The organism is Streptomyces sp. NPDC047841 (assembly GCF_040704085.1).
GTDB classification, from domain to species: domain Bacteria; phylum Actinomycetota; class Actinomycetes; order Streptomycetales; family Streptomycetaceae; genus Streptomyces; species Streptomyces argyrophylli.
In genome coordinates this window covers 170922-286264 of record NZ_JBEYRP010000010.1, presented here as the reverse complement: position 1 = coordinate 286264, position 115343 = coordinate 170922, and the positions used below count along the sequence as shown (strand labels likewise).

General features: G+C 72.3%; 96 protein-coding genes, 1 tRNA gene and 1 pseudogene (2 of these 98 cut by a window edge). 60 read left to right on the top strand and 38 right to left on the bottom strand.

Features of this window, described 5'->3' with window-relative positions; all coding sequences use genetic code 11:
• The 11 genes from mraY to AB0947_RS18765 form a co-directional block, all read left to right on the top strand.
• Positions 1 to 237: the final stretch of a phospho-N-acetylmuramoyl-pentapeptide-transferase gene (gene mraY, locus AB0947_RS18815; RefSeq protein ID WP_366751504.1), read on the top strand. It extends 834 nt beyond the left edge of the window; the window shows 237 of its 1071 coding nt (coding positions 835-1071); its start codon lies beyond the left edge, outside the window; it ends in the stop codon at positions 235 to 237.
• Positions 219 to 1661 carry a UDP-N-acetylmuramoyl-L-alanine--D-glutamate ligase gene (gene murD, locus AB0947_RS18810; RefSeq protein ID WP_366751432.1) on the top strand — a complete coding sequence of 481 codons (1443 nt, stop codon included), beginning with the start codon at positions 219 to 221 and terminating at the stop codon, positions 1659 to 1661. Before mraY ends, murD begins: the two co-directional genes overlap by 19 nt.
• Before the next feature lie 68 nt (positions 1662 to 1729).
• Entirely contained in the window at positions 1730 to 3109 is a 1380-nt protein-coding gene (gene ftsW, locus AB0947_RS18805; RefSeq protein WP_366751431.1) for a putative lipid II flippase FtsW, read from the top strand.
• Between the two features lie 6 nt (positions 3110 to 3115).
• On the top strand, positions 3116 to 4204 hold the full coding sequence (gene murG, locus AB0947_RS18800) for an undecaprenyldiphospho-muramoylpentapeptide beta-N-acetylglucosaminyltransferase (RefSeq protein WP_171157169.1): 1089 nt from the start codon (positions 3116 to 3118) through the stop codon (positions 4202 to 4204).
• A gap of 29 nt (positions 4205 to 4233) precedes the next feature.
• Positions 4234 to 5028, top strand: a complete 795-nt coding sequence (locus tag AB0947_RS18795; RefSeq protein ID WP_366751503.1) for an FtsQ-type POTRA domain-containing protein — start codon at positions 4234 to 4236, stop codon at positions 5026 to 5028.
• Positions 5029 to 5307: 279 nt separating this feature from the next.
• Positions 5308 to 6516: a cell division protein FtsZ gene (gene ftsZ / locus AB0947_RS18790; protein WP_225809222.1), complete on the top strand. Its 1209-nt coding sequence runs from the start codon at positions 5308 to 5310 to the stop codon at positions 6514 to 6516.
• Positions 6513 to 7241, top strand: coding sequence for a peptidoglycan editing factor PgeF (pgeF, locus tag AB0947_RS18785; protein ID WP_366751430.1), 729 nt, complete (start codon positions 6513 to 6515; stop codon positions 7239 to 7241). Before ftsZ ends, pgeF begins: the two co-directional genes overlap by 4 nt.
• Before the next feature lie 6 nt (positions 7242 to 7247).
• On the top strand, positions 7248 to 7967 hold the full coding sequence (locus AB0947_RS18780) for a YggS family pyridoxal phosphate-dependent enzyme (RefSeq protein WP_366751429.1): 720 nt from the start codon (positions 7248 to 7250) through the stop codon (positions 7965 to 7967).
• Between the two features lie 128 nt (positions 7968 to 8095).
• On the top strand, positions 8096 to 8737 hold the full coding sequence (gene sepF, locus AB0947_RS18775; RefSeq protein WP_030642042.1) for a cell division protein SepF: 642 nt from the start codon (positions 8096 to 8098) through the stop codon (positions 8735 to 8737).
• Positions 8738 to 8797: 60 nt separating this feature from the next.
• Positions 8798 to 9088, top strand: a complete 291-nt coding sequence (locus AB0947_RS18770) for a YggT family protein (protein WP_030347861.1) — start codon at positions 8798 to 8800, stop codon at positions 9086 to 9088.
• 54 nt (positions 9089 to 9142) lie between these two features.
• Complete coding sequence (locus AB0947_RS18765) at positions 9143 to 10303, top strand: DivIVA domain-containing protein (RefSeq protein WP_366751428.1); 1161 nt, start codon at positions 9143 to 9145, stop codon at positions 10301 to 10303.
• Positions 10304 to 10475: 172 nt separating this feature from the next.
• Here AB0947_RS18765 and ileS read toward each other — a convergent pair whose 3' ends face one another.
• Positions 10476 to 13619, bottom strand: coding sequence for an isoleucine--tRNA ligase (gene ileS, locus AB0947_RS18760; RefSeq protein WP_366751427.1), 3144 nt, complete (start codon positions 13617 to 13619; stop codon positions 10476 to 10478).
• 605 nt (positions 13620 to 14224) lie between these two features.
• On the opposite strand from ileS, the gene AB0947_RS18755 reads away from it, so the two are divergent.
• From AB0947_RS18755 to AB0947_RS18730, 6 genes are all read left to right on the top strand, one after another.
• Positions 14225 to 15397 carry a TraR/DksA family transcriptional regulator gene (locus tag AB0947_RS18755; protein WP_366751426.1) on the top strand — a complete coding sequence of 391 codons (1173 nt, stop codon included), beginning with the start codon at positions 14225 to 14227 and terminating at the stop codon, positions 15395 to 15397.
• A 68-nt stretch (positions 15398 to 15465) separates the two neighbouring features.
• Positions 15466 to 16080, top strand: a complete 615-nt coding sequence (lspA, locus tag AB0947_RS18750) for a signal peptidase II (protein WP_366751425.1) — start codon at positions 15466 to 15468, stop codon at positions 16078 to 16080.
• A gap of 66 nt (positions 16081 to 16146) precedes the next feature.
• Complete coding sequence (locus AB0947_RS18745; protein WP_356344375.1) at positions 16147 to 17091, top strand: RluA family pseudouridine synthase; 945 nt, start codon at positions 16147 to 16149, stop codon at positions 17089 to 17091.
• On the top strand, positions 17082 to 17555 hold the full coding sequence (locus tag AB0947_RS18740) for a GNAT family N-acetyltransferase (RefSeq protein ID WP_366751424.1): 474 nt from the start codon (positions 17082 to 17084) through the stop codon (positions 17553 to 17555). The genes AB0947_RS18745 and AB0947_RS18740 overlap by 10 nt, the downstream gene beginning before the upstream one ends.
• Positions 17556 to 17722: 167 nt before the next feature.
• Complete coding sequence (locus AB0947_RS18735) at positions 17723 to 19309, top strand: Na+/H+ antiporter (protein WP_366751423.1); 1587 nt, start codon at positions 17723 to 17725, stop codon at positions 19307 to 19309.
• Between the two features lie 117 nt (positions 19310 to 19426).
• A complete protein-coding gene (locus tag AB0947_RS18730; RefSeq protein WP_366751422.1) occupies positions 19427 to 20167 on the top strand; it encodes an SDR family oxidoreductase in 741 nt (246 codons plus the stop codon).
• 13 nt (positions 20168 to 20180) lie between these two features.
• Here the strand turns inward: AB0947_RS18730 and AB0947_RS18725 are convergent, their stop codons facing one another.
• The gene (locus AB0947_RS18725) at positions 20181 to 21287 is read right to left on the bottom strand and encodes a mechanosensitive ion channel domain-containing protein (RefSeq protein WP_366751421.1); all 1107 of its coding nucleotides are present in this window, start codon (positions 21285 to 21287) and stop codon (positions 20181 to 20183) included.
• A gap of 105 nt (positions 21288 to 21392) precedes the next feature.
• Here AB0947_RS18725 and AB0947_RS18720 point away from each other — a divergent pair, with 105 nt between their 5' ends.
• The gene (locus AB0947_RS18720) at positions 21393 to 21965 is read left to right on the top strand and encodes a dienelactone hydrolase family protein (protein WP_366751420.1); all 573 of its coding nucleotides are present in this window, start codon (positions 21393 to 21395) and stop codon (positions 21963 to 21965) included.
• Between the two features lie 18 nt (positions 21966 to 21983).
• Here AB0947_RS18720 and AB0947_RS18715 read toward each other — a convergent pair whose 3' ends face one another.
• From AB0947_RS18715 to AB0947_RS18700, 4 genes are all read right to left on the bottom strand, one after another.
• Positions 21984 to 23654 (bottom strand): alkaline phosphatase D family protein, encoded by a 1671-nt coding sequence (locus tag AB0947_RS18715; RefSeq protein WP_366751419.1) that lies wholly within the window; start codon positions 23652 to 23654, stop codon positions 21984 to 21986.
• A gap of 80 nt (positions 23655 to 23734) precedes the next feature.
• Complete coding sequence (locus tag AB0947_RS18710) at positions 23735 to 24547, bottom strand: thioredoxin domain-containing protein (protein ID WP_366751418.1); 813 nt, start codon at positions 24545 to 24547, stop codon at positions 23735 to 23737.
• A 66-nt stretch (positions 24548 to 24613) separates the two neighbouring features.
• Positions 24614 to 25294: a hypothetical protein gene (locus tag AB0947_RS18705; protein ID WP_366751417.1), complete on the bottom strand. Its 681-nt coding sequence runs from the start codon at positions 25292 to 25294 to the stop codon at positions 24614 to 24616.
• Between the two features lie 68 nt (positions 25295 to 25362).
• Positions 25363 to 26688 carry a DUF2252 domain-containing protein gene (locus tag AB0947_RS18700; RefSeq protein WP_366751416.1) on the bottom strand — a complete coding sequence of 442 codons (1326 nt, stop codon included), beginning with the start codon at positions 26686 to 26688 and terminating at the stop codon, positions 25363 to 25365.
• Between the two features lie 222 nt (positions 26689 to 26910).
• On the opposite strand from AB0947_RS18700, the gene dnaE reads away from it, so the two are divergent.
• Positions 26911 to 30450, top strand: a complete 3540-nt coding sequence (dnaE, locus tag AB0947_RS18695) for a DNA polymerase III subunit alpha (protein WP_366751415.1) — start codon at positions 26911 to 26913, stop codon at positions 30448 to 30450.
• An 81-nt stretch (positions 30451 to 30531) separates the two neighbouring features.
• On the opposite strand, the gene AB0947_RS18690 is transcribed toward dnaE, so the two are convergent.
• Complete coding sequence (locus AB0947_RS18690) at positions 30532 to 30699, bottom strand: hypothetical protein (protein WP_171157207.1); 168 nt, start codon at positions 30697 to 30699, stop codon at positions 30532 to 30534.
• A 223-nt stretch (positions 30700 to 30922) separates the two neighbouring features.
• Between AB0947_RS18690 and AB0947_RS18685 the strand changes: the two genes are divergently transcribed.
• The 4 genes from AB0947_RS18685 to AB0947_RS18670 all read left to right on the top strand — a co-directional run bounded on the left by AB0947_RS18685 (position 30923) and on the right by AB0947_RS18670 (position 34808).
• The gene (locus tag AB0947_RS18685; protein WP_366751414.1) at positions 30923 to 32140 is read left to right on the top strand and encodes an NYN domain-containing protein; all 1218 of its coding nucleotides are present in this window, start codon (positions 30923 to 30925) and stop codon (positions 32138 to 32140) included.
• Positions 32141 to 32199: 59 nt separating this feature from the next.
• Positions 32200 to 33213 (top strand): ABC transporter ATP-binding protein, encoded by a 1014-nt coding sequence (locus tag AB0947_RS18680; RefSeq protein WP_366751413.1) that lies wholly within the window; start codon positions 32200 to 32202, stop codon positions 33211 to 33213.
• A 112-nt stretch (positions 33214 to 33325) separates the two neighbouring features.
• Positions 33326 to 34147, top strand: coding sequence for an ABC transporter permease (locus AB0947_RS18675; protein WP_366751412.1), 822 nt, complete (start codon positions 33326 to 33328; stop codon positions 34145 to 34147).
• Positions 34148 to 34181: 34 nt separating this feature from the next.
• Positions 34182 to 34808, top strand: coding sequence for an AAA family ATPase (locus AB0947_RS18670; protein WP_366751411.1), 627 nt, complete (start codon positions 34182 to 34184; stop codon positions 34806 to 34808).
• Between the two features lie 1162 nt (positions 34809 to 35970).
• Here the strand turns inward: AB0947_RS18670 and ybaK are convergent.
• The 4 genes from ybaK to AB0947_RS18650 form a co-directional block, all read right to left on the bottom strand.
• Positions 35971 to 36471, bottom strand: a complete 501-nt coding sequence (gene ybaK, locus AB0947_RS18665; protein ID WP_366751410.1) for a Cys-tRNA(Pro) deacylase — start codon at positions 36469 to 36471, stop codon at positions 35971 to 35973.
• A gap of 18 nt (positions 36472 to 36489) precedes the next feature.
• A complete protein-coding gene (locus tag AB0947_RS18660; protein WP_366751409.1) occupies positions 36490 to 37230 on the bottom strand; it encodes an LON peptidase substrate-binding domain-containing protein in 741 nt (246 codons plus the stop codon).
• 11 nt (positions 37231 to 37241) lie between these two features.
• On the bottom strand, positions 37242 to 38315 hold the full coding sequence (locus tag AB0947_RS18655) for a hypothetical protein (RefSeq protein ID WP_366751408.1): 1074 nt from the start codon (positions 38313 to 38315) through the stop codon (positions 37242 to 37244).
• A 184-nt stretch (positions 38316 to 38499) separates the two neighbouring features.
• Positions 38500 to 40077, bottom strand: coding sequence for an oxidoreductase (locus AB0947_RS18650; RefSeq protein WP_366751407.1), 1578 nt, complete (start codon positions 40075 to 40077; stop codon positions 38500 to 38502).
• A 221-nt stretch (positions 40078 to 40298) separates the two neighbouring features.
• Here AB0947_RS18650 and hisD point away from each other — a divergent pair, with 221 nt between their 5' ends.
• The 10 genes from hisD (at position 40299) to AB0947_RS18600 (ending at position 48011) form a co-directional block, all read left to right on the top strand.
• Positions 40299 to 41624, top strand: coding sequence for a histidinol dehydrogenase (gene hisD, locus AB0947_RS18645; protein WP_366751406.1), 1326 nt, complete (start codon positions 40299 to 40301; stop codon positions 41622 to 41624).
• The gene (locus AB0947_RS18640; protein ID WP_366751405.1) at positions 41621 to 42733 is read left to right on the top strand and encodes a histidinol-phosphate transaminase; all 1113 of its coding nucleotides are present in this window, start codon (positions 41621 to 41623) and stop codon (positions 42731 to 42733) included. Before hisD ends, AB0947_RS18640 begins: the two co-directional genes overlap by 4 nt.
• Positions 42730 to 43323 (top strand): imidazoleglycerol-phosphate dehydratase HisB, encoded by a 594-nt coding sequence (hisB, locus tag AB0947_RS18635; protein ID WP_171157228.1) that lies wholly within the window; start codon positions 42730 to 42732, stop codon positions 43321 to 43323. Before AB0947_RS18640 ends, hisB begins: the two co-directional genes overlap by 4 nt.
• A gap of 3 nt (positions 43324 to 43326) precedes the next feature.
• On the top strand, positions 43327 to 43491 hold the full coding sequence (locus tag AB0947_RS18630; RefSeq protein WP_030347835.1) for a hypothetical protein: 165 nt from the start codon (positions 43327 to 43329) through the stop codon (positions 43489 to 43491).
• Entirely contained in the window at positions 43482 to 44138 is a 657-nt protein-coding gene (hisH, locus tag AB0947_RS18625) for an imidazole glycerol phosphate synthase subunit HisH (RefSeq protein WP_366751404.1), read from the top strand. Before AB0947_RS18630 ends, hisH begins: the two co-directional genes overlap by 10 nt.
• A gap of 3 nt (positions 44139 to 44141) precedes the next feature.
• Positions 44142 to 44867, top strand: a complete 726-nt coding sequence (gene priA / locus AB0947_RS18620) for a bifunctional 1-(5-phosphoribosyl)-5-((5-phosphoribosylamino)methylideneamino)imidazole-4-carboxamide isomerase/phosphoribosylanthranilate isomerase PriA (protein WP_366751403.1) — start codon at positions 44142 to 44144, stop codon at positions 44865 to 44867.
• Entirely contained in the window at positions 44864 to 45253 is a 390-nt protein-coding gene (locus AB0947_RS18615) for a RidA family protein (RefSeq protein ID WP_366751402.1), read from the top strand. Before priA ends, AB0947_RS18615 begins: the two co-directional genes overlap by 4 nt.
• A gap of 24 nt (positions 45254 to 45277) precedes the next feature.
• Positions 45278 to 46033, top strand: a complete 756-nt coding sequence (gene hisF, locus AB0947_RS18610; RefSeq protein WP_366751401.1) for an imidazole glycerol phosphate synthase subunit HisF — start codon at positions 45278 to 45280, stop codon at positions 46031 to 46033.
• A gap of 116 nt (positions 46034 to 46149) precedes the next feature.
• A complete protein-coding gene (locus AB0947_RS18605) occupies positions 46150 to 46737 on the top strand; it encodes a helix-turn-helix domain-containing protein (RefSeq protein ID WP_366751400.1) in 588 nt (195 codons plus the stop codon).
• Positions 46738 to 46757: 20 nt separating this feature from the next.
• Positions 46758 to 48011 (top strand): MFS transporter, encoded by a 1254-nt coding sequence (locus AB0947_RS18600; protein ID WP_366751399.1) that lies wholly within the window; start codon positions 46758 to 46760, stop codon positions 48009 to 48011.
• A 7-nt stretch (positions 48012 to 48018) separates the two neighbouring features.
• Here the strand turns inward: AB0947_RS18600 and AB0947_RS18595 are convergent, their stop codons facing one another.
• Entirely contained in the window at positions 48019 to 48417 is a 399-nt protein-coding gene (locus tag AB0947_RS18595) for a VOC family protein (RefSeq protein ID WP_366751398.1), read from the bottom strand.
• Between the two features lie 12 nt (positions 48418 to 48429).
• Entirely contained in the window at positions 48430 to 49065 is a 636-nt protein-coding gene (locus AB0947_RS18590; RefSeq protein WP_366751397.1) for a TIGR03085 family metal-binding protein, read from the bottom strand.
• 118 nt (positions 49066 to 49183) lie between these two features.
• On the opposite strand from AB0947_RS18590, the gene hisI reads away from it, so the two are divergent.
• From hisI to lgt, 10 genes are all read left to right on the top strand, one after another.
• Positions 49184 to 49585 (top strand): phosphoribosyl-AMP cyclohydrolase, encoded by a 402-nt coding sequence (hisI, locus tag AB0947_RS18585; RefSeq protein ID WP_366751396.1) that lies wholly within the window; start codon positions 49184 to 49186, stop codon positions 49583 to 49585.
• 11 nt (positions 49586 to 49596) lie between these two features.
• The gene (locus AB0947_RS18580; RefSeq protein ID WP_366751395.1) at positions 49597 to 51096 is read left to right on the top strand and encodes an anthranilate synthase component I; all 1500 of its coding nucleotides are present in this window, start codon (positions 49597 to 49599) and stop codon (positions 51094 to 51096) included.
• Positions 51097 to 51148: 52 nt separating this feature from the next.
• Positions 51149 to 51787 carry a TIGR02234 family membrane protein gene (locus AB0947_RS18575; RefSeq protein ID WP_366751394.1) on the top strand — a complete coding sequence of 213 codons (639 nt, stop codon included), beginning with the start codon at positions 51149 to 51151 and terminating at the stop codon, positions 51785 to 51787.
• Positions 51788 to 51946: 159 nt separating this feature from the next.
• Complete coding sequence (locus AB0947_RS18570; RefSeq protein WP_366751393.1) at positions 51947 to 52204, top strand: HGxxPAAW family protein; 258 nt, start codon at positions 51947 to 51949, stop codon at positions 52202 to 52204.
• A gap of 143 nt (positions 52205 to 52347) precedes the next feature.
• Complete coding sequence (locus AB0947_RS18565) at positions 52348 to 52791, top strand: DUF2752 domain-containing protein (protein WP_366751502.1); 444 nt, start codon at positions 52348 to 52350, stop codon at positions 52789 to 52791.
• A gap of 133 nt (positions 52792 to 52924) precedes the next feature.
• Complete coding sequence (gene trpC / locus AB0947_RS18560; protein WP_171157252.1) at positions 52925 to 53734, top strand: indole-3-glycerol phosphate synthase TrpC; 810 nt, start codon at positions 52925 to 52927, stop codon at positions 53732 to 53734.
• Between the two features lie 323 nt (positions 53735 to 54057).
• Positions 54058 to 55341, top strand: a complete 1284-nt coding sequence (gene trpB / locus AB0947_RS18555) for a tryptophan synthase subunit beta (protein ID WP_366751392.1) — start codon at positions 54058 to 54060, stop codon at positions 55339 to 55341.
• On the top strand, positions 55338 to 56156 hold the full coding sequence (gene trpA / locus AB0947_RS18550) for a tryptophan synthase subunit alpha (RefSeq protein ID WP_366751391.1): 819 nt from the start codon (positions 55338 to 55340) through the stop codon (positions 56154 to 56156). The genes trpB and trpA overlap by 4 nt, the downstream gene beginning before the upstream one ends.
• Positions 56157 to 56267: 111 nt before the next feature.
• Positions 56268 to 57041, top strand: a complete 774-nt coding sequence (locus AB0947_RS18545; RefSeq protein ID WP_366751390.1) for a thioredoxin domain-containing protein — start codon at positions 56268 to 56270, stop codon at positions 57039 to 57041.
• 91 nt (positions 57042 to 57132) lie between these two features.
• On the top strand, positions 57133 to 58083 hold the full coding sequence (gene lgt, locus AB0947_RS18540; RefSeq protein WP_366751389.1) for a prolipoprotein diacylglyceryl transferase: 951 nt from the start codon (positions 57133 to 57135) through the stop codon (positions 58081 to 58083).
• 66 nt (positions 58084 to 58149) lie between these two features.
• Here the strand turns inward: lgt and AB0947_RS18535 are convergent, their stop codons facing one another.
• The 7 genes and pseudogenes from AB0947_RS18535 to AB0947_RS18505 form a co-directional block, all read right to left on the bottom strand.
• Entirely contained in the window at positions 58150 to 58962 is an 813-nt protein-coding gene (locus AB0947_RS18535) for a CoA ester lyase (RefSeq protein WP_366751388.1), read from the bottom strand.
• Positions 58959 to 60209 carry a CoA transferase gene (locus tag AB0947_RS18530; protein ID WP_366751387.1) on the bottom strand — a complete coding sequence of 417 codons (1251 nt, stop codon included), beginning with the start codon at positions 60207 to 60209 and terminating at the stop codon, positions 58959 to 58961. Before AB0947_RS18530 ends, AB0947_RS18535 begins: the two co-directional genes overlap by 4 nt.
• A complete protein-coding gene (rbsK, locus tag AB0947_RS18525) occupies positions 60206 to 61099 on the bottom strand; it encodes a ribokinase (RefSeq protein WP_366751386.1) in 894 nt (297 codons plus the stop codon). The genes AB0947_RS18530 and rbsK overlap by 4 nt, the downstream gene beginning before the upstream one ends.
• Positions 61096 to 62457: an ADP-ribosylglycohydrolase family protein gene (locus tag AB0947_RS18520; RefSeq protein ID WP_366751385.1), complete on the bottom strand. Its 1362-nt coding sequence runs from the start codon at positions 62455 to 62457 to the stop codon at positions 61096 to 61098. Before AB0947_RS18520 ends, rbsK begins: the two co-directional genes overlap by 4 nt.
• Entirely contained in the window at positions 62445 to 63629 is a 1185-nt protein-coding gene (locus tag AB0947_RS18515; protein WP_366751384.1) for an ADP-ribosylglycohydrolase family protein, read from the bottom strand. The genes AB0947_RS18520 and AB0947_RS18515 overlap by 13 nt, the downstream gene beginning before the upstream one ends.
• 8 nt (positions 63630 to 63637) lie before the next feature.
• A complete protein-coding gene (locus tag AB0947_RS18510) occupies positions 63638 to 65209 on the bottom strand; it encodes an ADP-ribosylglycohydrolase family protein (RefSeq protein WP_366751501.1) in 1572 nt (523 codons plus the stop codon).
• Between the two features lie 59 nt (positions 65210 to 65268).
• Positions 65269 to 66108: pseudogene (locus AB0947_RS18505) on the bottom strand (ADP-ribosylglycohydrolase family protein); the annotation flags it as partial.
• Positions 66109 to 66370: 262 nt separating this feature from the next.
• On the opposite strand from AB0947_RS18505, the gene AB0947_RS18500 reads away from it, so the two are divergent.
• The 4 genes from AB0947_RS18500 (at position 66371) to AB0947_RS18485 (ending at position 74558) form a co-directional block, all read left to right on the top strand.
• Positions 66371 to 67102 (top strand): VIT1/CCC1 transporter family protein, encoded by a 732-nt coding sequence (locus AB0947_RS18500; protein ID WP_366751383.1) that lies wholly within the window; start codon positions 66371 to 66373, stop codon positions 67100 to 67102.
• A 479-nt stretch (positions 67103 to 67581) separates the two neighbouring features.
• Positions 67582 to 72180 carry a glutamate synthase large subunit gene (gene gltB, locus AB0947_RS18495; protein ID WP_366751382.1) on the top strand — a complete coding sequence of 1533 codons (4599 nt, stop codon included), beginning with the start codon at positions 67582 to 67584 and terminating at the stop codon, positions 72178 to 72180.
• The gene (locus AB0947_RS18490; RefSeq protein WP_366751381.1) at positions 72173 to 73636 is read left to right on the top strand and encodes a glutamate synthase subunit beta; all 1464 of its coding nucleotides are present in this window, start codon (positions 72173 to 72175) and stop codon (positions 73634 to 73636) included. Before gltB ends, AB0947_RS18490 begins: the two co-directional genes overlap by 8 nt.
• A 163-nt stretch (positions 73637 to 73799) precedes the next feature.
• Complete coding sequence (locus tag AB0947_RS18485; RefSeq protein ID WP_366751380.1) at positions 73800 to 74558, top strand: VWA domain-containing protein; 759 nt, start codon at positions 73800 to 73802, stop codon at positions 74556 to 74558.
• A gap of 23 nt (positions 74559 to 74581) precedes the next feature.
• Here the strand turns inward: AB0947_RS18485 and AB0947_RS18480 are convergent, their stop codons facing one another.
• Both AB0947_RS18480 and AB0947_RS18475 read right to left on the bottom strand, forming a co-directional pair.
• Entirely contained in the window at positions 74582 to 75463 is an 882-nt protein-coding gene (locus AB0947_RS18480; RefSeq protein ID WP_366751379.1) for a hypothetical protein, read from the bottom strand.
• A gap of 123 nt (positions 75464 to 75586) precedes the next feature.
• The gene (locus AB0947_RS18475) at positions 75587 to 77344 is read right to left on the bottom strand and encodes a beta-galactosidase family protein (protein ID WP_366751378.1); all 1758 of its coding nucleotides are present in this window, start codon (positions 77342 to 77344) and stop codon (positions 75587 to 75589) included.
• Positions 77345 to 77677: 333 nt separating this feature from the next.
• Between AB0947_RS18475 and AB0947_RS18470 the strand changes: the two genes are divergently transcribed.
• The 4 genes from AB0947_RS18470 to AB0947_RS18455 all read left to right on the top strand — a co-directional run bounded on the left by AB0947_RS18470 (position 77678) and on the right by AB0947_RS18455 (position 83912).
• Positions 77678 to 78028 carry a chorismate mutase gene (locus tag AB0947_RS18470; RefSeq protein ID WP_366751377.1) on the top strand — a complete coding sequence of 117 codons (351 nt, stop codon included), beginning with the start codon at positions 77678 to 77680 and terminating at the stop codon, positions 78026 to 78028.
• A 128-nt stretch (positions 78029 to 78156) separates the two neighbouring features.
• Positions 78157 to 80649 (top strand): aminopeptidase N, encoded by a 2493-nt coding sequence (pepN, locus tag AB0947_RS18465; RefSeq protein ID WP_366751376.1) that lies wholly within the window; start codon positions 78157 to 78159, stop codon positions 80647 to 80649.
• A gap of 471 nt (positions 80650 to 81120) precedes the next feature.
• Complete coding sequence (locus AB0947_RS18460; RefSeq protein ID WP_366751375.1) at positions 81121 to 82503, top strand: aminotransferase class V-fold PLP-dependent enzyme; 1383 nt, start codon at positions 81121 to 81123, stop codon at positions 82501 to 82503.
• On the top strand, positions 82500 to 83912 hold the full coding sequence (locus tag AB0947_RS18455; RefSeq protein WP_366751374.1) for a SidA/IucD/PvdA family monooxygenase: 1413 nt from the start codon (positions 82500 to 82502) through the stop codon (positions 83910 to 83912). The genes AB0947_RS18460 and AB0947_RS18455 overlap by 4 nt, the downstream gene beginning before the upstream one ends.
• Positions 83913 to 83935: 23 nt before the next feature.
• Here AB0947_RS18455 and AB0947_RS18450 read toward each other — a convergent pair whose 3' ends face one another.
• Positions 83936 to 85741 (bottom strand): 5'-nucleotidase C-terminal domain-containing protein, encoded by a 1806-nt coding sequence (locus AB0947_RS18450; RefSeq protein WP_366751373.1) that lies wholly within the window; start codon positions 85739 to 85741, stop codon positions 83936 to 83938.
• A 217-nt stretch (positions 85742 to 85958) separates the two neighbouring features.
• Between AB0947_RS18450 and pyk the strand changes: the two genes are divergently transcribed.
• Complete coding sequence (gene pyk / locus AB0947_RS18445) at positions 85959 to 87395, top strand: pyruvate kinase (protein ID WP_366751372.1); 1437 nt, start codon at positions 85959 to 85961, stop codon at positions 87393 to 87395.
• A 27-nt stretch (positions 87396 to 87422) separates the two neighbouring features.
• On the opposite strand, the gene AB0947_RS18440 is transcribed toward pyk, so the two are convergent.
• On the bottom strand, positions 87423 to 88196 hold the full coding sequence (locus AB0947_RS18440) for a helix-turn-helix domain-containing protein (protein WP_366751371.1): 774 nt from the start codon (positions 88194 to 88196) through the stop codon (positions 87423 to 87425).
• A 105-nt stretch (positions 88197 to 88301) separates the two neighbouring features.
• Positions 88302 to 88375 (bottom strand) — tRNA-Leu (locus AB0947_RS18435).
• Positions 88376 to 88478: 103 nt separating this feature from the next.
• On the opposite strand from AB0947_RS18435, the gene AB0947_RS18430 reads away from it, so the two are divergent.
• Positions 88479 to 89138 (top strand): response regulator, encoded by a 660-nt coding sequence (locus tag AB0947_RS18430; protein WP_366751370.1) that lies wholly within the window; start codon positions 88479 to 88481, stop codon positions 89136 to 89138.
• 68 nt (positions 89139 to 89206) lie between these two features.
• On the opposite strand, the gene AB0947_RS18425 is transcribed toward AB0947_RS18430, so the two are convergent.
• The 9 genes from AB0947_RS18425 to AB0947_RS18385 all read right to left on the bottom strand — a co-directional run bounded on the left by AB0947_RS18425 (position 89207) and on the right by AB0947_RS18385 (position 99260).
• The gene (locus AB0947_RS18425) at positions 89207 to 89923 is read right to left on the bottom strand and encodes an ABC transporter ATP-binding protein (protein ID WP_366751369.1); all 717 of its coding nucleotides are present in this window, start codon (positions 89921 to 89923) and stop codon (positions 89207 to 89209) included.
• A complete protein-coding gene (locus AB0947_RS18420; protein WP_366751368.1) occupies positions 89920 to 90876 on the bottom strand; it encodes an ABC transporter ATP-binding protein in 957 nt (318 codons plus the stop codon). Before AB0947_RS18420 ends, AB0947_RS18425 begins: the two co-directional genes overlap by 4 nt.
• A gap of 5 nt (positions 90877 to 90881) precedes the next feature.
• The gene (locus tag AB0947_RS18415) at positions 90882 to 92708 is read right to left on the bottom strand and encodes a branched-chain amino acid ABC transporter permease (RefSeq protein ID WP_366751367.1); all 1827 of its coding nucleotides are present in this window, start codon (positions 92706 to 92708) and stop codon (positions 90882 to 90884) included.
• 5 nt (positions 92709 to 92713) lie between these two features.
• On the bottom strand, positions 92714 to 93643 hold the full coding sequence (locus tag AB0947_RS18410) for a branched-chain amino acid ABC transporter permease (RefSeq protein ID WP_366751366.1): 930 nt from the start codon (positions 93641 to 93643) through the stop codon (positions 92714 to 92716).
• A 110-nt stretch (positions 93644 to 93753) separates the two neighbouring features.
• Entirely contained in the window at positions 93754 to 94986 is a 1233-nt protein-coding gene (locus AB0947_RS18405) for a branched-chain amino acid ABC transporter substrate-binding protein (RefSeq protein ID WP_366751365.1), read from the bottom strand.
• A 290-nt stretch (positions 94987 to 95276) separates the two neighbouring features.
• Positions 95277 to 95912, bottom strand: coding sequence for a Tat pathway signal sequence domain protein (locus AB0947_RS18400; RefSeq protein ID WP_366751364.1), 636 nt, complete (start codon positions 95910 to 95912; stop codon positions 95277 to 95279).
• A complete protein-coding gene (locus tag AB0947_RS18395) occupies positions 95909 to 96340 on the bottom strand; it encodes a hypothetical protein (protein ID WP_366751363.1) in 432 nt (143 codons plus the stop codon). The genes AB0947_RS18400 and AB0947_RS18395 overlap by 4 nt, the downstream gene beginning before the upstream one ends.
• Positions 96341 to 96409: 69 nt before the next feature.
• Positions 96410 to 96901 (bottom strand): hotdog fold thioesterase, encoded by a 492-nt coding sequence (locus tag AB0947_RS18390; RefSeq protein ID WP_366751362.1) that lies wholly within the window; start codon positions 96899 to 96901, stop codon positions 96410 to 96412.
• A 46-nt stretch (positions 96902 to 96947) separates the two neighbouring features.
• Positions 96948 to 99260 carry an FdhF/YdeP family oxidoreductase gene (locus AB0947_RS18385; protein WP_366751361.1) on the bottom strand — a complete coding sequence of 771 codons (2313 nt, stop codon included), beginning with the start codon at positions 99258 to 99260 and terminating at the stop codon, positions 96948 to 96950.
• Between the two features lie 667 nt (positions 99261 to 99927).
• Here AB0947_RS18385 and polA point away from each other — a divergent pair.
• Positions 99928 to 102654, top strand: coding sequence for a DNA polymerase I (gene polA, locus AB0947_RS18380; RefSeq protein WP_366751360.1), 2727 nt, complete (start codon positions 99928 to 99930; stop codon positions 102652 to 102654).
• Positions 102655 to 103305: 651 nt separating this feature from the next.
• Complete coding sequence (locus AB0947_RS18375; protein ID WP_366751359.1) at positions 103306 to 103716, top strand: hypothetical protein; 411 nt, start codon at positions 103306 to 103308, stop codon at positions 103714 to 103716.
• Here the strand turns inward: AB0947_RS18375 and AB0947_RS18370 are convergent.
• A complete protein-coding gene (locus AB0947_RS18370; protein ID WP_366751358.1) occupies positions 103625 to 104494 on the bottom strand; it encodes a DUF4184 family protein in 870 nt (289 codons plus the stop codon). The genes AB0947_RS18375 and AB0947_RS18370 overlap by 92 nt on opposite strands.
• A gap of 317 nt (positions 104495 to 104811) precedes the next feature.
• Here AB0947_RS18370 and AB0947_RS18365 point away from each other — a divergent pair, with 317 nt between their 5' ends.
• The gene (locus tag AB0947_RS18365; RefSeq protein ID WP_366751357.1) at positions 104812 to 106605 is read left to right on the top strand and encodes a lytic transglycosylase domain-containing protein; all 1794 of its coding nucleotides are present in this window, start codon (positions 104812 to 104814) and stop codon (positions 106603 to 106605) included.
• A gap of 228 nt (positions 106606 to 106833) precedes the next feature.
• Here the strand turns inward: AB0947_RS18365 and hrpB are convergent, their stop codons facing one another.
• Both hrpB and AB0947_RS18355 read right to left on the bottom strand, forming a co-directional pair.
• Complete coding sequence (gene hrpB / locus AB0947_RS18360; RefSeq protein WP_366751356.1) at positions 106834 to 109356, bottom strand: ATP-dependent helicase HrpB; 2523 nt, start codon at positions 109354 to 109356, stop codon at positions 106834 to 106836.
• Positions 109357 to 109443: 87 nt separating this feature from the next.
• Positions 109444 to 110280 carry a class I SAM-dependent methyltransferase gene (locus AB0947_RS18355; protein WP_366751500.1) on the bottom strand — a complete coding sequence of 279 codons (837 nt, stop codon included), beginning with the start codon at positions 110278 to 110280 and terminating at the stop codon, positions 109444 to 109446.
• A 370-nt stretch (positions 110281 to 110650) separates the two neighbouring features.
• On the opposite strand from AB0947_RS18355, the gene rpsA reads away from it, so the two are divergent.
• A complete protein-coding gene (gene rpsA / locus AB0947_RS18350) occupies positions 110651 to 112141 on the top strand; it encodes a 30S ribosomal protein S1 (RefSeq protein ID WP_046426488.1) in 1491 nt (496 codons plus the stop codon).
• A 90-nt stretch (positions 112142 to 112231) separates the two neighbouring features.
• On the opposite strand, the gene AB0947_RS18345 is transcribed toward rpsA, so the two are convergent.
• The gene (locus tag AB0947_RS18345; protein ID WP_366751355.1) at positions 112232 to 113194 is read right to left on the bottom strand and encodes a right-handed parallel beta-helix repeat-containing protein; all 963 of its coding nucleotides are present in this window, start codon (positions 113192 to 113194) and stop codon (positions 112232 to 112234) included.
• A gap of 195 nt (positions 113195 to 113389) precedes the next feature.
• On the opposite strand from AB0947_RS18345, the gene AB0947_RS18340 reads away from it, so the two are divergent.
• The 3 genes from AB0947_RS18340 to AB0947_RS18330 form a co-directional block, all read left to right on the top strand.
• The gene (locus AB0947_RS18340) at positions 113390 to 114328 is read left to right on the top strand and encodes a PAC2 family protein (protein WP_366751354.1); all 939 of its coding nucleotides are present in this window, start codon (positions 113390 to 113392) and stop codon (positions 114326 to 114328) included.
• A 45-nt stretch (positions 114329 to 114373) separates the two neighbouring features.
• Positions 114374 to 115027, top strand: a complete 654-nt coding sequence (gene coaE / locus AB0947_RS18335) for a dephospho-CoA kinase (RefSeq protein ID WP_366751353.1) — start codon at positions 114374 to 114376, stop codon at positions 115025 to 115027.
• 90 nt (positions 115028 to 115117) lie between these two features.
• Positions 115118 to 115343: the 5' portion of a tetratricopeptide repeat protein gene (locus AB0947_RS18330; protein WP_014672069.1), read on the top strand. It continues 155 nt past the right edge of the window; the window shows 226 of its 381 coding nt (coding positions 1-226); the start codon lies at positions 115118 to 115120; its stop codon lies beyond the right edge, outside the window.

The following is a 115343-nucleotide window of genomic DNA, read 5'->3' as shown; positions in this document are numbered from 1 at the left end:
CTGCTGGTGGCCATCATGGGCGGCCTGTTCGTCCTCATCACCATGTCGGTCGTCATCCAGGTCGGCTCCTTCCGGCTCACCGGCAAGCGCGTCTTCCGGATGGCACCGCTCCAGCACCACTTCGAACTCAAGGGCTGGTCCGAGGTCCTGGTGGTGGTCCGGTTCTGGATCATCCAGGGCATCTGTGTGATCGTCGGACTGGGCCTCTTCTACGCGGGATGGGCAGCGGACAAGTGACCTCCTCGGTGCCTTCTGGGCCTTCCGACTTCCAGGGCAAGCACGTCACCGTCGCCGGGCTCGGCGTCTCCGGCGTCCCGGCGGCCAGAGCGCTGCACGCGCGCGGGGCGATCGTCACGGTCGTCAACGACGGCGACGACGCACGCGCGCGGGAGCAGGCCGCGGAGCTGGAGGCGCTCGGCGTCACCGTGCGCCTCGGCGACGGCGAGACCCTGCCGGAGGGCACCGAGCTGATCGTCACCGCGCCCGGCTGGAAGCCGGACAAGCCGCTGTTCCTCGCCGCCGGCCGGGCCGGTGTGCCCGTCTGGGGCGACGTGGAGCTGGCCTGGCGGCTGCGCGGCCCGGACGCGGCCCCGTGGCTGGCCGTGACGGGCACCAACGGCAAGACCACGACCGTCCAGATGCTCGCCTCCATCCTGACGGCGGCGGGCCTGCGCACGGCCGCCGTGGGCAACATCGGCGTCTCCCTGCTGGACGCCGTCCTCGGCGAGGAGCGGTACGACGTCCTCGCCGTGGAGCTGTCCAGCTACCAGCTCCACTGGGCGCCCTCGCTGCGGGCGCACTCCGCGGTCGTCCTCAACCTCGCGCCGGACCACCTGGACTGGCACGGCTCCATGGAGGCGTACGCGCGCGACAAGGGCCGCGTCTACGAGGGCAACAAGGTCGCCTGCGTCTACAACGTCGCCGACAAGGCCACCGAGGACCTCGTGCGCGAGGCCGACGTCGAAGAGGGCTGCCGTGCCGTCGGGTTCACGCTCGGCACGCCCGGGCCCTCCCAACTCGGCGTCGTGGACGGCATCCTGGTCGACCGGGCCTTCGTCGAGAACCGGCACGAGAACGCGCAGGAGCTGGCCGAGGTCTCCGACGTCAACCCGCCCGCGCCGCACAACATCGCCAACGCGCTCGCCGCCGCCGCCCTCGCGCGCGCCTTCGGGGTGCCCGCGAGCGCCGTACGGGACGGTCTGCGGGCCTTCCGCCCGGACGCCCACCGCATCTCGCACGTCGCCGACATCGACGGGGTCGCGTACGTGGACGACTCCAAGGCGACCAACACCCATGCTGCGGAAGCCTCTTTGGCGTCCTACGAACCGATCGTATGGATCGCGGGCGGTCTGGCGAAGGGCGCGACCTTCGACGAGCTGGTCGCCAAGTCGGCGAAGCGGCTTCGCGGTGCCGTCCTGATCGGTGCCGATCGGGCCCTGATCCGGGACGCCCTCGCGCGACACGCGCCGGAAGTACCCGTGGTCGACCTCGAACGGACCGACACTGGGGCGATGCTCCAGGCGGTGACGGAAGCGAGGCGGCTGGCTCGGCCCGGCGACACGGTGCTGCTGGCCCCGGCCTGCGCCTCCATGGACATGTTCACCAACTACAACCAGCGCGGCGACGCGTTCGCGGCGGCGGTCCGCGAACTCGGCGCCTGACCCCGGCCGCCTGCCGGGCGGATCTTGGGAGGGACGCGTGGGACGGTCGACGTTCAGCGGAGGCGCCGATGCCCAGTAGCCGTACCGGCCGGCCACCCGTGCAGCGGGCGTCCCGACGCCCGCGTTCCGCCGTCTTCCGGCCTCCGCGCGAGAACCCCGTACAACGGCTCTGCACACGCGCGCGCAAGGCCTGGGACCGGCCGCTGACCGCCTACTACCTGGTCGTCGGCGGCAGTGTGCTGATCACTGTGCTGGGCTTGGTGATGGTCTACTCGGCCTCCCAGATCACCGCGCTCCAGCTGTCGCTGCCCGGGTCGTACTTCTTCCGCAAGCAGTTCCTCGCCGCGCTGATCGGCGGCGCACTGCTGTTCGCCGCCTCCCGCATGCCGGTGAAGCTGCACCGGGCGCTGGCCTACCCGATCCTCGCCGGCGCCGTCTTCCTGATGGCCCTGGTGCAGGTGCCCGGGATAGGGATGGCGGTCAACGGCAACCAGAACTGGATCTCCCTCGGCGGCTCCTTCCAGATCCAGCCCAGCGAGTTCGGCAAGCTCGCCCTGGTGCTGTGGGGGGCGGACCTGATCGCCCGCAAGCAGGAGAGGAAGCTGCTGACCCAGTGGAAGCACATGCTGGTGCCGCTGGTCCCGGTCGCGTTCCTGCTGCTCGGGCTGATCATGCTCGGCGGCGACATGGGCACCGCGATCATCCTCACGGCGATCCTGTTCGGCCTGCTCTGGCTGGCGGGCGCGCCGACCCGGCTGTTCGCGGGCGTACTGTCCGTCGCCGCCCTGATCGGTGTGACGCTCATCAAGACGAGCCCCAACCGGATGGCCCGCCTCGCCTGCATCGGCGCCACCGAGCCCAAGGCCGGGGTCGCCGACTGCTGGCAGGCCGTGCACGGCATCTACGCCCTGGCCTCCGGCGGACTCTTCGGCTCCGGACTCGGCGCGAGTGTGGAAAAATGGGGCCAACTCCCGGAGGCCCACACCGACTTCATCTTCGCCGTCACCGGTGAGGAACTGGGTCTGGCGGGGACACTGTCGGTGCTCGCCCTGTTCGCGGCTCTAGGCTATGCGGGTATCCGCGTGGCCGGACGCACGGAGGACCCCTTCGTGAGGTATGCCGCGGGAGGCGTGACCACCTGGATCACCGCCCAGGCGGTGATCAACATCGGTGCGGTGCTCGGTCTGCTGCCGATCGCCGGTGTCCCCCTCCCGCTGTTCTCCTACGGAGGGTCCGCCCTGCTGCCGACCATGTTCGCCATCGGGCTGCTGATCGCCTTCGCGCGCGACGAGCCCGCTGCGCGGGCGGCGCTTGCGATGCGGCAACCTCGCTTTGGTAGAAAGCGGGCGGGAGACCCAGGGCCCGTCAAAAGGCCGACCGGGGCTCCTCGGAGATGGAACACGATGCGACGGCGTGCCTCGGCGGCGCGTTCGTCCGGAGAGCGGTGAATTTCGGTGCATGTCGTACTCGCCGGTGGGGGGACCGCCGGCCACATCGAGCCCGCGCTCGCCCTCGCGGACGCCCTGCGCAGGCAGGACCCGACCGTGGGGATCACGGCCCTGGGCACGGAGCGCGGCCTGGAGACCCGGCTCGTCCCGGAGCGCGGCTACGAGCTCGCGCTGATCCCGGCGGTGCCCCTGCCGCGCAAGCCCACCCCCGAGCTGATCACCGTCCCGGGGCGGCTGCGCGGCACGATCAAGGCCGCCGAGCAGATCCTGGAGCGCACCAAGGCGGACTGCGTGGTCGGCTTCGGCGGCTACGTCGCCCTGCCCGGCTATCTGGCCGCCAAGCGCCTCGGCGTGCCCATCGTGATCCACGAGGCCAACGCCCGGCCGGGCCTGGCCAACAAGATCGGCTCGCGGTACGCGGCCCGGGTCGCCGTCTCCACCCCGGACAGCAAGCTGCGTGACGCCCGCTACATCGGCATCCCGCTGCGCCGCTCCATCGCCACGCTGGACCGCGCCGCCGTCCGGCCCGAGGCCCGCCACCGCTTCGGCCTCGATCCCAACCTGCCCACGCTGCTCGTCTCCGGCGGCTCGCAGGGCGCCCGGCGGCTGAACGAGGTGACGCAGGCGGTCGCCCCGTGGCTCCAGCAGGCCGGCATCCAGATCCTGCACGCGGTCGGCCCGAAGAACGAACTGCCGCAGGTGCACCAGATGCCGGGAATGCCCCCCTATATCCCGGTAAGTTACCTGGACCGGATGGACCTCGCGTACGCCGCGGCCGACATGATGCTCTGCCGCGCGGGCGCGATGACCGTCGCCGAACTCTCCGCCGTCGGACTCCCGGCCGCCTACGTCCCGCTGCCCATCGGCAACGGCGAACAGCGGCTCAACGCCCAGCCGGTGGTCAAGGCCGGCGGCGGGCTCCTCGTCGACGACGCGGAGCTGACGCCCGAGTGGGTGCAGCAGAACGTGCTGCCCGTGCTCGCCGACCCGCACCGGCTGTACGAGATGTCCCGCGCGGCGAGCGAGTTCGGCCGCCGGGACGCCGACGACCTGCTCGTCGGCATGGTGTACGAGGCGATCGCCTCGCGCCGGTAGGACCGTATGACGAAAGGGCAGTGAGCAGCGTGGCCGGACCCTCCACCGCCGAGCGCGGAGAACGCCAGCAGGAGTCGTCCGGCCCGCCGCCCGCCCGCGGGCCGGCACGGCGGCGCCTTCGCGCGATCGTCGCCCTGGCCGCCCTCCTCGTGCTCCTCGGGGGCGGTTCCGCCTGGGTCCTGTACGGCTCCACGTGGCTGCGCGTCGAGCACGTCTCGGTGTCGGGCACGCGCGTGCTGACCCCGGCCGAGGTGCGCCAGGCGGCGGCCGTGCCCGTCGGAAAACCGATGATTTCCGCCAATACGGAGGCCATCGAAGCCCGACTTCGCCGGAAATTGCCCAGAATTGACACCGTAGAGGTGATTCGTTCCTGGCCGCATGGAATCGGCCTGAACGTGATCGAGCGCACTCCGGTCCTGCTGATCCGAAAGGGCGGGAACTTCGTCGAAGTCGACGACGACGGTGTTCGCTTCGCCACGGTCGCGCGGGCGCCGGACGGCGTTCCGATGCTGGAACTGTCCGCGTCCCGGACGGGTCCCGGCGCCGCCAGCTTCCGGCGCTTCGGCACCGACCGGCTGGTGCGCGAGGCGGTCCGGGCCGCGGGGGACCTGCCGGCCGCGGTGGCGAGGGCCACCCGGACCGTCCACGTGCGCACCTACGACGACATCACGCTGGAGCTGGCCGGCGGGCGCACCGTCGAGTGGGGCAGCGGCGAGCAGGGCCGCGCCAAGGCGCGGGCCCTCACGGCTCTCATGAAAGCATCCCCCGGCGCGCGGCACTTCGACGTGAGTGTGCCCACCGCCCCTGCGTCATCGGGGAGTTGACGCACATCCGCGCAGGCCAGCACCCTGGTTGGGCACCGCTACGGCTGATCACATAGGGTGAAAAGAAAAACGGGAGGTTCGGCGTGTTCGTTGAACGGGCGCCACTTGTCGACTTAGTGTCCTGTTCAGAAGACTCCAGGGAACAGACACACTGGTAACCCTAAACTTCAGGGTTAGGGTTCGGGTCGGCGCTACGGACCGTCCCATTCGGCATCCGTCGTCCCGGCGCGGGGCACCGCACGGCGGCGACAACGTAATTCGAGGCGAGAGGCCTTCGACGTGGCAGCACCGCAGAACTACCTCGCAGTCATCAAGGTCATCGGTGTCGGCGGCGGTGGTGTCAATGCCATCAACCGGATGATCGAGGTCGGTCTCAAGGGCGTCGAGTTCATCGCCATCAACACCGATGCACAGGCGCTGTTGATGAGCGACGCCGACGTCAAGCTCGACGTCGGCCGCGAACTCACCCGCGGACTCGGCGCCGGAGCCAACCCGGCCGTCGGCCGCAAGGCCGCCGAGGACCACCGCGAGGAGATCGAGGAGGTCCTCAAGGGGGCCGACATGGTCTTCGTGACGGCCGGTGAAGGCGGCGGCACCGGCACCGGCGGCGCGCCCGTCGTGGCCAACATCGCGCGCTCGCTGGGCGCCCTCACCATTGGTGTGGTCACCCGCCCGTTCACCTTCGAGGGACGGCGCCGCGCGAACCAGGCCGAGGACGGCATCGCCGAGCTCCGCGAAGAGGTCGACACCCTCATCGTCATCCCGAACGACCGGCTGCTGTCCATCTCGGACCGCCAGGTCTCGGTCCTGGACGCCTTCAAGTCCGCCGACCAGGTCCTGCTCTCCGGTGTTCAGGGCATCACCGACCTCATCACCACCCCCGGCCTGATCAACCTCGACTTCGCCGACGTCAAGTCGGTCATGTCCGAGGCCGGTTCGGCCCTCATGGGCATCGGCTCGGCCCGCGGCGACGACCGCGCGGTGGCCGCGGCCGAGATGGCGATCTCCTCGCCGTTGCTGGAGGCGTCCATCGACGGCGCCCGTGGCGTGCTGCTCTCCATCTCCGGCGGCTCCGACCTCGGCCTGTTCGAGATCAACGAGGCCGCCCAGCTGGTCAGCGAGGCCGCCCACCCCGAGGCCAACATCATCTTCGGCGCGGTCATCGACGACGCCCTCGGCGACGAGGTCCGGGTCACCGTCATCGCGGCCGGCTTCGACGGCGGCCAGCCGCCCGCCCGCCGGGACAACGTCCTCGGCGCGGCCTCCGGACCGGCCCCCGCCCGCCGCGAGGAGCCCGCTCCGGCCCGGCCGAGCGAGCCGAGCCGTCCGTCCTTCGGCTCGCTGGGCAGCGTCAAGCCCAAGGAGGAGCCGGAGCCGGCGCCCGAGCCGGTGACGGAGATCCCGGTCGCTCCGCCGGTGACGCCGGCGCCCCGGACCTACTCGGACAGCGCGGCCGAGGAACTGGACGTCCCGGACTTCCTCAAGTGATAGGACAGCGCGAGAGCGTGAGCGGCGCGCACTTCGCCTTCACCGACCGGTGGGGCGGGGTGAGCGCCGCTCCGTATGAGGAGCTGAACCTCGGCGGCGCGGTCGGTGACGCGCCCGAGGCGGTCCAGGGCAACCGGGAGCTGGCGGCCAAGTCGCTCGGCCTGGACCCCGGCCGGGTCGTCTGGATGAACCAGGTGCACGGCGCCGACGTCGCCGTGGTGGACGAGCCGTGGGGCGAGCAGCCGGTGCCGGAGGTCGACGCGATCGTCACCGCCCGGCGCGGACTCGCCCTCGCCGTCCTCACCGCCGACTGCGTGCCGGTGCTGCTGGCCGACCCCGTGGCCGGGATCGTCGCCGCGGCCCACGCCGGCCGGCCCGGCATGCTCAAGGGGGTCGTCCCCGCCGCCGTACGCGCCATGGTCGGACTTGGTGCCGAGGCGCGCCGGATCGTCGCCCGCACCGGCCCGTGCGTGTGCGGCCGGTGCTACGAGGTGCCGGAGGCGATGCGCGCCGAGGCGGCCGCCGTCGAGCCGGCGGCGCACGCCGAAACGAGCTGGGGCACGCCGGCGCTCGATGTGAGCGCCGGGGTGCACGCGCAGCTCGACCGGCTCGGGGTGTGCGACCGGGCGCAGGCGCCGGTGTGCACGCTGGAGTCGGACGACCACTTCTCGTACCGCCGCGACCGCACCACCGGGCGGCTCGCGGGCTATGTCTGGCTGGACTGATGGGGCATGACGGACCGTAAGACCGAACTCGCCGCGAATCTGGCGAAGGTGGAGGAGCGCATCGCCGCCGCATGCGCGGCGGCCGGGCGCGCGCGGGAGGAGGTGACCCTGATCGTGGTCACCAAGACCTACCCGGCGAGCGATGTGCGGATCCTGTCGGAACTCGGGGTGCGCCATGTCGCCGAGAACCGCGACCAGGACGCGGCCCCCAAGGCCGCCGCCTGTGCGGATCTGGCCCTGAAGTGGCACTTTGTCGGTCAGTTGCAGACCAACAAGGTCCGTTCCGTGGTCGGTTACGCCGATGTCGTGCAGTCCGTCGACCGTTCCCGGCTCGTCGCCGCGCTGTCGAAGGAGGCGGTGCGGGCGGAGCGCGAGGTCGGATGCCTCATCCAGGTCGCGTTCGACGCCGGCGCGAGCGGCAGGGGCGACCGCGGTGGCGTGGCCCCGGCAGGAATCGAAGAGTTGGCCGACCTCGTCGCCGAGGCGCCCGGACTGCGGCTCGACGGGCTGATGACCGTCGCTCCGCTCACCGGGGAATACGCGGGGCGCGAACAGGCGGCGTTCGAGCGCCTGGTGGTTTTGTCGACTGACCTGCGCCGCGCCCATCCGACTGCAACCATGGTGTCGGCAGGGATGAGCGCGGACCTCGAACAGGCCGTGGCCGCCGGGGCGACACATGTGCGCGTCGGCACCGCGGTACTCGGAGTCCGCCCCAGGCTCGGGTAACGTCGCCAGGAAGTCGGACCACAGCAGAAAATATGGTCAGTGCGCGCCAAGGCGGGCACAACGACCACGTGGATCGCGGGCACTTGGCAGTCGTCAGTCGATCCACCACAGAGCGGAGGACTCAGAGCATGGCCGGCGCGATGCGCAAGATGGCGGTCTACCTCGGCCTCGTGGAGGACGATGGGTACGACGGCCGCGGATTCGACCCCGACGACGACTTCGAGCCCGAACTGGACCCGGAGCCCGAGCGAGACCACCGACGGCACGAGCCGTCGCACCAGTCGCACGGTGCACACCAGTCCCAAAGGGACGAAGAGGTGCGAATCGTACAACCGCCCGCGCCTCGCGAACCGGTGGCCCGTTCGACCTCGCTCGCCGCGGAATCCGGACGCCCGGCGCGGATCGCGCCCGTGGCATCCATCACACAAGAACGTCAGTCCCTGGAGAAGAACGCGCCGGTGATCATGCCCAAGGTCGTGTCGGAACGAGAGCCTTACCGGATCACCACGCTCCACCCGCGGACCTACAACGAGGCCCGTACCATCGGGGAACACTTCCGTGAGGGCACCCCGGTGATCATGAATCTGACTGAGATGGATGACACAGACGCCAAGCGACTTGTCGACTTTGCGGCCGGTTTGGTGTTTGGTCTTCACGGCAGCATCGAGCGGGTGACGCAGAAGGTGTTCCTGTTGTCTCCTGCTAACGTCGATGTCACGGCGGAGGACAAGGCCCGCATCGCAGAGGGCGGGTTCTTCAACCAGAGCTGAGACGTACGGCCGGATCGAAGCACGGAAGAGCACGGAACAGGGGAGAGGGAACCACAGGCCATGAGCGTGTTCGCGCAGGTGATCTACATCGCGCTGATGGTGTTCCTCGTCGTGCTCATCTTCCGGCTGGTCATGGACTACGTTTTCCAGTTCGCCCGCTCGTGGCAACCCGGCAAGGCGATGGTGGTCGTACTGGAGGCCACCTACACTGTCACCGATCCACCGCTGAAGCTTCTGCGGCGGTTCATCCCGCCGCTGCGTCTCGGGGGCGTGGCGCTCGACCTGTCCTTCTTCGTACTGATGATCATCGTCTACATTCTCATCTCCGTCGCGGGGAGCTTCGTGAGATGAGGATGGGGACGATCCGGTCTTGCCGACTGCCGATGACTACGTTGAGGTGAAGAGATGCCGTTGACCCCCGAGGACGTGCGGAACAAGCAGTTCACGACCGTCCGCCTCCGAGAAGGCTATGACGAGGACGAGGTCGATGCCTTCCTCGACGAGGTCGAAGCCGAACTGACCCGTCTGCTCCGCGAGAACGAGGACCTGCGCGCCAAGCTGGCCGCGGCCACCCGTGCCGCCGCGCAGAACCAGCAGAACGCGCGCAAGCCCCCCGAGCAGGACCAGCAGCAGCACCAACAGCACCAGCACCAGCAGCAGCACCAGCAGCAGCAGGGCATGCGAGGTCCCGGCGCTCCCGTGCCCGCCGGGATATCGGGCCCGCCGCAGCAGCAGATGGGTGGCCCCATGGGTGGTCCGCCCCAGCTGCCGAGCGGTGCCCCGCAGCTGCCCGCCGGCCCCGGCGGTCAGGGCGGCCCGCAGGGTCCCGGCCCGATGGGCCAGGGTCCGATGGGTCAGGGCCCGATGGGCGGTCAGCCGCCCATGCAGCAGCAGATGGGCGGCCCGATGGGCGGTCCCATGGGTGGCCCCATGGGCGGTCCGATGGGCGGCCCCGGTCAGGGCCCCGGTGGCGACAGCGCCGCCCGTGTCCTCTCGCTGGCCCAGCAGACCGCCGACCAGGCGATCGCCGAGGCCCGCTCCGAGGCCAACAAGATCGTCGGCGAGGCCCGCAGCCGCGCCGAGGGTCTGGAGCGTGACGCCCGTGCCAAGGCCGACGCCCTGGAGCGGGACGCGCAGGAGAAGCACCGCGTCGCCATGGGCTCCCTGGAGTCCGCCCGCGCCACACTGGAGCGCAAGGTCGAGGACCTGCGCGGCTTCGAGCGCGAGTACCGCACGCGCCTGAAGTCGTACCTGGAGTCGCAGCTGCGTCAGCTGGAGACCCAGGCCGACGACTCGCTGGCCCCGCCGCGCACCCCGGCCACCGCGTCCCTGCCGCCGTCCCCGGCGCCCTCCATGGCCCCGGCCGGCGCCAGCGCCCCGTCCTACGGCGGCAACCAGACGATGGGGGGCAACCCCTCGCCGTCCGGCCCGTCCTACGGCGGCCAGCAGCAGATGACCCCGGCCATGACCCAGCCCATGGCTCCGGTCCGCCCGCAGGGCCCGTCCCCGATGGGTCAGGCTCCCTCGCCGATGCGTGGGTTCCTGATCGACGAGGACGACAACTGAGCACCGGCCACCAGTACGACAACGGCGTCGGCAGCGTCTGATAGGGCGGGCCCCCCGGACTTCGGTCCCGGGGGCCCGCCCTTTTTACGCGGGTTGCGTGACGAGACGGCCCATGAAGGAAGGGCCCGGCCTCCCCTGAGGGAGGCCGGGCCCTTCGCGCACCGCTGGGCGCTTACGCCTTGCGCAGCCGGAACGTGAGGGACAGCCCCTCGTCGGTGAACGGCTCACCGAAGCTGTCGTCGGCCTCGCCCTGCCCGAAGTCGGTCGACAGCACCTCGTCGGCGATCAGCCCCGCGTGCTCGGCGAGGGCCGCCATCACGGCCGGGTCCGTGGAGGTCCAGCGCAGCGCGATCCGGTCGGCGACGTCCAGGCCGCTGTTCTTGCGGGCCTCCTGGATCAGCCGGATCGCGTCACGGGCCAGGCCCGCCTGCCGCAGCTCCTCGGTGATCTCCAGGTCCAGCGCCACCGTGGCACCGGAGTCGGAGGCCACCGACCAGCCCTCGCGCGGGGTCTCGGTGATGATCACCTCGTCCGGAGCGAGGCTGACCGTCTCCCCGTCGAGCTCCACGGAGGCCGTGCCCTCGCGCAGGGCGAGGGACAGCGCGGCGGCGTCGGCGGCGGCGATCGCCTTCGCCACGTCCTGCACCCGCTTGCCGAACCGCTTGCCGAGCGCCCGGAAGTTGGCCTTCGCGGTCGTGTCGACCAGGCTGCCGCCGACCTCGCTGAGCGACGCCAGTCCCTCGACGTTCAGCTCCTCCGTGATCTGCGTGTGCAGCTCCGTGTGCAGTGCCTCGAACCCGGTCGCGGCGATCAGCGCCCGGGACAGCGGCTGACGCGTCTTGACACCGGACTCCGCGCGCGTGGCGCGGCCCAGCTCGACCAGCCGGCGGACCAGGACCATCTGCTTCGACAGCTCCGGGTCGATCGCCGACAGGTCCGCCTCCGGCCAGGTGGCCAGGTGCACGGACTCCGGCGCGCCGGGGGTGACCGGAACGACCAGGTCCTGCCACACCCGTTCGGTGATGAACGGGGTGATCGGCGCCATCAGCTTGGTGACCGTCTCCAGCACCTCGTGCAGCGTGCGCAGCGCGGCCTTGTCGCCCTGCCAGAAGCGGCGGCGGGAACGGCGGACGTACCAGTTCGACAGGTCGTCGACGAACGCGGACAGCAGCTTGCCGGCGCGCTGGGTGTCGTACGCCTCCAGCGCCTGCGTCACCTGGTCGGTGAGCGCGTGCAGCTCGGACAGCAGCCACCGGTCCAGCACCGGGCGCTCGGCCGGCGCCGGGTCCGCCGCGGACGGCGCCCAGTTCGACGTACGGGCGTACAGGGCCTGGAAGGCGACCGTGTTCCAGTAGGTCAGCAGCGTCTTGCGGACGACCTCCTGGATGGTGCCGTGGCCCACCCGGCGCGCGGCCCACGGGGAGCCGCCGGCCGCCATGAACCAGCGCACCGCGTCCGCGCCGTGCTGGTCCATGAGCGGGATCGGCTGCAGGATGTTGCCCAGGTGCTTGGACATCTTGCGGCCGTCCTCGGCCAGGATGTGGCCCAGGCAGACGACGTTCTCGTACGACGACTTGTCGAAGACGAGCGTGCCGACGGCCATCAGCGTGTAGAACCAGCCGCGGGTCTGGTCGATCGCCTCGGAGATGAACTGCGCCGGGTACCGGCTCTCGAACAGCTCCTTGTTCTTGTACGGGTAGCCCCACTGCGCGAACGGCATCGAGCCCGAGTCGTACCAGGCGTCGATGACCTCCGGCACGCGCGTGGCCGTCGCGCCGCAGCCCTCCTGGGGGCAGGCGAAGGTGACCTCGTCGATGTACGGGCGGTGCGGGTCGAGGCCCGACTGGTCGGTGCCGGTCAGCTCGCTCAGCTCGGTGAGGGAGCCGACGCAGGTGAGGTGGTCCTCCCCGCAGCGCCAGATCGGCAGCGGGGTGCCCCAGTAGCGGTTGCGGGACAGTGCCCAGTCGATGTTGTTGTCCAGCCAGTCGCCGTACCGGCCGTGCTTGACCGTCTCCGGGAACCAGTTGGTCTTCTCGTTCTCCTGGATGAGCCGGTCCTTGATGGCCGTCGTGCGGATGTACCAGGAGGGCTGCGCGTAGTAGAGCAGCGCGGTGTGGCAGCGCCAGCAGTGCGGATAGCTGTGTTCGTACGGCAGGTGCTTGAAGAGCAGACCGCGCTGGTCGAGGTCGTCGGTGAGCTTTTCGTCCGCTTTCTTGAAGAAGACGCCGCCGACCAGCGGGACGTCCTCCTCGAAGGTGCCGTCCGGGCGGACCGGGTTGACGACCGGCAGGCCGTAGGAGCGGCAGACCCTGAGGTCGTCCTCGCCGAAGGCCGGGGACTGGTGCACCAGACCCGTGCCGTCGTCGGTGGTGACGTACTCGGCGTTCACGACGAAGTGCGCCGGGGCCGGGAACTCCACCAGCTCGAAGGGGCGTTGGTACGTCCAGCGCTCCATCTCGGCGCCGGTGAAGGTCTGGCCCGTGGTCTCCCAACCCTCGCCGAGCGCCTTGGCGACGAGCGGCTCGGCGACGACGAGCTTCTCCTCGCCGTCGGTGGCGACCACGTAGGTCACCTCCGGGTGCGCGGCGACCGCCGTGTTCGACACCAGGGTCCAGGGGGTCGTCGTCCACACCAGGAGCGCGGCCTGGCCGGCGAGCGGACCGGAGGTGAGCGGGAAACGGACGTACACCGACGGGTCGACGACCGTCTCGTACCCCTGCGCCAGCTCGTGGTCGGACAGGCCGGTGCCGCAGCGCGGGCACCAGGGGGCGACCCGGTAGTCCTGGGTGAGGAGCCCCTTGTCGAAGATCTGCTTCAGCGACCACCACACCGACTGCACGTAGTCGGGGTCCATGGTCCGGTAGGCGTCGTCCAGGTCGACCCAGTAGCCCATGCGGGTCGTCAGCTCGGCGAACGCGTCGGTGTGCCGGGTCACGGACTCGCGGCACTTGGCGTTGAACTCGGCGATGCCGTACGCCTCGATGTCCGGCTTGCCGGAGAAGCCCAGCTCCTTCTCGACGGCCAGCTCGACGGGCAGTCCGTGGCAGTCCCAGCCCGCCTTGCGGGCCACGTGGTAGCCGCGCATGGTGCGGAAGCGGGGGAAGACGTCCTTGAAGACGCGGGCCTCGATGTGGTGGGCGCCGGGCATGCCGTTCGCGGTGGGCGGGCCCTCGTAGAACACCCATTCCGGGCGGCCCTCGGACTGCTCCAGGCTCTTGGCGAAGATCTTCTGCTCGCGCCAGAAGTCGAGCACGGCGTGTTCAAGAGCGGGCAGGTCGACCTGTGCGGGCACCTGGCGGTACGTCGGCGCTGTCATCTGCGAGCATCCTCCAACGGACTTGCTGCCTTCCGTCGGAGGGACGAGAGCCTTCGTTCTGTCTACGCCGTGTGCGGCGCGCTCCCGCGGTACCACCCTCCTTGGCCCCCCGCCACGCCGTACGCGCCGGTGAGCCCCCTCATTGGGGTCGCGAAGCCGGTTCTACTCGCCGCCGCCCTGCGGCTGCGGCTTTCTTCCGGCGGCTCCGGGGTGATCTTCACGTCGCGCTCGCCCCCGGGCTCACACCGTCCCCGGGTCGCTCTGGGCTGCCTACGCCGCTACTCGTCCCCATCCACGCTTCTCGCTCCGCCCAGTGTACGGCGCCGCGCGGACAGCGGCGGACCGGTTTTCCGGGCGGCGCGGGCGCGGGCCCTGCGACCGGGCCGCATGACCCGAATGGCGAGGGGCGCGGGCGCCGGGGCCGGTGCGGGCGCGGTCCGGCGGATTACCCGGCGGGGAGCTGGGCACAACGGATGCATGCCCGTGGCTCGGGGGGTGCGGGCGGGCGAATCGGGCGGTGTGCCCCGTTGCCGCGGGACTCAAGTCGATTTATCGTCCCAGCACGATTCGCGAGCAAGATCACAATATGTGAAGGGGCCGCGGCCATGGTGGCGAAGAAGACCGCCGTACAGCAGCCGGCGACCGGGAAGACCGGCGCGAGGTCTGCCACCAAGAAGACGGCTCCGGGCAGGACGGCCGCCACGGACACGGCTGCCGCGAAGACGGCCGCCGCCAAGACTGCCGCCGTTGATGCGGTGGACACCAAGGTGGTGGACACCAAGGTGGTGGACGCCAGGACGGTGGACGCCAGGACGGTGGACACCAAGGCGGTCGGAGGGAGGAAATCGGCCGCCGCGGGGAAGGCTGCGAAGAAGGCGGCTGAGAAGAAGACGCCTGAGAAGAAGGCCGCTCAGAAGAAGGCCGCCGAGAAGAGGGTGGCTGTGCAGGAGACGGCCGGAGGGGCGGCAGGCAGGACGGCCGCCAAGGCGGTCGCCGGGAAGCCGGCGGTGAAGGACGCGGCGGCTGGGAAGCCGGCCGTGGCGGAGAAGGCCGCGCTGAGGAAGACGGCCACGAAGCGGCCGGCCGCCCACCGGACGGCCGCGGCGGAGAAGTCCGCGGTGAAGGAAGCGGCCGCCGAGGCGACGGCCGCGGAGGAAGCGGCCGGCAAGAAGGCCGTCGCCAAGAAGGCCGCCCCCGGGAAGGCCGCTGCCGACAAGGCAGCGGTGAAGGAGGCGGCCGCCACGAGCACGACCAAGGACGCGGGCGCGGCGCGGGCCGCGAAGCAGACGGGAGCCACGACAGTGGTTGCGAAGAAGACTCCTGGCACGGCCACGGCGGAACAGACCGCCGTTCCCAAGGCGAGGCTCGGCGCGGTGGAGCCCGGCGAACTGGCGGTACGCCCCGGCGAGGACCCCTGGACCGCGGAGGAGGTCGACGGGGCGCGCGCGGAGCTGCAGTCCGAGATGGAGCGGCTGCGGGAGGAGATCAGCTCGTCCGAGGCGTCCCTGGTCGGCCTGATGCGGGACTCCGGTGACGGCGCCGGCGACGACCAGGCCGACACCGGCACCAAGAACATCACGCGCGAGCACGAGCTGGCGCTGGCCGCCAACGCGCGCGAGATGCTGGTCCAGACCGAGCGCGCCCTGGAACGGCTCGACGCGGGCACCTACGGCGTGTGCGAGAACTGCGGCAACCCCATCGGGAAGGCCCGGATGCAGGCGTTCCCCAGGGCCACGCTGTGCGTGGAGTGCAAGCAGAAGCAGGAACGCCGCTCCTGAGCGCGAGGGGCCCTCGGGACGTGCCGTAGTCTCGTCCTCAGTCAGGGCACCTAGGTTGAGGGACTCACGTGGCAGAGGCGGAGCGGATCATCGGTACGCCGGACACCCCGGACGACGGCGGCGAGCACACGGCGGCGGCCGGGGCGCCCGCCGGCACCGGCGCGGGCGGGCAGGGGGCCACGGCGGCGCGGACCGGCCGCGGGCGCCGGATCGCCGTGCTGTTCGCGGTGGCCGCGTTCGCGTACGCCCTCGACCTGGTCAGCAAGATGCTCGTCGTGTCCCGTCTGGAGGGGCACACGCCCATCCAGGTCGTCGGGGACCTGCTGGAGCTGCACGCGATCCGCAACCCGGGTGCCGCCTTCGGGTTCGGCGCGGCCTTCACGGTGATCTTCACGCTGATCGCCGCGGCCGTGATCGTCGTGATCATCCGCCTGGCCCGCAAGCTGTACAGCTTCCCCTGGGCCGTCGCGCTCGGCCTGCTGCTCGGCGGCGCGCTCGGCAACCTCACCGACCGGATCTTCCGGGCGCCGGGCGTCTTCGAGGGCGAGGTGGTGGACTTCATCGCGCCCAAGGGCTTCGCCGTGTTCAACCTCGCGGACTCGGCCATCGTGTGCGGCGGCATCCTGATCGTGCTGCTGTCCTTCCGCGGCCTGGACCCCGACGGCACGGTCCACAAGGACTGATCCCACCCTCCCGGGTTTTCCACAGGCTCGTGCGGAGCCGTCCGGCCCGTCCGGCATACTCGACGGGTGAGCACGATTCCCGAGATCCGTACCCTGCCCGTGCCCGACGGCCTGGAGGGCGAGCGCGTCGACGCCGCCATCTCCCGCATGTTCGGCTTCTCCCGCACGAAGGCGGCGGAGCTGGCCGCGGCCGGCAAGGTCCAGGTCGACGGCGCGGTGGTCGGCAAGTCCGAGCGGGTGCGCGGCGGCGCCTGGCTCGAGGTCGAGATGCCGCAGGCGCCCGCGCCGGTGCAGGTGGTCGCCGAGCCGGTCGAGGGCATGGAGATCGTGCACGACGACGATGACGTGGTCGTGATCGTCAAGCCGGTCGGCGTGGCCGCGCACCCGTCGCCGGGCTGGTCCGGCCCCACCGTCATCGGCGGTCTCGCCGCCGCCGGGTACCGCATCTCCACGTCCGGCGCCGCCGAGCGCCAGGGCATCGTGCACCGGCTGGACGTCGGCACGTCGGGCCTGATGGTGGTCGCCAAGTCGGAGCGGGCGTACACGTCGCTCAAGCGCCAGTTCAAGGAGCGCACGGTCGACAAGCGCTACCACACCCTGGTCCAGGGCCACCCGGACCCGACGAGCGGCACCATCGACGCCCCGATCGGCCGCCACCCGAACCACGACTACAAGTGGGCGGTCACGGCCGACGGCAAGCCCTCGGTGACCCACTACGACCTCATCGAGGCCTTCCGCGCCGCCTCCCTGCTGGACGTCAAGCTGGAGACGGGCCGCACCCACCAGATCCGCGTCCACATGGCCGCCCACCGCCACCCGTGCGTCGGCGACCTCACCTACGGCGCCGACCCCACCCTCGCCAAGCGGCTGCGCCTGACCCGCCAGTGGCTGCACGCCGTCCGCCTCGGCTTCGAGCACCCCGGCGACGGCTCGTGGGTCGAGTTCGAGAGCGACTACCCCGAGGACCTCCAGCAGGCCCTCGACCAGGTCCGGGAGGAGACATGGGCGTGAGCCCCGCGTACACCGTCCGGGTCGCCGAGGACCCCGCCGACCGCGAGGCCTGCTTCGCGGTGCGCAAGGAGGTCTTCGTGGCCGAGCAGGGCGTGGCCGAGGACATCGAGTACGACGCCTACGACGCCGTGGCCGTGCACGTGCTGGCGGTCCGCGACGACGGGGTGCCGCTGGGCACCGGGCGCCTGCTGCACGGTGAGGCGGCGGCCGCGAAGACCGGCGGGGACCCGGCGGTTGGCTCCCTGGGCCGGCTCGCCGTCTCCCGGGAGGCCCGTGGGCTCGGCGTCGGCGCGGCCCTGGTGCGCGCCATAGAGGACGCGGCCCGCGCGCGTAGCCTCACGGCGGTGGACCTGCACGCGCAGACCCAGGCCCTGGGTTTCTACGAGCGGCTCGGCTACGAGGCGTACGGCCCGGAGTTCCCGGACGCGGGCATACCGCACCGGGCGATGCGCCGGACCCTGTAGCCGGCGGAGCCGCTGGGGCCACTGGGGCTGAGGGGCCGGGGAGCCGCCGCCGGTCGCACGGTCCTGCGGTGGGGCGCGCGGGCGTCAAGGCGTCGGTACGCCGGGTCGCGGGCGTCGTGGCAGGCTTGAGGTCTGCCGTGTGATCGTCGACTCCCGGAGCGCCGTCCGTGGACCAGCTGGCTCTGTTGTTCGTACTGCTGCTCGGGGCCCTGGTGAGCGTCCCGTTGGGGGACCGGTTCGGGCTGCCGGCGCCCGTGCTGATGACCCTGTTCGGCGGGGCCCTGGCCGTGGCCGATTTCGTGCCCAACGTGAACATCCCGCCGGACCTGATCCTGCCCGGACTGCTGCCACCGCTGCTCTACGCCGCCGTGCGCCGGACCTCCTGGCGGCAGTTCGCGGCCAACATCCGGCCGATCTTCCTGCTGGCCGTGGCCCTGGTGTTCGTCACGACGGTGTGCGTGGCGTTCGTCGCCAACGCCGTCGTGCCGGGGCTGCCGATTGCCGCCGCCGTCGCGCTGGGTGCCCTGATCGCGCCGCCGGACCCGGTCGCCGCGACCAGCGTCGCCGGACAGCTGGGGCTGCCGCGCCGGCTGGTGTCGATCCTGGAGGGCGAGGGCCTCTTCAACGACGTCACCGCCATCGTGCTGTACCACGTGGCCATCGCGGCGGCCGTGAGCGGTGCGTTCTCGCCCTGGCGGGCCGGTCTGGACCTGGTGCTGTCCGCGGTCGTCGCGGTGGCCGTGGGCCTGGCGCTGGGCTGGGGCGCGAACAGGCTGATGGACCTCCTCGGCGATCCGACCCTGCAGATCGGCATGACCCTGCTGGTGCCGTACGCCTCCTACGTGCTCGCCGAGAAGCTGCACGGCTCCGGGGTGCTCGCGGTGCTCACCACGGCGCTCTTCCTCGCCGAGTACGCCACCGACGCCGACGACGTGATGACCCGGCTCGCCGGACACACCTTCTGGGACATCATCGACACGCTCGTCACCGGCGTCGCCTTCGGACTGATCGGACTGGAGCTGCACAACGCCATCCGCACGGCCCAGGGCCGGTGGGGCGAGATGCTCGGCTGGGCGGCGGCCGTCGTGGGCGTGGTGGTCGTCGTACGGCTGCTGTGGCTGCTGCCGGCGACCTGGCTGACCAAGCGGCTGCACGCCCGCCGGGACTACGACGAGGAGATCCCGGTGAGCTGGCGGGAGACCGTCGTGATGTGGTGGTCCGGGATGCGCGGTGTGGCCTCGGTGGCGCTGGCGCTGGCCGTGCCGCTCAAGACGGACGCCGGGGCGCCGTTCCCCGACCGGGACGAGATCGTCTTCATCGCCTTCGGGGTGATCGTCGCCACGCTGGTGGTGCAGGGGCTGACGCTGCCCTGGCTGGTGAAGCGGCTGGGGGTGCGGGCCGACTCCGAAGGGGAGAAGGAGTTCGAGAAGCAGCTCGCGGTGCGGGCGGCGAGGGCGGCGAAGCGGCGGCTGCGGGAGATCGAGCAGGTGGAGGAGCTGCCCGAGGAGCTGTCCGAGCAGATGCTGCGGCGGGCCTTCGACATCGGGATCCGGATCAGTCCGGACATGGGGGAGGAGGAGCGGCGGGAGGCGCACCACCAGCGGGCCAAGCGGCTCAAGCGGGTGCGGCGCATCCAGAACGAAATGCTGAGCGCCGCCCGCCACGAGGTGCTGGCGGCGCGGAGCGAACCGGGGGCGGACCCGGAGATCGTGGACCGGGTGCTCCGGCACCTCGACGTGCGCAGCCTGCGCTGAGTGCCGCGCACCAGGCACCGGCCGGTCACGTGCACCAGGCCCCGGGCAGTCATATGAATGTGCCGGCCCTGTGGACAACTCCCGGCGTCGTCCGTCCCCGTCTCCTACTCTCGGATCATGACTCGCAACATCGTGATCAGCGGCGGCGGTACGGGCATCGGGCTGGCGGCGGCGCGGGCGTTCGCGGCGGACGGGGACCGGGTGCTGTTGCTCGGCCGGCGCGCGGACGTGCTGGAGGAGGCCGGTGTGCCCGGGGCGCTCAGCTACGCGGCGGACCTGTCCGATCCGGGTGAGGTGCGCGGGGTGGCCCGGTTCGTGGCGGACGAGCTGGGCACCGTGGACGTGCTCGTGAACAGCGCCGGCGGAGCCGGGTACCTGGAGCCGGCGGCCGGCGGCGACGACCCCCTCGACCGGGTCGCCCACCAATGGACCGTCAACTTCCGGCAGAACACCCTGACCGCGGCGCTCCTCACCGAGGCGCTGAAGGACCGGCTCGCCACGCCCGGCGGAAGGGTGCTGTTCCTCAGTTCCATCGCCGCCTACCGGGGCTCGGGCACGGGTGCCTACGCGGCGGCCAAGGCCGGGCTGCACCCGTACGCCCACGACCTGGCCCGGGAGCTGGGCCCGCGCGGCATCACCGTCAACGTGGTCGCGCCCGGCTACGTGGAGGACACCGAGTTCTTCGGCGACACCATGGACGCGGCCCGGCGGGAGAGGCTCATCGCGGACACCTCGAACGGCCGCGCCGGCATACCGGGGGACGTCGCCGAGACCCTGCGCTGGCTGGCCTCGCCCGCCGCCGGGCACGTCACCTCGCAGATAGTCCAGGTGAACGGAGGCGCCGAACGGGGGCGTTGAGCGGCGTGCCCGGTCAGCCCCGGCCGGTGCGCGGGAACTCGTAGGCCCGGCGCAGGGACGCGCGGTCGGGGGACGGGACACGGGACGGCGGCAGCACCGAATCCGCGGTGTTCACCCGGGGCAGCGCGTAGGGGTGCTCCGCCGACAGCCAGCTGATCATCTGCTCGCGGACCGCGACCCGCACCGTCCAGATGTCGTCGGCGTCCTTCGCCGTCACCAGCGCGCGCACCTGGATGGTGTTCGGTGTGGTGTCCGTCACCTGGAGGTTGCACGCGCGGCCGTCCCAGGCCGAGCAGGCGCGCAGGATGTCCCGCAGCTTCTCGCGCATCGCCTCGATCGGCGCGCTGTGGTCGAGATGCCAGTAGACGATCCCGGTCATCTGCGGGGTGCCGCGGGACCAGTTCTCGAAGGGTTTGGAGGTGAAGTACGACACCGGCATGGTGATCCGGCGCTCGTCCCAGGTCCGTACGGTCAGGAAGGTCAGGGTGATCTCCTCCACCGTGCCCCACTCGCCGTCGACCACGACGGTGTCGCCGATGCGCACCATGTCGCCGAAGGCGATCTGGAGCCCGGCGAACATGTTGGAAAGCGTCGACTGGGCGGCGACACCGGCGATGGCGGCGATGATGCCCGCCGAGGCCAGCAGGGAGGCGCCCGCCGCGCGCATCGCCGGGAACGTCAGCAGCATCGACGAGGCGGCCACGACGATGACGATCGCCGACACCACCCGCATGATCAGCTCCACCTGCGTGCGCACCCGGCGCACGCGGGCCGCGTCGCGGTGAACGCGGGCATAGCGGGAGTAGGTGGTCTCGACGATCGCCGCGGCGATCCGGATCACCAGCCAGGCAACCGAGCCGATCAGCACCAGCGTCAGCGTCCGGCCGACGCCGACCTGGTGCCGCTCCAGCAGCTTCGCCTGGTCGTACGACCCGCGCAGCAGGGCGCTGCACAGGACGAGCTGGTAGGGGATGCGGGCACGGCGCAGCAGCCCCCACAGGGGGTTGCCGTGGTCGCGTTGGTCGGCCTTGCCCAGCAGCCGGTCGGTGCCCCAGCCGATGGCCAGGGTCAGCAGCACCGTGCCGCCGAGCACGATCAGTGGACGGAGTACGTTCTCCATGCCTCCGCTCCTAACCGGCGCACGGAGGGCATGAACATGTGAGTTCGGCGCGTTCCTGGGTAGTGCGGCACCGGCACTGCCGTGGCCGGCTGGCACCATGGCCTCATGAACATCATGCTCTTTCACTCGACCTACGGGCTCAGGCCCGCGGTGCGCGAGGCCGCGGACCGGCTGCGCGCGGCGGGCCACGAGGTGTGGACGCCGGACCTCTTCGAGGGACGCACGTTCGGCACCGCCGAGGAGGGCATGGAGTTCAAGGAGCGGATCGGCAAGGAGGAACTGCTCAAGCGGGCCGTGCTGGCGGCGGCGCCGTACTCGGACCGGGGGCTGGTGTACGCGGGGTTCTCGCTCGGTGCCTCCGTCGCCCAGACCCTGGCCCTCGGCGACGCCAAGGCGCGCGGGCTGCTGCTCCTGCACGGCACGTCGGACATCGCGCCGAACGCGCAGGTGGACGAACTGCCGGTGCAGCTGCACGTGGCGGAGCCGGACCCGTTCGAGACGGACGACTGGCTGAGCGCCTGGTACCTGCAGATGGGCCGGGCGGGCGCCGATGTGGAGGTGTACCGGTACGCCGGGGCCGGGCACCTGTACACCGACCCCGAGCTGCCGGACTACGACGCGGAGGCCGCCGAGGCCACCTGGCGGGTGGCGCTCGGCTTCCTCGAATCGCTCGGCTGAGCGGTCACGCCGGGGCGGTCACACCGGGTCGTAGGCCCGCTCGACCTTCTGCGTGCCGCTGCGGGTGCGGTAGGAACGCACCCAGCTGGAGGTGGCGTCGGCGTCGGTGCGGTCGGACAGCACGTAGTAGTCCATCTGCGCGCGGTCGGCTGTGATGTCGAGCACGCCGTAGCCGTGCCGGTCGGTGTCCACCCAGTGGACGTGCCGGTTGGCGGCCTTGATGACCGGCGCGGCGACCGCGGAGACCGTGCCCTCGGGCACCTTCACGATGTCGTCCAGGTTGTCCGAGGTCACCGAGGTCACCACGAACTCGGTGGCCGCCGACGCCGACAGCGGGTAGGTGCCCGCGTCCACCGGGACGTCGTTGGCCCACGCCATGTGGATGTCACCGGTCAGGAAGACGGTGTTGCCGATGGCGTTGGAGCGCAGGTGGGCCAGCAGTTCGCGGCGGTCGTCGGTGTAGCCGTCCCACTGGTCGGTGTTGGCGGCGATGCCCTCCTGCGGCAGCCCGAGCAGCTTGGCGAGCGGCTTGAACAGGTCGGCGGAGAGCGAGCCGAAGGAGAAGGGCGAGATCATCACCGAGTTGCCGACCAGCCGCCACCTGGTGTCGGAGGCCTTCAGACCGGCCTTCAGCCAGTCGAGCTGGGCGCGCCCGGTGAGCGTGCGGTCCGGGTCGTCCACCGAGCCGCTGGCCGTGGACGCCTGCTGGGAGCGGAAGGAACGCAGGTCCAGCAGGGAGAGGTCGGCGAGCTTGCCGAAGCGCAGCCGGCGGTAGGTGGTGCCGGCGACGGCCGGGCGGACCGGCATCCACTCGAAGTAGGCCTGCTTCGCCGCCGCCTGACGGGCCGCCCAGGTGCCCTCGGCGCCCTCGGTGTGGTTGACGGCGCCGCCGGACCAGGCGTTGTCGGCGAACTCGTGGTCGTCCCAGATCGCGATGACCGGCGCCTTCAGGTGCAGGGCCTGGAGGTCGGGGTCGGTCTTGTACCTGGCGTGCCGGATCCGGTAGTCGGCGAGGGTGAGGATCTCGTGGGCGGGCGCGTGCGGGCGGACGACCTGGCCCCGGGTTCCGTACTCGCCGGACTTGTACTCGTAGATGTAGTCGCCGAGGTGCAGCCAGGCGTCCAGGTCGTTGCGGGCCGCGAGGTGGCGGTAGGCGGAGAAGTAGCCGGCCTCCCAGTTGGCGCAGGAGACCACGCCGAAGCGCAGGGAGGAGACGTCCGCGTCCGCCGCCGGCGCGGTGCGGGTGCGCGCCACCGGGGAGTCGGTGCCGCCGGCCGAGAAGCGGAACCAGTAGTCGGTGGCCGGCTCCAGGCCGCGGATGTCGGCCTTCACGGTGTGGTCGGAGGCGGCCGTGGCGGTGGTGGAGCCCTTGGCGACGATGGCGGTGAACGCCTTGTCCCTGGCGACGGCCCAGCTGACCTCGGTGTCCGGGCCGAGCCCCGAACCCGGTATCGCCTCGGGGACCGGGGTCACCCGGGTCCACAGCAGCACGCCGTCGGGCAGCGGGTCGCCGGAGGCGACACCGTGCAGGAAGGCGGGGGTGTCCGTGGCGGCGCGGGCCGAGGCCGCGACGGCCAGCGGGCCGGCCAGGACAGCGGTCGCCGCCGCGGCCTTGACGACCGTACGGCGGCGGGGCGGGAGCGGAGGCAGGCCCTGGGAGGTCTCGGATGATCTGTATCGACTGGTCACGGACGATCAGGTTACTGATCGGTACGCGCGAGAGCGGGCGAACTCGCGAAAGTTCGCCCGCTCTTCGGCTGATGGCCGGGTCAGCCCTTGAGAGCCGCCTCCAGCGCGGTGTTGAACTCGGCGACCGACATGGGCGCGTTCTTGCCGTCGGAGCCCGTCAGCGTCTTGCCGTCCATCTTCAGGGTCGGGGTGCCCGAGATGCCGTCCTTGTCGAAGATCTTGGACTCCTCCAGCGCCCACCGGTCGTAGGTGCCGTCCTTCACGGCCTTCTGGAACGCCGTGTTGCCCTTCAGCGCGGGGACGGTGTCGGCGATCTCGATCAGGTAGCCGTCGTCCTTGAACTTGTCGGTGGTCTCCTCGGGGTGCCACTTCTTGGAGTACATCGCGGTCTTGTACTCCAGGAACGCCTCGGGGCTGACGTTGAGCGCGGCGCCCAGGGCGCTGAGCGCGTTCTTGGAGCCCTCGCCGGTCAGGTTCTTGTCGAGGAAGGTGGCACCGACGTACTGGATCTTGAACTTGCCTGCGTCGAGGTCCTTCTTGACGGTCGGGCCGACCGTCTGCTCGAAGTCGGCGCAGACCGGGCAGCGCGGGTCCTCGTACATGACCAGCGTCTTCTTGGCGCTGCTCTTGCCGATGACGACCGTCGTACCGTCCGTGCCCGTGGTGTTGGCCGGCTTGACGAGCTTGTCGTCCTTCGCGGCCTCCCAGTAGGCGGGCTTGTTGTTCTGCACGACGGCGTAGCCGATGCCGCCGGCCGCGGCCAGGACGGCCACGACCGAGGCGGCCACGATGAGCTGCCGCCTGGCCTTGTCCCGCTTGGCCTGCCGCTCGCGCTCCTGGCGCAGCCGCTCCCGGGCCGCCGTCTTCTCCGCCTGGCTGTTCCGCTTGCTCATACTGGTGATCTCCATGTGGGACGCGCACAGGACGTACGCGGGATACGTGTGGGGGACTGCTGGTGCTCAGGCGAATGCCGGTGAGCACGGCGGTCCACGCCGTCCCAGGGAGTGCGTGAGGAGCCGGTCGCGGGCGGCGGCGCGGCGCGGGGCCGGGCGGGGCAGCCGGCGGGACGGCCGCGGCCGTGCGGCGACCGCGGCCACCGCCAGCAGCAGCGGCCGGAACGTGGTCGCGGCGACCGCCCGCAGCAGCTGGGTCAGTGCGCGCTCGCCCCGGCGCAGCCAGGCGGCGGCGAGCAGCCCCACGCCGATGTGCGCGGCGAGCAGCAGCCAGGCGGCGGCCGGGCTGGCGTGGGCGAGCACCGCCCCGGCATGGCCGGGAGCGCCGGTCATCCCGGTCAGCGGGGTGCCGACCCGGCCCTGGCACAGCACGTCCAGGCCGACCGCCCGCAGCGGACCGGCGACCGGGCCGCCCGCCCGGCCGTAGCAGGTGTCCTGGCCGGTGGTGAACACCGTGTCGGCGGCCAGTTCCAGCGGCACCAGCAGGGCCGCGATCCGGCCGAAGCCGCGCTCACCGCCCGCCAGCGCGTACGCGGTGACGAACACCCCGGCGGCGACGGCGCCCACGGTCGCCAGCGGCAGCGGAGCACGGGACAGCAGCACGTGCGACGCGGTGCTCAGCGTCACGACGAAGGCCGTGAACAGCGCCGCGCGCACGGCTCTGAGCTGGATCCCGGATATGTCCATAGCGAAAGGAGAGTCTGTCACGTACGCGGGTAAGGGACCCCTAAAGAGTGCCTGTGAATCCGCGAAGGTTACAGCCCCGGAATCCGGCCGTTGCGGAACAGGTCGACGAAGATCTGGTGATCGGCACGCGCGCGTGCGCCGTAGCCGTGCGCGAAGTCCACCAGCAGCGGAGCGAAGCCCTCCTCGTCGGCCGCGAGCGCCGCGTCGATGGCCCGCTCGGTGGAGAACGGCACCAGGGACTCGCCGGAGGTGTCGTCCGCCGCCGCGTGCATGGTCGCGGTGGCCCGGCCCAGGTCGGCGACGACGGCCGCGATCTCCTCCGGGTCGTCGATGTCGCCCCAGTCCAGGTCCACGGCGTACGGCGAGACCTCGGCGACCAGCTGGCCGGCGCCGTCCAGCTCGGTCCAGCCGAGCCACGGGTCGGCGTGCGCCTGCAGGGCGCGCTGGGAGATCACCGTGCGGTGGCCCTCGTGCCGGAAGTACTCCGCGATGGCCGGATCCGTGATGTGCCGGGAGACGGCCGGGGTCTGGGCCTGCTTGATGTAGATCACGACATCGTTCTCCAGGGCGTCGCTGTGGCCCTCCAGGAGGATGTTGTACGACGGCAGGCCGGCCGAGCCGATACCGATGCCCCGGCGGCCCACGACGTCCTTCACCCGGTAGGAGTCCGGGCGGGCCAGGGAGGAGTCCGGCAGCGTCTCCAGGTAGCCGTCGAAGGCCGCCAGGACCTTGTAGCGGGTGGCCGCGTCCAGCTCGACGGAGCCGCCGCCCGGTGCGAAGCGGCGCTCGAAGTCGCGGATCTCGGTCATCGAGTCCAGCAGGCCGAACCGGGTCAGCGAGCGGGCGTCACGCAGCGCGTCCAGCAGCGGGCCCTGCGCGGTGTCCAGCGTGAACGGCGGCACCTCGTCCCGCTTGGCGCCGGTGGCCAGGGCGTGGATGCGCTCGCGGTAGGCGGCGGCGTAGACCGTCACCAGCTCGGTGATCTGCGCGTCGCTGAGCGCCTTCGCGTACCCGAGGAGCGCGACCGACGCCGCGAAGCGCTTCAGGTCCCAGGTGAACGGGCCGACGTAGGCCTCGTCGAAGTCGTTGACGTTGAAGACCAGGCGGCCGTTGGAGTCCATGTACGTGCCGAAGTTCTCGGCGTGCAGATCGCCGTGGATCCACACGCGCGAGGTGCGCTCGTCCAGGTACGGCCCGCCGCGCTTCTCGGCGTCGAGGTCGTGGTAGAAGAGGGCCGCCGTGCCCCGGTAGAACGCGAAGGCCGAGGCCGCCATCTTGCGGAACTTCACCCGGAACGCGGCCGGGTCGGCGGCCAGGAGCCGGCCGAAGGCGGTGTCGAAGACGGCGAGGATCTCCTCGCCGCGCTGCTCCTCGTCGAGCTGGGGGACCGACATCGCGGGGTGCCTCCTGGTGCGTTACCTGTACGACAGCGTCTCTGCCGTACCCAACGCACGAAGGTACGCGTAGGTGCCCGCCCGTCGCCCGGTCGCCACCCTTGATCGAGGCGCTTCGCGCCGCGTCTTCATCCCGGTGTCAGTGGCGCGGCATAGACTTCGACGCTGACCCCAGAACCGTCCGCCAGCCCGTCGCCGAGTGTTTCCCCCGGAGGACTCACCGTGTCAAAGCCGCCCTTCACGCACCTGCACGTCCACACCCAGTACTCGCTGCTGGACGGTGCCGCGCGGCTGAAGGACATGTTCAACGCGTGCAACGAGATGGGCATGACGCACATCGCCATGTCCGACCACGGCAACCTCCACGGGGCGTACGACTTCTTCCACTCCGCGAAGAAGGCCGGAATCACCCCGATCATCGGGATCGAGGCGTATGTCGCCCCCGAGTCCCGGCGGAACAAGCGCAAGATCCTCTGGGGCCAGCCGCACCAGAAGAGGGACGACATCTCCGGTTCGGGTGGTTACACCCACAAGACGATGTGGGCCGTGAACAGGACCGGCCTGCACAACCTCTTCCGGCTCTCCTCCGACGCCTACGCCGAGGGCTGGCTGCAGAAGTGGCCCCGGATGGACAAGGAGACCATCGCCCAGTGGTCCGAGGGCATCGTCGCCTCCACCGGCTGCCCCTCCGGCGAGGTGCAGACCCGGCTGCGCCTCGGCCACTTCGACGAGGCACTCAAGGCCGCGGCGGACTACCAGGACATCTTCGGCAAGGACAGGTACTTCCTGGAGCTGATGGACCACGGGATCGAGATCGAGCGCCGGGTCCGCGAGGGCCTGCTCGAGATCGGCAAGAAGCTCGGCATCCCGCCCCTGGTCACCAACGACTCCCACTACACGTACGCGCACGAGGCCGGCGCCCACGACGCCCTGCTGTGCATCCAGACCGGCAAGAACCTCTCCGACCCCGACCGCTTCAAGTTCGACGGCACCGGCTACTACCTGAAGTCCACGGACGAGATGTACGCCATCGACTCCTCGGACGCCTGGCAGGAGGGCTGCGCCAACACGCTCCTCGTCGCCGAGATGGTGGACACCACCGGCATGTTCGAGAAGCGCGACCTGATGCCCAAGTTCGACATCCCCGAGGGCTACACCGAGGTCACCTGGTTCCAGGAGGAGGTCCGCCGCGGCATGGAGCGCCGCTTCCCGGGCGGGATTCCCGAGGACCGCCAGAAGCAGGCCGAGTACGAGATGGACGTCATCATCCAGATGGGGTTCCCGGGCTACTTCCTCGTGGTCGCCGACTTCATCATGTGGGCCAAGCGGCAGGGCATCGCGGTCGGCCCCGGCCGGGGCTCCGCGGCCGGCTCGATCGTCGCCTACGCGCTCGGCATCACCGACCTCGACCCGATCCCGCACGGCCTGATCTTCGAGCGGTTCCTCAACCCCGAGCGCATCTCGATGCCCGATGTCGACATCGACTTCGACGAGCGCCGGCGCGTCGAGGTGATCCGGTACGTGACGGAGAAGTACGGCGCCGACAAGGTCGCCATGATCGGCACCTACGGCACCATCAAGGCCAAGAACGCGATCAAGGACTCCGCGCGCGTGCTGGGCTACCCGTACGCGATGGGCGACCGCATCACCAAGGCCATGCCCGCCGACGTCCTCGGCAAGGGCATCCCGCTGTCCGGCATCACCGACCCCAGCCATCCGCGCTACTCGGAGGCGGGCGAGGTCCGCGGGATGTACGAGAACGAGCCGGACGTGAAGAAGGTCATCGACACCGCGCGCGGTGTGGAGGGCCTGGTCCGGCAGATGGGCGTGCACGCCGCCGGCGTGATCATGTCCAGCGAGACCATCACCGAGCACGTCCCGGTCTGGGTGAGGCACACCGACGGCGTGACCATCACCCAGTGGGACTACCCGAGCTGTGAGTCGCTCGGCCTGCTGAAGATGGACTTCCTGGGCCTGCGCAACCTCACGATCATGGACGACGCCGTCAAGATGGTGAAGGCCAACAAGGGGATCGACATCGACCTCCTGAGCCTCCCGCTCGACGACCCGACCACCTTCGAGCTGCTCCAGCGCGGCGACACCCTCGGCGTCTTCCAGTTCGACGGCGGCCCCATGCGGTCCCTGCTGCGGCTGATGAAGCCGGACAACTTCGAGGACATCTCCGCCGTGTCGGCCCTGTACCGGCCGGGCCCGATGGGCATGAACTCCCACACGAACTACGCGCTGCGCAAGAACGGGCAGCAGGAGATCACGCCGATCCACCCCGAGCTGGAGGCGCCGCTCACGGAGGTCCTGGACGTCACCTACGGCCTGATCGTCTACCAGGAGCAGGTGCAGAAGGCCGCCCAGATCATCGCGGGCTACTCGCTCGGCGAGGCCGACATCCTCCGCCGTGTGATGGGCAAGAAGAAGCCGGAGGAACTGGAGAAGAACTTCGTCATCTTCCAGGCCGGCGCCCGCAAGAACGGCTACAGCGACGAGGCCATCCAGGCGCTCTGGGACGTGCTGGTCCCCTTCGCCGGCTACGCGTTCAACAAGGCGCACTCCGCCGCGTACGGCCTGGTGTCGTACTGGACGGCGTACCTGAAGGCGAACCACCCCGCCGAGTACATGGCCGCCCTGCTCACCTCGGTCAAGGACGACAAGGACAAGTCGGCGGTCTACCTCAACGAGTGCCGCCGCATGGGCATCCGGGTGCTCCCGCCGAACGTCAACGAGTCCGAGGCCAACTTCGCCGCCCAGGGCGACGACGTGATCCTCTTCGGCCTGTCCGCCGTCCGCAACGTCGGCACCAACGTCGTCGAGTCGATCATCAAGTGCCGCAAGGCGAAGGGGAAGTACGCCTCCTTCCCCGACTACCTCGACAAGGTCGACGCGGTGGTCTGCAACAAGCGCACCACCGAATCGCTGATCAAGGCCGGCGCCTTCGACTCGATGGGCCACACCCGCAAGGGCCTCACGGCCCAGTACGAGCCGATGATCGACAACGTGGTCGCGGTCAAGCGCAAGGAGGCCGAGGGCCAGTTCGACCTCTTCGGCGGCATGGGCGAGGAGACCAGCGACCAGCCCGGCTTCGGCCTCGATGTCGAGTTCACCGACGACGAGTGGGACAAGACCTATCTGCTCGCCCAGGAGCGGGAGATGCTCGGCCTGTACGTCTCCGACCACCCCCTCTTCGGCCTGGAGCACGTGCTCTCCGACAAGGCGGACGCGGGCATCGCCCAGCTCACCGGCGGTGACTACGCGGACGGCTCGGTGGTGACCATCGGCGGCATCATCTCCGGCCTCCAGCGCAAGATGACCAAGCAGGGCAACGCCTGGGCCATCGCCACCGTCGAGGACCTGGCGGGCTCCATCGAGTGCATGTTCTTCCCGGCCACCTACCAGCTGGTGTCCACGCAACTCGTGGAGGACGCCGTGGTGTTCGTCAAGGGCCGCCTCGACAAACGCGAGGACGTGCCCCGGCTGGTCGCCATGGAGCTGATGGTCCCGGACCTGTCCAACGCGGGCACCAACGCGCCCGTGGTGCTCACCATCCCGGCCGTGAAGGTGACCCCGCCGATGGTCAGCCGCCTCGGCGAGATCCTCAGCCACCACAAGGGCGACAGCGAGGTCCGGATCAGGCTCCAGGGCCCGCGCAAGACCACCGTGCTCCGCCTGGACCGGCACCGGGTCAAGCCCGACCCGGCGCTGTTCGGCGACCTGAAGGTGCTGCTCGGCCCGTCCTGCCTGGCCGGCTGACGCCCGGCGGAAGACACCGAAGCGAAGGGGCGCACCCTCGACGGGTGCGCCCCTCACGTGTGCCCGGGCTTCAACTGCCCTTTAGTTGTGGCCGAAGCTCTTCTGCTTCTTGCGCGCGGCCTCCGAAGGGCTGCCCGGGGCGTGCGCCATGGGCGGCTCGTGCTCCTCCGCCTGCGGACGCTGCGCGTGCTCGGACTGCGAAGCGCGGTTCTGCGGGCCGGACTGCTTGCGGTTCTTGTTCTTGGCCATGGTGATGCCTCCTGTGGGGGATCTAGGGGCCAGGGCCGGGACCAGATTCACATACGCTGACATCAAGCGCATGTCGGATAATTACCGTGTGTGACAGGGCTGGTGGGCGTACCGGAACCGCAAACGCCACGCCGAAGATCGAGTTCGGGCCGTTAACCCCCGCGTGGTCGGGCAGACTCGAAGGAAGTCCGAAGCAAAACCTCCCGGGAAGAGGGTGAGTCGCGTGGACCGCTGCATCGTCCTGGTGGACGCCGGGTACCTGCTGGGTGCCGCCGCCAGCCTCCTCGCCGGCGAGCCCTCGCGGTCCCGGATCACCGTCGACCACGCCGCGCTGATCCAGGCGCTGCGGGAACGCGCGGAGTCGGACACCGAGCGCCCCCTGCTGCGCATCTACTGGTTCGACGGCGCCCCCGACCGGGTCCCCCAGCCGGAGCATCGCCGGCTGCGCGTGATGCCCCGGGTCACCGTCCGCCTCGGCGCCCTCACCCGCAGTGACGGACGCTGGGCGCAGAAGGGCGTCGACGCCGCCATGCACGCCGAACTGACGGAGCTGGCCCGCAACCGCGCCTGCTCCGACGTCGTCCTCGTCACCGGCGACGGCGATCTGCTGCCCGGCATGATGGCCGCCAAGGAGCACGGAGTCGCCGTCCACCTGTGGGCCGTCCAGGCCGCCGACGGCGACTACAACCAGTCCGAGGACCTGGTCGCCGAGGCCGACGAGCGGCGCGTGCTGGACCGGGCCTGGATCACCCAGGCCGTCCGCGCCAAGGAGCTGACCGGCGTCTGCGCCCCGCAGCCCGCGCCCCGCCCCGAGATCGCCGCGATCCTCTCCGCGCCGCTGCCCGAGTCCGCGCTCGGCACCGCGGCCGAGCGGCCCGCCGAACAGCCCGCCCACCCGCCGGCCGCGGCAGAGAACGGCGCCCAGGAGCGGGTGAGCGCACCCAAGGGCGTCCCCACCCCCAAGGACCTGGCCGCGCTGCGCGCGCCCGGCGCCCAGTCCGTGCAGCACCCGGCGACCGCGACCCTGCGCTGGTCCTCCGACAAGGGCTGGGTCGACCGGCCGGGCGCGGTGGCCGAACCCGCCGAGGTCGCCTCCATGCCGACGCTGGCCCAGCTCACCACCGCCGAACAGCGGTGGGCCGACCGGGAGGAGGACATCACCACCGTCGGCGGCGATCCGTACGAGGTCGGGCAGGTCTTCGCCCGCCGCTGGATGTCCCGGCTCGGCGACCAGGGCCATCTGCAGCGGCTGTCGCAGATGTACCCGCGCATCCCGCACCGGATCGACGGGGAGCTGCTGCGGTACGCGGCGCGGTTCGGGCTGCTCGCGCACAAGGACGACCAGATCGACGAGCACGACCGTTACGCCATTCGGGCGGGGTTCTGGCGGGAGATCGACGTCCCGGCGGCGGCCGAACAGCACGCGCCCGCCGCGGACTGAACGCCGGAGCCGCCCCCCAAGGGCGAGTAAAGGCCCCGGACCCCGTAGGCTCGTCCTTTGTGAGCACGCGCGCGGGACAGGCACTTCGGTACGACGAGGTCGTACGCGCGCGCGGGCTCGGCAAGACCTACCCGGCCGTCAAGGGCCGGCGGGGCGCCCCGGCCACCCCCGAGGTGCGGGCCACCGACGGAGTCGAACTGGACGTGCGGCGCGGGGAGGTCTTCGGACTGCTCGGCCCCAACGGTGCCGGGAAGTCCACCCTCGTGCGGCAGCTCACCGGGCTGCTGCGGCCGGACACCGGCAGCGTCGAGATACTCGGCCACGACATCGTGCGCCATCCCGAACGGGCCGCCCGGCTCCTCGCCTACCTGGGCCAGGAGTCCACCGCCCTGGACGAGCTGACCGTCTCCCTCGCCGCCGAGACCACCGGGCGCCTGCGCGGCCTGGACGTCCGGCGGGCGCGGGCGGAGCGGGACGCCGTGCTGGAGGAACTGGGGCTGACCCCGATCGCCGGACGGGCGCTGAAGAAGCTGTCCGGCGGTCAGCGGCGGCTCGCCTGCTTCGCCGCCGCGCTCGTCGGGGAACGGCCGCTGCTCGTGCTGGACGAGCCGACCACCGGCATGGACCCGGTGGCCCGGCGCGCGGTCTGGGCGGCCGTGGACCGACGGCGTGCCGAGCGCGGTACGACCGTGCTGCTGGTCACCCACAACGTCATCGAGGCCGAGACGGTGCTGGACCGGGTCGCCGTGCTCGACCAGGGCCGGGTCATCGCCTGCGACACCCCCGCCGGACTCAAGGCGCGGGTCGCCGGCGAGGTGCGGGTGGAGCTGGTGTGGCGGGAGCGGGCGCCACTGGAGGTGCCCGAGGTGGCCGTGCTGCGCGAGCGGGCCGTGGAGTCCGGCCGGCGCTGGACGCTCCGGCTCGCGCCCGAGGAGGCCCGCGCCGTCGTCGCCACGGTGACCGGCGGGGCCGCCTTCGCCGCGCTGGACGACTTCACGCTCGCCACGCCCAGCCTGGAGGACGTCTACCTTGCGCTGGGCGGCGCGGCCCGGCAGGGGCTGGTGAAGGCATGAGCGCACCGGCCATGGAATGCGTACGGGTCCGCGTGACCGCCGCGGCGAGGACGACCGCCGGGGTGAGCAGGCCCGCCGTGGCGACTGCCGTAGGGAAGAGGAGCAGCCCGTCGTGAGTGTCGTACCCGCCGAGGTTCTGCCGGGCGGTGCCCGGACCGTACCGGACGCGGCGGCCGGCGCGGCCGAGCTCGGGCCGTCCGCGCGGCTGTGGCCGTCGCTGGTGGCCGTCTACCGGGCGCAGCTGTCCCGGGCCCGGGTGGCGCGGATCCCGCTGCTGTTCGTGGCCACCTTCCAGTCCATCGGCATCACCGTGATGATGCGCGGTGTCGTCGACAGCGGCCACGAGGCCCAGTCCGTGGTGGCCGGGTCCTCCGTGCTGGTCGTCGCGTACGTCGCGCTGAACCTGCTGTCGCAGTACTTCGGGCACTTGCGGGCCAGCGGCGGGCTCGACCACTACGCCACGCTGCCGGTGCCGCCGGCGGCCGTGGTGCTGGGCGCGGCGGCGGCCTACGCCTCCTTCACCGTGCCGGGGACCTTGGTGACGGCCGTCTTCGGCTGTGTGCTGTTCGGGCTGCCGCTGTCCAACCTGTGGATCCTGGTGGCCGTCATCCCGCTCGCCGGGGCCGCGCTGGCCGGGCTGGGCGCCGCCTGCGGGCTGCTCGCGCCCCGGCCGGAGCTGGCCACGCTGCTGGGCCAGCTGGGCATGTCGGCGGCGCTGCTGCTGGGCGTGCTGCCGGCCGACCGGATGCCGGAGGCCGTACGGCTGGCCCGTGACCTGCTGCCGTCGACCTATGGCGTGGAGGCGTACGCGCGGACCTTCACCGCGGACCCCGACTGGGCCGTCGTCCTCGCTGACCTGGGGGTGTGCGCGGGTGTCGGCGTGGTCTCGCTGGCCGTGGCGGCCTGGGCGTACCGCAGGGCCGCCGTCCGGTGACGCGGCCCACAGCGCGACCTGGCACGATGGTCGGGTGACCGCACCGCTGACTCCGCCTCCTCCGCCGCACGAGAACTCCCCGCACCAGGTCTGGCAGGCGCCGCCGCCCGCCGGGACGCCGGACGCGGGCGCGTACGAACAGGACGGCCCCGGGATGAAGACGGAACTGCGGGAGGCCGCCGTGATCACGGTGGCGATGGTGCTCGGCGGAGTGCTGCTGGGACTGCTGTGGTGGTGGCTGGCGCCGCACGTGCCGCTGATCGCTGACGAGGTCGGCAAGAACTGGGTCGTCTACGTCAAGGACAGCGAGGGCGAGCAGGCGATCGGGGTTGACGGAACGTTCACCCTGCTGGGGCTCGCCTTCGGGCTGGTCAGTGCCGTGGTGGTGTTCCTGCTGCGGCGGCGCGGCGGTGTGCCGCTCGTGGTGGCCCTCGGCCTCGGCGGGCTGCTCGGGTCGCTGCTGGCCTGGCGGCTCGGGGTGTGGCTGGGACCCGAGTCCGACGTGCTGGCGCACGCGCGGGCCGTGGGCAAGGGGGTGACGTTCCCGGCACCGCTGAAGCTGTCGGCGAAGGGGGCGCTGCTGGCGTGGCCGTTGGCGGGTCTGCTGGCGCACCTCGGACTGACCGCGCTGTTCGCCCCCCGGGACCCCGAGGTCCCCTGACCCGGGGCTCCGCCCCCTGGCCTGCGCCCCTCAGGCGAACGGGACGGGCGTCCGATCCGCACCGGCACCGCCTCCGTCAGCTTCGCCGGGTCACCCGGCGCCGGCCCGGCATCCGGGCCCCGGCGGCCCGCCGAAGTGGTCCGGGGCTGCCGTCCGGGAACTCCCGGCCGGGCCGGTGACGGGCGGGCGCCTGCCCTGGTGACCCAGGGTTGCTGCCACTAGGACCCTTGGACCGCGCCCCTCCACGACCCGTCTGGGCCAGCCGCGTCCGATCGGCGCCGGCATCGCCTCCGTCAGTTCCGCCGGGTCGCCCGCGTCGGCCCGACTTCCGGTCCCCGACGGTCTGCCGAAGTGGTCCCGGGCTGCCGCCTGGGGACCCGGCCGCGACCCGTCTGGCCCGGCTGGCAGGCGAACGGGTCGGCGCCCGGGTCAGCCGCGTCTGATCGAGGCCGGCACCGCCTCCGTCAGTTCCGCCAGGTCGCTAGGAGGCTCGCGAGGTCACCCGGCGCCGGCTCGGCCTCCAGCCCCCGGCGACCCGCCGAAGTGGTCCGGGGTTGCCGCCTGGGGACCCGGCCGGGACCCGTCTGGCCCGGCCGGCAGGCGAACGGGTCGGCGCCCGGGTCAGCCGTGTCCGATCCGCACCGGCACCGCCTCCGTCGGTTCCGCCAGGTCGCTAGAAGGCTCGCCAGGTCACCCGGCGCCCGCTCGGCCTCCAGCCCCCGGCGGCTCGCCGAAGTGCCCCGGGGCTGTCTCTTGGGAACCCGGCCGCGACCGTCTGGGCCGGTGACAGGTGGACAGGCGAACAGGTGGGCGCCCGCCCAGGGCTCGCGCAGGACCCCCGGGGCCGTGCCCCTCCGCCGTCCGTCCGTCTGAGTCGGCCGGCAGGCGAACAGGTGGCCGCCCGCCCAGGGCTCGCGCAGGACCCCCGGGCCCGCGCCCCTCCGCCGTCCGTCCGTCTGAGTCGGCCGGCAGGTGAACAGGTGGGCGCCCGCCCAGGGCCCGCGCAGGACTCCCGGGTCCGTGCCCCTCCGTCGGCCGCCCGTCTGAGTCGGCCGGCAGGCGAACAGGTGGGCGCCTGTGCGGGTGACCCGGAGTTGTCCCGGTCAGGGGCCCCGGGGCGTGGTTCTGCGCCACCACTCGGGCCGGCTGGCCGGCGGACGGGTCAGCCGCGGCCGATCGGCGCCAGCACCGCCTCCGTCAGTTTCGCCAGGTCGCCCGGTGCCAGCTCGACCTCCAGGCCCCGGCGGCCCGCCGAGACGCAGATCGTGGCGTGGGACTCCGCCGAGTCGTCAATGACCGTGGGGAGCCTCTTGCGCTGGCCGAGCGGGGAGATGCCGCCGCGGACGTAGCCCGTGGTGCGTTCGGCGAGGGCCGGGTCGGCCATGGCCGCCCGCTTGCCGCCCACCGCCGTCGCCAGGGCCTTCAGATCCAGCGAGCCGGCCACCGGGACCACACCGACCACCAGGGAGCCGTCGACGTCGGCCACCAGGGTCTTGAAGACGCGGTCGGGGGAGACGCCCATCGCCTGCGCCGCCTCCTCGCCGTAGGAGGGGTGGGACGGGTCGTGGTCGTAGGCGTGGACCGTGAAGTCCACGCCCGCCGCCGTCAGGGCCACCGTCGCGGGCGTGCCCCCGGACTGCTGCTTCTTCGACTTCTTCGCCATAAGGGTGCCGGGTTTCCCTCAGTTCAGACTCGTCGGCGTCCGCGTCAGCTCGAACGCGGGCAACGACGGCAGACTACGGATGATGGACGTCTCCGCGCGAAGGAGTTTCAGCTCGTCCCGGAGCCGGGAGGCGGTGTCCGGGGCCTGGAGCAGCCGTTGCTTGGTCGGCGTGTCGTGCACCATCGCGGCGGCCACCAGGTACGACACCACACCCGGGTCGTCCGGCAGGTCCGTACCGGTGGACAGCGAGCGCTCACGGGCGCCCGCCAGCCGCTTCTGGTACTGGCGGAAGGAGCGCAGCACGCCCTCGGCCAGCGCGCCCGCCTCGTCCCCGGGCTCCTCCGGCAGCTCCTCCAGCTCGGCGGTCAGGAACGGGCCGGACGCGTCCACGGACAGCAGGCGGACGCGCGTCGTGCCCGTCGCCAGGACCTCGAAGGTGCCGTCGGACCGCTCCCGGATGGTCGCCGCGTCCGCCACACAGCCCACCCCGTGGAGGGCCTTGAGCGGGTCGGGGCCGAAGCCGGCGGCCGGCCCCCGGTCGGGCTCGGCCGTGGGGTCGGGCATGCCCGGGGCGCTCGGCGCGACCTCGTGGCCGTCGCGGATGGCGACGACGGCGAAGCGGCGCGGCTCCTCCTCGGGAGTCTTCAACAGCGCGCGCATCATGGCGCGATAGCGCTCCTCGAAGACGTTCAGCGGCAGCACGAGCCCCGGGAACAGCACCGAGTTCAGCGGAAAGAGCGGCAGACGGACGGTGGTCACGGCGCCCCAGCCTAGTGGTCGGCGGCGCGAACGTGTCCGCCGTGCCCGTCGAGGGGGTCCCGGGACGCCGTCAGCAGCCGGGCCGGGACGGGCCGCGGGCCCGCCGTCTCCAGGTGTTCGCGCACGCGCAGGAAGTGGCCGAGCGGGTCGTCCGAGAGCCGGTCCCAGGGGAAGGAGGTGGCGTACGGGCCGATCAGGCGCAGCTGGGTGAGGGCGTCCTCCCGGCGGTCCAGCCGCAGCAGGACGTACAGCAGTTTGTTGCGGACCTCGGCGGGCCACGGGTCGGCCGCCGGGAAGCGCCCGGACAGCTCGATGGCGCGGTCGGCCGCCGCGTCCAGCCGGGCGCGCGGCACGTCGGGGCCGCAGCCGTCGGTCAGGCAGCCGAGGGCCGCGCGGGCGGGCAGCGCCTGGACGAGCGAGTCGGCCGGGGCGTCCTGCGCGGCCCGTTCGGCGAAGTCGAAGCACGCACCGTGCGAGCCATGAGGGGTGTGGGGCGTGTCGCCCCACTGGGCGCAGCAGAAGGCGGCCAGGTAGCGCAGGGCGGCCACGTGGCAGCCGTAGTGGTGCGGGGCGCGCCGGACGGCCGCCTCCCACAGCTCCTCGAAGTAGCGGTGCCCGGCCCGCGAGCCGCGCGCGTGGTCGAGCGCGATCCGCCAGGGCACCGGGTCGCGGTCGTCGGCGCGGGCGGCGGCGGTGATGAGCGGGCTCACCTCGCGCAGCAGCTCGGCCCGGGCGGGCGAGGGCCAGGCCCGGTCCACCGCCAGCTGGGCCCCGAGCAGCAGGACACCGGGGTCGTCCGGGGCGGCGGCGCGCCACTGCTCGTACCACTCGGGGCGTGAGCGGGCGAAGGCGGCCAGGCGCCGTACGTACCGGTCCCGGTTCTCCCACTCGGCCGTGGTGCGGGTGGCGGCAAGCAGGCCGGCCGCGGCGGCGTACTCGCCCCGGCCGGCCGCGACCAGCGCGGGCGAGAGGCGGTCGTCGGGCGCGTCGAGGACGGTCTCGTCCCCGGCCGGCGGGTGGCCGGCCGGGCGGGCGGAGCGTTTGGTCATCCGGGTGGGGCGGATGAACGAGGGCAGCAGAGCCATGGTTCGACCATTGAAAGTCCGCAGGTCGGGGCGGCGCCAGAGGGCCTGGGCAAGTCTGGGAAAGTTGTACGGCCGCAAGTCAAGGGACGGTAAAGGGTGATTGTACGTTTTGTGTGAGGTGTGTGCGTGCGGGGCGGATTCCGTCCGCCGTCGATGAACGGCGCCGCCCTCGCGCCGGTTTCCGTCAGCTGCGCCGCAGCAGCCGGGTCGCGCCCGCCGCCACCGTCGTCGCCAGGACCCAGCCGATCAGGATCAGCGCCGCCGCCAGCCACTGCCAGCCACCGCGCAGCTGCCACTGGCCGGCCTGGCCCAGGTCGATCACCGGCAGCAGCAGGTCCAGCGTGAACAGCGCCGGGCTCCAGACCGGATGGCCGCCGGAGCTGACCGGCGGGGGGCCCGCCCGGGTGAAGGCGAGCGTGCCCGCCGCCCACAGCACCGCCATCCACACCGCCGCCCGTCCCGGACGGTAGCCGTAGGCGACCGTCCAGTCCTGGAGGAAGCCCCAGCACTTTCCGGCCAGCGGCAGCGTCTCGCGCCGCCGGCGCTGCTTGGCGAGCAGCACCTCGCGCGCGTCCTCGTCCTCCCCGGCCGCGCGCAGCACCGCCGCCAGCCGCTCGTACGGCTCCGGGGCGTACTCGGCGGTGGCCGCCGCCACCCAGTCCAGGCGCTGGGCCAGCGGGAACGGACCCTGCGGCACCAGGCTCTCGTAGGTGAACCCGCCCATGTGCAGACTGCCCGCGTCCGGCCAGCTGCTCGCCCGGTCCACCAGGTTCACGACCCGCGCGCCGGACAGCACCACCTTGCCGCGCTCCGGCTTGTCCCCGAGGAAGCGCAGCTCCGGCGTCTGCACCCGGCGCAGCGACAGCTCCTGGTCGTCGGTGAGGGCGAACCGGGCCCGCTCCAGGTCGACGGCGTCCCCGAACCGCCCGTCGTCCAGGCGCACCCCGCCCCGGGACTCGAACCGCTGGATGCGCGTCCCGCGCGCGGGTGTGGTGCCGCTCAGCAGCGGGTTGCCCACGCCGGCCGGGGTCAGGTACAGGGTCCGTTCGACCGTCAGCTGGGGGGCGTTCAGGGCGAACCGGGCGTAGGGGTTGGCGAGCCTGGCGCCGCGCAGGCTGAGCGAGACGCCGATCTGGGCGCCGCGCAGGCTGAACTCGCCGTGCGACTCCAGCATCTCCGCCTGGAGGTCCTGGCCGACGGTCAGGCCGTCGGCCGCGATCGACCGCCCGCCGCGGTCCCGGTACGCGACCGCCTGGTTGAGCAGCAGATCGGTGCCGATGTGCGCGTCTGTCAGCCGCACCCCGTTCTGGAACCGGCAGCGCGGCAGGTGCAGGTCACCCTCGGTGTGCACGCGGGCGGCCTCCAGCCGCGGCACCGCGCAGTCCACCAGGCGCAGGGTCGTGAACCGGGCCTCCGGCAGCCGGATCTCCTCGTCGAAGCGGCAGCCGCGCAGCTCCACGTACGGGGTGACCTGGCCGCCCGCCAGGTCCAGCGGGCCGGTGACGCGCACGCCCACGAGCTTCAGCGCGGGCACCCGGCCGGCGAGCGCCGGCGGGCCGTCGAGGAGCAGCCAGCAGACGATCCGGGCCCGCACGGTCCGCTCCGGGCCCCACGGATGCCCGCCGTGCGGATCGTCCACCGCGAAGTCGCCGCTGCTCAGGTCGTACACGCTGCCGTTGCGGAAGGCCTGCCACATGCCCGCCTCGGTCGCGGTCAGGTCGTCCGGCAGGTCCCCCGTGCGGATGCCGGCTCCCTCGGTCACCGTTCCCCTCTTCTCTCCTCTTCCGGTTCGCTGGATTTCGTATCTTCCGGTTCGCTTGATTTCGTACAGCCGTTCATGCCCTCTGTGACCGGCGGGACACCACCCGTGAAGGTGATCTTCCGGGTTCCGGCCACCCTCTGTACCAGTCATTGGTCCACGGTCTGTATCAGCCATTGATACGCGCGGACGGCTCCCGACGGCGGTCTGAGAGAATTGGGACTGTGATTTCCCGAATCGATCTGCGCGGCGACGCCCTTCCCGAGGGCCCCGCCCTGCGCGACCTGCTGCCCCGAGCCGACTTCGACGTTCAGGCCGCCCTGGAGAAGGTGCGCCCGATCTGCGAGGCCGTGCATCATCGCGGCGACGCGGCGCTGATCGACTTCGCCGAGAAGTTCGACGGAGTGCGGCTGGAAACCGTCCGTGTCCCGGCCCAGGCCCTCACCGACGCGCTCGCCGCTCTCGACCCGGCCGTGCGCGCCGCCCTGGAGGAGTCCATCCGCCGCGCCCGGCTGGTCCACCGCGCGCAGCGCCGTACGACCCACACCACGCAGGTCGTGCCCGGCGGCTCGGTGACGGAGAAATGGGTTCCGGTCGAGCGCGTCGGGCTGTACGCGCCCGGCGGCCGCTCGGTCTACCCGTCCTCCGTGGTGATGAACGTGGTGCCCGCCCAGGAGGCCGGCGTCGAGTCCATCGCGCTCGCCTCACCGGCCCAGGCCGAGTTCGGCGGCCTGCCGCACCCGACGATCCTCGCCGCCTGCGCCCTGCTCGGCGTGGACGAGGTCTACGCGGCCGGCGGCGCCACCGCCGTGGCGATGTTCGCCTACGGCACCGAGTCCTGCCCGCCCGCCGACATGGTCACCGGGCCCGGCAACATCTGGGTCGCCGCCGCCAAGCGCTACTTCACCGGCAAGATCGGCATCGACGCCGAGGCCGGCCCGACCGAGATCGCGATCCTCGCGGACGCCGGCGCCGACCCGGTGCACGTCGCCTCCGACCTGATCAGCCAGGCCGAGCACGACCCGCTGGCGGCGGCCGTCCTGGTCACCGACTCCGTCGAGCTGGCGGACGCGGTCGAGAAGGAACTGGAGCCGCAGGTCGCGGCCACCAAGCACGTCGAGGACCGGATCGTGCCCGCGCTCAAGGGCAGGCAGTCCGCCATCGTGCTGGTCGACGGCGTCGACGAGGGCCTGCGGGTCGTCGACGCCTACGGCGCCGAGCACCTGGAGATCCAGACCGCCGACGCCGCGGCGGTGGCCGACCGGGTCCGCAACGCCGGCGCGGTCTTCATCGGACCCTGGGCCCCCGTCTCGCTCGGCGACTACGCGGCCGGGTCCAACCACGTCCTGCCCACCGGCGGCTGCGCCTGCCACTCCTCGGGCCTGTCCGTGCAGTCCTTCCTGCGCGGCATCCACATCGTGGACTACACCAGGGACGCGCTCGCCGAGGTCGCCCACCACGTGGTGACGCTGGCGGAGGCGGAGGACCTGCCGGCGCACGGCGCGGCGGTCAAGGCGAGGTTCGGCTGGAAGGTACCCGAGAGCAAGTGAGCGACGTGCGGATCGACGATCTCCCCGTACGGGACGAGCTGCGGGGCAAGTCCCCCTACGGCGCCCCCCAGCTGGACGTCCCCGTACGGCTGAACACCAACGAGAACCCCTACCCGCTGCCCGAGCCGCTGGTCGAGCGGATCGCGGAGCGGGTGCGGGAGGCCGCCCGCGGCCTGAACCGCTACCCCGACCGGGACGCCGTCCAGCTGCGCACCGAGCTGGCCAAGTACCTCAGCAGGACCGGCAAGCACCCCCTCGGCGTCGAGAACGTGTGGGCCGCCAACGGCTCCAACGAGGTCATCCAGCAGCTGCTGCAGACCTTCGGCGGACCGGGCCGCACGGCGATCGGCTTCGAGCCGTCGTACTCGATGCACGCGCTCATCGCGCGCGGGACCGGCACCGGCTGGATCTCCGGTCCGCGCGGCGAGGACTTCACGATCGACCTCGCCGCCGCCCGGCGGGTCATCGCCGAGAGCGAGCCGGACGTCGTCTTCATCACCACCCCCAACAACCCCACCGGCAACGCGGTCCCCCCGGAGACGGTCCTCGCGCTGTACGAGGCGGCCCAGGCGGCCAAGCCGTCGATGGTGGTCGTGGACGAGGCGTACGTCGAGTTCAGCCACGGCGACTCGCTGCTGCCGCTGCTGGCGGGCCGCCCGCACCTGGTGATCTCCCGGACGATGTCCAAGGCGTTCGGCGCGGCCGGCCTGCGCCTGGGCTACCTGGCCGCGCACCCGGCGGTCGTGGACGCCGTCCAGCTGGTCCGGCTGCCGTACCACCTGTCGGCGATCACCCAGGCCACCGCCCTGGCCGCGCTGGAGCACACCGACACACTGCTCGGGTACGTCGAGCAGCTCAAGGCGGAGCGGGACCGGCTGGTCGCCGAGCTGCGCGCGATCGGCTACGAGGTGACCGAGTCCGACGCGAACTTCGTGCAGTTCGGCCGGTTCGCCAGCGCCCACGAGGCGTGGCGGAGGATCCTCGACCGGGGCGTCCTGGTCCGGGACAACGGAGTGCCGGGATGGCTGCGGGTGTCCGCAGGCACCCCGGAGGAGAACGACGCGTTCCTCGACGCGGTCCGTGAGTTGAAGAAGGAGCAGGGTTCATGAGCCGCACAGGACGCGTGGAGCGCACCACCAAGGAGACGTCGGTGCTGGTCGAGATAGACCTCGACGGCACCGGCCGGACCGACATCGCCACCGGCGTCGGCTTCTACGACCACATGCTCGACCAGCTCGGCCGGCACGGTCTGTTCGACCTGACCGTCAAGACCGACGGTGACCTGCACATCGACTCCCACCACACCATCGAGGACACCGCCCTCGCGCTCGGCGCCGCCTTCCGGCAGGCGCTCGGCGACAAGGTGGGCATCTACCGCTTCGGCAACTGCACGGTCCCGCTGGACGAGTCCCTCGCCCAGGTCACCGTCGACCTGTCCGGCCGCCCGTACCTCGTGCACACCGAGCCCGAGAACATGGCGCCGATGATCGGCGAGTACGACACGACGATGACCCGGCACATCCTGGAGTCCTTCGTCGCGCAGGCGCAGATCGCGCTGCACGTGCACGTGCCGTACGGGCGCAACGCGCACCACATCGTGGAGTGCCAGTTCAAGGCGCTGGCCCGGGCGCTGCGTTACGCCTCCGAGCGCGACCCGCGCGCGGCCGGCATCCTCCCGTCGACGAAGGGCGCGCTGTAACCCATGACCGGTCTGTCGACCCTCCTGATCGTCGTCGGCCTCTTCCTGGTCGGCGGCATCGTCTCCTTCGTCAAGCAGAAGATGCCCACCAGCCTGATCGTGCTGCTGTCGATCGGCGCGGGCCTGTGCCTGGTGGCGGGCGTCATGCGGCTGGAGGTGTGGAATTGAGCACCACGTCCACGGCCAAGAAGGTCGTCGTCTTCGACTACGGCTTCGGCAACGTCCGCTCCGCCGAGCGGGCCCTCGCGCGCGTGGGCGCCGACGTCGAGATCACGCGTGACTTCGACAAGGCGATGAACGCCGACGGCCTGCTCGTGCCCGGCGTCGGCGCCTTCGCCGCCTGCATGCGGGGCCTGCGCGCCGCCCGGGGCGACTGGGTCGTGGACCGCCGGCTGTCCGGCGGGCGCCCGGTCATGGGCATCTGCGTGGGCATGCAGATCCTCTTCGCGCGCGGCATCGAGCACGGCGTGGAGGCCGAGGGCCTGGACGAGTGGCCCGGCACGGTCGCGCCGCTCCAGGCCGACGTCGTGCCCCACATGGGCTGGAACACCGTGGACGCCCCGGCCGACTCGCGGCTGTTCGCCGGCCTGGACGCCGACGCGCGGTTCTACTTCGTGCACTCCTACGCCGTCCACGACTGGGCCCTGGAGAGCCACAACCCGGTGATCGAGGCCCCCAAGGTCACCTGGTCGACGCACGGCAAGCCGTTCGTGGCCGCCGTGGAGAACGGCGCCCTGTGGGCCACCCAGTTCCACCCCGAGAAGTCCGGCGACGCCGGCGCCCAGCTCCTCACCAACTGGATCGGAACCCTGTAGACCATGGCCAAGCTCGAACTCCTCCCCGCCGTCGACGTCCGCGACGGCCAGGCCGTCCGCCTCGTGCACGGCGAGTCCGGGACCGAGACCTCCTACGGCTCCCCGCTGGAGGCCGCCCTCGCCTGGCAGCGGTCCGGCGCCGAGTGGCTGCACCTGGTCGACCTGGACGCCGCGTTCGGCACCGGCGACAACCGCGCGCTGATCGCCGAGGTCGCGGGGGCCATGGACATCAAGGTGGAGCTGTCCGGCGGCATCCGCGACGACGACACCCTCGCCGCCGCCCTCGCCACCGGCTGCACCCGGGTGAACCTCGGCACGGCCGCCCTGGAGACCCCCGAGTGGGTCGCCCGGGTGATCGCCGAGCACGGCGACAAGATCGCCGTCGGCCTCGACGTGCGCGGCACCACGCTGCGCGGCCGGGGCTGGACCCGCGACGGCGGCGACCTCTACGAGACGCTGGAGCGCCTCGACAAGGAGGGCTGCGCCCGCTACGTCGTCACCGACATCGCCAAGGACGGCACCCTCCAGGGCCCCAACCTGGAGCTGCTGAAGAACGTGTGCGCCGCCACGGACCGCCCGGTCGTGGCCTCCGGCGGCGTGTCGTCCCTGGACGACCTCCGTGCCCTCGCCGAACTGGTACCCCTCGGTGTCGAGGGCGCCATCGTAGGGAAGGCGCTGTACGCGAAGGCGTTCACCCTGGAAGAGGCCTTGGAGGCTGTGTCGTCATGAGCGGAGCCGTGCGGCGCGTGCAGAGCGGAAGTCCCTGGGAAGAGAGTTTCGGATTCGCGCGCGCCGTCGCGGCGGGTGAGCGGGTGCTGGTGGGCGGCACGACGTCCTTCAAGGGCACCGTGCTGTACGGGGAGGGCGACCCGTACGAACAGGCCAAGGTGGCCTTCACCAGCGCCCTGGAGGCGATCGGCGAGTTCGGGCTCGGCGCCGAGTCCGTGATCCGTACGCGGATGTACCTGACCCATGCCCGGGACGTCGACGCCGTCGGGCGGGCCCACCAGGAGCTGTTCGACGCCGTCCGCCCGGTCTCGACCCTGCTGGTCGTCGAGGGCTTCGTCGACCCGCGCATCCTGGTCGAAGTGGAACTAGAAGCATTCAGAGGCTGAAGGCCTTTAAGGAGCCGTGGATTCATGACCCTGGCGGTCCGAGTCATCCCCTGCCTGGACGTGGACAACGGCCGGGTCGTCAAGGGCGTCAACTTCCAGAACCTGCGCGACGCCGGCGACCCCGTCGAGATGGCCAAGGTGTACGACGCCGAGGGCGCCGACGAGCTGACGTTCCTGGACATCACCGCGTCCTCCGGCAACCGGGAGACGACGTACGACGTGGTCCGCCGCACCGCCGAGCAGGTGTTCATCCCGCTGACCGTGGGCGGCGGCGTCCGCACGGCACAGGACGTGGACAGGCTGCTGCGGGCCGGCGCCGACAAGGTGGGCGTCAACACGGCGGCCATCGCGCGCCCCGACCTGATCCGCGAGATCGCCGAGCGGTTCGGCCGGCAGGTGCTGGTCCTCTCGGTGGACGCGCGCCGCACCCCCGGGGGCACCTTCGAGGTCACCACCCACGGCGGCCGGCGCGGCACCGGCATCGACGCGGTGGAGTGGGCGCACCGGGCGGCCGAGCTGGGCGCGGGGGAGATCCTGCTGAACTCCATGGACGCGGACGGCACGAAGGACGGCTACGACCTGGAGATGATCGCGGCGGTGCGCAAGCACGTGACCGTCCCGGTGATCGCCTCCGGCGGCGCCGGCAAGCTCGCCGACTTTCCTCCCGCCGTCGACGCGGGCGCGGACGCGGTCCTGGCGGCCTCGGTCTTCCACTTCGGGGACCTGAGGATCGGCCAGGTCAAGGAGACGTTGCGGGGGGCGGGGCACCCGGTGAGGTAGCCGCCGCTCCGCAGGGCCCCGGCCGGATGGCCGGGGCCCCTTTCTTCGCAAGATACGCAAGGGAAATTGCGCAATCTATCTTGCGCAACTTTCCTTGCGCATCTAGGGTTCCCGTCATGGCACGCGAGGAGAACCGCCGGATCACGGACATCGGGACGCTCAAGGCGCTCGCCCATCCGCTGCGCATGAGGCTGTACCGCCTGCTGTTCGTCGCGGAGGCCGCCACCGCCTCACAGCTGGCCGAGCAGGTGGACGAGGCCGTCTCCCTCGTCAGCTACCACCTGCGCAAGCTGGCCGAGCACGGTCTCGTCGAGGAGGCCGAGCCGCGCAGCGCGGACGCGCGCGAGCGCTGGTGGCAGCCGGCGTCCGACGGCGTCACCATCCGCGACGAGGACTTCCGGGACGCCCCCGAGAAGGCGGCGGCGCACCTGGCGGCCTCGCGGATGTTCCTGGAGCAGCGCGCCGGGATGTACCGCAGGTACCTCGACGAGCGCGCCCACTGGGGGCCCGGCTGGAACACCGCGGCCCACGACTCGGAGGCCCTGCTCCGGCTCACCGCCGGCGAACTGGCCGAGCTGAAGAAGGACCTGACCGACGTGATCAAGCGGTACGACGAGCAGGGGCGGGCCCGCGAGGCCGCGGGCGACACCGAGGGCCGTGAGCATGTCGCGCTGCACGTGTACGGCTTCCCGTTCCGCGTCTGACGTCTGAGAGGACAGCCCTCGTGACCAGCCCTGCCGCGACCGCCCCGCTCGTACCGCCCGCCGCCGCGCGGGCCCACCGCGACCCCAACGTGCTGCGGTGGCTCGGCGCCTACACCTCCTCCATGCTCGGCGACAGCGTCTACTACCTCGCCCTGTCCTGGGCCGCCGTCCAGGCCGGGAGCCCCGCGCAGGCCGGACTCGTGATGTCGGCCAGCGCGCTGCCCAGGGCCGTGCTCATGCTCGGCGGGGGAGTGGTCGCCGACCGGTTCGGACCGCGCCGGGTCGTCATCGGCAGTGACGCCGTGCGCTGTGCCGCCGTCCTCGCCGTGGCCGCCCTGCTGTTCCTCACCCGCCCCGGCCTGTGGCCGCTCGCCCTGCTGGCGCTGGTCTTCGGCACCGTCGACGCCGTGTTCCTGCCCGCCGTGGGCGCCCTGCCGCCCCGTCTCACCGAGAAGGACCAGCTCGCCCGGGTCCAGGGCATGCGCGGCCTCGCGATCCGCTGCGCGAGCGTCGTGGGCGCCCCGCTCGGCGGACTCGCCGTGGCCGCCGGCGGAGCCCCGGCCGCGTTCGCCGTCGCCGGGCTGCTCATCGCCGTGTCACTCCCGCTGCTGGTGTCGGTCCGGGTACGGAAGCTGCCGCAGGACGGCACGCCCGGCCCGGCGGGAACCGCCTGGAGCGACCTGAGGGCCGGGCTGCGCTACATCCGGCGGCACCGGGTGCTCGCGCCGCTGATGGCCGCCATCGCCCTCGGCGACCTCGGCTTCGTCGGACCGCTGAACGTCGGGCTGACCCTGCTCGCCGACCGGCGCGGCTGGGGGGCGGCGGGCATGGGCTGGGTGCTCGCCGGGTTCGGGGTCGGCGCGGGGGCCGCGTCGCTGCTGCTGGCCGTCCGGGGGCGGCTGCCGCGCGCCGGGCTGGTCGCCGGGTTCGCCATCATCGCGGGCTGCGTGGCCATCGGCGCCCTCGCCTACGTGCCGGGCCTCGTCGCCGCCGTCGCCACGGCCGTGCTGGTCGGCCTGCTCACCGGGCTCAGCGGCGCGATGTGCGGCGCCCTGCTCCAGACCCAGTCCGACCCCGCCTACCTCGGCCGGGTCACCTCCGTCTCCAGCCTGGTCAGCCTCGGCCTGACCCCGCTGAGCATGCCGTTCGCCGCCGCCGCGATCGGGGTCTGGGGCCCCGGCCCGGTGTTCACCGCCAGCGCGGCCGTCTGCGGGCTCGGCGGGGTCGTCGCCCTCGCCGTACCGGCCCTGCGCCGCGCCGAACTCCCCGGCTGACCGGCCCTCACCGTCCGGGCTGGACCAGCTGCACCAGATTGCCCACCGTGTCGTCGAACACCGCCGCGATCACCGGCCCCTGCTCCTGCGGCGGGTGCGTGAACCGGACACCGAGGCCGCGCAGCCGCTCGTACTCCGCACCCAGGTCGTCCACGGAGAAGACGATGCACGGCAGTCCCGCCTCGTACAGCGCCCTGCGGTACGGCTCCGCGATCGGGCCCTGGCCGGGCTCCAGCAGCAGCTGGAGATCCGGCTGGGCCCCCTCCCGCGCCCCGACCGTCACGAACAGCGTGCCGTCGCCGAGGTCCATGTGCGTGCGGGTCTCGAAGCCGAGGACCTCGGTGTAGAAGGCGTGCGCCGCCGCCACGTCGTCCACGTACACGCCGGTCATCGCCACCTTGATCACGGGCCGGTCCCCTCAGCCGTCCAGCCGCCTGCTCTCGTGCAGCGCGGTGATCGCCTCCGCGTCACCGTCCAGCTCCACCTTGGCCGCGCCCTGCCGGCCGAGCGCGAACATCAGCAGCTCCGCCGGCTCACCGGTCACCGTGACCACCGGGGTGCCCCGGTGCGCCACCACCGTCTGGCCGTTCGGGCGGCGCAGCACCAGACCCGTCGGCACACCCCGGCCCATCAGCCGCGCGGCGCGTTCCAGGCGGGACCACAGCGCGTCCTGGAAGACCGGGTCCAGCTCGCGCGGGCTCCACTCCGGCTGGGCGCGGCGGACGTCCTCCGTGTGGACGTAGAACTCCACGATGTTGGCCGCCTCGTCGACCTGCTTGAGCTGGAAGGGTGAGAAGCGCGGCGGGCCGGTACGGATGAGCTGGATCAGCTCCTCGTACGGCTTCGCCGTGTACTCGCCCATCACCTTCTCCAGACGCGGCGCGAGCTGCTTGATCAGCGCGCCCCCCGCCGCGTCCGGTCGGCGCTCGCGCACGATCACGTGCGCGGCCAGGTCCCGGGCCCGCCAGCCCTCGCAGAGGGTCTCGGCGTCCGGCCCGACGGTTTCCAAGAGGTCGGCGAGGAGAAGCCGTTCACGCTTGGCGAAGGTCGACATGCTGTCAGCCTACGGCCACGTACCAGGTCCGCCCACCCGTGGGAGCGCCCCGCGCCGCCGTGACCACTCCATGGACGGCCGTGTCCCGCCGCCGGTCCCGGGCGGCACAATATGACCCATGACCAGTGCGACCGGTGCCCTCCCGCCCAGCAGCCTCGACCCGGAGATCGCCGCGCGGCTCAAGCGCAGCGCCGACGGGCTCGTCCCCGCCATCGCCCAGCAGTACGACACCGGCGAGGTGCTCATGCTCGGCTGGATGGACGACGAGGCCCTGCACCGGACGCTGACCACCGGCCGCTGCACCTACTGGTCGCGCAGCCGCCGGGAGTACTGGGTCAAGGGCGACACCTCCGGGCACGTCCAGTGGGTGAAGTCGGTCGCGCTGGACTGCGACGCCGACACCCTGCTGGTCAAGGTCGACCAGGTCGGCGCCGCCTGCCACACCGGCGCCCGCACCTGCTTCGACGCGGACGTGCTCCTGAAGGACGCCGGTTCCGCCGCCCCCGGATCCGGTCAGTAAGGTCAGCGGCCATGGAACTGGAGACCTTCCGCAAGCTGGCCACCGACCGGCGTGTCATCCCGGTCACGCGCAAGCTGCTCGCCGACGGCGACACCCCGGTCGCGCTGTACCGCAAGCTCGCCGCCGAGCGTCCCGGCACCTTCCTGCTGGAGTCGGCGGAGAACGGCCGTTCCTGGTCCCGTTACTCCTTCGTCGGCGTCCGCAGCGCCGCCACGCTCACCGCGCGGGACGGGCAGGCCCACTGGCTCGGCACCCCGCCCGTCGGCGTCCCCACCGACGGCGACCCCCTCGCGGCCCTGCGGGCCACCCTCCAGGCCCTGCACACCCCGCACCAGGAGGGCCTGCCGCCCTTCACCGGCGGCATGGTCGGCTACCTGGGCTACGACATCGTCCGCCGGCTGGAGAAGATCGGCCCCGGCGAGCGCGACGACCTGCGGCTGCCCGAGCTGACCATGCTGCTGACCAGCGACCTCGCGGTGATGGACCACTGGGAGGGCTCGGTCCTGCTGATCGCCAACGCGATCAACCACAACGACCTCGACACCGGCGTCGACGAGGCGTACGCGGACGCCGTCGCCCGCCTCGACGCCATGGAGGCCGACCTCTCCCGCCCGGTCGCCCAGCCCCCGGCCCACCTGCCGCCCTCCGAGCTGCCCGAGTACACCGCCCGCTGGGGCGGCCCCGACTTCCAGCGGGCCGTCGAGGACGTCAAGGAGCGCATCCGCGCGGGCGAGGCCTTCCAGGTCGTGCCCTCCCAGCGCTTCGAGACCCCGTGCACGGCCACCGCCCTGGACGTCTACCGGGTGCTGCGGACCACCAACCCCTCGCCGTACATGTACCTGTTCCGCTTCGACGGCTTCGACGTCGTCGGCTCCTCCCCGGAGGCGCTGGTGAAGGTCGAGGACGGACACGCGATGGTCCACCCCATCGCCGGCACCCGGCACCGCGGGGCCACCCCGCAGGAGGACCAGGCCCTCGCCGAGGAACTCCTCGCCGACCCCAAGGAGCGCGCCGAGCACCTGATGCTGGTCGACCTCGGCCGCAACGACCTCGGCCGGGTCTGCGAGCCCGGTTCCGTCGAGGTGGTCGACTTCATGTCCGTCGAGCGCTACTCGCACGTGATGCACATCGTCTCGACCGTCACCGGCAGGGTCGCCTCCGGCCGCACGGCCTTCGACGTGCTCACCGCCTGCTTCCCGGCCGGCACCCTCTCCGGCGCCCCCAAGCCCCGGGCGATGCAGATCATCGACGAACTGGAGCCGTCCCGGCGCGGCCTGTACGGCGGCTGCGTCGGCTACCTGGACTTCGCCGGCGACTCCGACACCGCGATCGCCATCCGCACGGCCCTGCTCCGCGACGGCACGGCCTACGTCCAGGCCGGCGCCGGCATCGTCGCCGACTCCGACCCGGTCGCGGAGGACCAGGAGTGCCGCAACAAGGCGGCGGCGGTGCTGCGGGCGGTGCACACCGCCAACCGGCTGGGCGAGCAGGGCGCTCCGGCTCGCGCGTAGGACGCTTCTCATACGAACCCCGGGTGACGGCTCACCCGGGGTTCAGGCGATAGTGGAGTACGTGACTGCCGTACCTGACCCCCGTTCCCAAGCCGACGCGTCCGCCCGGTCCGGCCGGCGGAGCCTCGCCGTGGCCCTCCTGTGCGGTGCGCTCGGCGCGGCCGTGGCGCTGCTCGCGACCCGGCAGCGCTGGGCGGAGGGCACCGCGACGGTGGCCGGCGGCGCGTTCCCGCTGACCGCCAAGGGCAGCGACGTCACGGGCGTCCCCGCGGCCCTCGCCATAGTGGGCCTCGCCGCGCTCGTCGCCGTCTTCGCCGTCCGCAGGGCCGGCCGGTTCCTCGTCTCCGGGCTGCTCGCGCTCTCCGGCGCCGGGATCGCCGTCGCGGCCCTCGTGTCCGCCTCCGACGGCTCCGCGCTGGACGAGCAGGCCGCCAAGGCGAGCGGCGACACCTCCGCCACGGTCCACGCCCTCAGCCACACCGGCTGGCCCTACGTCGCGGCCGCCGGCGGAGTGCTGCTCCTGCTCGCCGGCCTGCTCGCCCTGCGCTACGGCCATCTGTGGCCCGCCATGTCCGGCCGCTACGAGCGCGGCACCGACCGCCCGCGGCGCACGGCCCGGCCGGTCGACCCAGAGCGGCCCGAGGAGATCTGGAAGGCGCTGGACCGGGGCGAGGACCCGACGGGCGCCTGAATCCGCGGGGCGCACCCGGAGTCCGGATCCGGAGGGCACGCCCCGAGTGTGGTGAACCAGACGCCACCCCCGCGTCGGGCACGCGTGCGCGTACGGGACAATGAACGTGAGCGTCCGGCTCGGACAGTACGACACGTACACAGCAACGAGGAGCAAGTCATGGCGGGCAGCAGCCACGGTCACACCCCGGCCGCCTGGACCGGTGTCATCATCGCCTTCATCGGTTTCTGCGTCGCGGGCGCCTTCATGGTGATGGCCCAGCCCGTCGGCTTCTGGGCCGGCATCGCCCTCACGCTCCTCGGCGGTGTGGTCGGCGGCATCATGCGCGCCATGGGTCTGGGGCAGCCGAAGGAGTCCCGTACGCTGCCGCACACCGCGCCCGCCGCCACGCGCGAGCCGGCCGCCGCGGAGAGCTGAGCCCCGGTAACTTCCGCGAGGGCGGCCGGCACCGGGTGCCGGCCGCCCTTCGCGCGTGAGGGGGCGGTGCCGCGGTCCGCGAGCGGGCACGCCGGCCGGCGGCGGGGGAGAATGCCGCCGTGGACGCCCCTGTGGATGCCCCGGTGAACGCCGCGGCGAACGCCCTTGGCCGCCCGGTGCCGCGGCCCGCCCCCCTCCGGCGGAGGCTCGCGGTCCCCGCGGGGCTGCTCACGGCCGTCGGCGGGGCCTTCGCCTATGTCGGTGCCGTCGATCCGGGTGAACCCGGCCACTACCCCGTCTGCCCCCTGTACCGGCTCACCGGTCTGTACTGCCCCGGCTGCGGCGGGCTGCGCAGCGCGCACGCCTTCGTGCACGGTGACCTCCTCACCGCCCTGCGCGACAACGCGCCGGCCGTCGCCGCCTACCTGGGCTTCGCCGTGCTGTGGACCGTCTGGGTGGTCCGCGCGGCACGCGGCAGGCCGTTGCGGATCGAGTCCGGACCGGCACCGCTGTGGGCGGCCGGGGTGCTGCTGCTGGTGTTCACCGTCGTCCGGAACCTGCCGTTCGGTGGCTGGCTCCATCCTTGATCAACTACGAATGTCCAGGTAGTGGGACCGGCCGCGACCGGATGCGGGGCCTCGGCGCTCCTGCGGATACCATCGGTTTGACCACGGGTTTTCAGACCCTGAAGGAACCACCGTCTGGAAGGGGGCCGCTCGCGTGAGTGTGCTCGACGAGATCATCGACGGAGTCCGTGCCGACCTCGCGGAGCGGCAGGCACGCGTCACCCTCGACGAGCTCAAGGAGCGCGCGGCCAAGGCCCACGCCGCCAAGGACGGGGTGGCCGCGCTCAAGGGCGACGGCGTCAAGGTGATCTGCGAGGTGAAGCGCTCCAGCCCCTCCAAGGGCGCGCTGGCCGCCATCGCCGACCCCGCCGGACTCGCCGCCGACTACGAGGCGGGCGGCGCGGCCGTCATCTCCGTCCTCACCGAGCAGCGCCGCTTCGGCGGCTCGCTCGCCGACCTGGAGGCGGTGCGCGCGCGGGTCGACATCCCCGTCCTGCGCAAGGACTTCATCGTCACGTCGTACCAGCTCTGGGAGGCCCGGGCGTACGGCGCCGACCTCGCGCTGCTGATCGTGGCCGCCCTGGACCAGCCGGCCCTGGAGTCGCTGATCGAGCGGGCGGAGTCCATCGGCCTGACCCCCCTCGTCGAGGTGCACGACGAGGACGAGGTCGAGCGGGCGGTGGACGCGGGCGCCAAGGTCATCGGCGTCAACGCGCGCAACCTGAAGACGCTGGAGGTGGACCGCGGCACGTTCGAGCGGGTCGCCCCGGAGATCCCGGACACCCTCGTGAAGGTCGCCGAGTCCGGCGTCCGCGGCCCGCACGACCTGATCGCGTACGCCAACGCCGGCGCCGACGCGGTGCTGGTCGGCGAGTCCCTGGTGACCGGCCGCGACCCGAAGGCGGCGGTCGCCGACCTGGTGGCGGCCGGCGAGCACCCGGCACTGCGGCACGGGCGCGGCTGATCACGCTAGGCTTGGCGGCGATGAATCCCACCGTGACGACCGTGGACCGGCACGCGCGCCTGGCGCGCGGCTGCCGTCCGCGTGGCTGCCGCGCTCCCGCGCGCCGCGTGCACGGCCGTCGCGTCCGGTACGTCATCGGCGACGAACCCGGGCAGGTCAACGGACGCCGATGGCAGCGCGCCCCCCAGGGGCGCGGGACTCCTGTCTGACGTGCGGCTACCGCCGCGTGTACGCGACCAGCCGCCCACGGCCTGAGGTCGTCCGACAAGCTCCGCCCCCACGGCGAATCGTTTTCCACAGAACACTCACCGTGAGGTTTCCGCATGCCCAGCGAGTTCTTCATCCCTGACCCCGCCGGCCAGGTGCCCAGCGCCGAGGGCTACTTCGGCGCGTTCGGCGGCAAGTTCATCCCGGAGGCCCTCGTCGCCGCCGTGGACGAGGTCGCCGTCGAGTACGACAAGGCCAAGCACGACCCCGAGTTCGCCCGTGAGCTCGACGACCTGCTCGCCCACTACACCGGCCGCCCGTCGGCGCTCACCGAGGTGCCCCGCTTCGCCGAACACGCCGGTGGCGCCCGTGTGTTCCTCAAGCGCGAGGACCTCAACCACACCGGCTCCCACAAGATCAACAACGTGCTCGGCCAGGCCCTGCTCACCAAGCGCATGGGCAAGACCCGGGTCATCGCCGAGACCGGCGCAGGCCAGCACGGTGTCGCCACGGCCACCGCCTGCGCGCTGTTCGGCCTCGACTGCACCATCTACATGGGCGAGGTCGACACCAAGCGCCAGGCCCTCAACGTCGCCCGCATGCGCATGCTCGGCGCCGAGGTCGTCGCCGTGAAGTCCGGCAGCCGCACCCTCAAGGACGCCATCAACGAGGCGTTCCGCGACTGGGTCGCCAACGTCGACCACACCCACTACCTCTTCGGCACGGTCGCCGGACCGCACCCGTTCCCCGCCATGGTCCGCGACTTCCACCGGGTGATCGGCGTGGAGGCACGGCGCCAGCTCCTGGAGCGCGCCGGCCGTCTCCCCGACGCGGCCGTCGCCTGTGTCGGCGGCGGCTCCAACGCCATCGGCCTCTTCCACGCCTTCATCCCCGACGAGGGCGTCCGCCTCATCGGCTGCGAGCCGGCCGGCCACGGCATCGAGACCGGCGAGCACGCGGCCACCCTCACCGCCGGCGAGCCCGGCATCCTGCACGGCTCCCGCTCCTACGTCCTCCAGGACGACGAGGGCCAGATCACCGAGCCGTACTCCATCTCGGCCGGACTGGACTACCCGGGCATCGGCCCGGAGCACTCCTACCTGAAGGACTCCGGCCGCGGCGAGTACCGCGCGGTCACCGACGACGCCGCCATGCAGGCCCTGCACCTGCTGTCGCGCACCGAGGGCATCATCCCGGCCATCGAGAGCGCCCATGCGCTGGCCGGCGCCCTGGAGGTCGGCAAGGAGCTGGGCAAGGACGGCCTGATCGTCGTCAACCTGTCCGGCCGCGGCGACAAGGACATGGACACCGCCGCCCGGTACTTCGGCCTCTACGACACCGACGCCGAGGTGGCCGCCGACCAAGCCGACACCGCCGAGATCGAGGGGGACGCCAAGTGAGCGGGAACGCACAGCTGCTGAACGACACCCTCGCCGCCGCCAGGGCCGAGGGCCGCTCCGCGCTCATCGCCTACCTCCCGGCCGGCTTCCCCACCGTGGACGGCGGCATCGAGGCGATCAAGGCCGTCTTCGACGGCGGCGCCGACGTCGTCGAGGTCGGGCTGCCGCACAGCGACCCGGTGCTCGACGGCCCGGTCATCCAGACCGCCGACGACATCGCCCTGCGGGGCGGGGTGCGGATCGCCGACGTCATGCGCACCGTCCGGGAGGCCCACGAGGCCACCGGGAAGCCGGTGCTCGTCATGACGTACTGGAACCCCATCGACCGCTACGGCGTGGAGCGGTTCACCGCCGAGCTGGCCGAGGCGGGCGGCGCGGGCTGCATCCTGCCCGACCTGCCCGTGCAGGAGTCGGCGCCGTGGCGGGAGCACGCCGAGAAGCACGGCCTCGCCACGGTCTTCGTGGTGGCGCCGAGCAGCAAGGACGAGCGGCTCGCCCAGATCACCGCGGCGGGCAGCGGCTTCGTCTACGCGGCCTCCCTGATGGGCGTCACCGGCACCCGCGAGTCCGTCGGCACCCAGGCCCAGGACCTGGTCCGGCGCACCCGCGCCACCGGCACCGGGCTGCCCGTCTGCGTCGGTCTCGGCGTCTCCAACCGGGCCCAGGCCGCCGAGGTCGCCGGCTTCGCCGACGGCGTGATCGTCGGCTCGGCGTTCGTCAAGCGGATGCTGGACGCCCCCGACCACGCCTCCGGCCTCGCGGCGGTCCGTGAGCTGGCCGGTGAGCTGGCGAAAGGCGTGCGCGGACAGGCGTGACGGACGGGAGTGACCGGCGGCGAACGTCCCGAACCGGATGATCCGGTCACTCGAACGGGTGGACCTCGGGCCGGGGAGGCGCGCTGCGCCTCCCCGGTTCGTTCTGGGGGTGTGAGCGAGAAGAACCGTGACGGAAAGCGCACCGCCCGGGAACGGCTGGCGGTCGAGCGCGAGAAGCAGAAGGCCGGGGAGAAGCGACGGCGCACGCTGATCGTGGGCGCGAGCGTCGTCTGCATCCTGGGACTGGCGGCGGTGATCGGCGTGGTCGCCGCGAACGCCGGCAAGCACAAGGGCGGCAGCGCGGGCCCGGCCGTCGCACCGTCGGGGGCGCAGGGCAAGGACGGCCTCGCGATCCCGGTCGGCAAGGACGGCGCCAGGTCGACGCTCACCGTCTGGGAGGACTTCCGCTGCCCGGCCTGCCAGGCCTTCGAGGCGGCGTACCGGCCGACCCTCCACGAGCTGGCCGACGCCGGCAAGCTCAGGATCGATTACCACCTCGTCCGGCTGATCGACGGCAACCTCGGCGGCACCGGCTCGCTGCGCGCCGCCAACGCCGCGGCCTGCGCCCAGGACGCCGGGAAGTTCCGCGACTACCACGACGTGCTGTACGCGAACCAGCCGAAGGAGACCGACGACGCCTTCGCGGGCAACGACAAGCTGATCGAGCTGGCCGGCAAGGTCAAGGGCCTGGACACGCCCGCCTTCCGCGCCTGCGTCAAGGACGGCACGCACGACAGCTGGGTGGAAAGGTCCAACCAGGCGTTCGGGTCCGGCGGCTTCAGCGGTACGCCCACGGTGCTGCTCGGCGGCAAGAACATCTACCAGGACCAGACGATGACCCCGGCCAAGCTCAGGCAACTGGTGGAGGAGGCCGACCGACGGTAAGCGTTTCTCACGCCCCCGTTATGGACCCGTAGCCGGTCCGCTTGCCGTCCCCACGGCCCGGCACGGTAGCGTCGGACCTGCCATGAACGCCATGAACCTTGCCTCGATCCCCAGCCCGTCGCACGGGGTGCTGTACCTCGGCCCCGTCCCGCTGCGCGGCTACGCCTTCTGCATCATCATCGGCGTCTTCATCGCCGTCTGGTTCGGCAACAAGCGCTGGATCGCCCGCGGCGGGCAGTCCGGCACGGTCGCCGACATCGCCGTCTGGGCCGTGCCGTTCGGCCTGGTCGGCGGCCGGCTCTACCACGTGATCACGGACTACGAGCTGTACTTCAGCGACGGCCGTGACTGGGTGGACGCCTTCAAGGTGTGGGAGGGCGGCCTGGGCATCTGGGGCGCCATCGCACTCGGCGCGCTCGGCGCGTGGATCGGCGCGCGGCGCCGGGGCGTCCCGATGCCCGCGTACGCCGACGCCGTCGCGCCCGGCATCGCGTTCGCGCAGGCCATCGGCCGCTGGGGCAACTGGTTCAACCAGGAGCTGTATGGCCGCGAGACCCATCTGCCCTGGGCGCTGCACATCACCTCCTCCGAGGGCGGCCGGGTGCCGGGGTACTACCACCCGACGTTCCTCTACGAGTCCCTGTGGTGCGTCGGCGTGGGTCTGCTGGTCATCTGGGCGGACCGCCGCTTCAGGCTGGGGCACGGCCGCGCGTTCGCCCTGTACGTCGCCGCGTACTGCGTGGGCCGGGGCTGGATCGAGTACATGCGGGTGGACGACGCCCACCACATCCTGGGCCTCCGCCTGAACGACTGGACCGCGCTGCTGGTCTTCCTGCTGGCGGTGACGTACATCGTGGTGTCGTCGAAGAAGCGGCCGGGACGCGAAGCCGTGGTCGAGCCGGGGGTCTCCGACGGCCCGGTCACGGACACGGCGGCCGTCCAGGACGCGGAGGCCGGCACCGACGCCGAGACAGGCGCCGATGCCGATGCCGATGCCGACGCGGAGGGCGAGGAGAAGGCGGCGCCGGCCGAGAAGAGCTGAACCGTTCGTGGTACGACGCCGAGGGCGCCCGGAGGTCTTCCGGGCGCCCTCGGCGTGTGCGGAGGGTCAGTGCCGGGCGGCCAGCGACAGCGTCCGCCGTGCCATCGCCACCACCGCCGCGTCGATGAAGCGCCCGTCGGGCAGGGCCTGGGCGCCCTCGTTGGCCGAGGCCGCTTTGAGGACCGTCTCCGCGTGTTCGATCTCGGCCTGCGTGGGCAGGTAGGCCCGCTCGATCACCGGCAGCTGGCGGGGGTGGATCGCGGAGCGGCCCAGGAACCCGAGAGCCCGGCCGTGGGCGCAGGAGGCGGCCAGGCCGTCGAGGTCACGGATGTCCGGGTAGACGGTCTGGGACGGCGGGGGCAGGCCCGCCGCACGGGCGGCGAGGATCACCCGTGAGCGCGGCCAGTCCAGGCCCGCGTCGGCCCGCACCCCGAGGTCGGCGCGGAGGTCGGCCTCGCCCAGGGCGATGCCCCGCAGGGCGGGGTGGGCGGTGGCGATGGCGTAGGCGTGCTCGATGCCGAGGGCCGACTCCAGGAGCGCGTGGAGCGGGACCGGTGTGGCCACGGCGACCTGCCGTACCTCGCCCGGGGCCGTCACCTTCGGCAGCCGCACGCCGGACAGGCCCGGCAGACCGGCCAGGGCGCGGAGGTCGTCGGCGGCCCAGACGCTGTCCAGGGCGTTGACGCGCACGTGCACCGGGACCGGCTGGGACTCCGCCAGGAGTTCCGCGGTGGCCGCGCGGGCGTACTCCTTGCGGTCCGGGGCGACCGCGTCCTCCAGGTCGACCACCACCACGTCGGCGCCCGCCACCAGGGCCTTGGCCACCACGTGCGGGCGGTCGCCGGGGACGTAGAGCCAGGTGAGCGGGAAGGGGGTCACAGGGCGCCCTCCGCGCGCAGCGCCGCGACGGCGGCCGGGGTGAGGCCGAGTTCGGCGAGCACGGCGTCGGTGTCGGCGCCGTGCGGGCGGCCGGCCCAGCGGATCGCGCCGGGCGTGGCGGAGAGCCGGAAGAGGACGTTCTGCATGCGCAGCGGGCCCAGTTCCGGGTCGTCGACGGTGGTGACCGTGTCCAGGGCCCGGTACTGGGGGTCCACGAGGACGTCCCGGACGTCCTGCACCGGGGCCACCGCGGCCTCCGCCTTCTCGAAGGCCGCGAGCACCTCGGCCCGGGTGCGGCCGGCGATCCAGGAGCCGACCGCCTCGTCCAGCACATCGGCGTGGGCGGCCCGGTCCGCGCCGGTGGCGAACCACGGCTCCTCGATCAGCTCCGGCCGGCCCACCAGCCGGAGCACCCGCTCGGCGACCGACTGGGCGGAGGTGGAGACGGCGACCCAGGTGCCGTCGGCGGTGCGGTAGGTGTTGCGCGGGGCGTTGTTCGCGGACCGGTTGCCGGTGCGCTCCTGGACGTAGCCGAGCTGGTCGTACCAGGTGGCGTGGGGGCCGAGCACCGACAGGATCGGTTCGATGATCGCCATGTCGACCGTCTGTCCCGTGCCGGTGCGCTCGCGGGCGGCCAGCGCCGTCAGCACGGCGAAGGCGGTCGCCAGGCCGGCGATCGAGTCGGCGAGACCGAAGGGCGGCAGCGTCGGGGGCGCGTCCGGTTCGCCGGTGACCGCGGCGAAGCCGCTCATCGCCTCGGCGAGGGTGCCGAAGCCGGGGCGGTGTGCGTAGGGGCCGAACTGGCCGAACGCGGTCACCCGGGCCAGGACCAGCCGGGGGTTGGCCGCGGACAACTCCGGCCAGCCGAGGCCCCATTTCTCCAGGGTTCCGGGGCGGAAGTTCTCGATCACCACGTCGGCGGTGGCGGCCAGCCGCAGCAGGGTGGCCCGGCCGCCGGGTGTGGACAGGTCCAGGGTGATGGCCCGCTTGTTGCGGCCGAGCACCTTCCACCACAGGCCGACGCCGTCCTTGGCCGGGCCGTGGCCCCGGGACGGGTCGGGCCGCCGGGGATGCTCCACCTTGATCACCTCGGCGCCGTAGTCACCGAGCAGCGTCGCCGCCATCGGCCCGGCGAAGAGGGTCGCGAGGTCCAGCACCCGCAGCCCGTCCAGGGCCGGGGACGTCCGTGCCGACGGGGCCGTCTCGGCCGTCCCGGCCGTCGTGTGTGTCGTGTTCGTCGTGTTCATGCGCTGTACTGGGCCTCGATCTCCGGGCGGTAGGGCATCGACGCCGACGCGCCTTCCCGCTGGACGGAGATCGCCGCCGCTGCCGCCGCCCAGGACAGGGCCTCCCGTACCGGCTTCTCCTCGGCGCGGGCCACCGCGAACGCGCCGACGAACGTGTCGCCCGCGCCCGTGGAGTCCACCGCCCGCACGGGGGGCGCGGGGACGACGAGCGGTTCGGCGCCCCGGGCCAGGTACAGGCAGCCCGTGGCGCCCAGGGTGACCACGACCTCGGGCACCAGGTCCAGCAGGGCGGCCGCCGCCTCGCGCGGGTCGGTGCGGCCGGTGAGGGTGACCGCCTCGTACTCGTTCGGCACCAACAGGTCGATCGCCGCCAGGAGTCCGGGCGGCAGCGGCTGGACCGGGGACGGGGTGAGCACCGTGCGGACGCCGTGCCGGCGGGCCGCCTCGGCGCCCGCGACGACCGCCGCCGGCGGGATCTCCAGTTGCAGCAGCAGGGCGTCGGCGGTCGCGATCACCCCCTCGTCGCCGGGGCAGAGGTGGTCGACCGTGCCGTTCGCGCCGGGGACGACGACGATCGCGTTGCCGCCCTCGTCGTCCACCACGATGTGCGCGGTGCCGGACGGCCCCTCGACCGTGCGCAGGAAGTCGGTGTCCACGCCGGAGTGTTCGAGGGTGTCGCGCAGCCGCGCGCCGAAGGCGTCGTTGCCGACCGCGCCGATCATCGAGACGGTGGCGCCGGCGCGGGCCGCGGCGATCGCCTGGTTGGCGCCCTTGCCGCCGGGGATCGTACGGAACTCCCGTCCCGTCACGGTCTCCCCGCGCTGCGGGGCCTTGGCGACGTAGGTGACGAGGTCCATGTTCGTGCTGCCGAGGACGGCGATGTGGGTCATGGTCGGGTCGCCTCTAGGTGGGTGAGGTGGGCGAGGGCGTCGAAGCCGGTGCCGTCGAAGTCCGCGACGGTCGTGGCGAGCCGGTTCTTCAGCGGGGCCCGCCAGCGGTCGGGGAGCGCGCCGGGGGAGCCGGCGAGCAGGCCGGCGATGCTCCCGGCGGTGGCGCCGTTGGAATCGGTGTCCCAGCCACCCGACACGGCACGGCAGACGGAGCCGGTGAAGTCGCCGCCGGCGTGGGTGAGGGCGGCGACGGTCAGGGCGGTGTTGGGGACGGCGTGGACCCAGTGGTGGGTGGGGCCGTAGACGGCGTGGAGTTCGTCCACGACGTCGTCGAAGTCGTCCGTGGCGCCGGCCAGCCGGACGGCGTGGTCGATCGCCTTCGCCAGGCGGGAGCGGGCCGGGACCACCGCGCGGCCGGTGCGCAGACAGGCGTGGACGTCGTGCGTGCCGGTGGCGGCCGTGGCGATGGCGGCGGCCGTGAACATCGCCGCGTAGACGCCGTTCGCGGTGTGGGTGAGGACCGCGTCGCGGTGGGCCTGTTCCGCGGCGGCGGCCGGGTCGCCCGGGTTGCTCCAGCCGTGCATGTCGGCGCGGATCAGCGCGCCGATCCACTCGCGGAACGGGTTGCGGTGGCGGGCCGTGTGCGGGGGCTCGATGCCCGTGAGGAGGTTGCGGTGGGCGACGCGCTCGGCGGTGAAGGTACGGCCGGGCGGGAGTTCCTCGAGCCAGAGCCGGGCCACGTCGTCGGTGGTGAAGGCCCTCCCGTGGCGCTGGAGCAGGAGGAGGTTGAGCAGGGGGTAGTTCAGGTCGTCGTCCTCGGGCATGCCGTCGATGTTCTCGGCGAGCGAGGTGGCGGCCGAGCGGCGGTTCCAGGGGTGGGCGGCCAGCAGGTCGCCGGGGACTCCCCGGGCGGTGAACCAGGTGGAAAGGGGCCAGTTCCCGGTCGCCCGGGCGAGGGCGCGGATGCCGTCGAGCGGGAGCTTCTCGACCGGTTTGCCGAGCAGACAGCCGATGGCCCGCCCGAGCCAGGCGGCCTCCAGGGCGCGGGGGTCCGGTGCGGTGGCGGACCGCCCGGCGGGCCAGTCGGGGCAGCGGGACCTGATGCGGGCCAGGTCGGTCGGCTCGTCGTCGGCGAAGCGGCTGGGCAGATCGGCGAGTTCGTCCAGCAGGTCCTCCGCCAGCAGGCGCAGGTAGCGGGAGACGCGGTGCCGGGACGCGCCCGCGCGCTCCGGGGCGTCCGGGCCGCCCGCCGCCCGCCAGCGCGCCTCGACCGCCTTCGGCTCGCGCCCGTCCAGGCGGGCCTGGCGCAGTTCGTGGCCCAGCAGGTCCTCCGGCTGGACCCAGGTCAGTCGGAGCACGGCCGGCCTCCGAGCGCGCTGAACGCCTCCTCGTGGGCGCGCCGGCGGCGGACGTCCCGGTCGAAGATCTCGCACGTGACCCCGGTGAGCGTCCGGGCCGGCGCCCACAGGTCCAGCCGGCTGGCGTCGGCGACCGTCTTCGCCCACTCCTCGGGGGCCGGCGAGCCGAGCGCGCCCGCGAGGGCGCCGGCCATCGTCGCGATCGAGTCGCAGTCACGGCCGTAGTTGACCGAGCCGAGCACGGCCTGCCGGTAGTCGCCGCCGGAGACGACCAGCATGCCCAGCGCGACCGGGAGTTCCTCGATGGAGTGCAGCCGGGAGGGGCGGCGGGCGGCGAGGGAGGGGGCGCGGTAGTCCGGGCCGACGGTGTCGTACGGCTCCACCGCCGCGCGCAGCGGACCGAGCGCCGACTCGAAGTCCCGGTGCCCGGCGGCGACTTCGCACACCTTCTCGATCGCCGTGCGGGTGCCGTCCTTGGCCAGCGACAGGCAGGCGTCCACCACCGAGCCGGGGGTCGCGCCGGGGGCGGTGGCGGCGGCCACCGCCGCGGCGAACACACCGGCCGCCTCCCGGCCGTACGACGACTGGTGCGCGCCCGCGACGTCCAGCGCCTCGGCGTACGCGGCGGCCGGGTTGGCCGCGTTGACCAGGCCGACCGGGGCCATGTACATCGCGGCGCCGCAGTTGACGATGTTGCCGGTGCCCGCTTCCCGGGGGTCGGCGTGACCGTAGGCGAGCCTGGCCACCAGCCACTTCTCGGCGAGGAAGAGGCGGTGCAGCGGCAGGGCCTCGGCCTGAAGCTCGGGGATCCAGCGGGGGGTGGTCATCAGGTCCGGGACCAGGTGCTCGGCGATCGCGTACGCGTCGAGGTGGTCGCGGACGCGGTCGTAGACGCGGATGAGCGCGTGCGTCATCAAGGTGTCGTCGGTGACGTGGCCGTCGCCCTTGTGGTACGGCGCGATGGGGCGGGCGGTGCGCCAGGCGTCGCCGTGCCAGGGGCCGACGATGCCGCGCACGCGGCCGCCGTGCCGCTCGGCGATCTGGTCGGGGGAGTAGCCCTCGACCGGGCCGCCGAGGGCGTCGCCTACGGCGGCCCCCACCAGCGCGGCGGTGACGCGGTCGGCGAGCCCGTTCGGGGCGGGGCCGCTGCTTTCTTCGTCTTTGGGCGTCATGCCCCGAATCATCCTCCTGGGCGGGCCGGTTGTGCGGCTTCCAGGAGTCCGGCGAGTTCCACCAGGTCGGTGCCGGTGAGACGGGGCAGGGTGCAGCCGGGCAGGACGCGGCAGGCGTCCCGCCAGGTCGCGGGGATCGCCGCGCCGCCGCCGAGGGCGCCGGTGAGCGCGCCGGCGAGGGCGGGCGCGGAGTCGGCGACCCGGGACAGGCAGGCGGCGGCCGGTACGGCCTCGGCGATCCGGCCCCGGGCCGCGGTGGCCAGGGCGAGCGCGACGGGGACGGTCTCGGCGGCGGCGATGCCGTAGCTGTAGACGTGGTCGACGATCTGGTGTTCCAGGAGGGGGACGAGGGCGAAGGCGGACCCGCTGTCCTCGGCCAGGGCGAGGGCGTGGCGGGCGTTGCGGCCGATCTCGGTGTCCGCCGGGAGTTCGGCGAGCGCGGCGGTCACGCAGGTGTCGGTGTCCGCGTCGGCGAGGGCGAGGGAGAGGGCCGCCGCCATGGCCCGCGCGCCATGCACGCCGTCGCCGTCCTGGGTGTAGCGGGCGTCGAACTCGGCGAGCGCGGCTGCCTGTCGCGGGTCGCCGGGGTGGGCGACGGCGAGGACGCAGGCGCGGACGCAGGCCGCGTCGTCGAAGTAGTGCGGGTTGTCGTGGCCGGTGGCGGGCGGGCGCAGGCCGGTGGCGAGGTTGCCGAGGCCGGCGCGGACGGAGATGCGGGCGCGCAGCGGCAGGACGGCGGACTCGATCTCCGGGGCGCGGTCCGCCGCGGCGGCGACCTCGGAGGCCACGGCGGTCCAGGTGAGGTCGATGGCGGCGCGCATACGGCGGGCCCGGCTGAGGTCGCCGAGGACGTCGTCGTCGCCGGCGCGCAGGACCGCCTCCGCGGCGAACGCCGCCCACTCGGCGTCGTCGGAGGGGCCGAGGCGGAGGGGTTCGGGGGATTGGTTGAGGGCGATCGGCACCGGGAGGGTGGTGGTGGCGTTCTGCTCGGCGAAGGTGTCCAGCTCCCGGGTGAGGCGGCGGGTCCACTCGGGCATGCGGACGGCGCGGTGCCGGGCGGCGGGCCAGCCGGCGGCGTCTCCGGCGGCGAGGCCGAGGAGGAGGCCCTCGATACGGCGCGCTGTCATGGCCGGCCCTCGCCGTCCGGTTGCCCCGCGTGCCCGGTACCCACGAGGGGGCTTCGCTCCCTGGAGCCCCGGTCCGCCGCCCGCCCGCCATCCGGCCCGGTCGGCCGAGAGGCGGGGGGAGGGGGCGGGAGGAGTTCGGTGGGCCGGGCGGCGTCGGGCAGGGGGAGGAGGCCGGCCGGCTGGATGGCGTCGGGCAGGGGGAGGGGCTCGGCCGGCTCCAGCGCACCCTCGGCCGCTGCCCGCTCCCCCTTCACCACGGCCGCCGGCCGGACCGCGGCCAAGGGCGCCGCCACGGCCGCCGGGATCACCTCCCGTTTCCCCGCCACTCCGGCCGCCGTCCCTGCCGTGCCCGCGTCCGCCGCCGTCAGCAGGAGGTCCGCCACGTCCAGTACGTGGTGGCCGGTGATGGACGGCAGGCAGCGGCCCCGGGCCGGGCCGATCGCGGACGACCAGTGCGGCGGGATCGCCGGGAGGCCCTGGGTGGCGCCGGACAGGGCGCCCGCCACCGCCGCCGTCGTGTCCGCGTCACGGCCCATGTTGACGGCCGTCAGCACCGCCTCCCGGAAGTCGCCGTCGGCCGCCGCGTACGCGCCGAAGGCGAGGGCGACCGCTTCCGGGGCCAGGTCGGTCCAGGGGTAGCCGCCGATGACGACCGCGGAGCGCACCGCGCGTTCGCCGCGGTGCGCCACCGACACCGCGCGCCGCAGGGAGCGCGCCGTCCAGGAGTCGTCCGGGATCACCGCGAGGGCGGCGGCGATCACCACCGGGACCGCCGCGCCGGTCATCGCCGCCGCCACGCCCGCCGCGACCGCCTGGCCACCGTAGATGCCCTCCCCCTCGTGGCTGACGGAGCCGTCGACGGCCACCAGCCGGGCCGCTTCGGCGGGACGCCCGGCGGCGAAGACCCCGAAGGGCGCCGCCCGCATCGCCAGCCCGTCGCTCCAGGCGTGCCGGTGCTGCGCCGAGATGGGGGCGGCGAGGCCGCGGCGGAGGTTCTCCAGCGTGCCGCGCTCGCTGAAGCCCGCGCCGCGGAAGGGGCCCTCCGCCCGGTCGGCGATCCACTCGTGCCAGGCCGCCTCGACATGCTCCGGGGTGAGCGCCGAGCCGTGCCGGGCCAGCAGCAGACCGGAGAAGATCGCGTACTCGGTGTCGTCCGTGCCGTACGGCTGCTCGCTGACGTATCCGGTGATCCGGCCCCAGCGGGCGCGGATCTCGGAGGGCCTGAGGTTCTCCGCCGGTGCGCCCAGCGCGTCCCCGACGGCCAGGCCCAGCAGCGCACCGCGGGCCCGTTCGCGGAGTCCGGCGGCGTCACCGGGCGCCGCGGCCCGGGGAGTGCGGGCGATCGATGCCATGGGCGGCCTCCTTCGGCGGGTCCCAGGGGACCCTCTGCGGATGTGTCCCACGGGAGGCGGCCGCGTGAGCCGGGGGCGGGGCTGTGTCACCCGGTCAGCATCTGAGATAGCAATCGCACATCTGAGCGCTCAGGAGAGAAGTCGCAGGTTAGCCCAGCCTTTCCTTGCTGGCGCGGGGGAAATGAAGAGCGTAGGTTCTGTGTTGTCGAAATATAGAACTCGTCCAAAGTTAGCTTTGGCTTAGCTTCCCTGGGGGTCCCGGATGGCCATTCTCGACACCGAGGCCGCGCTGCACGAGGCGCACCGCGACAACCACACGCACCGCGACGTGAACGGCGGATGGCTGCGCCCCGCCGTCTTCGGTGCCATGGACGGTCTCGTCTCCAACCTGGCCCTGATGACGGGCGTGGCCGGCGGATCCGTGAGCCAGCACACCATCATCATCACCGGTCTCGCGGGGCTCGCGGCCGGCGCCTTCTCCATGGCGGCCGGCGAGTACACCTCCGTCGCCTCCCAGCGGGAACTCGTCGAGGCGGAACTCGACGTCGAGCGCCGCGAGCTGCGCAGGCACCCGCAGGACGAGGAGGACGAGCTGGCCGCGCTGTACGTGGCCCGCGGGGTGGAGCCCGGACTGGCCCGGCAGGTCGCCCGGCAGCTCTCCGCGGACCCCGAGCAGGCCCTGGAGATCCACGCCCGCGAGGAACTGGGCATCGACCCCGGGGACCTGCCCTCGCCGCTGGTCGCCGCCGTCTCGTCCTTCGGCTCGTTCGCGCTCGGCGCCCTGCTGCCCCTCCTGCCGTACCTGCTCGGCGCGACCGCGCTGTGGCCCGCCGTCCTGCTGGCCCTCGCCGGTCTCTTCGGGTGCGGTGCCGTCGTGGCCAAGGTGACCGCGCGCAGCTGGTGGTTCAGCGGTCTGCGGCAGCTCGCGCTCGGTGGTGCGGCGGCCGGTGTGACGTACGTCCTGGGCACTCTGTTCGGAACGGCCGTAGGATAGCTCGACCGGTACCTATGCGATGGGCCGCATAACTACCCGTTACTCGCTGGTTTCGAGCGCGTGACCACCGGGCATGAGCCGTAAGCGCTGTGGGCAATGACGCCTGCCGCACCCCCGCGGGGCGGGCGACGACGCCCTCCCCGGACCCCCCTCCGGACCGCCGGACGCCGATCCGACCGATCGTGTCCGCAACGGTCCCCCCGTACCCGTCGGCCGCCCCCGCGCGGCCCCCGCCGCCACCGCACGGCACCGCCGTCCCGGCACGGCACTCCGCCGCCACCGCACGGCACCCGCCGCGTCCGCGCGGCACCCGGGCCGCGACCGCGGCGTCCGCATGCTGGAACGGTGTTTCCGGTTCCCGAGAACCGCTCCATCATGTAACCTGCACGAAATTTTGATCTCATCGCAGATCTCACGCAGAGGGCCAACGTCGTCCCTCGGCACTTGCCACATGCCACATGACGACGACGGGAGAGCCGATGCGTACGCCGCGCCAGCCGTCCCAGCACTCCGCGAATGGCCAGAACTGGTCGTTCATGGATGCTCGCCCTGCTGCGCAGGGTATGTACGACCCCCGCAACGAACACGACGCGTGCGGCGTCGGTTTCGTCGCCACCCTCACCGGCGAGGCGTCCCACACCCTGGTCGAGCAGGCCCTCACCGTCCTGCGCAACCTGGAACACCGTGGTGCCACCGGTTCCGAGCCCGACTCCGGCGACGGCGCGGGCATCCTCTCGCAGGTGCCGGACGCCTTCCTCCGCGAAGTGGCCGGTTTCGACCTTCCCGCGGCCGGCTCCTATGCCGTAGGCATCGCCTTCCTGCCGGAGGACGGGACCGAGGACGCCGTCTCACGCATCGAGACGATCGCCGCCGACGAGGGACTGACCGTCCTCGGCTGGCGCGAGGTCCCGGTCGCCCCCGAGCTGCTGGGCGCCACCGCCCGCTCCACCATGCCGGTCTTCCGGCAGGTCTTCGTCACCGCGGGCGCCAGCGAGGGCATCGCGCTGGACCGCAAGGCGTTCGTGCTGCGCAAGCGCGCCGAACGCGAGGCCGGGGTCTACTTCCCGTCCCTGTCCGCCCGGACGATCGTCTACAAGGGCATGCTGACCACCGGCCAGCTGGAGCCCTTCTTCCCGGACCTGTCCGACCGCCGCTTCGCCTCCGCGATCGCGCTCGTGCACTCCCGGTTCTCCACGAACACCTTCCCGTCGTGGCCGCTCGCGCACCCGTACCGCTTCGTCGCGCACAACGGTGAGATCAACACCGTCAAGGGCAACCGCAACTGGATGCGCGCCCGCGAGTCGCAGCTCGTCTCCGACCTGTTCGGTTCCGACGAGAAGAACATCGAGCGGATCTTCCCGGTCTGTACCCCGGACGCCTCCGACTCCGCCTCCTTCGACGAGGTCCTGGAGCTGCTGCACCTCGGCGGCCGTTCGCTGCCGCACTCCGTGCTGATGATGATCCCGGAGGCGTGGGAGAACCACGCCTCCATGGACCCGGCCCGGCGCGCCTTCTACCAGTTCCACTCCACGCTGATGGAGCCCTGGGACGGCCCCGCCTGCGTCACCTTCACCGACGGCACCCAGGTCGGCGCCGTGCTCGACCGCAACGGCCTGCGCCCCGGCCGCTACTGGGTCACCGACGACGGCCTCGTCGTCCTCGGCTCCGAGGTCGGCGTCCTCGACATCGACCCGGCCAGGGTCGTCCGCAAGGGCCGCCTCCAGCCCGGCAGGATGTTCCTCGTCGACACCGCCGAGCACCGCATCATCGAGGACGACGAGATCAAGGCGTCCCTCGCCGCGGACAAGCCGTACGCCGAGTGGCTGGAGGCCGGCGAGATCGAGCTGGGCGACCTGCCCGAGCGCGAGCACATCGTCCACACCCACGCCTCGGTCACCCGCCGCCAGCAGACCTTCGGCTACACCGAGGAGGAGCTGCGCGTCATCCTCGCCCCGATGGCCCGCACCGGCGCCGAGCCGATCGGCTCCATGGGCACGGACTCGCCGATCGCGGCCCTGTCCGAGCGCCCGCGGCTGCTCTTCGACTACTTCACCCAGCTGTTCGCGCAGGTCACCAACCCGCCGCTGGACGCGATCCGCGAGGAGCTGGTCACCTCCCTGCGCTCGTCGCTGGGCCCGCAGGGCAACCTGCTGGAGCCGACCGCCGCCTCCTGCCGGTCCGTCGTGCTGCCCTTCCCGGTCATCGACAACGACGAGCTGGCCAAGCTCATCCACATCAACGCCGACGGCGACATGCCCGGCTTTAAGGCCGCCACGCTGTCCGGCCTGTACCGGGTCTCCGGCGGCGGTGAGGCCCTCGCCGCCCGCATCGAGGAGATCTGCGCCGAGGCCGACGCGGCCATCGGGAACGGCGCCCGTCTGATCGTCCTGTCCGACCGGCACTCCGACGCCGAGCACGCGCCGATCCCGTCGCTGCTGCTCACCGCGGCCGTCCACCACCACCTCATCCGCACCAAGCAGCGCACCCAGGTGGGCCTGCTGGTCGAGGCCGGCGACGTCCGCGAGGTCCACCACGTCGCCCTGCTCATCGGCTACGGCGCCGCCGCCGTCAACCCGTACCTGGCGATGGAGTCGGTGGAGGACCTGCTGCGCGCGGGCACCTTCATCAACGGCATCGAGCCCGAGAAGGCCATCCGCAACCTGATCTACGCCCTCGGCAAGGGCGTCCTGAAGGTCATGTCCAAGATGGGCATCTCCACCGTCGCCTCCTACCGCGGCGCCCAGGTCTTCGAGGCCGTCGGCCTGGACGAGACCTTCGTGGAGGAGTACTTCAACGGCACCGCCACCAAGATCGGCGGCGTCGGCATCGACGTCATCGCCCAGGAGGTCGCCGCCCGCCACGCCAAGGCCTACCCGGTCTCCGGCATCGCCCCGGCGCACCGCGCGCTGGAGATCGGCGGCGAGTACCAGTGGCGCCGCGAGGGCGAGCCGCACCTGTTCGACCCCGAGACGGTCTTCCGCCTCCAGCACTCCACCCGCACCGGCCGGTACGACATCTTCAAGAAGTACACCGGGCGGGTGAACGAGCAGTCCGAGCGCCTGATGACGCTGCGCGGCCTGTTCGGCTTCAAGTCCGGCCGGCAGCCGATCCCCCTCGACGAGGTCGAGCCGGCGAGCGAGATCGTCAAGCGGTTCTCGACGGGCGCGATGTCGTACGGCTCCATCTCCAAGGAGGCGCACGAGACCCTCGCCATCGCCATGAACCAGCTGGGCGGCAAGTCCAACACCGGTGAGGGCGGCGAGGACCCGGAGCGCCTGTACGACCCGGCGCGCCGCTCGGCGATCAAGCAGGTCGCCTCCGGCCGCTTCGGCGTGACCTCCGAGTACCTGGTCAACGCGGACGACATCCAGATCAAGATGGCCCAGGGCGCCAAGCCCGGCGAGGGCGGCCAGCTGCCCGGCCACAAGGTCTACCCGTGGGTCGCCAGGACCCGGCACTCCACGCCGGGCGTCGGCCTGATCTCCCCGCCGCCGCACCACGACATCTACTCCATCGAAGACCTGGCCCAGCTGATCCACGACCTGAAGAACGCGAACCCGCAGGCGCGGATCCACGTGAAGCTGGTCTCCGAGGTCGGCGTCGGCACGGTCGCGGCCGGTGTGTCCAAGGCGCACGCGGACGTCGTGCTCATCTCCGGTCACGACGGCGGCACCGGCGCCTCCCCGCTGACCTCCCTGAAGCACGCGGGCGGCCCCTGGGAGCTCGGCCTCGCCGAGACCCAGCAGACCCTGCTGCTCAACGGCCTGCGCGACCGCATCGTCGTGCAGACCGACGGCCAGCTGAAGACCGGCCGCGACGTGGTCATCGCCGCGCTGCTCGGCGCCGAGGAGTTCGGTTTCGCGACCGCGCCGCTCGTCGTCTCCGGCTGCGTGATGATGCGCGTGTGCCACCTGGACACCTGCCCGGTCGGCATCGCCACCCAGAACCCGACGCTGCGCGACCGCTTCGCCGGCAAGGCCGAGTACGTGGTGAACTTCTTCCGGTTCATCGCGGAGGAGGTCCGCGAGCTCCTCGCCGAGCTGGGCTTCCGCTCCATCGAGGAGGCCGTCGGCCACGCCGAGGTGCTGGACGTCGAGCGCGCGGTCGACCACTGGAAGGCGCAGGGCCTGGACCTGGAGCCGCTGTTCCACGTGCCGGACCTGCCCGAGGGCGCGGTCCGCCACCGGCTGGTCGCCCAGGACCACGGCCTGGAGAAGGCCCTGGACAACGAGCTGATCAAGCTCGCCGCCGACGCGCTCGGCGCGTCGGACGCCACCGAGGCACAGCCGGTGCGCGCCCAGGTCGCCATCCGCAACATCAACCGCACGGTCGGCACCATGCTCGGCCACGAGGTGACCAAGAAGTTCGGTGGCGCGGGCCTGCCCGACGACACCATCGACATCACCTTCACCGGCTCGGCCGGCCAGTCCTTCGGCGCCTTCCTGCCGCGCGGTGTCACGCTCCGCCTGGAGGGCGACGCCAACGACTACGTCGGCAAGGGCCTCTCCGGCGGCCGGATCATCGTCCGCCCGGACCGGGCCGCCGACCACCTCGCCGAGTACTCGACCATCGCGGGCAACACCATCGCCTACGGCGCCACCGGCGGCGAGCTGTTCCTGCGCGGCCGTAGCGGTGAGCGGTTCTGCGTCCGCAACTCCGGCGCGCTGGTCGTCTCGGAGGGCGTGGGCGACCACGGCTGCGAGTACATGACCGGCGGTCACGCGGTCGTCCTCGGCCCGACCGGCCGCAACTTCGCGGCGGGCATGTCCGGCGGCGTCGCCTACGTCGTCGACCTCGACCGCGACAACGTCAACGCCGGCAACGCCGGCTCCGTCGAGGCGCTGGACGACACCGACAAGCAGTGGCTGCACGAGGTGGTGCGCCGCCACGCCGAGGAGACCGGCTCGACGGTCGCCGAGAAGCTGCTCGCCGACTGGGACACGGCCGTGGAGCGGTTCAGCAAGATCATCCCCAGCACGTACAAGGCAGTGCTCGCCGCCAAGGACGCCGCCGAGCGAGCCGGTCTCACCGAGACCGAGATCACCGAGAAGATGATGGAGGCGGCGATCAATGGCTGACCCGAAGGGCTTCCTGAACCACGGCCGTGAGGTCGCCAAGACCCGTCCCGTCGAAGAGCGCAAGAAGGACTGGAACGAGGTCTACGTCCCCGGCTCGCTGCTGCCGATCATCAGCAAGCAGGCCAGCCGGTGCATGGACTGCGGCATCCCGTTCTGCCACAACGGCTGTCCGCTGGGGAACCTGATCCCCGAGTGGAACGACTACGCCTACCGCGAGGACTGGGCCGCCGCCCAGGAGCGGCTGCACGCGACCAACAACTTCCCGGAGTTCACCGGCCGCCTCTGCCCGGCCCCCTGCGAGTCGGCGTGCGTGCTGGGCATCAACCAGCCGCCGGTCACCATCAAGAACGTCGAGGTCTCGATCATCGACAAGGCGTGGGAGACCGGGGACGTCGCCCCGCAGATCCCCGAGCGCCTGTCCGGCAAGACGGTCGCGGTCATCGGCTCCGGCCCGGCGGGTCTCGCCGCAGCCCAGCAGCTGACCCGGGCCGGCCACACGGTCGCCGTCTACGAGCGCGCGGACCGCGTCGGAGGCCTCCTCCGGTACGGCATCCCCGAGTTCAAGATGGAGAAGCGGCACATCAACCGCCGTATCGAGCAGATGCGCGCGGAGGGCACCCGCTTCCGCACCGGCGTGGAGATCGGCCGCGACATCAACGCCCGCGACCTGAAGAAGCGGTACGACGCGGTCGTCCTGGCCGTCGGCGCCACGACCGCCCGCGACCTGCCGGTGCCCGGCCGCGAACTCAAGGGCGTCTACCAGGCCATGGAGTACCTGCCGCTGGCCAACAAGGTCCAGGAGGGCGACTTCGTCACCCCGCCGGTCTCGGCCGAGGGCAAGCACGTCGTCGTCATCGGCGGCGGCGACACCGGCGCGGACTGCGTGGGCACCGCCCACCGGCAGGGCGCGGCCTCCGTCACCCAGCTGGAGATCATGCCCCGCCCGAGCGACGAGCGGCACCCGACGAACCAGCCCTGGCCGACCTTCCCGATGCTCTACAAGGTCACCAGCGCCCACGAGGAGGGCGGCGAGCGGGTCTACTCCGTCTCCACCACCCACTTCGAGGGCGACGAGGACGGCAACGTGCAGTGGCTGCACCTCACCGAGGTGGAGTTCATCGACGGCAGGCTCACCCCGAAGCCGGGAACCGAGCGCAAGATCCCGGCCCAGCTGGTGACCCTCGCCATGGGCTTCACCGGCACCGACCGGGACAACGGCCTGGTGGAGCAGTTCGGCCTGGACCTCGACGAACGCGGTAACATCGCCCGCGACGCCGACTTCCAGACCAACGTGCCGGGTGTGTTCGTCGCCGGTGACGCCGGCCGCGGCCAGTCCCTCATCGTGTGGGCGATCGCGGAGGGCCGCTCGGCCGCCCGCGGAGTCGACCGCTTCCTGACCGGAGCCAGCGACCTGCCGGCCCCGATCCGCCCGACGGACCGCGCCCTGGCGGTCTGACGCGCGCACAACGGACCCCTGGTCCCGCACAGACGTCCCGTACAAAGGCGTACGGAACATGAACGGCGCCTGCCCGCCTGTCCCCGACCGGACGACTGGGCAGGCGTCGTCGCATGTACGCCGTACGGGTACGCTCGGGCGCCGGAACAGCCAAGGGGGGATCATGGCCGCGATCAGCCTGCGCAAGGTGGAGGAGACCGCGCCCGCGCTGGCCGGCGCCTACCGGTCGGCGGGGGTGTCGCTGCGCAAGCACGGCCTGGACGGGCTGCGGGCCGCCGTCTACCTCGTCCTCGACCACTCCGGCTCGATGCGGCCGTACTACCAGGACGGCAGCGTGCAGGCGCTCGCCGACCGGGTGCTGGGGCTGTCCGCGCACCTGGACGACGACGGCCGCGTGCCCGTCGTGCTCTTCTCCACGGACATCGACGCGGTCACCGACATCACCCTCGCCGGACACCAGGGCCGGATCGAGCGGATCGTGGCCGGACTCGGCCACATGGGCAGGACCAGCTACCACCTGGCGATGGACGCCGTCATCGACCACTACCTGGACAGCGGCGCCACCGCCCCCGCCCTCGTCGTCTTCCAGACCGACGGCGGCCCGATCAGCAAGCCCGCCGCCGAACGCTACCTCTGCAAGGCCGCACGGCTCCCGCTGTTCTGGCAGTTCGTCGGCTTCGGAGACCCGGACAGCCGGCAGTTCGACTTCCTGCGCAAGCTGGACGAACTCCCCGTCCCCGGCAAACGGATCGTGGACAACGCCGGCTTCTTCCACGCCGGCCGGGAGCCCAGCCGGGTCTCCGACGCCGAACTGTACGACCGTCTCGTCGGCGAGTTCCCCAGGTGGCTCGCGGCCGCCCGCGCGGCGGGCGTCGTACTGCCGGACCGGCACGCGACCCCGAGCCGGTCCGCCCCCGCCTAGCGCCCGGGACGGCTCGGCGACGGCTACGTGTCGCACTCCAGCACCGTCCGGCACAACCCGCACCGCGCCCGTACCCGCCCCCGCACCGGCACCCTGATCCGCTGGTGGCAGGTCGGGCACGGGAAGGTCACCCCGAGGCGGCCGCCGCTGTCGGGGGCGAAGGCGTACGGGGCGGCCGGCGGGGCGGTAGAGGCGTGCCGGCGGTCGTGGGCGTAGCGGCGGCGGCCCGCCCACCCGGCCCCGGTCAGCGGCGGCTGCTGCCCGTCCTGGCGGGCCCGGGCCATCCCCTTGACGTAGGCGGTGTAGGCCTGCGGGCTGGTGAACCACACCGAGGGGTCCTCCTGGAACAGCAGGGCCCGCTTGGCCAGGACGTAACCGAACTCCTCCGGGGTGAGATAGCCGAGTTTCTGCGACGAGACCCCGTCCTCCCGGTAGGCGTCCAGCAGCAGCCAGCCCGCGCCCAGATAGGTCGTCGCCGTGTCCGTGAGGATCTCGTTCTCCGCCGTGCCGGGGAAGGCGAGACCCAGACGGTGCAGGTAGACGTGCGCCACCTCGTGGGCGAGCGCGGCACCGATGTCCCTGCGATGGGTGCGGAACCGGTCGTTCAGCTCCACGAAGTACTCGGGACCCGCCGCGAGTTCGACGTTCGCCGCGTGGGTCATCTCCCGGAAGCCGACGATCAGCCGCGCGTCCGGCAGCCGGAAGTGCCGCACCATCTCCCGGGCCACGCGCTGCGCGCCCAGATGCAGGTCGTCGGTGTCGCAGAAGGCCACGTCGGCCGGGGCCACGCTGGCCGAGAACGTCTCGATGGTGTCGCGGGACAGGCGCCGGTACAGCGCCGTGACGGCGGCCCGCACCGTCTCCAGATGCGGGTAGCCGTGCTGGACCGGACCGCCGTTCGCCACGTCGGCACCCCCTGAAGCCGCCGGAACTCCCTACCACTGTAGGGCGGGACGGCAGCACGGGAAGGGCCCCGTCCGGCGGCCGTACCCCCGCCGGCGGGCGGGAGCGGTGCCCGCCCGGTGCCGTCACACCGGCTCCAGCCGCGGGCCCGGTCCGGACGGCGCGCCGCCGTCCAGTTCCAGCAGCCACACCTCGTTCTCGCCCTCCCGCAGCACCGGCCCGGGCACGTACAGCGACCGCTGCGGGCCCACCGACCAGTAACGTCCCAGGTTGAAACCGTTGACCCAGACGAAGCCCCGCGTCCGGCCCGGCAGCTCCAGCCGGGCGTCCCCGGCCCCGCGGACGGTGACCGTGCCCCGGTACAGACCCGGCGCCCCCTCCCCGGGGACCGCGCCGAACGGCACCGCGTCCACCCCGTCGGCGAACGCGTCCAGGTCCAGTCCACGCGCGCGCACCCCGTGCAGATACTGCCGCTCGTGCAGGACGCCGCCCGTGACGCCCTTCGCCTCACCGAGCCGGGGGCCGTAGTTCACCCGCCCCAGCGACTCCACCCACAGTTCCACGCGTGCGGGGCCCGCGACCGGTTCCGCCAGCCGCGGCTCCTCCTCCGTGAGCACCCCGGCCCGCTCCCCGTCGACGTACACCACTGCGAGATCCCGCAGCCCGCGCACGGTCAGCGGGTACGGCCGCCGGGGGCCGGGCACGTCCACCGTGTAGCGCACGAGGCCCCGGGTGATCCCCAGCTCCTCGAACGTGGGCGGCACGGGCCCGGACGTCTCCGGGCCGCCCAGCGCCTCCAGGACACCGGCCAGGGACGCCCAGCCGGTGAGCACCGCCTCGGCCGGGGCCGCCAGCGCGGCGGGCGGCGGGGGCGGCTCGGGCAGCGGGCCGGGCCGGTACGCGGCCAGCACCTCGCGGAAACGCCAGAACTTCTCCGTGGGACGCCCGTACTCGTCCACCGGAGCGTCGTAGTCGTACGAGGTCACGTCCGGCTCCAGCGGCCCCTCGTGCAGCTCGCCGCCGCCCCGGTTGGCGCCCGCCCAGCCCCCGAAGCTCGTGCCGCCGTGCGCCATGTAGAGGTTCACCGACGCCCCGCACTCCAGGATCTCCCGCAGTACGCCGGCGGCCTCGGCCGGATCCCGTACGACGTGCTCACCGGACCAGTGGTCGAACCAGCCGCACCAGAACTCCATGCACATCAGCGGGCCCCCGGGGCGGTGACGGCGCAGCGCCCCGAACGCCTCGCGCGCGTGGGAGCCGAAGTTCACCGTGGCGAGCACCCCGGGCAGCGAACCCCCGGTCAGCATGTGGTCCTCGGGACCGTCCGAGGTGCACAGCACGGCGGTGACCCCCTCGGCGCGCAGCACGCCGGCCAGCTCCCGCAGATGGCCGGTGTCACTGCCGTAGCTGCCGTACTCGTTCTCCACCTGGACCATGACCACCGGGCCGCCGCGGTCGCTCTGGCGGGGCACGATCTCGGGCAGCAGCCGGCGGAACCAGTTCCGGACGTGGGCCGAGTACCGCTCCTCACGCGTACGCGCGCGCGTGCCCGGCTCGCCCGTCAGCCACGCCGGCAGCCCGCCGTTCTCCCACTCGGCGCAGACGTAGGGCCCCGGCCGCACGATCGCCCACAGGCCCGCCTCGCCGACCGCGTCCAGGAACCGGCCGACCGCCCCCACGTCCCGGAAGACACCCGGACGCGGCTCGTGCAGGTTCCACGGGACGTACGTCTCCACGCAGTTCAGGCCCATCGCCCGCAGCATCGCCAGCCGGTGCCCCCACTGGGCCTCGTGCACCCGGAAGTAGTGCAGCGCCCCGGACAGCAGCCGCACCGGCCGCCCGTCCAGCAGGAACCCGGACTCCCCGACCGTGAACCCGCTCATACGACGTCCCCCACCCTGATCCCGTCCATGTCCCCAGCCTCACCCCTCACCGGCGGCCGGCGCCATGGCCGAGATCCCCCTGCCCGGACGGACCGAGGACCGCGGGGCACGCCGGCCGCCGTCGGCCCGCGCACCCTCGGCCACACGCCGCCGTGGCGACCGGCACGGGCGGCGGCCGTCCGCGTCGCGCGGTGCGGCGGGGGTCGTCCCGGGCCGGGCGGCGTGGCCGGCGGCGCCCGGCGGTGTGCGGGCGTCCCGGGCCAGGGCCGCCGGTGATCCACTCTCCGGACACCCCATAGGGCCCGGCCCCCGGAACGCATAGGGTGAACCCCCATGACCACCAGCAACACCGGCACCGGTGCCGGCGACCCCCAGGTCCGCCAGGAACTGGAGCGGCTGCGCGACAGCATCGACAACATCGACGCGGCCGTCGTCCACATGCTCGCCGAGCGCTTCAAATGCACCCAGCAGGTCGGCCGGCTCAAGGCGCTGCACCAGCTGCCGCCCGCCGACCCGGCCCGCGAGGCCCGGCAGATCGAACGGCTGCGCCGCCTCGCCGAGAACGCCAAACTCGACCCGGCCTTCGCCGAGAAGTTTCTGAACTTCATCATCGCCGAGGTCATCCGGCACCACGAACGCATCGCCGAGGACACCCACAACGGACAGCCGGCGCACGAGGACTGAACAGGACCCCGGCCGGGACACCGGAGGGGGCCGACCGGGTGAGTGACCAACGGGGGCGCGCAGGGGACAAAAGCCGTGTACCGATCCGCCCCTGTGCGCTGTCGGCCCCATCAGGCAGCATGGCCTGCATGTCCGTACTCACGCGCGACGAAGCGCAGCTCCGAGCACAGTTCCTCGACGTCCACCGGTACACCGTCGAACTCGACCTCACGACCGGTGACGAGACCTTCGCATCGCGCACCGCGATCCGCTTCACGGCGCGGTCCGACGGGGACACGTTCGTCGAGCTGAAGCCCGCCGAGCTGCGCGGCGTCACGCTCGACGGACAGCCCCTCGACCCCGAGTCCCTGAGCGAGGACCGGCTGCCGCTGAAGAACCTCACCGCCGGCGAGCACGAGCTGCGCGTCGACGCGGTCATGCGCTACTCCCGCACCGGCGAGGGCATGCACCGCTTCACCGACCCCAGCGACGGCGAGACCTACGTCTACACCCAGATGTTCCTGGACGACGTCCAGCGCATCTTCGCCGTTTTCGACCAGCCCGACCTGAAGGCCGTCTTCGAGGTCTCCGTCAAGGCACCCGAAGGCTGGAGCGTCCTCGCCAACGGCGTCACCGAACACCGCGGCGACGGCCTCTGGCAGGCCGCGCCCACCCCCCTGATCTCCACCTACCTCGTCGCCGTCGCCGCCGGCCCCTGGCACTCCGTGCGCACCGAACACCGCGGACTGCCCTTCGGCATCCACTGCCGCCGCTCCCTCGCCCCCCACCTCGACACCGACGCCGACGAGATCCTCGACATCACGCGCGCGTGCTTCGACCGCTACCACGAGAAGTTCGAGGAGCCCTACCCCTTCGACTCCTACGACCAGGCGTTCGTCCCCGAGTTCAACGCGGGCGCCATGGAGAACCCGGGCCTGGTCACCTTCCGCGACGAATTCGTCTACCGCTCCGCCGTCACCGACACCGAGCGGCAGACCCGCGCCATGGTCATCGCCCACGAGATGGCCCACATGTGGTTCGGCGACCTCGTCACCCTCAAGTGGTGGGACGACATCTGGCTGAACGAGTCCTTCGCCGAGTACATGGGCTACCAGACCACCGCCGAGGCCACCCGCTTCACCGACCCCTGGACCGAGTTCGGCGTCACCCGCAAGTCCTGGGGCTACGACGCCGACCAGCGGCCCACCACCCACCCGGTCGCCCCCGAGAACGTCGACGACACGGCCTCCGCCCTGCTCAACTTCGACGGCATCTCCTACGCCAAGGGCGCCTCCGCGCTGCGCCAGCTGGCCGCCTGGCTCGGCGAGAAGGACTTCCTCGCCGGCATCAACACCCACTTCGCCCGGCACAAGTTCGGCAACGCCACCCTCGCCGACTTCATCGACTCCCTCGCCTCCGCCACCGACCGCGACGTGCACGCCTGGGCCGACAGCTGGCTGCGCACCACCGGCGTCGACACCCTCACCCCGCGGATCGCCCCCACCGGCGGCACCTGCGCGCTGACCGCCGACCGCGCGGGCAGCCGCCCGCACCGCCTCAGCGCCGGCCTGTACGACTACGACGTCGCCGAGGAGGGCCGGCTGCTGCTGCGCGAGCGCGTCGCCCTCGACGTCCCGCAGAGCACGCCGCAGCCCATCGGCAAGCGCCCCGCCCTCGTCCTCCTCAACGACGGCGACCTCACCTACGCCAAGATCCGCTTCGACACCGCCTCCTTCGACACCCTGCGCACCAGCCTGTCCGGCCTGCCCGACCCGCTCACCCGCGCGGTCGTCTGGAACGCCCTCAGGGACGCCGTCCGCGACGGAGAACTCGCGCCCGCCGCCTACCTGGAGACGGCCCGCGCCCACCTGCCCCGCGAGACCGACCTGGCCGTCGCCGAGGGCGTCCTCGCCTTCGCCGCCGGCCAGCTCGCCGACCAGTACCTGACACCCCAGGACCGCCCGGCCGCCCTGGCCACCCTCACCTCGCTCTGCCGCGACCTGCTGCGGCGCACCGAGGACGGCGACCACCCCGGCCTGCGGCTGATCGCCGTACGGCACCTGATCGACGTCGCCGCCCACCCGGAGACCATCGCCGCCTGGCTCGCCGACGGCACGGTCCCCGGCGGACCCGAACTCGACCCCGAACTGCGCTGGCGCATCCTCGCCCGGCTCGCCGTCCTCGGCGCCACCGACGAGGACGCCCTCGCCACCGAGCTGGCCCGCGACCCGAGCGCCACCGGCCAGGAAGGCGCCGCCCGCTGCCGCGCCGCCCTGCCCGACCCGGAGGCCAAACGCGCCGCCTGGGAGGCGATGTTCGCCGGCGACGACCTGTCCAACTACCTCTTCACGGCCACCGCCCGGGGCTTCTGGCAGCCCGAACAGGCCGAACTGGTACGGGAGTACGTACCGCGCTTCTACACGGACGCGGTCGCCGTCGCCGCCCGCCGCGGCCCCGCCATCGCCGTCGCCGCCGGCCGCTGGTGCTTCCCGGCCCACGCCGTCGACACGGAGAACGTCCGCCTCGGCGAGGCCTGCCTGCGCGACGCCGACCTCATCCCGGCCCTGCGCCGCACCCTCGCCGACCGCCTGGACGACCTGTCCCGCGCCCTGAAGGTGCGCGGCGAGGACCGGGCAAAGTAGCAGCCGGCCGGCCCGGGCCGGCACAGCCCCTGCGACCCGGGACCGGCCGGTCCCCGCCGACGACGCGGCGGACCGGCCGCCGCCCCCCGGCCCGCACGGCCGGGGACCGGCGAAGCCCGCGCCGACGGCACCGCGTTCGTGGCGGCCGGCACGACCGGCTGCCCGAGCCGGCCGACGTGGCGCGCTCGGCCGGTGCGCGGCGCCTTCGTGGCGCTGTCCTTCGGGGTGAGTGCTGTTCCCGTGCGGCGGCCCGCAAGTGCCACCGCACACGCCGCCGGCCACCGGGCGCGAACCCGGGAAACCCGGCCCCCAACCCCTCGCAGGGGCACGGCAGTACACACTTTCGGGTTCCGTTCGCCCGGCTTCCGGGACACAAGGCCCCCTTCCGGTACAAGCTGGAACTCCACCCGCACGCCGGAAGCCCCGGGCCCTGGACGCCCGCCGGACGTCCCCCTGCCCGGAGGAGAGCCCATGAGCGCAGGAGAGCCCACGAGCCTGCCGCCCCTCGCCTCCGGCCCCACCGGCCCCGACGCCCTGCGGCCCCTCCTCGACACCGTGCTCGACGCCCTCGCCGCCGGCCACGACGAACGCGGCGGACCGCTGCCCCCCGGCGGACCCGACGCCGTCGCCACCCGCGTCGCCGACGCCCTCGGCGACGTCCTGCCCGACACCGGCGACCCGGACGCCCTGCGCACCCTCGTGCACGCGCTCGCCGCGGGCTCCGCCGACCCCGCCGACCCGCTGTGCGCGGCCCACCTGCACTGCCCGCCGCTCGCCGTGGCCGCCGCCGCCGACCTCGCCGCCAGCGCCCTCAACCCCTCCCTGGACTCCTGGGACCAGGCCCCGGCCGCCTCCGCCCTCGAAGCCGCCGTCACCCGCACCCTCGCCCGCACGGCCGGGCTCGCCGACGCCCTCGTCACCACCGGCGGCACCGAGTCCAACCAGCTCGCCCTGCTGCTCGCCCGCGAAGCACACGGCGGCGTACGCCTCGTGTGCGGCACGAACGCCCACCACTCGCTGCCCCGCGCCGCCTGGCTGCTCGGCCTGCCCGACCCGGTCGTCATCCCCGCACCGGGCGGCACCCTCGACCCGGCCGCCCTCCACCAGACCCTCACCGCGCTCCCCGGCCCCCTGCTCGTCGCCGCCACCGCCGGCACCACCGACGCCGGCCTCATCGACCCGCTGCCCGAGATCGCCGGCCTGTGCACCGCCCACGGCGCCCGGCTGCACATCGACGCGGCCTACGGCGGCGGCCTGGTCTTCAGCGACCGGCACCGCGACAGACTCGCCGGACTCGAAGCCGCCCACACCGTCACCCTCGACCTGCACAAACTCGGCTGGCAGCCCATCGCCGCCGGACTCCTCGCCGTCGCCCGCCCCCACGAACTCACCGCACTCCACCAGCGCGCCGACTACCTCAACGCCGACGACGACACCGACGCCGGACTCCCCGACCTGCTCGGCCGCTCACCGCGCACCAGCCGCCGCCCCGACATCCTGAAGATCGCCGTCACCCTGAAGGCACTGGGCCGCAGCGGACTCGGCGCCCTGGCCGACCAGGTCTGCGCCCGAGCCCGCGAGTTCGCCGCACTGATCCGCGAACACCCCGGCTTCGACCTCTACGACCGCCCCGCCATCAGCACCGTCCTGTTCCGGCCCGCCGAGGCCGACGACGACACCGTGGCCGCCGTACGCCGACGCCTGCTCCACGAGGGCCGGGCCGTCCTCGGCCGCGCCCGGCTCGACGGCCGGCTCTGGCTCAAGGCCACCGTCCTCAACCCCCACACCCGGCCGGACGACCTCACCCACCTGCTCAAACTTGTCGAAATCGCCGAAAGAAGCCTCCCCGGATGACCCACCCCCCACACCCCGAACCCACCTCCCCACGCGACCTGGTCGGCGTCGGCATCGGCCCCAGCAACCTCTCCCTCGCCGCGCTCGCCCAGCCGCTCGCCGAACTCGACGCCGTCTTCTACGAACAACGCCCCGACTTCGACTGGCACCCCGGCCTGCTCGTCGACGGCGCCACCGTGCAAGTCCCGTTCCTCGCCGACCTGGTGACCCTCGCCGACCCCACCAGCCCCTGGAGCTTCCTCAACTACCTCAAGACCCGCGAACGGCTCTTCCCCTTCTACTTCTCCGAGCACCTCCACATCCAGCGCGCCGAGTACGACGCCTACGGCCGCTGGGTCGCCGGGCACCTGCCCGGACTGCGCTTCCGCCACCAGGTCGACGGCGTCCGCTGGAACCCCGAACAGGACGTCTTCGAAGTCGACTTCACCCAGCTCGGCACCGACGGCGAGGCCGAGGCCCTCGGCCGCACCTACGCCCGCAACGTCGTCCTCGGCATCGGCACCGCCCCCTACGTGCCCGACCCCCTCAAACCCCTGGTGGACGCCCCCGGCGTGCCCGTCGTCCACGCCGCCGACTACCTCGAACACCGCGACGGCATCCTCGCCGCCGGACACGTCACCGTCGTCGGCTCCGGGCAGTCCGGCGCCGAGGTCTTCCTGGACCTGCTCCGGCACCGCCCGGCCGGCCAGGAGAAACTGCACTGGATCGGCCGGACCGAGGCGTTCGCGCCCATGGAGTACTCCAAGCTCGGCCTGGAACACTTCACACCCGACTACACGCGCTACTTCCACGCCCTCGCCGAGCCCGTCCGCGACCGGCTGGTCGCCGCCCAGTGGCAGCTGTACAAAGGCATCGACGCCGGCACCCTCGCCGCCATCCACGACGAGCTCTACCGGCGCACCCTGCACGGCGGCTGGCCCGACGCCGTCCTCACCCCCGGCGTCCGCGTCCGCACCGCCGGCCGGATCGCCACCAGCAAGATCGAGCTGCACCTGGAGCACGTCCAGCAGGACAGCCGCTCCCGGCTCACCACCGACGCCGTCGTCCTCGCCACCGGCTACCGGGAACGCCCCCTCGACCGCATCCTCGCCGGACTCGACCCCTACATCCGCCGCGACAGCGGCGAACGCCCGCGCATCGACGAGGAGTACCGCCTCGTGCTCGACCCCTCGGTCACCGGCTCGGTCTACGTCCAGAACGCCGAACTGCACACCCACGGCGTCGGCGCCCCCGACCTCGGCCTCACCGCCTGGCGCAGCGCCACCATCCTCAACGCGCTCACCGGGAAGGAGCCGTACCCGCTGCCGGCCCGGACCGCCTTCACCTCCTTCGGACTCCAGGAGCCGGCGGCCCGGGTACCGCAGGGCAGGCAACCGCAGCGGCTCACCCCGCTCGTCGAGGGCAGGTGAGCGCCGCCCCGGAAGGGTGACCCCTAGAACACCGGCTTGCCGTCGCGCACCAGCTTCCAGTCCACCGACGCGAAGTCCTTCGGGTCCAGGACACCCTTCGCGGTCACCCACTCGGCGATCCGGGTGCGGATCTCCGTCGACTCCGACCACAGCTCCTTGGCGGTGGCGACGTGCGGGAAGGCACCGCCGCCGTTGGCCCGGTAGTTGTTCACCGCCAGCACGAACTGCTGGGCGTCGTCCAGCGCGGCCCCGCCGAAGGTCAGGTTCCTGATCCGGGACCCGGCCGGCTGGGCGATGTCGATGTCGTACGACAGACCCGAGACGTAGTCGTAGTTGTAGTCCGGGCGGCCACCGGCGTTCGTCAGCTTCTCCACGTCCACCGTGGCGTCGGCGGCCGTCCGGACGTAGTACTCCGCCGAGTACTCCAGGTAGGCGCGGACCTGGGCGCCCGTCAGCAGCTTGGCGACCAGCGTGTTGTCGTACACGTACAGGCTCGACAGGTCCCGGATGGTGACGTCACCGGCCGGGATCTGCGAGGTCCGGGAGAACGGCGACGCCTGGGCGATCACCGGCAGCGAGGCGTACGCCGTACCCGCGAGCGCCGCCTTGACCACGTCCTCCTGGACCTTGGTGATCAGGTCGATGATCGGCGCGTCCTTGTAGCGGGCCTCCACGGTCGTCAGGGTCTCGGTCGCCCGGCCCACGACCTGGTTGACGTACGCCACGACCTTCTCGTGCTCGTCGGTGAGCAGCTTCGTGATCTTCGGGTCGTCGGCGACCGTGTTGGAGTTGCGCAGCGAGGCCGAGACCGACTCGACCTCCCAGCGGCCCTTGCTGAACACCAGCTCGATGTCGAAGAGGCTCAGCCGCTCGGCGAAGCACAGCGGCTCGGACAGCACGACCGTCTTCCCGGTCTGCTCGTTGACGACCTTCAGCTCCGGGATCTCCAGGTGCGCGTGCCCGACCAGGATCGCGTCGATGCCCGGCACCTGCTTGGCCACATTGGCCGCCGCGTCCTCCACGTACGGCACCTGGTCGCCGTACGACGACGTGCCCGAGGTGCCCGAGTGCGCCGAGACGACGACCACGTCGGCACCCATCGACCTCAGCTTCGGCACCCACTTGGCCGCCTGCTCCTCCAGGCCCGGGAACGCCAGCTTGCCCTGGACGTACGCCTTGTCCCAGATCGCGATGCCCGGGTTGGTCAGGCCGAGGACGGCGACCTTGACCGGCTTGGCGCCCGGCACGTGGAAGGTCTTCATGAAGTACGGCGGGAAGGCGGGCTTCAGCGTCTTCGCGTCCACCGCGTTGGCGCCGAGCAGCGGGAAGTCGAGCTGGTCCTCGAACTTCCGCAGCGTCTCGATGCCGTAGTTGAACTCGTGGTTGCCGAGCGCCGCCGCGTCGTACCCGATCGCGTTCATCGCCTGCGCCATCGGGTGCACCGGGCCGCCCTTGGCGGTGATCGGGTCCACCTTGGCGTAGTAGTAGGTGAGCGGGGTGCCCTGGATGGTGTCGCCGGCGTCCAGGAGCAGGGTGTTGCAGCGGCCCTTCTCCTTGCGCACCTGCTCGACCAGGGTGGAGATCCGGGCCAGGCCCATCGCGTTCCCCGCCTTGTCGGCGTACTCGGCGTCCTTGAAGTAGTCCCAGTTGAAGACGTGCCCGTGCAGGTCGGTGGTGCCCATGACGGTCAGCGAGTACCGCTTCTCGGGATGCCCGGGCTTCCCCTTCTCCGCCGCCTCGGCCGCCGGAGCCGCCGCCGCGCCGGCGATCGCCACTCCCGCTCCGGTGGCGGCGGACTTCTTCAGGAACTTCCGGCGGTTCAACGGCATGTCTCGGTCTCCTTGGCGGTGGAACAACAACGCGCGTAGATTCTGACCTGGGCATGACTTGCGGCAACAGGTCCGGAAGGTTGCGATCTGGTGACCATCGCTCATAAGAGCGAACCGCCGCACAATTCAACACTTGTCAATAACCCTTCGCCGAAAGTCCGTTGAGTAGTCATACGGCGCCAATTCCCTACCCGCCGGTAAGCCATAGGCTCGACCCATGCGCCGAGCAAAAATCGTTTGCACCCTGGGGCCCGCCACCGACTCGTACGACCAGATCAAGGCACTGGTCGAGGCCGGAATGGACGTCGCCCGGTTCAACCTCAGCCACGGCACCCACGCCGAACACGAGGAGCGGTACCAGCGCGTGCGAAAGGCGGCCGACGAGACCGGCCGCAGCGTCGGAATCCTCGCCGACCTTCAGGGCCCGAAGATCCGGCTCGGCCGCTTCACCGAAGGACCCGTACTCCTTGAACGCGGCGACACCTTCACCATCACCGTGGAAGAAGGCGCCGACGGCGACCGCCACCGCTGCGGCACCACCCACGCCGGCCTCGCCACCGACGTCACCCCCGGCGAACGCATCCTCGTGGACGACGGCAAGGTCTCCCTGGAGGTCACCGACGTCGACGGCCCCCGCGTACACACCCGCGTGGTCGAGGGCGGCGTCATCTCCGACCACAAGGGCCTGAACCTCCCCGGCGTGGCCGTCTCCGTCCCCGCCCTCTCCAAGAAGGACGAGGACGACCTGCGCTGGGCGCTGCGCACCGGCTTCGACGTCATCGCCCTCTCCTTCGTCCGCAACGGCGACGACGTCGTGGACGTGCACCGGATCATGGCCGACGAGGGCCGCCGCCTCCCCGTGATCGCCAAGATCGAGAAGCCGCAGGCCGTGGCCGACCTCGACGGCATCGTGGCCGCCTTCGACGGGCTGATGGTCGCACGCGGCGACCTCGGCGTGGAGATGCCGCTGGAACAGGTGCCGATCGTCCAGAAGCGCGCCATCAAGCTCGCCAAACGCAACGCCAAACCGGTGATCGTCGCCACCCAGATGCTCGACTCGATGATCGAGAACTCCCGGCCCACCCGCGCCGAGGCCTCCGACGTCGCCAACGCCGTCCTCGACGGCACGGACGCGGTCATGCTCTCCGGCGAGACCAGCGTCGGCAAATACCCCGTCGAGACCGTACGCACCATGGCGAAGATCGTCGAGGCGGCCGAGGAGGACATGCTGGCGGCGGGCCTGCCGCCGCTCACCGAGCGGAACAAACCGCGCACCCAGGGCGGCGCCGTCGCCCGGGCCGCCGCCGAAATGGGCGACTTCCTCGGCGCGAAGTTCCTCGTCGCGTTCACCCAGTCCGGGGACACCGCCCGCCGCCTCTCCCGCTACCGCTCCCCGATCCCCCTCCTGGCCTTCACCCCGGAGCCGGCCACCCGCTCCCAGCTCAGCCTCACCTGGGGCGCGGAGACCTTCCTCGGTCCGCACGTGGACTCCACCGACGCGATGGTCGATCAGGTGGACGAACTGCTCCTGAAGTACGGCCGCTGCCAGAAGGGTGACGTCGTGGTCATCACGGCCGGCTCCCCGCCCGGCGTCTCCGGCTCCACCAACATGGTCCGCGTCCACCACATCGGCGAGGACGACAGCCCGAAGTGACGACCGGGCGCCTCTCGGGGGGCCTGTTCAGTGCTTGGGGCCGACGTGGGTGTCCATGAGGGTGACGGAGGCCTTGCGCGCTATGGAGACGGTCACCGCCGCGCGGCTCTGGTTGAGCGTCTTCCACTCGACACCGACTTCGTCGAGGGTGTCGGTGAAGAGGCGGACGATGTCGACCGAGGTGTTGGTGAAGAAGTAGCGCGGATACTCGTACCGCTTGCGCTCACCGCCGACGAGCCGGGTCGTCCAGTTGGTGATGCGGCAGCCGTCGGAATGGATGAGGCCCCGGATGAACTCCCACGGGCAGGCGTCGACGATGGCCCGCTGCCAGGGTTCCAGGACGATGGGGCGCTCGTGCTTCTTGCCGGGGCCGTGCTGGGGGAAGAGGCAGGGCCAGTGCTTGCTGGTGCTGGTGACCGCTGCACAGCCTTGTTTCCGCACACGGAAGACGCTGTTGTCCGGGCGCACGGCGCGGAGTGCCGCCTCGCACGCGTCGATGATGCCTGGCCAGGCATTGTCCAGCACCACCCGCATGGTGTAGACGCCTCTGCGGTGAGCGTTGATGCAGCCGTCGCCGAGGTAGAGGCCGAGAAGGTAGGCGTAGGCAGCGGGGTTCTCAGGAGGACCGGGGACCTCCCGGCAGCGAGGGCAGGGCTTGCCCACGCGTTGGACCGGCTCGATGCGTGCCTGCCAGGAGCGGATCGCGTATCGGGATATCCCCGTCTCCCGGCTGACGGAGCTGAGACTTCGCCCTTGCGCTGCCAGCGCCACCGCTCGCTCGCGTGTGCTGATGTCGTACATGCGGACACCATGCGAGAGTGATCACGGCGCCACGCAGTAAAAAGCGGAAGACCACGCGAACGTGATCCTCCGCTTGCCTTGTCAGCCTCAGAATCGAAGGAAAAGTGCCCCGGGTGGGACTCGAACCCACACTGAATACCTTTTGAGGGTATCGTCTCTGCCGATTGGACTACCGGAGCTCCTGCGAATCGAAGATTATGCCGACCCGCTGCCAGTCCACCATACCGTAGCTAGGTAGGCTCTTGTCAGCAGTACCGGCCTGCCCCGTACCGAGGAGCCTCAGTGACCGCCCCCGAGTCGCCCCAGCCCGTAGACGTGCCCGACGACGACAAGTCGCACGTGCCTCCGCTGACGACCCGTGTCGTCATCGCCGAGGACGAGGCCCTGATCCGGCTCGACCTCAAAGAGATGCTGGAGCAGGAGGGGTACACCGTCGTCGGCGAGGCCGGGGACGGTGAGCAGGCCGTCGAGCTGGCCCGCGAGCACAAGCCGGACCTGGTCATCCTGGACGTGAAGATGCCCAAGCTGGACGGCATCTCCGCGGCCGAGAAGATCGCCGGTGAGTCCATCGCGCCGGTCCTGATGCTCACCGCCTTCTCGCAGCGCGACCTCGTCGAGCGCGCCCGGGACGCCGGTGCCATGGCCTACCTGGTCAAGCCGTTCAGCAAGAGCGACGTCGTCCCGGCGATCGAGATGGCCGTCTCCCGGTTCACCGAGCTGAAGCAGCTGGAGAAGGAGGTCGCCGACCTCACCCAGCGGCTGGAGACCCGCAAGCTGGTGGACCGCGCGAAGTCCATCCTCCAGACGGAGTACGGGCTGACCGAGCCGGCCGCGTTCCGCTGGATCCAGAAGACGTCCATGGACCGCCGTATGTCGATGCAGCAGGTCGCGGAGGCGGTCATCGCGGACAGCGAGGAGAAGAAGGCGTCCAAGAAGGACTGAGCCCGTCTCGTACGGCGAAGGCCCGCGCCCCGGAGAAGGGGGCGCGGGCCTTCGCCGTGTCCGAGCGGTCAGTCCTCGCCGAGGTAGGCCTTGCGGACGGATTCGTCGTGCAGGAGGTCCTGTCCTGTGCCGGACAGGACGATGTTGCCGACCTCCATGACGTGTCCCTGGTCGGCGAGGGAGAGCGCGGCCTGGGCGTTCTGTTCGACGAGCAGGATGGTCGTGCCCTGGGCCTTCAGCTCGGCGATGGTCGCCATGATCTTCTGCATCATGATCGGCGACAGGCCCATGGACGGCTCGTCCAGCATCAGCAGCTTGGGCTGGGACATCAGTGCCCTGCCCATGGCGAGCATCTGCTGTTCACCGCCGGAGAGGGTGCCCGCGGCCTGCTTGCGCCGCTCCCCGAGGATGGGGAAGAGGTCGTAGGCGCGCTGGATGTCCTTCTCGATGCCGGGTTTGTCGTTGCGCAGGAAGGCGCCGAGGCGGAGGTTGTCCTCGATGCTCATGCGGGGGAAGATGTGCCGGCCCTCGGGGGAGTGGGCGAGGCCGAGGGAGACCACCTGGTGGGCGGGGACCTTCTTCAGTGACCTGCCGTTGAACTTGATCTGTCCGCCGACGGGCTTGAGCAGTCCGGAGAGGGTGCGCAGGGTGGTGGTCTTGCCGGCGCCGTTGGTGCCGATGAGGGTGACGACCTGACCGGCTTCGACCTTGAAGGAGATGCCCTTGACGGCTTCGATCTTGCCGTAGGCGACCCTGAGGTCCTCGACTTCGAGCAGTGCGGTCATCGGTCGTTCTCCTTGCCGGGCGCGGCGTCGGTCGTGGTGTCGGCGCGTGCGCCGGTGGCCTCGTCCGTGGTTCCGGCGTGTGCCTCGGCGTGTGCTTCGGCGGCTTCGACCTCGGCCACTTCGTCGGCGCCGGGTGCGTCCTCGAAGGGTTCGCCGAGGTAGGCCGCGACGACGCGTTCGTCGCCCTGGACGGTGGCGCTGTCGCCTTCGATGAGCTTCTCGCCCTGGACGAGTACGGCGACGCGGTCGCAGAGGTTGAAGATGAAGCGCATGTCGTGCTCGATGACGAGGACGGCGATGCCCATGTCGCGGATGGCGAAGACGAGTTCCTCGGTGGTCCGGGTCTCCTGCGGGTTCATGCCGGCGGTGGGTTCGTCGAGGAGGAGCAGTCCGGGTTCGCTGGCGAGGGCGCGGGCGATCTCGAGTTTGCGCTGTTCGCCGTAGGGGAGGTTGCGGGCGAGGTGGTCGGCCTTGTGGTCGAGGCCGACGAACCGGAGCAGTTCCATGGCCCGGTCCTTGGATGCCTTTTCGGCCTTGTGGAAGCCGGGGCCGCGCAGTACGGCGGACCAGAAGCCTTCTTTGGTGCGGGTGTGCCGGCCGACGAGCACGTTCTCCAGGACCGTCATGTTGGCGAACAGGCGGATGTTCTGGAAGGTGCGGGCGATGCCGGCCGCGGTGACCTTGAAGGATTTGGGCGGCAGGACGTTGCCTTTGTAGCGGACTTCGCCCTCGGTGGGGACGTACAGGCCGGTGAGGCAGTTGAAGAAGGTGGTTTTGCCTGCGCCGTTGGGGCCGATGAGGCCGACGATCTCGCCGGCGCCGACGGTGAGGTCGACGCCGCGTACGGCGGTGAGGCCGCCGAAGCGCATGGTGACGCCGCGGGCGTCGAGGACGGTCTCGCCGGGCGTGGGGGCGCCGGGGGTGGTGTCCTTGGTGGTGGTGTCGGTGGTCATGGTGGTCAGGCCCCCGCCTTCGTCAGGAGGGTGGGTGCTTCCGCCTCTTCGTGGAATTCGAGCTGGCGGCGCCGGTTGGGGATGAGGCCCTCGGGGCGGAACCGCATCAGCAGGATGAGTGCGACGCCGAAGGCGAAGAGCTGGTAGTTGCCGAGGAACTGGAGTTTGTTGGGGATGAGGAAGAGCAGGGCGGCGCCGATCAGGGGGCCGCTGATGGTGCCCATGCCGCCGAGGACGACCGCGGCGAGCAGGAAGGCGGAGTTGGGCGGGATGGGGCCGGCGAACAGGTATTGCTCGGGGGTCACGGTGTAGGTGACGTGGGCCTGGACGGTGCCGGCGAGTCCGGCGAGGGAGGCGCCGACGGCGAAGGCGATGAGCTTGACGCGGAAGCCGTTGATGCCCATGGCGAGGGCGGCCGTCTCGTCCTCGCGGATGGCGACCCAGGCGCGTCCGATGCGGGAGTTGCCGCTGCGGCGGAAGACCAGGACCACGACGGCGGTGATGATGAGCATCAGGAAGAAGTAGTTGGCGAAGCGGCCGATGGTGAAGCCGGCCATGTCGTGCTGGGCGCCGAAGTCGAAGCCGAGGACGTCGAGGTTGGGGATGGAGGAGATGCCGTTGGAGCCGTTGGTGAGGTCGGGTCCTGAGGTGCCGTCGAGGTTGTTGGCGGTGATGCGGAAGATCTCACCGAAGCCGAGGGTGACGATGGCGAGGTAGTCGCCGCGCAGCCGGAGGGTCGGGGCGCCGATGAGCACGCCGAAGACGAGGGAGGCGGCGGCGCCGACGAGTACGGCGGCCCAGAACGGGAAGTGCACGTCGAAGGGTGAGCTGGGGGAGCCGGAGACCAGGGCCGCGGCGTAGGCGCCGACGCCGAGGAAGGCGACGTATCCGAGGTCGAGGAGGCCGGCGAGGCCGACGACGATGTTCAGGCCGAGGGCGACGGTGGCGAAGATGAGGATGTAGACGCCGAGGGTGGCGTACTGGTCGTTGGTCTGGGTGAAGGGGAACAGCGCGGCTGCGACGAAGGCGCCGCAGGTGGTGATGTTGGTGTGCCGGGAGGCGATCTGCGAGGCGTGGGCGATGAGGCCGGCCTTGTTGAGGGCGGCGAAGCCGAAGCCCGCGGTGATCAGGAAGCCGATGAACAGTTCGTCGTACTCGGTGCCGATGCCGTAGGTGAAGACGACGAGGCCGAGGGTGAGCATCGCGACGATGACGAGGATCTCGGCGTACGAGGGCAGGGTGGGGACGGGCCGGGGGGTGCCGGCGGCGAAGACCGCCTTGGTGGTCTCCCACGTGTGGGCGGCGCCGTGCTTGAACTTCTCCCAGCCGGTGTCGTCGGGGTCGATCGGTTCGGGTTCGGGTCGCTGGAAGGGCAGGGCGAGGGCGCCGGCGAAGGCGGCGAGGCTGCCGAGGGCGACGAGGAAGCCGCCGGGTTCGAGGTTGACGAGTCCGCCGAGCTCGGTGCTGATCGCGAGGACCGTGTACCAGCTGGTGGCGAAGGTGGCGAGGGTGGCGAACCGCAGGGCGGCGTCGGGGCCGGCGGGGGCCAGCCATGCCAGGCCGCGGACGCCGTAGGAGGCGAGGGCGTAGAGGGTGGCGAGGAGGGCGCCGATGAGGACGAGGACCTGGAGGCCGCCCGGGTAGCCGTAGACGGTGAGGTCGCCGGGGAAGTCGGCGGTCCAGGTCCAGGCGCAGAAGGTGGAGACGATCGTCAGCGCGCTGCCGCCGAGGGCGAGGGCGCGGGCGGCCTTCTCGGGCAGGGGGAGCAGACCGGCCGGGGCGTCGGTCTTGCGGGCGCTGGGTGTGTCGGGTGCGGTGGTCTGTGTGGTCATCGGTCTCACGCCCTGTCCGCGACGCGCTCGCCGAGCAGGCCCTGTGGCCTGAACAGCAGTACGAGGATGAGGAGTACGAAGGCCCAGACGTCGGCCCAGGACTGGCTGCCGAACTTGTCCATGCCGGGGATGTCGGCGATGTAGGCGGTGGCCAGGGTTTCGGCGACGCCGAGGACCACGCCGCCGATCATGGCGCCGTAGATGTTGCCGATGCCGCCGAGGACGGCCGCGGTGAAGGCCTTCAGGCCGAGGATGAAGCCCATCCGGAAGTTGATCTCGCCGTACTTCAGGCCGTAGGCGACGGCTCCGACGGCGGCGAAGGCGGCGCCGAGCGCGAAGGCGATGACGATGATGCGGTCGGTGTTGACGCCCATCAGCTTGGCGGTGTCCGGGTCCTGCGCGGTGGCCTGCATGCCGCGGCCGGTGCGGGTCTTCATCACGAAGTAGGCGAGGACGGCCATGCTGATCGGGGCGGCGACGACGAGGAAGATGTCGCCGGTCTGGATGGTGACGCTGCCGATGTCGAAGGGGCCGCCGGAGATCTGCGGGAAGGTGCGCGCGGACTTCGCCTCGGGGTACCAGGCCCATACGGCCTGCTGGAGTGCCAGGGAGAGGCCGATGGCGGTGATCAGGGGGGCGAGACGCGGGGCGTTGCGGAGTGGCCGGTAGGCGAATCGTTCCGCTCCGACGGCGATGGCGACGGCGACGAGGACGGCGCCGATGATCATGAGCGGCAGTGCGATCCACATGGTGGTGCCGCCGGGGAGCCAGAGCCAGACGGTGAGAGCGCCGAACGCTCCCGTCATGAATATCTCGCCGTGGGCGAAGTTGATGAGCTGGACGATGCCGTAGACCATTGTGTAGCCGATGGCGACCAGCCCGTACATGGATCCTAGTAGCAGGCCGTTGACCAGCTGCTGCGGCAGTTCGTTCACCGCATGTCCTCCGAGCGTTCGGAAAGTGCGAGGGATGTGGCCGGATGCGAGTCCGCGCGGGGCGCCAGTGGAACAGCGCCCCGCGCGGCTCGTGGGGGGTTCGGGCGGGATCAGCCGGTGTAGGTACCGGACTTGACGGGGGCCCAGGCACCGTTCTTCACGGCGTACACGGTGAGCTGCTTGTTGGTGGCGTCACCGTACTCGTCGAAGGAGACCTTGCCGGTCACGCCGTCGAAGGCCACGCCCTGCATGGCCTCGGTGACCTTGGCGCGGGCGTCGGAGGGCAGCTTGCCGCCGTTGGCGTCGACGACCTTCTTCACGGCCTCGATGATCGCCCAGGCGGAGTCGTAGGCGTAGCCGCCGTACGCCGAGTACTCCTCCTTGTAGCCGGCGTCCTTGTAGTCGGCGACGAACTGCTTGGCGGAGGGCAGGTCCTCGACCGGGGCGCCGACGGAGGTGGCGAGGTCGCCGGTGGCCTCGGAGCCCGCCAGCTTCATGAAGGTGTCGTCCTTGATGCCGTCACCGCCGACCAGCGGGATCTTGGCGCCGGCGGCCTTGATCTGCTTGCTGAGCGGGCCGGCCTGCGGGTACTCGCCGCCGTAGTAGACGACTTCGGCGCCGGAGTTCTTCACCTTGGTGGCGATCGCGGAGAAGTCCTTGGCGTCGGGGTTGATGTGCTCGGTGCCGACCACCTTGCCGCCGAGCTTCTTGAACTCCGTGGTGAAGGTGGCGGCGAGGCCGGAGCCGTAGGTCTTCTTGTCGTCGATGACGAAGACCTTCTTCTTCTTGGCGGTGTTGAAGACGTACTGGGCGGCGAACGGGCCCTGGATGGCGTCCGTGGTCGCGGTGCGGAAGTACGCCTTGTAGGGGCGGACCTTCTTGTTCTGCCAGTCCGGGCCCTGGGTCAGGGCGGGGCCGGTGTTGGCGGGGGAGACCTGGACGAGCTTGGCGTCGTCGAAGACCTTCTGCATCGACTCGGCGACCGAGGAGTTCAGGGGGCCGACGACGCCGAGGACGTCCTGCTCGGAGACGAACTTCGAGGCGTTCTGCTGGCCGGCGGACGGCTGCGCCTGGTCGTCGAGGGATTCGATCTTGAAGGTGACGCCCTTGACGAGCTTCTGCTTGTTGGCGTTGCGGACGGCGAGGTCCGCGGAGTTCTTGATACCGAGGCCCATGGCGGACAGGTCGCCGGTCAGGGGGGCGTCGACGCCGATGACGACGGTGCTGCCGCCGTTGCCGGAGTCGGATCCCTTGTCGCCGCTGTCGCGCGAGCCGCAGGCGGTGAGGGTGAGCGCTCCCGCCGCCAGCGCGGCGGTGATGGCGATAAGCGAACGTTGACGCACGATCAGTCCTTTCCCCAGGCACAACCGCCTCCCCGTGGAAGCGGCCGAGTCGCGCGCCGCGCTGAATTGGACAATCCGAAGGCGCGGTGACTGGCCGTGACTCTAAGCGTGTGTGGGGAACGTGGAGGAGTGTCTGACCGAGGCTGTGACGCTCTTGTTATGACACGACGTAATGCAGAGCGGTACGCGGTGGGGTGGAAGGTGGAATTCAGGTGGATTCGCACCGTCCGCATTGTGAGAACCCGCAGGACCCGCCTTGATCGATCCAGGCGTCTCAGCCGTTTTGGTGATTACCTAATTTTGTTGCCGCAGGCTACGTGCAGGGCGTGTGAGAGGTCCTGTGCGTAACGGGGGCCCAGGATGAAGCTCTGTGCCTGTATTGCGCGCGTATTACGCAGAGTTACGTCCAGGAAAGGAAGTCCGGCGTTCTTGGGGACTTTCTCGCATTCCGTGACGTGCATCGTGATCGCGACCTTGCGGGCGGAACCGGACTTCGTCCGAAACGGAGCAGGTGGCTCCGTATCCAGGGACAGCCCCGCGTACGGCTGGCTCACCCGGACCAAGGTGACCGGCGGCCCCGAGGCCACGCTCAGCAGTACGGCGAAGCTGAAACTGCGCGGCGGGGCGCCCGCGGGAGTGGTCCGGGCGTCCAGGTAGGTCATGTCCACCACCTGCGCGGGGTAGGGGACTTGGGCGTGCGCGCGGTCCTCGCGCGGGGGTGGCCGATGCGGCCTGGTGGCGTACAGATAACCGCCGCCCGCCAGGGCGACGGCCGCGGCGGCGAGGGCGACGACGATCCGCCGCCGGCGGGCGTACCAGGCGGTCAGGGCGGCGCGTGTCCGGCCGGGCGGACGGGAGTTCCGCGGCCGGCGGCCGTCCCACGCGCGCGTGCCCTCGCCGGGCTCCGGCGGGCCGATACCGCTCATGTCCAGGGGCCTCCGCTCGGGGTCCCGTGGCGGTAGCGCGCGGTACAGGCCGCGCGGGCCTGACGGTTCATCAAACGCTCTGCGGCGTCCGTGCCTTGATGCTGCCGCGCGGAGCGTCCCGCCGTCACGACGTCCACGAGGATCTGGTACTGCCCGTGGGACAGGCCCATCGACTGGTAGTCGCCGTAGGTGTCGTCGGCGAGCATCCTGCGGGCCCAGTAGGTGACGAGCCTGGTGCACAGGTCGGCGTCCGAGGCCGGCCGTGCCGTGGCCGAATCCGTGGCCGAATCCGTGGCCGTGGCCGGGGTGGGGGAGGGAGCGGAGCCGTCCGGTCCCGTGCAGCCCGTCGTGCACAGCAGCGCCGGCAGTGCCAGCCCGAACACCAGGAACCCCACCACCCCCGGCCGGGGGCCTCCTCGCCGTCCCATGTCCCGAAGCTAGAGGGAGGGAGGGCGAGGGGCAACGGTCCGGCGGGGGCCGGAGAGGAGCAACCCGGCTCAGCTCGCGGTGGGTTCGGCGGGCGCCGCGTCGCCCGGCCGGACGTCGCGCAGCAGGCAGGTCAGCCGGGCGGTGCAGACGCGGCGGCCCTCCTCGTCGCTGATCACGATCTCGTACGTCGCCGTCGACCGGCCCCGGTGCACCGGCGTGGCCACGCCCGTCACCAGGCCGGAGCGGACCCCGCGGTGGTGCGTGCAGTTCAGGTCCACCCCGACCGCGATCTTCGAGACACCGCCGTGCAGCATGGAGCCGACCGAGCCCAGGGTCTCCGCCAGCACCGCGGAGGCGCCGCCGTGCAGCAGGCCGTACGGCTGGGTGTTGCCCTCCACCGGCATGGTCCCGACGACCTTGTCCGCCGAGGCCTCCAGGATCTGCACGCCCATCCGCGTGCCCAGATGCCCGGCCGAGAACAGGGCGGGCAGGTCCACGCCGAGCGCCGTGTACTCGTCGAGGACCTCCTGCGGGAACTTCACGTGCTGCTGCTCGCCCATGGGCCGGCTCCGTTCGTCGTCCACCTTCTGCTCACTGAGCAAACGCTCAGTCGGTCGCCGATTGTTCCAGACGGCTCCCGGCGGTACCGGTGTGCTCCTCCAGCCGTACGACGACGGACTTGCTGGCCGGGGTGTTGCTGGTGTCGGCGGTGGCGTCCAACGGCACCAGCACGTTCGTCTCGGGGTAGTACGCGGCCGCGCACCCCCGGGCCGTCGGATACAGCACGACCCGGAAACCGGGCGCCCGCCGCTCCACCCCGTCCCGCCACTCGCTCACCAGATCGACGTACGACCCCTCGGCGACCCCGAGCGACCGGGCGTCCTCGGGGTGCACCAGCACCACCCGGCGCCCGCCCGTGATGCCCCGGTACCGGTCGTCCAGGCCGTAGATCGTGGTGTTGTACTGGTCGTGCGAGCGCAGGGTCTGCAGCAGCAGCCGGCCCTCGGGCAGCGCCGGGTACTCCACCGGCGCCGCCGTGAAGTTCGCCTTGCCCGTGGCGGTCGGGAAGCGCCGCTCGTCGCGCGGGGCGTGCGGCAGCGCGAAGCCGCCGGGCCGGGACACGCGCGCGTTGAAGTCCTCGAAGCCGGGGATCACGCGCGCGATGCGGTCACGGACGGTCGCGTAGTCCTTGGCGAACTCCTCCCACGGCACGACGCTTCGCTCGCCGAGCACCCGGCGCGCGAGACCGCAGACGATGGCCGGCTCGGAGCGCAGGTGCGGGCTCGCGGGCCGCAGACGCCCGCGCGAGGCGTGCACCATGCCCATGGAGTCCTCGACCGTCACGAACTGCTCGCCGCCGTCCCGGACGTCGCGTTCGGTCCGGCCCAGCGTGGGCAGGATCAGCGCCCGCGCGCCCGTGACCACGTGCGAGCGGTTCAGCTTCGTCGACACGTGCACGGTCAGCCGCGCGCGGCGCATCGCGGCCTCGGTGACCTCCGTGTCGGGCGAGGCGGAGACGAAGTTGCCGCCCATGGCGAAGAAGACCTTCGCCTCGCCGTCGCGCAGCGCGCGGATGGCCCGTACGACGTCGAAGCCGTGCGCGCGCGGCGGCGCGAACCCGAACTCCTTCTCCAGGGCGTCCAGGAACGCCGGCGCGGGCCGTTCGAAGATGCCCATGGTGCGGTCGCCCTGCACGTTGCTGTGCCCGCGCACCGGGCACACGCCCGCCCCCGGGCGGCCGATGTCGCCGCGCAGCAGCAGGAAGTTGACCACCTCGCGGATGGTCGCGACGGAGTGCTTGTGCTGGGTGAGGCCCATGGCCCAGCAGACGATGGTCCGCCGCGAGGCGAGGACCATGCCGAGGGCCCGCTCGATCTCCGCGCGCGTGAGGCCGGTCGCGGTCAGCGTCTCCTCCCAGTCGGCGGCCCGCGCGGCCCGCGCGAACTCCTCGAAGCCGTGGGTGTGCTCGCGGACGAACTCCTCGTCGACCGCGCCCTCGGTCTCCAGGATCAGCTTGTTGAGCAGCCGGAAGAGGGCCTGGTCACCGCCGATGCGGATCTGCAGGAACAGGTCGGTGAGGGCGGCGCCCCTGATCAGGCCCTGCGGGGTCTGGGGGTTCTTGAAGCGCTCCAGGCCCGCCTCGGGCAGCGGGTTGACGCTGATGACCTTCGCGCCGTTCGCCTTGGCCTTCTCCAGCGCCGACAGCATCCGCGGGTGGTTCGTGCCCGGGTTCTGGCCCGCGACGATGATCAGGTCGGCCTTGTACAGGTCCTCCAGCAGGACGCTGCCCTTGCCGATCCCGATGGTCTCGGCGAGCGCCGACCCGGACGACTCGTGGCACATGTTCGAGCAGTCCGGCAGGTTGTTCGTGCCCAGCTCGCGCGCGAAGAGCTGGTACAGGAACGCGGCCTCGTTGCTGGTGCGGCCCGAGGTGTAGAAGACGGCCTCGTCCGGGGAGCCGAGGGCGGCGATCTCCTCGGCGACGATGTCGAAGGCCCGCTCCCAGGAGACCGGCTCGTAGTGCGTGCCGCCCTCGGGGAGGTACATGGGGTGCGTGAGCCGGCCCTGCTGGCCCAGCCAGTAGCCGCTGCGGCCGGACAGGTCCGCCACGGAGTGCGCGGCGAAGAACTCGGGCGTGACCCGGCGCAGGGTGGCCTCCTCGGCCACCGCTTTCGCGCCGTTCTCGCAGAACTCCGCCGTGTGCCGGTGGTCCGGCTCCGGCCAGGCGCAGCCCGGGCAGTCGAAGCCGTCCTTCTGGTTCACGCGCAGCAGCGTCAGCGCGGTGCGCTTCACGCCCATCTGCTGCTGGGCGATGCGCAGCGTGTGCCCGATGGCCGGCAGCCCCGCCGCCGCGTGCCGGGGCTCCGCGACCTGCGGCGCGTCCTGGACCGGATCACCCTTGGGCGGCTTCGTCGCCATCGCACGCTCCCCTTCGACTGCGCGTGACAAGTACGCCGACGATCCTCCCACGCCCCGCCGACAACGCCGCCGGACGGACCGGACGGACCGGACGGGAGGCGGCGGCATCGCTTGCGGGGGGCCTACGGCGTTTTCCGCGCAGGCCGAGGTGCGCTCTTGCACGGGCGGTGCCGCGTTGGCTCGGGCGGGCTCTGCGGGGGGTGTGCGCGGGTCCTGTGGCGTTGGCTGGCGGCGGTTCCACGGGGTGTTCGCGTGGGCTGGCGGCTCCCGTTGGCCGGGTCGTACGGCATCGGTTCGCGTCGCAGCGCCCGTTGCACGAGTCGAGGTGCGCTCCTGCGCGGGCTCCACGGCACCCGCTCGCGCCGGCTCTACGGCGTCGTTTGCGCGGGGCGACGGCACCCGCTTGCGTCTGCCCCGCCGCGCGCCCTCACTCGGCCCCGCCGCGCGCCCTTGCTCCCGCCCCGCTGCGCCCGCTCGCGCCTGCCCCGGCGAGCCCCGACGCGCCCGCTCGCTGACCCGCCCCCCCACCGCGCCCGTCTGCTCGCACGCCCCGTCGCGTTCGTCTGCGCGCGGTCCTCGTCGCCGTGAGCGACCGGGAGGCGACCGGCTGTGGCCCGCGGGAACCGGGCGGCCCGCGCTGTCAGTGGGTCGTGGCAGGATCGGGGACGTGGCAGAGACAGCATCGAAGCAGACCGACAAGACCCCCGGCGGCTCACGTCCCCGGCTGATGCTCATGGACGGGCACTCGCTGGCCTACCGCGCGTTCTTCGCGCTGCCCGCGGAGAACTTCACGACCGCGACCGGCCAGCCGACGAACGCGATCTACGGTTTCGCGTCGATGCTGGCCAACACCCTGCGTGACGAGGCGCCCACGCACTTCGCGGTGGCCTTCGACGTCTCCCGCAAGACCTGGCGCTCCGAGCGGTTCACCGAGTACAAGGCGAACCGCTCCAAGACCCCGGACGAGTTCAAGGGCCAGGTCGAGCTGATCGGCGAGCTGCTCGACGCGATGCACGCGCACCGCTTCGCCGTCGAGGGCTACGAGGCGGACGACATCATCGCCACCCTCGCCACCCAGGCCGAGGCCGAGGGCTTCGAGGTGCTGATCGTCACCGGCGACCGCGACTCCTTCCAGCTGGTCACCGAGAACACCACCGTGCTCTACCCGACCAAGGGCGTCTCGGAGCTGACCCGGTTCACTCCGGAGAAGGTTTTCGAGAAGTACGGATTGACGCCCGCCCAGTACCCGGACTTCGCGGCACTGCGCGGCGACCCGTCCGACAACCTCCCCGGCATCCCCGGCGTCGGCGAGAAGACCGCCGCGAAGTGGATCAACCAGTTCGGCTCCTTCGCCGAGCTCGTCGAGCGCGTCGAGGAGGTCAAGGGCAAGGCCGGGCAGAACCTCCGCGACCACCTGGAGTCCGTCAAGCTCAACCGCCTGCTCACCGAGCTGGAACGCCAGGTCGAGCTGGAGAAGACGGTCGCCGACCTGGAGCGGGCCCCGTACGACCGCAAGGCCGTCGCGATGGTCCTGGACACCCTGGAGATCCGCAACCCGTCGCTGCGCGAGCGGCTCTTCGCCGTCGACCCCGGCACGGAGGAGGCCGAGGCCGCCCCGGTCGTCGCCGACGGCGTCGAGATCGACGGTGCGATCCTGCGCACCGGCGAGCTGGCCCCCTGGCTCGCCGAGCACGGCGCCGGGCTCCTGGGCGTCGCCACCGTCGACACCTGGGCGCTGGGCGCCGGCTCGGTCGCCGAGGTCGCCTTGGCCGCGGCCGGGGGAGCGGCGGCCTGGTTCGACCCGTCGGAGCTGGACGAGGCCGACGAGAACGCCTTCGCCGCCTGGCTGGCCGACGCGGCCCGCCCCAAGGTGTTCCACAACGCCAAGGGCGCCATGCGCGTCTTCGCCGAGCACGGCTGGAGCGTCGAGGGCGTGCGCATGGACACCGCGCTCGCCGCCTACCTGGTCAAGCCCGGCCGCCGCTCCTTCGACCTGGACGCGCTGTCGCTGGAGTACCTGCACCGCGAGCTGGCCCCCGCCGCGGCGGCCGACGGCCAGCTCGCCTTCGGCGCGGACGAGAGCGCCGAGGCCGAGGCCCTGATGGTCCAGGCCCGCGCCGTCCTGGACCTCGGCACGGCCTTCGAGGACCGCCTGGAGGAGGTCGGCGCCGCCGACCTGCTCCGCGACATGGAGCTGCCCACCTCCGCGCTGCTCGCCCGCATGGAGCGCCACGGCATCGCGGCGGACCGGCCGCACCTCGAGGCGATGGAGCAGATGTTCGCGGGCGCCGTGCAGCAGGCCGTGAAGGAGGCGCACGCGGCCGCCGGCCACGAGTTCAACCTGGGCTCGCCCAAACAGCTCCAGGAGGTCCTCTTCGGCGAGCTGGCGCTGCCCAAGACGAAGAAGACCAAGACCGGCTACACCACGGACGCCGACGCCCTGGCCTGGCTCGCCGGCCAGACCGACAACGAACTGCCCGTGATCATGCTCCGGCACCGCGAGCAGGCCAAGCTGCGGGTCACCGTCGAGGGCCTGATCAAGACCATCGCGGGTGACGGCCGCATCCACACCACGTTCAACCAGACGGTGGCCGCGACCGGGCGTCTCTCCTCCACCGACCCCAACCTCCAGAACATCCCCGTCCGCACGGACGAGGGCCGGGCGATCCGCCGGGGCTTCGTGGTCGGCGAGGGCTTCGAGTCCCTGATGACCGCCGACTACAGCCAGATCGAGCTGCGCGTCATGGCCCACCTCTCCGAGGACGCGGGCCTGATCCAGGCGTTCACCTCCGGTGAGGACCTGCACACCACGGCCGCCTCCCAGGTGTTCGGCGTCGAGCCGGGCGCGGTCGACGCGGAGATGCGCCGCAAGATCAAGGCGATGTCGTACGGCCTGGCCTACGGCCTGTCCGCGTTCGGCCTCTCCCAGCAGCTGAACATCGAGGCGGCCGAGGCCCGCGCCCTGATGGACGCGTACTTCGAGCGCTTCGGGGGCGTGCGGGACTATCTGCGCCGGGCGGTCGACGAGGCCCGGGCGACCGGCTACACGGCCACGCTCTTCGGCCGCCGCCGCTACCTCCCCGACCTCAACAGCGACAACCGCCAGCGCCGCGAGGCGGCCGAGCGGATGGCCCTCAACGCGCCGATCCAGGGCACGGCGGCGGACATCGTGAAGATCGCCATGCTCAAGGTGGACAACGCGCTGAGGGAGGCGGACCTCAGGTCCCGCATGCTCCTCCAGGTCCACGACGAGATCGTGCTGGAGATCGCCCCCGGCGAGCGGGCGGCGGCGGAGGAGATCGTCCGCCGTGAGATGGCGGGCGCCGTCCAGCTCAGGGCTCCGCTGGACGTCTCCGTGGGCGTCGGCCCGGACTGGGAGTCGGCGGCCCACTAGCCGACGGCGCGTGGGGGGTGACCGAAGCGAGGCGGGCGTCGCGGCCAAGACCGACCCGACAGCTCCGCCACGACGGCGATCACCCCCCTCGACGCGGCTCGGCGGCGTCCCCTCTATGCGGCCTGGCGGTCTCCCCTCCACGTGGCCCGGCGGCGCCCCCACGACGCGGCTCAGCGACCTATACGCGGCCGGCGGTCCCTCCTCTACGCGGCCCGGCGTCGCCGCCCCCACGTCGCGGCTCGGCGTTGCCGCCCCTGCGAGGCAGTCCGGCTGCCTCCACGATGCGGCCCTGCGTTGCCGCTTCCACGAGGCAGCCTCGGCGGTCCCCACGTCGCGGCCGGCGTCGCGTCCACGAGGCAGTCCGGCGGCCCCACATCGCGCCCCGGCGTTGCCGCCCCCGCGAGGCAGTCCAGCGGCCCCCACAACGCAGCCTGGCGGCCACCCACAACGCAGCGGCCCCTCACCGCGCAGCCCGGCGCCCCCCACCACGCGCCCCGACGGCGCCACCCCCACCGTCCCGGCCGCCTCGCCCCCGCCCTCACCGACCCACCCGGGCTCGAACACCCGGCCGATCCCCCAGAGGGGTTCGTCACAACCCGAACGGACCCCGCCAGAACGCCTCCCACCCTCCGCAGCCGCAACACTGCGGGCATGGGTATACGCATGCTTCACCGCCGGACGCCCGAGGCATCAGCCGGGGTCTGGGCGGACACCGCCTCGACGCAGGCCGTGCCCGCCGCGCCGGTGCCGGCCCTCGCGGCCGACGCAAGCACCGCCCGCATCCCGGCCGACCTGGCCACGACCGTCCGCAACGTCCCCAAGGACCTCCGGCGCAGGATCGCCGGCCGCGCGGCCCGCACCACCGACTGGCGTCAGTGGGCCTACCTGGCCCGCGGCTATGCCGCCCTGGTCCTCACCCTGATCCCGAGATCACGCCCCCGGCCGACGCTCACGGTCTTCGTCGCCTCCGTCACCGAGCGACCGGCCGCCCCCGGCCCGCACCGACCACCTCACCGGGACCCCCTGGACCCCCGGGACCGTCGGCCGGACGCCAGACCCTGACGCCGACGGCGTACAGCAGCAACCCCACGACCAGCCCGGCGCCCACCCCGAAGCACAGGGTGGGCACCAGCTCCCACGGTCCCGCGGCCGTACCCCGTCGCTCCCACCATCCCGCCGAGCGCTGCACCGCCCCGGCCAGCGCGCAGCCGCCGATCAGCGTGAGCGCCCGGCACCGGTCCCGCACGGACAGCACCGGCACCCCCGCCGGCACCCCGTCCGGCGCCCGCCGCAGCGCGCGTACCACGAACACGGTGATCACCACGGCAGCCGCCGCCGACGAGCCGTACTGGAGCCACGTGAACAGCGGCACGCCCGCCGGACGGTCCCGCCCGATGGCCGGAACCAGCCGTGTGCCCCACCGGTCGTGATGCGTGAACGCGTCCCACACCACATGGGTGAGCGCGCCGAGCACCGCGGAGGCGTACCACCACCCCGTCGACCCGGCCCGTACCCGCGCGCGGGGGGCACCGCAGCGCAGCAGGGCGGCCGGCCGGCCCTGCCGGGCCCGTGGCAGCAGCGCGGGCAGCGGCTCCCGCACCAGCAGCCACAGCCCCGCCAGGGCCCAGGCGATGAGCACGTCGACGGTGAGGACGCCTGCGAACGCGTGCGTGACCGCGCCGAACTGCATGCCGCCCGGCAGCACACCGGCCGCGTAGTAGGGCATGTCGGGCGCGAAGGAGCCGGCGACGAGCACCGCCGGCACCAGTGGGCCACGGCCGCTGCCGTCCCGGCGGATCGCGGGCAGCACGGCCGCCGCGTGACTGAGCGTGAACGGCACCGGAGCCCCCTGGAGCGGTCGGCGCCCCGGAACCAGGCGCCGGTGATCAGGTCAGCCCAGTATGCGTGACCGCCGCCCGGGGCGGGGCGGGCAACGACAGTTGGCCAACCGGTGAAATCCGGGCGTGAACCGGTGCAGGTTCCAAGCAACTTGTCGTAGGGTCACCTGCGTCGCCGTGCGGGCGCACGGCCGTACACCCGTCGCACGGAGGGAAGGGCGGAACAGGCGCAACCACAGCACCGGGTCAACCGTCAGACCAGAGCGAGGCAGACAGAAGGAGACGGACGCACGGGCGTCCAAGGGGAGGGGTTCACTCTATGGCGGCGCATTTCGGCAGGCGGCTGCGCAAGGGAGCGGCGACCACCGCCGTGGCCGCGGCGGCGGTCGCGGCTCTCTCCGCGTCCCAGGCTCCGGGAGTGGCTCACGAGGACGAGGGCAGACAGACGGCGGCCGGGGCCAGCGCCCCCGCCACGGACGGGGCCGCAGTCGGCGACGCCACCGGCAACTCGCCGTACTACACGGACCTGCCGCCCCTGAAGAGCCCCAACCCCAGTCCCTCGTCGAGCGCCGGCACCCCCGTGTCCCGCGGCGCGGCCGAGGCGGGCATCCCGGCGACGGTCCTCGACGCCTACAAGAAGGCCGAGGCGGAACTGCGCTCCGCCAAGCCCGGCTGCAACCTTCCCTGGCAACTGCTCGCCGCCATCGGCAAGGTGGAGTCCGGGCACGCCCGCGGCGGCCGGGTCGACGCCGACGGCACCACCGTGGGCCGGATCCTGGGCCCGCAGCTCGACGGCAACGGCTTCGCGCTCATCCCGGACACCGACGGCGGCGCGTACGACGGCAACAGCGCCTACGACCAGGCCGTCGGGCCCATGCAGTTCATCCCGTCCACCTGGGCCTGGGCGGGCCGCGACGGCAACGGGGACGGCAAGAAGGACCCCAACAACGTCTACGACGCCGCGCTCGCCGCGGGCCACTACCTGTGCCGCAACGACTGGGACATGTCGACCGAGAGCGGCCTGCACAGCGCGATCCTCAGCTACAACAACTCGCAGGACTACCTCGGCCTGGTCCTGAACTGGCTGGAGTACTACCGCAAGGGCAGCCACTCCGTCCCCGACGGCACCGGCGGCATCCCCGAGCACCGCAGCGACGACAACTCCGGTGGTACGCACTCCCCGAAGCCCTCGGACCCGCCGAGGACCAAGCCGGACACGAAGCCCCACAAGCCCGGCGGCGACGGCGGCAGCGACCACGGCGGCAGCGACCACGGCGGGAGCGGGAGCCCCGACCCCGGGTCGCCGACGCCGCCCGCTCCGCCCACCCCGCCGGCCCCGCCGGCCCCGCCGACACCGCCCGCTCCGCCGACGGACCCGCAGACGCCCACCGATCTGGTGGACCACCTGGTGGGCGTGGGCACCGGAAAGCTCAGCGCCATGGCCGGTGACGCCTTCGCCGAGCCGGTCAGCGTCCGTGCCGAGACCAAGGGCGCCAAGTCCGTCGCCAAGATCAGGATCCGGTTCACCATCACCGGTGACACGGACGCCACCTTCGCCGGCGGCGAGACCGTGGCCACGGTCGCCACCGACGCCAAGGGCATCGCGCTCGCGCCGGCGCTCCAGGCCGGCGAGAAGACCGGTGACTTCAAGGTCACCGCCGCCGTCGTGGGCCGTTCCGTCAAGGGCGTCGACTTCGCGGCGACCGTCACCGCGCGCGCCGCCGACGCCCTGGCCCGCACCGACGACACCCCGCTGAGCTGCACGCCGGGCGGCGAGTTCGCCGACCAGGTCCAGGTGAAGGCGACGTACAAGGGCGCCGTCGCGGACAAGATCGCGGCCACCGCCACGCTGGTCACGTCGGCGGACGACGCCACGGAGAACGACAAGGGCCCCTACTTCAAGGACGCCGACGGCAAGCCCGTACGCACCCTCACCGGCCTCCTGACCGACGCCAAGGGCCTGCTCACCCTGCCGAAGCTGTACGCCGACGACACCGCCGGCACGTTCCTGCTCCGCATCACCACCACGGGCGGCGCCACGCTCACGGTCGAACTGAAGGTCGCCGCCGCCGGCTCCCCGGCGAGCCCGGACCCGAGCGCGTCCGCCTCCTGACGCGCGGCGCCGTGCAGGGCGCCCGTCCCGCTCCGGCGGGCGGGCGCCCTCCTTCGTGCGCGCAGGCGGGACCGGTCGCGGCGACGGTCAGGGCGCGCATGCGGGTCCCCCGGCGGACGGTCGGTTCCCGACGGGCCCCACCAGTTCCCGACGGGCCACCACCGGTTTTTGATGGGTCGTCAGGTCGTCCGGCACCGTGGCGACGGGCGGGCGAGACGGGAACAGCGGTCAGCGCCTGAGCCGCGCGGTCGTGTGCCGTGTGGGCTCGGCGGTCGCGGGGTCCTCCGGCCACGGGTGCTTGGGGTACCGCCCGCGCAGCTCCGCGCGGACGGCCCGGTAGCCGTCCGCCCAGAAGGAGGCGAGGTCGGCCGTCACGGCGGCGGGCCGCCCGGCGGGCGAGAGCAGGTGCACGAGCAGCGGCACGCCCGCGACCGCCGGCGTCTCCCGCAGCCCGAACATCTCCTGGAGCTTGACGGCGAGGACCGGGCGTTCGGGATCCCGGTAGTCGATCCGGACCCGGGACCCGCTCGGTACGGCGATCCGCTCGGGTGCGAGCTCGTCGAGCCGGGCGGCCTGACCGCTCGCCCAGGGCAGCAGCCGCGCGAGTGCCTGTCCGGCGTCGATCCGGGCGAGATCGGAGCGCCGCCGGGCCCGGCTCAGCTCGGGTTCCAGCCACTCGTCCACGCGCGCGTGGAGCGCGGCGTCGGACACGTCCGGCCACGGCTCTCCCAGGTGCGCCCGCAGGAACGCCAGCCGTTGCCGCAGCAGCTCCGCCTGCGGCGGCCAGCGGAGCAGCCCGAGCCCGTCCTGCCGGAGCCCGTCGAGCAGGGCGCCGCGTACGAGAGCCGGACCGGGGTCCTTCAGGGGCCGTACGGCCAGCTCGATCGCCCCCAGCCGTTCGACGTGCCGGGCCACGACGTCCCCGTCGGCCCAGCGCACCTCGTCCCCCTCCGTCCGCAGCGCGCCCGCGGCGGCCCGCGCCACGTCTTCGTCCACGGCCGCGCCGAGCAGCACGCGCGCGTGGCCCTTGCCGGAGGGCCGGTCGGCGACGGCCACGACGATCCAGGGAGCACCGCGCAGCGCCGATCCCCCGGCCGGTTCCGCCCGCGTCCCGGACGCCATGAGGTACGACCCGCCGTCCAGCCTGGCGACCCGCTCGGGAAAGGCCAGGGCGACGACGAGCGCGGCGAGCCGGTCGTCACCGATGCCCGGTCCGGCCTGGACGGCGCCTTCCCGCCGGCCGTCACGGGCCGGGCCGGAGAACTCCTCCGAGACGGCCCGCAGCCGCCGGACCTCCGCCGACCACCGCGCGGCGTACGCGTCACCCCCGCGCCGGGCGCGGCGCAGCGCACCGGCGAGATCGTCCCCGTACTCCCGGGGCACCTCCTCGGAGAGCAGGGCGACCACCTCGGCCCCTCGACCGCCCGTGTCCAGCAAGGCCCGCCCCAGCCGCGGGTGCACCCCCAGCCGGGCCATCCGCGCGCCGGCCTCCGTGGCCCGTCCGACGCGGTCCACCGCCCCCACCGCCGCCAGGGCCGAGCGTGCCGCGGCCATCGCCCCGCCGGGCGGCGCATCCAGCAACGCCAGCCCGGAGGCGTCCGGATCGCCCCAGCAGGCCGCCTGGAGGGCGAACGCGGTTAGGTCGGCCACCTTGATCTCCGGCGCCGGGAAAGCCGGCAGACGGCCGTCCTCGACCTCCGCCCAGCACCGGTACACCGCACCCGGCGCCTCACGCCCGGCCCGCCCCGCCCGCTGCCGGCCCGCCGCCCGCGACGCCCGCACGGTCGTCAGCCCGCTCAGCCCGCGCGCGTGGTCCACCCGGGGTTCCCGCGCCAGCCCGGAGTCGACCACCACCCGCACCCCCGGCACGGTCAGCGACGACTCGGCCACGGACGTCGCCAGCACCACCCGGCGCCGCTCCCCGGGCACCAGCACCGCGTCCTGCGCGGCGGCCGGCGCCCGCCCGTGCACCTGGAGCACGTCCACGTCACCGAGATCCCCCAGCAGGCCCGCCACGCGCGCGATCTCTCCGACGCCGGGCAGGAAGCACAGCACGTCCCCGGCCCGCTCGGCCAGCGCCCGCCGCACCACCGACGCCACATGGGCCAGCAGCGCCGGATCCACCCGCATCCCGTGCGGCGGCCGGACCGGACGCGCCGGGGGAGCCCACACGACCTCCACCGGATGCGCCACGCCCGCCGCCTCGACCACCGGCGCCCCGCCGAGCAGCCGCGCCCACCCCTCGGCGTCCGTGGTCGCCGACGCGGCCACCAGCCGCAGCTCCGGCCGCAGCGCCTGCCGCACGTCCCACAGGAACGCGGCCGCCGTGTCCGCGTCCAGGTGCCGCTCGTGGCACTCGTCGAGGACGACGACGTCCACCCCGGCCAGCTCCTGGTTGCGCTGGAGCCGCTGCAGCAGGACACCGGTCGTCACGACCTCCACGCGCGTGTGCCGCCCCACGGCCCGCTCGCCGCGCACCGTGAAGCCGACGCTCCCGCCGGGCTTCTCGCCCAGCAGCCACGCCATGCGCCGCGCCGCCGCCCGCGCCGCGATCCGCCGCGGCTCGGCCACCACGACCCGGCGCGCGGGACCGCCGCCGACGAGCCCCGCCAGCACCAGCGGCACCAGCGTCGTCTTGCCGGTGCCGGGCGGTGCCACGAGGACGGCGGTGCCGTGCCCGTCCAGGGCCTCGGCCAGGGCAGGGAGGGCGCCGCGCACGGGCAGGGCGTCCAGGGCGTCGTAACGGATCACGCCCCTAGTGTCGTACGGGGCCGCGGACGGCCGGCACGCGCGCGTGTACCGGCCGGTGCCGGGCAGCGCCCGCGCCACCCGGGGTGATCACTCCCGCTCGCACACGAAGATCGCCGTGCCCGGGATCAGGTTCCCGCGCAGCGGCGACCAGCCGCCCCACTCCGAGGTGTTCCAGGCCGGCCACTCCGGCTCCACCAGGTCCACCAGCCGGAACCCGCAGGCCACGATGTCCCGGACCCGGTCGCCGAGCGTGCGGTGGTGCTCCACGTAGACCGCGCGGCCCTCCTCGTCCTGCTCCACGTACGGCGTGCGGTCGAAGTAGGACGAGGACACCGACAGGCCCTCCGGGCCCGGCTCGTCCGGGAACGCCCAGCGGACCGGATGCGTCACCGAGAACACGAACCGGCCGCCCGGCCGCAGCACCCGGGAGACCTCGCCCAGCACCAGCCGGGGGTCGGCCACGAACGGCAGCGCCCCGTACGCGGAGCACGCGAGGTCGAAGGAGCCGTCCGCGAAGGGCAGCGCGCCGGCGTCGGCGCAGACCAGCGGGAACGATCCGCCGATCCGCAGCGCGTGCTGCAACTGGCGGTGCGACAGGTCCAGGGCCACCGGACGCGCCCCCTGCGCGGCCAGCCAGCGCGCGCACTGCGCCGCGCCGGCGCCGATCTCCAGGACCGCCTTGCCCTTCAGCTCCCCCGGCGGGCCGAGCAGCTCGGCCTCCACCTCGTCCAGGCCCTCCGGGCCCCACACGAAGCGGTCGTCGCCGAGGAACGTGCCGTGCTCGGTCTGGTACTCGTCGGCGTTGCGGTCCCACCAGCCCCGGTTGGCCCGCGCGCTCTCCGTGACGTCCGCCTCACGCCGCGTGGCCTCGGGCTCGAACCCGTCTGACCCCTCCGGCCCGTGCGCTTCCGGCTCTTGGATGATCGGCTCCCTCGTCGTACTCTTCCGTCCAGCCCGCCGGGGGTCCGTGCGAGGTGGTTTCCCCTGCCCGCGTGGCCTGTCGGGACGTTTCTTCTGCCGGAAATGCGGCGATCTGCCTCGGGTGTGCGCCTTCGCGCATTGACCATGTCCGGCTGCCCCCGTATGCTACAAGTTGCGCTGCGGGCCTGCGCACCTCAGACGTAGCAGGCTGCGCTCGCATCTGTATGTATGTCCCCTCGGTTGTCGAGGCGCCACCGGGCACCCGGTGCTCAAAGTGGCGCTTCCTTGGCTGTCCGGCTTCTGCAGAGCGAAACGGGCTCCCGGCGTAAGCAGTACCTACGACTTCAATGTCCGTACCGGAGCCCTTTCCCACATGACGAGCAGCACCGAGACCACCGCCACCACCCCGCAGGTAGCGGTCAACGACATCGGTAACGAGGAAGCTTTCCTCGCAGCGATCGACGAGACGATCAAGTACTTCAACGACGGCGACATCGTCGACGGCGTCATCGTGAAGGTCGACCGGGACGAGGTCCTGCTCGACATCGGTTACAAGACCGAAGGTGTCATCCCGAGCCGCGAGCTCTCGATCAAGCACGACGTCGACCCGAACGAGGTCGTCGCCGTCGGCGACGAGATCGAGGCCCTGGTCCTCCAGAAGGAGGACAAGGAAGGCCGCCTGATCCTCTCGAAGAAGCGCGCCCAGTACGAGCGTGCCTGGGGCACCATCGAGAAGATCAAGGAAGAGGACGGCATCGTCACCGGTACCGTCATCGAGGTCGTCAAGGGTGGTCTCATCCTCGACATCGGCCTCCGTGGCTTCCTCCCGGCCTCCCTGGTCGAGATGCGCCGCGTCCGCGACCTCCAGCCGTACGTCGGCAAGGAGCTCGAGGCCAAGATCATCGAGCTGGACAAGAACCGCAACAACGTGGTCCTGTCCCGCCGTGCCTGGCTGGAGCAGACCCAGTCCGAGGTCCGCCAGACGTTCCTCACGACCCTCCAGAAGGGTCAGGTCCGCTCCGGTGTGGTCTCCTCGATCGTCAACTTCGGTGCCTTCGTGGACCTGGGTGGCGTCGACGGTCTGGTCCACGTCTCCGAGCTGTCCTGGAAGCACATCGACCACCCGTCCGAGGTCGTCGAGGTCGGCCAGGAGGTCACCGTCGAGGTCCTCGACGTCGACATGGACCGCGAGCGCGTCTCCCTGTCGCTGAAGGCGACCCAGGAAGACCCGTGGCAGCAGTTCGCCCGCACCCACCAGATCGGCCAGGTCGTGCCCGGCAAGGTCACGAAGCTGGTTCCGTTCGGTGCGTTCGTCCGCGTGGACGAGGGCATCGAGGGTCTGGTCCACATCTCCGAGCTGGCCGAGCGCCACGTGGAGATCCCGGAGCAGGTCGTCCAGGTCAACGACGAGATCTTCGTCAAGGTCATCGACATCGACCTCGAGCGCCGTCGCATCAGCCTCTCGCTGAAGCAGGCCAACGAGTCCTTCGGTGCCGACCCGTCCGCGGTCGAATTCGACCCGACCCTGTACGGCATGGCCGCGTCCTACGACGACCAGGGCAACTACATCTACCCCGAGGGCTTCGACCCCGAGACCAACGACTGGCTCGAGGGCTACGAGAAGCAGCGCGAGGAGTGGGAGCGCCAGTACGCCGAGGCGCAGTCCCGCTTCGAGCAGCACCAGCAGCAGGTCATCAAGTCCCGCGAGGCCGACGCCGCTGCCGCGGCCGAGGGTGGCGAGGCTGCGGCTCCGGCCGCGACCGGCGGTTCGTACTCCTCCGAGGGCGCGGACACCTCCGGTGCGCTGGCCTCGGACGAGGCGCTGGCCGCGCTGCGCGAGAAGCTGGCCGGTGGGCAGAGCTGAACGCTAGCCGCTGGGCTTAGCCGATAGCAGGCTGAGGGGCCGTACCTTCCGAGGTGCGGCCCCTCGGTGTGCTACGGGGTCACCGGCGTTCTACGGGGTCACCGCGATGTTGGTCAGACCCCTGCCGCCCGTCACCGTGTTGCTGCTGTGGACCGTCGTCGTGCAGCCGGACCCGAAGTTGGTGACGTTGATCGCCAGGCGGGTCGTCCCGGTGGCGGCCGTCAGGTCCGACCGGTTGCCCTGGAAGATCGTGCCGCAGCCCCAGCCGGGCTGCTGGGTGTGGGTCTGGTAGCCGTCGTTGCTGGTCGCGGTGCCGGTGTTGTCCTGGACGAGGACGTCGTTGCCCTTCACGTCGACCCAGGAGTCGTCGTAGTTCGCGCCGGTCAGGCCGCCGCCGTCGAAGATGTTGCCGATGATCCGGGCGCCGGTCGTGCCCTCCTTGATGTCGACGTTCTCGCCGCCCACGCCGGGGCCGATCGTGTTGTCCAGGATCTGGATGCGGTCGCTCCTGTCCGACAGCGTGTTCGCGGTCCCGACGTAGACGCCCTCGCCCATGCCTCGGCCGTCGCCGCCCGTGTCGTAGATCCTGGAGTTCCTGATCACGCCGTCCGTGCTGGACGTGCGGAAGTGCACGCCCTCCATGTCCAGGCCGTGCACCGTGACGCCGTCGACCACGACCCCCCTGGCCGCGTCGATCACGATGCCCTTCTGGCCGCCGGTCACGGTGACGCCCTGGACGGTCCAGTAGGAGGCGCCGTTCAGGTGGAGGCCGTAGCCGCCGCCGGCGGTGAGCACGGCCCCGGGGGAGCCGGTGAGGGTGATGCGGGCCGACGCCGTGGCCGGTGTCGTCGCCTTGAAGTTCCCGGTGTACGTGCCGTCCGCCAGGTGGATCGTGTCACCGGGTCCGGCGGCGCCGAGCGCGGCCTTCAGCTGGGCGGCGGTCGTCACCTCGATCGTGGTGGCGGCCGAGGCCGGGCCGGTGGCGGTCATGAGCAGTGCGCCGGCGGCCAGGGCGGCGGCGAACGGGGAGGTGAGCGGCGTGCGGATGCGCATGGAGTGCCCTCCTGTCGCGCCGTCCCCCCTGCCTGAACGGCGACCGGCCTGCCGAACTCGGCTGTCGCGAAGGTACGGACCAGGTGACGGACCGTCAAGGTGTCCCGCACCGGATCGCTGATCAGCGGCGTGTCGCGGGAATTCCCCTGTTCCGGGGCACGTTGTCCATGAGGAACACGAGGAGGAGCGGTCACAGTGCTTGATCCGCAGGGTTTGTACGCATGGGAGCCGAAGGGCCTGGCCGTGGTGGACATGGCGCTCGCCCAGGAGTCGGCCGGCCTTGTCATGCTCTACCACTTCGACGGATACATCGACGCGGGCGAGACCGGCGACCAGATCGTCGACCGGCTGCTCGACTCGATGCCCCACCAGGTCGTGGCCCGGTTCGACCACGACCGGCTCGTGGACTACCGCGCCCGCCGGCCCCTGCTGACCTTCAAGCGGGACCGCTGGACCGGCTACGAGACCCCGGCCATCGAGGTCCGCCTCGTCCAGGACACCACCGGCGCCCCGTTCCTGCTGCTGTCCGGCCCCGAGCCCGACGTGGAGTGGGAGCGGTTCGCGGCGGCCGTGCGGCAGATAGTGGAGCGCCTCGGCGTGCGCCTGTCGGTGAACTTCCACGGCATCCCCATGGGCGTCCCGCACACCCGCCCCGTGGGCCTGACCCCGCACGGCAACCGCACCGACCTCGTCCCCGGCCACCGCAGCCCCTTCGAGGAGGCGCAGGTCCCCGGCAGCGCCGAGGCGCTGCTCGAATACCGCCTCATGGAGGCCGGGCACGACGTCCTGGGCGTCGCCGCGCACGTCCCGCACTACATCGCCCGTTCGCCGTACCCGGACGCCGCCCTCACCGTCCTGGAGGCCATCACGGCCGCCACCGGCCTGGTCCTGCCCGGCGTCGCGCACGCGCTGCGCACCGACGCGCACCGCACGCAGACCGAGATCGACCGGCAGATCCAGGAGGGCGACGAGGAACTGACCGCGCTCATCCAGGGCCTCGAGCACCAGTACGACGCAGCGGCGGGCGCCGAGACCAGGGGCAACATGCTCGCCGAGCCGGTGGAGATCCCGTCGGCCGACGAGATCGGGCGGGAGTTCGAGCGCTTCCTGGCGGAGCGCGAGGGCGACAACTGACCTCCGCCGGTCCCGCCGGCGGAGGCAGGGCCTAAGCTTCCGCTCATGCTGACAGTGGGCCTGACCGGCGGGATCGGCGCCGGCAAGAGCGAGGTGTCGCGGCTGCTCGTGCGGCACGGGGCCGTACTGATCGACGCGGACCGCATCGCGCGCGAGGTCGTCGAGCCCGGCACGCCCGGTCTCGCGGCCGTGGTCGACGCCTTCGGCACGGACGTCCTCGCCGCCGACGGCAGCCTCGACCGGCCCCGGCTCGGTTCCGTCGTCTTCGCCGACCCCGACAAGCTCGCCCTCCTCAACTCGATCGTGCACCCCCTGGTGGGCGCCCGCTCCCGCGAGCTGGAGAGAGCCGCGGCCGCGGACGCCGTGGTGGTCCACGACGTGCCCCTGCTCACCGAGAACGGCCTCGCCCCGCTCTACGACGTCGTGATCGTCGTGGACGCGAGCCCCGCGACCCAGCTCGACCGGCTGGTACGGCTGCGCGGGATGAGCGAGGAGGACGCACGCGCGCGCATGGCCGCGCAGGCGACCCGTGAGCAGCGCCGGGAGATCGCGGACATCGTGATCGACAACGACGTTCCCCTGGACGCGCTGGAGAGGCGCGTCGCCGAGGTGTGGGACGACCTCGCACGCCGGGCACACCAGGCCGACGCGGCCCCGAAGGGCACGGAGGACGCCGACGGCGCGGACAGTACGGGATAGAAGGTGCGAAACGGCCGGTAGGGCATGCCGGCACGGAATAGCGGCCCGGCCCGGGGCGTTGAAGGGCGGGAGTGAGGGAAGGACTCTGCCGTGCCCGAGACCAGCGGTTCCACCGGACGTACTCCGGAAACGCATGTCATCGATTTCCGTGCCGCCGAGCAACTGCTCAACGCGCGGGACCCGCGGGGCGCGGTGAAGCTGCTCGACGGCGTCATCGCCGCGCACCCCGAGAACACCGCCGCCCGGCTGCTGCGCGCCCGCGCCTTCTTCGCCGCGGCGCAACTGCGTCCCGCCGAGCTCGAGTTCACCATCGTGC

Bases quoted from the DNA above. Each gene is read 5' to 3' on its own strand.
- sepF (WP_030642042.1), top strand. From the start codon at position 8,096: ATGGCCGGCGCGATGCGCAAGATGGCGGTCTACCTCGGCCTCGTGGAG.
- AB0947_RS18365 (WP_366751357.1), top strand. From the start codon at position 104,812: ATGGCGGCGCATTTCGGCAGGCGGCTGCGCAAGGGAGCGGCGACCACC.
- priA (WP_366751403.1), top strand. From the start codon at position 44,142: ATGGCCAAGCTCGAACTCCTCCCCGCCGTCGACGTCCGCGACGGCCAG.
- AB0947_RS18440 (WP_366751371.1), bottom strand. From the start codon at position 88,196: ATGTACGACATCAGCACACGCGAGCGAGCGGTGGCGCTGGCAGCGCAA.
- AB0947_RS18450 (WP_366751373.1), bottom strand. From the start codon at position 85,741: ATGCCGTTGAACCGCCGGAAGTTCCTGAAGAAGTCCGCCGCCACCGGA.
- AB0947_RS18375 (WP_366751359.1), top strand. From the start codon at position 103,306: ATGGGTATACGCATGCTTCACCGCCGGACGCCCGAGGCATCAGCCGGG.
- AB0947_RS18720 (WP_366751420.1), top strand. From the start codon at position 21,393: ATGAACATCATGCTCTTTCACTCGACCTACGGGCTCAGGCCCGCGGTG.
- AB0947_RS18615 (WP_366751402.1), top strand. From the start codon at position 44,864: ATGAGCGGAGCCGTGCGGCGCGTGCAGAGCGGAAGTCCCTGGGAAGAG.
- AB0947_RS18655 (WP_366751408.1), bottom strand. From the start codon at position 38,315: ATGGCTCTGCTGCCCTCGTTCATCCGCCCCACCCGGATGACCAAACGC.
- AB0947_RS18345 (WP_366751355.1), bottom strand. From the start codon at position 113,194: ATGCGCATCCGCACGCCGCTCACCTCCCCGTTCGCCGCCGCCCTGGCC.
- AB0947_RS18765 (WP_366751428.1), top strand. From the start codon at position 9,143: ATGCCGTTGACCCCCGAGGACGTGCGGAACAAGCAGTTCACGACCGTC.
- rpsA (WP_046426488.1), top strand. From the start codon at position 110,651: ATGACGAGCAGCACCGAGACCACCGCCACCACCCCGCAGGTAGCGGTC.
- AB0947_RS18460 (WP_366751375.1), top strand. From the start codon at position 81,121: ATGAGCGCAGGAGAGCCCACGAGCCTGCCGCCCCTCGCCTCCGGCCCC.
- AB0947_RS18725 (WP_366751421.1), bottom strand. From the start codon at position 21,287: ATGGAGAACGTACTCCGTCCACTGATCGTGCTCGGCGGCACGGTGCTG.
- AB0947_RS18425 (WP_366751369.1), bottom strand. From the start codon at position 89,923: ATGACCGCACTGCTCGAAGTCGAGGACCTCAGGGTCGCCTACGGCAAG.
- AB0947_RS18690 (WP_171157207.1), bottom strand. From the start codon at position 30,699: ATGGCCAAGAACAAGAACCGCAAGCAGTCCGGCCCGCAGAACCGCGCT.
- pyk (WP_366751372.1), top strand. From the start codon at position 85,959: ATGCGCCGAGCAAAAATCGTTTGCACCCTGGGGCCCGCCACCGACTCG.
- AB0947_RS18700 (WP_366751416.1), bottom strand. From the start codon at position 26,688: ATGTCGGTCCCCCAGCTCGACGAGGAGCAGCGCGGCGAGGAGATCCTC.
- AB0947_RS18400 (WP_366751364.1), bottom strand. From the start codon at position 95,912: ATGAGCGGTATCGGCCCGCCGGAGCCCGGCGAGGGCACGCGCGCGTGG.
- ileS (WP_366751427.1), bottom strand. From the start codon at position 13,619: ATGACAGCGCCGACGTACCGCCAGGTGCCCGCACAGGTCGACCTGCCC.
- ybaK (WP_366751410.1), bottom strand. From the start codon at position 36,471: ATGGCGAAGAAGTCGAAGAAGCAGCAGTCCGGGGGCACGCCCGCGACG.
- hisI (WP_366751396.1), top strand. From the start codon at position 49,184: ATGACCAGTGCGACCGGTGCCCTCCCGCCCAGCAGCCTCGACCCGGAG.
- AB0947_RS18385 (WP_366751361.1), bottom strand. From the start codon at position 99,260: ATGGCGACGAAGCCGCCCAAGGGTGATCCGGTCCAGGACGCGCCGCAG.
- AB0947_RS18530 (WP_366751387.1), bottom strand. From the start codon at position 60,209: ATGAACACGACGAACACGACACACACGACGGCCGGGACGGCCGAGACG.
- AB0947_RS18485 (WP_366751380.1), top strand. From the start codon at position 73,800: ATGGCCGCGATCAGCCTGCGCAAGGTGGAGGAGACCGCGCCCGCGCTG.
- AB0947_RS18475 (WP_366751378.1), bottom strand. From the start codon at position 77,344: ATGAGCGGGTTCACGGTCGGGGAGTCCGGGTTCCTGCTGGACGGGCGG.
- trpB (WP_366751392.1), top strand. From the start codon at position 54,058: ATGCCCAGCGAGTTCTTCATCCCTGACCCCGCCGGCCAGGTGCCCAGC.
- AB0947_RS18490 (WP_366751381.1), top strand. From the start codon at position 72,173: ATGGCTGACCCGAAGGGCTTCCTGAACCACGGCCGTGAGGTCGCCAAG.
- rbsK (WP_366751386.1), bottom strand. From the start codon at position 61,099: ATGACCCACATCGCCGTCCTCGGCAGCACGAACATGGACCTCGTCACC.
- pepN (WP_366751376.1), top strand. From the start codon at position 78,157: ATGTCCGTACTCACGCGCGACGAAGCGCAGCTCCGAGCACAGTTCCTC.
- AB0947_RS18570 (WP_366751393.1), top strand. From the start codon at position 51,947: ATGGCGGGCAGCAGCCACGGTCACACCCCGGCCGCCTGGACCGGTGTC.
- hisB (WP_171157228.1), top strand. From the start codon at position 42,730: ATGAGCCGCACAGGACGCGTGGAGCGCACCACCAAGGAGACGTCGGTG.
- AB0947_RS18470 (WP_366751377.1), top strand. From the start codon at position 77,678: ATGACCACCAGCAACACCGGCACCGGTGCCGGCGACCCCCAGGTCCGC.
- AB0947_RS18710 (WP_366751418.1), bottom strand. From the start codon at position 24,547: ATGAGCAAGCGGAACAGCCAGGCGGAGAAGACGGCGGCCCGGGAGCGG.
- AB0947_RS18420 (WP_366751368.1), bottom strand. From the start codon at position 90,876: ATGACCACCGACACCACCACCAAGGACACCACCCCCGGCGCCCCCACG.
- murD (WP_366751432.1), top strand. From the start codon at position 219: ATGGGCAGCGGACAAGTGACCTCCTCGGTGCCTTCTGGGCCTTCCGAC.
- AB0947_RS18780 (WP_366751429.1), top strand. From the start codon at position 7,248: ATGACGGACCGTAAGACCGAACTCGCCGCGAATCTGGCGAAGGTGGAG.
- AB0947_RS18605 (WP_366751400.1), top strand. From the start codon at position 46,150: ATGGCACGCGAGGAGAACCGCCGGATCACGGACATCGGGACGCTCAAG.
- AB0947_RS18390 (WP_366751362.1), bottom strand. From the start codon at position 96,901: ATGGGCGAGCAGCAGCACGTGAAGTTCCCGCAGGAGGTCCTCGACGAG.
- AB0947_RS18395 (WP_366751363.1), bottom strand. From the start codon at position 96,340: ATGGGACGGCGAGGAGGCCCCCGGCCGGGGGTGGTGGGGTTCCTGGTG.
- AB0947_RS18455 (WP_366751374.1), top strand. From the start codon at position 82,500: ATGACCCACCCCCCACACCCCGAACCCACCTCCCCACGCGACCTGGTC.
- AB0947_RS18770 (WP_030347861.1), top strand. From the start codon at position 8,798: ATGAGCGTGTTCGCGCAGGTGATCTACATCGCGCTGATGGTGTTCCTC.
- AB0947_RS18580 (WP_366751395.1), top strand. From the start codon at position 49,597: ATGGAACTGGAGACCTTCCGCAAGCTGGCCACCGACCGGCGTGTCATC.
- AB0947_RS18705 (WP_366751417.1), bottom strand. From the start codon at position 25,294: ATGGACATATCCGGGATCCAGCTCAGAGCCGTGCGCGCGGCGCTGTTC.
- AB0947_RS18740 (WP_366751424.1), top strand. From the start codon at position 17,082: ATGGGCGTGAGCCCCGCGTACACCGTCCGGGTCGCCGAGGACCCCGCC.
- hisF (WP_366751401.1), top strand. From the start codon at position 45,278: ATGACCCTGGCGGTCCGAGTCATCCCCTGCCTGGACGTGGACAACGGC.
- coaE (WP_366751353.1), top strand. From the start codon at position 114,374: ATGCTGACAGTGGGCCTGACCGGCGGGATCGGCGCCGGCAAGAGCGAG.
- lgt (WP_366751389.1), top strand. From the start codon at position 57,133: ATGAACCTTGCCTCGATCCCCAGCCCGTCGCACGGGGTGCTGTACCTC.
- AB0947_RS18755 (WP_366751426.1), top strand. From the start codon at position 14,225: ATGGTGGCGAAGAAGACCGCCGTACAGCAGCCGGCGACCGGGAAGACC.
- AB0947_RS18500 (WP_366751383.1), top strand. From the start codon at position 66,371: ATGGCCATTCTCGACACCGAGGCCGCGCTGCACGAGGCGCACCGCGAC.
- gltB (WP_366751382.1), top strand. From the start codon at position 67,582: ATGCGTACGCCGCGCCAGCCGTCCCAGCACTCCGCGAATGGCCAGAAC.
- AB0947_RS18630 (WP_030347835.1), top strand. From the start codon at position 43,327: ATGACCGGTCTGTCGACCCTCCTGATCGTCGTCGGCCTCTTCCTGGTC.
- AB0947_RS18730 (WP_366751422.1), top strand. From the start codon at position 19,427: ATGACTCGCAACATCGTGATCAGCGGCGGCGGTACGGGCATCGGGCTG.
- ftsW (WP_366751431.1), top strand. From the start codon at position 1,730: ATGCCCAGTAGCCGTACCGGCCGGCCACCCGTGCAGCGGGCGTCCCGA.
- AB0947_RS18515 (WP_366751384.1), bottom strand. From the start codon at position 63,629: ATGACGCCCAAAGACGAAGAAAGCAGCGGCCCCGCCCCGAACGGGCTC.
- AB0947_RS18590 (WP_366751397.1), bottom strand. From the start codon at position 49,065: ATGTCGACCTTCGCCAAGCGTGAACGGCTTCTCCTCGCCGACCTCTTG.
- AB0947_RS18415 (WP_366751367.1), bottom strand. From the start codon at position 92,708: ATGACCACACAGACCACCGCACCCGACACACCCAGCGCCCGCAAGACC.